We start from the raw sequence: 112,059 nt of genomic DNA on the forward strand, positions 1-112,059 counted from the left end.
TTCCGCGACGGCCGCACTGATGAACATGCCGCCGCCAGCCACCTTGCGTATGGCCTGGACGAGGTCGGCGGAGGCGCTGTCCTTGCACAGGTATCCCGCTGCGCCGGCCTTCAGCGAGCGCACTGCATACTGGTCTTCCTTCTGCATGCTGAGGATCAGCACCGGCAGTTTCGGCTTTTCGCTCTTGATCTGCTTGAGCAGGTCGATGCCGCTCTTACCCGGCATCGCCATGTCCAGCACCATCACGTCCCAGTCCTGTTCGCGCACTTTCGCTAGCGCGTCAAAGCCGTTGTCGGCTTCGCCGGCGACCGTCATGTCCGGGCATTCCGACAGAATCTGCTTCAGTCCGTCGCGCAGGATGGTGTGGTCGTCCGCGATCAATATCCTGATCATGCCTGTTTCTCCAGCGAGTTGACGGGAAGGCTGGCCTCGATGCGCGTGCCCTTGCCCGGCTCGCTCGATATGTCGAGCGAGCCGCCGAGCAGCTTGACGCGCTCGTGCATGCCGAGCAGCCCATAGGTTTTCTTTCCACGCTCCGCAGGTGGCGGCAGGCCACGGCCGTCGTCCTTGACGATCAGCAGCATCTCATTCGGCAGGTCCTGCAGCTGCACGGTCACCTTGCTTGCCTGCGCATGGCGCGCGACGTTGGTCAGCGATTCTTGCAGCACGCGAAACAGCGTGGTGGCGGTGCGGTCGTCGAGTTCATAATGATCCCGGCTCATTGCAAGCGCGCAAGCGATGCCGGTCTGGTCGGCGAATTTCGCCACGTGATGCTCGATGGCCGCAGCCAGGCCGAGGTCGTCGAGCATGCCGGGGCGCAGGTCTTCCGAAATGCGGCGGATCGAATCGACCGTCTTTTCGACCAGCGACAGCATCGCCGCCAGCTTGTCGCCGACTTGCTGCTCGCGTTGCGGCAGCCTGCGGTCGAGCCAGATCAGGTCGATGCGCAGCGCCGTCAGCGCCTGCCCGAGCTCGTCGTGCAGCTCGCGCGCGATGCGGGTGCGTTCGTCTTCGCGCACCTGCTGCAGGAATGCCGACAGTTCCTGCAGCTGGCGGCGCGATTCCTGCAGTTCGCACTCGGCCCGCTTGCGTTCGGTGATGTCCCGGAAGGCCGTGACCGTGCCGACCACCCTGCCATCCTCGACAATCGGCGAGGCGACATAGGTGACCGGGAAGACGGTGCCGTCCTTGCGCACCAGCACGTCGTCCTCCACATGGCAGCCTTCTCCGTTGCAGGCCGCACGAAACAGCGAGCATTGCGACCGGGGCAGGGGCGAGCCGTCTGGACGCTGATGGTGGACGGTGTCGTGCACTGAACGCTGCGCCAGTTCCGCCTGCGTCCAGCCGAGCAGGCGCTCCGCTTCGGCATTCATCAGCAGCAGCCGACTGTCGGTGTCGAGCACCAGCAGGCCTTCGCCCAGCGACTGCGTGATGTTTTCCAGCAGCCTGCGGTTTGCGGCCAGCGCCCGGTCCGCCTCGCGCCGCTGGGCGCGCTGCGCCGCTTCCTTGATTTCGCGCTCGATGGCCGGGCCGAGGCGCGCGAGATTGCCCTTCATGACGTAATCGTTGGCGCCGGCCTTCATCAGCGCGACCGCATCCATTTCGCCGATGAAGCCGGACACGACGATGAGCGGAATGTCCTGGCCACTTTCGCGCAGCAGTCGCAGCGCATCGTAGGCATTGAAAGCGGGCAGGTTGAAGTCGGACAGCACCACATCCCATCGCTCATCGGCCAGCGCAGACCGCATCTCGGCTGCGGTATCCACGCGCCGGTAATGCAGGCCGTAGCCGGCCGCTTCCAGTTCGAGGCACAACAGGTCGGCGTCGTCGGCCGAGTCCTCGACATGCAGGATGCGCAGTGCGGGTAGCATCAGTTGCTGCTCCATGCGGGCGGTGGTTCGTTGAGCATCAGCCAGTACATGCCGAGCTGGCGCACCGCGTCGATGAAGTCGGTAAACACCACCGGCTTGCGGATGTAGCTGTTGCAGCCGAGGTTGTAGCTGTTGATCATGTCGCTTTCTTCCTTGGACGTGGTGAGCACCACCACCGGCAGCAGGCGCGTACGCTGCTCCTCGCGCAAGCGCTTCAACACTTCCAGGCCGTCCACCTTGGGCAGCTTCAGGTCGAGCAGGATCAGATTCGGCAGTGCATGGCCTTTGCCTTGCGGGTCGAGCAGATAGTCGAGCGCTTCGGCGCCGTCCCTGGCCACCACCACTTCATTGAGCAGCTTGCTTTCCTGGAAGGCGATTCGCGTCAGCTCCTCGTCGTCCGGATTATCCTCGACCAGCAGGATGATCATCTTATTCAGCATGTATGGATTCCGTTTTTTCGTCTTCGTGCCCGCCGCACGAGAAATAAAAGGTGGCGCCTTCGCCTTCCTTGCCTTGCGCCCAGGCGCGCCCGCCGTGCTTGCGCACGATGCGCTGCACGGTCGCCAGGCCGATGCCGGAGCCGTCGAATTCACTGGCCGCATGCAGGCGCTGGAAGGCGTTGAACAGCTTGTGTGCGTATTCCATGCTGAAGCCGGCGCCGTTGTCGCGCACGAAAATGACCGCTGCGCCTTCGTCGGAGGTGATACCGACTTCGATGCGGGCCGCAGGCCGCTTGCCGGTGAACTTCCAGGCGTTGCCCATCAGGTTTTCCAGCACGATGCGCATCAGCTTGGGATCGGCGTCGACGACCATGCCCGGCGCGATCACGAATTCGACCTGGCGCTGACCATCGGCCTGCTGCAGATCCTTCGCGATGTTGTGCGCAAGCTGCGTGATATCCACCCTGCTGCGCGCCGTTTCCTGGCGGCTGACCCGCGACAGGTGCAGGATATCGTCGATCAATTCGCCCATGCGCCGGCTCGCGCGCTGCACGCGTTCCAGGTAATCCTTGCCCTTGGCGTCGAGCAGCGCATCGTAGTTCTTGCTCAGGATCTGGGAAAAGCCGTCGATCGCCCGCAGCGGCGCGCGCAGATCGTGCGACACCGAATAGCTGAAGGATTCGAGCTCCTTGTTTGCCTGCTCCAGCTGGCGGGTGCGCAGCGCCACGCGCTGTTCCAACGACAGGTTCAGGTGCCGCAGCGCTTCCTCCGCACGCCTGCGCTCGCCGATTTCGACGCGCAGCCGCTGGAACGGCTCGCGCACGCTGGAGACAAACCCGGCGCGATACAGGAACAGGTAGAAGACGATCTTGAGCAGGTGGCCAAGCAGGTTGAAGATGTCGGTCACGCTGACGTACGCGGTGAAGCACAGCTCGCTCAGTACGCCGATCACCGCGATTCCAAAAAAGCTCGCCGCGTCATAGGTTCTGTCGCGCCGTGCCCGCCGGTACAGCAGCACCGCCGCCGCCGCCATGATGGAGATAATGGCCCATTCGGCGACGATCTTGAAGCCGGTCAGGCCGGCGCCGTCGATGAAGGTGTCCGGCCACCAGTGCTGCCGGAACAAACCCAGCCAGTACACCACGGCCGTGAGCGTCAGGCCGGCACCCAGCGCGATGTATCGGCTGCGGCTGTCGGCAAACGGGGCGGGCTGGCGGATCGCGACGGTCAGCATCGAGAGGGCGGCGATCAGCCGTGCCGCCAGCCAGAAGTTGATGGCCTTGGCCGGGCCAGACGGCGTGACGAAATCGGGCATGCCCCTGTAGGACAGCATGTGGGCAATGTCGATCAGGCCGACCGCAAGCGCTGCGCAGCCGAGGATCACGATATTGCCCGAACGCTCCTTGCTGTACGCGTTCCACACCACCCCGAACAGCAGCAGCGCCACCGTGACGGAAAACAGCTCCACCAAGGTGTGCAGCCACAGCGGCATCAGGGACACGCCATGCAGCATGCGCAGCGACGGCAAAAGCCACACTGCGGCGCAGGCGAGGGCGAGGACAACCAGCATCAGCTCCATTCTGCGCAATGGCGGAATGGCGTCGATTGTCTTGCTTGACAAGGAAGGGGTCATGCCGGGGCAGGAGCAGGTTGATTAATGTTGCTTTTTAGTAATTTTATTATAAAGCCCCTACTTTAAGTAGGAATTTAAGGAGGGCGCATGCCGGGCCGCAGGCCGGGTAGGAGTTCTCCTACCCGCGCTCTCATGTCTTCCCACGCCAAGATAAGCATTCGCTGATTCTGCATTTTGTTTCTACAAGGCATCATTCGGGCCATTCATCCACATCGGACCCGACAGGACACCACCATGCATGCAACGGAAGCACTTGCCCGGTCAGCCGGCGCCGCCGCACCGGAATTTCTCGCCTTTACGCTGGGCTCGGAAGAGTACGGCGTCGCTATCCAGCAGGTGCAGGAATTGCGCGGGTATGACTCCGTGACCCGAATCGCGCAGGCGCCCGACTTCATCAAGGGGGTGATCAATCTGCGCGGCAGCATCGTGCCAATCGTCGACCTGCGCATCAAGTTCGGCGTCGGCACGCCGGCTTACGACCAGTTCACGGTGGTCGTCATCCTCAATATCGGCGGTCGTGTGGTCGGTGCGGTGGTCGACAGCGTGTCGGATGTGGTCACGCTGCCGGCGGAGCAGGTCAAGGCTGCGCCACGGATGGGCGCGGCGATGGATACCGAATACGTCACCGGCGTCGGTACGCTGGACGGCCGCATGCTGATCCTGCTGGACATGAAGCGGCTGATGGGCGACGACATGCAGATCATCGAACGCGCCGCGGCATAGAAATCACTACCTCACACATCGGGAGAACACGCACATGTCTTTTGCAAACTTAAAAGTCGGCACCCGGCTCGCCGTCGGATTCGGCCTGGTGGTTTTCATGCTGATCGGCACGGCGCTGCTCGGCATCGTGCGCATGAGCGCCATTGACCGCGCCACCAACCTGGCCGTCAACGACAGCTATCCGAAGGTCGCGCGGGCCAACCAGGTCCTGGAAGGCATCAGCGAAACGGCGATCCGGATGCGCAACCTGCTGTTCATGAGCGACCCGGCGCAAATCAAAGGCGAACTCGATGAAATCGGCAGGGCGCGCAAGGAAGTCAGCGAGCATCTCGCCGAGATTGGCAAGCGGCTGTACACGCCGAAAGGCCGGGAGATTTTCGCGGGAATCGAGGACGCGCGCGCCAAGTACCGCGTGCAGCAGGCGCAATTCCTGAAGCTGGTCGAGGAAGGCAAAAAGGACGAGGCGGCAGCGCAGCTGCTCGAGAAGGTCATTCCAGAGCAGCAGGTGTACTTCGGCAAGGTGAAAGGCTTGATCGAGCTGGGCGGCAAGATGATGGAGCAAAGCGGCGCCGAAGCGAGCGCGCAATACCGCAGCGGCACCATGATCCTGCTTGCGCTGGCAGCACTCGCCGTAGTGGTTGCCATCGCCTTTGCCTGGTGGGTCACGCGCAGCATCACCCGCCCGCTGGACCAGGCGGTGCAGGTCGCGCGCACGGTGGCAGCCGGCGACCTCAGCAGTCGCATCGAGGTCCTGTCGAAGGACGAAACCGGTCAGCTGATGCAGTCGCTCAAGGACATGAACGACAGCCTCGCAAAAATCGTCGCCCAGGTCCGCGGCGGCACCGGTTCCATCAAGACTGCGGCCGGCGAAATTGCCGCCGGCAATCAGGATCTGTCCTCACGCACCGAGCAGCAGGCCAGTTCGCTGGAGGAAACCGCTTCCTCGATGGAGGAGTTGACCTCGACGGTCAAGCAGAACGCCGACAACGCGCTGCAGGCCAACCAGCTGGCGCAGTCGGCATCGGAAGTCGCGGTCAGGGGCGGCGCGGTGGTGGCGCAGGTGGTCGACACGATGGGTGCGATCAACGAGTCGTCGAAGAAGATCGTCGACATCATCGGCGTCATCGACGGCATCGCGTTCCAGACCAACATCCTCGCGCTCAATGCCGCGGTGGAAGCCGCGCGCGCCGGCGAACAGGGGCGCGGCTTCGCGGTGGTCGCTTCCGAGGTGCGCAACCTGGCGCAGCGCTCGGCCGCTGCGGCGCGCGAAGTCAAGGCGCTGATCGGCGACTCGGTCGACAAGGTCGAAAGCGGCACCCGGCTGGTTGACGAGGCAGGCGGCACCATGCAGGAAATCGTCAGCAGTATCCGGCGCGTCACCGACATCATGGGAGAGATCACCGCCGCCAGCCGCGAACAGACTTCCGGCATCGAGCAGATCAACGAAGCGATCGCACAGATGGACCAGGTCACGCAGCAGAATGCGGCGCTGGTGGAAGAGGCGGCGGCGGCCGCCGAATCGCTGAACGACCAGGCGACGAGCCTGGCCGAGGTGGTGACGCTGTTCAAGCTCGACGGCGCTGCCGCTGCGCCGGCCGCAGTTGCCCGCCCGGCTAGGGCGGCAGCACCGGTCAAGCCTGCGGCACGCCTGCATCGGACCGGCGGTTCATCCGCACCCATCGAGAGGCTCTCGCTTGCCCGCCGCGACGACGCTAACGAATGGGAGCAGTTCTGAGCGAGTGCGGCCAGGACGAGACATGCCATGAGAACCAATCTGCCGGTCACTAGTGTTGAATATCTGCTGCGGGACGGTGAATCCATCGTTTCGAGAACGGATTTGCGCGGAAAGATCACTTACGTCAATCCGTACTTCGTCGAGGTCAGCGGATTCTCGGAGCAGGAATTGCTGGGAGCGCCGCAAAACATCGTGCGCCATCCCGATATGCCGCCCGAAGCGTTTGCCGACATGTGGCGTACGCTGCATGCCGGCATGCAGTGGACCGGCGTGGTGAAGAACCGGCGCAAGAACGGCGATTTCTACTGGGTGCTCGCCAATGTCACGCCGGTCAAGGAAAATGGCCGTGTGGCGGGCTACATGTCGGTCAGGTCCAAGCCCGGCCGCGAGCAGGTACAGGCGGCAGAGGCGCTCTACCGCCGCATCCGGGAAGGGCAGGCCGCGGGCATCGAGCTACGGCATGGCAAAGCCGTGCGCACCGGCTTGGCGAACAGGTTGCGCGCCTTGCGCAATATGCCGCTTGCCGTGCGCTTGGGCATTCATCTCGGGGGGGGGGCGCTGCTGCTGCTGGCGCTTGGTGCGGCGGTTCTGCCGTCGTCGGCCTGGGCTGCCGCCGCTGCGCTCGCCGGCGCCGCGCTGGTGCTGCAGTTTTGGTATTCGCTGCATCGCACCGTGGTCGTGCCGCTCAAGGAGGCGACGGCGGTGGCGCGCGCCATTGCCAGCGGCGACCTGTCCAGCGGCTTTGCGGCAACGCGCCATGACGAGGCGGGCCGCCTGCTGCGCGCACTGCAGCAGATGAACATCAACCTGGTGGCGACCATCGGAGACGTGCGCCGCAACGTCGATTCGATCCTGGTCAGCGTACAGGGAATCGCCAGGGGCAACATGGATCTGGCCGGGCGTACCGAGACGCAGGCGGCCAGCCTCGAAGCGAGTGCTTCCAGCGTCGAGCAGTTCGCGTCGGCGGTGCAGCAGAACGCCGACAGTGCCGAGCACGCCGACCGCTGCGCCGCATCGGCCAGCTCGGTGGCGGCCAAGGGCGGCGCGGTCGTGGCCAAGGTAGGCGCCACCATGAACGACATCAGCGAATCGGCCAGGCGGATCGAAGACATTATCGGCTTAATCGACGGCATTGCCTTCCAGACCAATATCCTCGCGTTGAATGCCGCAGTCGAGGCCGCTCGCGCCGGCGAGCAGGGCCGGGGATTTGCCGTGGTGGCGGCCGAGGTGCGTCAGCTGGCGCAGCGCTCCGCCGGTGCGGCCACCGACATCAAGCGCCTGATTACCGGATCGGTCTCGAAGGTCGAGTCAGGAAGCTCCCTGGTCGCCGAAGCGGTCGCGACGATGGACGACATCGTCGGCTCGGTGCGGCAGGTCACAGCGCTCATGGGGGAAATCAGGCTGGCCAGCGGCGAGCAAAGCGCCGGGGTCAGCCAGATCAGCGACGCCATCTCGCGGATGGACAAGATCACGCAACAGAATGCCGCGCTCGTCAAAGAGGCGGCCGGCGCCGCGGCTGGACTGGAAGAGCAGGCGGTGCGGCTGTCCCAAGCCGTGTCGCTGTTCGGGCTTCCCGCTGCCGATGCACGCAGATGATGCGAGCGTTGCATTGTTCACGGCATCGCCAGCAGGGATGCTTGCTATTTCATTAGGCCTGCTGGAGGGATGTTATTCCCTCGCATCAGTTCATCAACCCTTCTCGCCGTTTACTCCACTGTCACGGATTTTGCCAGGTTGCGCGGCTTGTCCACGTCCGTGCCGCGTGCCAGCGCCGTGTGATAGGCCAGCAGCTGCAGCGGCACCACGTGCAGGATCGGCGACAGGTGGCCGTAGTGTTCCGGCAGCCGGATCACGTGCACGCCTTCGCTTGGCGCGATGTGCGAGTCGGCATCGGCGAACACGTACAGCTGGCCGCCGCGCGCGCGCACTTCCTGTATGTTCGATTTCAGCTTTTCGATCAGCGCGTCGTTCGGCGCCACGGTCACCACCGGCATCTCTTGCGTCACCAGCGCCAGCGGTCCGTGCTTCAGTTCGCCGGCGGGATAGGCTTCCGCATGGATGTACGAGATTTCCTTCAGTTTCAACGCGCCTTCCAATGCGATCGGATAATGCAGTCCCCGGCCGAGGAACAGCGCGTTTTCCTTGCGCGCGAATTCTTCCGCCCACGCGATGATCTGCGGCTCCAGCGCCAGCACGGCGCCGACGGCGGCCGGCAGGTGGCGCATCGCTTTCAGGTGATCCGCTTCCTGTTCGTCGGTGAGCCGGCCGCGTACCTGCGCCAGGCAAAGGGTCAGCAGGAACAGCGCGGTCAGTTGGGTGGTGAATGCCTTGGTCGACGCCACGCCGACTTCGACGCCGGCGCGGGTAATGTAGGACAGCTTGCATTCGCGCACCATCGCGCTGGTGGAGACGTTGCAGATGGTGAGCGTGTTGACCATGTCCTGGCTGCGCGCATGCTTTAACGCGGCCAGCGTGTCGGCCGTTTCGCCGCTTTGCGAAATCGTCACGACCAGCGCGTTCGGGTTCGGCACGCTGTCGCGGTAGCGGTATTCGCTGGCGATTTCGATATTGACCGGCAGGCCGGCGATCGATTCGATCCAGTATTTCGCAGTCAGGCCCGCGTAATAGCTGGTGCCGCAGGCGAGGATCAGCACCGAGTCGATCTTGTTGAAAATGCGGTAAGCGTCATCGCCGAACAGCTCCGGACTGATGCCGGTGACGCCTTCGAGCGTGTCGCCAATGGCGCGCGGCTGCTCGAAGATTTCCTTCTGCATGTAATGGCGGTACGGGCCGAGCTCGGCGGCGCCGGTGTGGGCGTGCACGGTACGCACTTCGCGCTGCGCCGGCTTGCCCTCGCCGTCGACAATCCAGTAGCGCTGCAATTGCAGGTCGACCACGTCGCCTTCTTCTAAGTAGATGATCTGGTCGGTGGTGCCTGCCAGCGCCATGGCGTCGGACGCGAGGAAGTTCTCGCCATTGCCCACGCCCACGATCAGGGGCGAACCCTGCCGCGCGCCGACCACGCGGTGCGGTTCGTCGCGGCAGAACACGGCGATCGCGTAGGCGCCATGCAGGCGCTTGACCGCCTGCTGCACCGTCTCGAACAGGTCGCCGGTATACATATGGTCGACCAGGTGCGCGATCACCTCGGTATCGGTCTGGCTTTCGAAGACGTAACCGGCCGCGCGCAGCTCCTCGCGCAGCTCGTCGTGGTTTTCGATGATGCCGTTGTGGACCAGTGCGATGCGCTCGCGCGAGAAGTGCGGGTGCGCGTTATGCGAGGCCGGCGCGCCATGCGTGGCCCAGCGCGTATGCGCAATCCCCGTGAATCCCGCCAGCCCGGCCTTCTCGACCTGGGCCTGCAGCTCGGCCACGCGCGCAGTGCTGCGCGAGCGCTGCAGCGCGCCGTCGACATGCAGCGCCACGCCGCACGAGTCGTAGCCGCGGTATTCGAGGCGCTTCAAGCCTTCCAGCAGGATCGGGGTGATGTTGCGCTGCGCGACCGCGCCGACGATGCCACACATAACGTGCTCCTTCTTGAATTTGGTTAACAGCCGCTATCGTAGAAGAGAGTGTTTGAAATAAGTTTGCGAAATTGCAGAGAAATTGAACTATTATTTCTCTTGTGGAGAGCGGTGAAATATTATTTCAATAAAATTGAATAGGTTTAATTGGAATTCATGACTGAAGATGGTTTCATGCTCGACGATCTCGATCGCCGGATCCTGAATGCATTGCAGATAGATGCTTCGCAAACCAACAATGAGTTGGCCGCCAGCGTGCATGCATCGCCGCCGACCTGTCTGCGCCGCGTCAAGCGGATGGTCGATGCTGGCGTTATCCAGCGGCAAGTGGCGATTGTCGCGCCGGAAAAGGTGGGGGCGGGGCTGACGGCGCTCGTCGAGATCACGCTCGATCATCAGGCCGCGGAACGCATGGTGGAATTCGAGGCGCTGGTAGCCGGCGAGCCGGCCGTGCTGCAGTGCTACCGGGTGTCGCCCGGGCCGGATTTCGTGCTGGTGGTGCAGGTGGCCGACATGCCGGCCTACCACGCGCTGGCGCATCGCCTGTTTGCGTCCCATGCGAATGTGCGCAATGTGCGCAGCTTCTTTTCCATTCACCGCAGCAAGTTCGAGACGCGCATAGCGCTCTGAGACGGCGCCTGGCCTAACGCGAAGACGAGGCTTGCCCTCCGCACGAAGAGGCAAGCCGACCGTCGCATCACTTCTTTACTTTGACCGGCCGCTTCCAGCTGTCGATGGTCATCTGCTTGGCGCGCGAAAGCGTCAGCTTGCCTTCCGGCGCATCCTTGGTCAGCGTGGTGCCGGCGCCCAGATTGGCGCCTTTGCCCACGCGTACCGGCGCCACCAGTTGCGTGTCGCTGCCGATGAACACGTCGTCCTCGATGATGGTGCGGTGCTTGTTGGCGCCGTCGTAATTGCAAGTGATGGTGCCGGCGCCGATGTTGACGCGCGAGCCTACGGTGGCGTCGCCCACGTAGGCCAGGTGATTGGCCTTGCTGTGCGCGGCGATCTGGCTGTTCTTGACTTCGACGAAATTGCCGATATGGACATCTTGCGCCAGCTCGGTGCCGGGGCGCAGGCGCGCGTACGGGCCGATCTGCGATTCGGAGCCCACCGAGGCGTCCTCGATATGGCAGAACGGCTTGATGTTGGCGCCGCGGGCAATGCGCGCATCCTTGATCACGCAATGCGCGCCGATGGTCACGCCGTCTTCCAGTTCGACCTTGCCCTCGAAAACGCAGCTGACGTCAATGGTCACATCGCGCCCGCACGTCAGGGTGCCGCGCACATCGATGCGTGCCGGATCGGCCAGCGTCACGCCCTGTTCCAGCAAGACATTGGCGATATTGCGCTGGTGGATGCGCTCGAGCTCGGCCAGTTGCACCTTGCTGTTGACACCTAGCGTTTCCCATACTGCCGACGGCTGCGCCGACACGACGGCGACGCCATCGGCGACCGCGCGCGCGACGATGTCGGTCAAATAATATTCGCGCTGCGCATTATCGTTCGATAGCGTCGTCAGCCATTTCTTGAGCTGGGCGGTGGGCGCGACCATGATGCCGGTGTTGACCTCGCGGATCGCGCGCTCGGCCTCGGAGGCATCCTTCTGTTCGACGATGCCGACGATCTTGCCATCCTTGCGCACGATGCGGCCGTAACCGGTCGGATCGTCCAGCTCCACGGTCAGCACCGCCAACTTATCCGCGCCGGCGTTGTCCAACAGGCGTTGCAGCGATTGTCCGGTCGTCAGCGGCACGTCGCCGTACAGGATCAGGGTCGGCACATCGTCGCGCAGATGCGGCACCGCCTGCATCACTGCGTGTCCGGTGCCGAGCTGCGGCTCCTGTTTGGCAAAACTGATATCGGGAGCGCCGACCGCTTGCGGAACCGCGTCGCCGCCATGGCCGTAAATGACGCACAAGGCGCTCGGCGACAGGGCTTTGGCGGTATCGATCACATGCGACAGCAGCGGTTTTCCGGCCAATGGGTGGAGGACTTTCGGCAGTGCCGATTGCATGCGTTTGCCCATGCCGGCAGCGAGAATGACGACGTTCATAGAAGTAGAGGTGATGTGATACAAAATTTTATCATGCGATCCTGGCGCGACTTCTTTGCGAAGGTGAGTGTTTTTGCCCTGGCCTGCCTGCTAGCCGGATGCAGCGCGCTGCGCCTCGGTTATGCCAACGGCGAGAGCGTCGTCTACTGGTGGCTGGACAGCTATGTCGACTTTACAAGCGAGCAAAAGCCGTGGGTCAAGAACCAGCTCAGGCAGCTTTTCGCATGGCATCGCACGACCCAGCTGGCCGACTATGCGCGCTTGCTCGCGCAAGCGCAGCAAACCCTGCAGCGTCCGGTGACGCCGGCCGACGCGCTGGAAGAATACGCCGCCTTGAAAAAGCGCGCGATGCTGGGGACCGACAAGGCGCTGCCCGCGCTGGCCGACCTCGCCTTGTCGCTGCAGCCGGCGCAGATCGACCACTTGGCGAAAAAATTCGCGTCGAATAACGAAAAGTATCGTAAGGACACCCTGCAAGGCGACGTTGAGGACCGTCAACGCTTTCGTTTTAAGAAATTCATGAAACAGGCCGAGTACTGGTTCGGCGACTTCAGCGCGCAACAGGAGGCGCAACTGCGCGCCGCGTCCAATGCGCGCCCGCTCAATAACGAGCTGTGGATGGCGGATCGCCTGCAACGGCAGCAGGAGCTGATCCGGCTGCTGCGGAAAATTCAGGCGGAAAGGCCGGGCCGCGAAGTGGTGATGGCGATGCTGCGTTCGTATATCGCCTCGGTGTTCAATATTTTCACTTACGACGAACACAAGGCGTTTTTCGATGCCTCGCAGGACGCCCACGCGCGCCTGATCGCGTTGATGGTGAATGCCGCCACGCCGCAGCAGAAGGCACACGCGGCAAAGCGCCTGCAGAGCCTGATCGACGATTGCAGGACGCTGGCGGCGCACTAGGAAGCCGCCCGGGCTCGCCGGGTTGTCCGAAAAATGAAACCCGGCGCCGTAATGTAAGGTTACCGGTCAGTCCGCCAGATCGCCGAAGCGCATGATAGTGGCCGAAGGTGGGGCGCACGGTTCCTCGTCGAACGCGATATCGCCGTCGACCATGATCTCGCCGGTCAGCTTCAGGTCGGCAAAGCCGAACAGCTTGCGGTCCATCAGGTGCGACGGCACCACCGTCGACAGTGCCGAGAAAATATTCTCGACGCGGCCGGGGAATTTCTTTTCCCATTCGCGCAGCATCGCCTTGATCTGCTTGCGCTGCAGGTTTTCCTGGCTGCCGCACAAATCGCACGGGATGATCGGGAACTGCTTGACTTCGGCATAGCGTTCCATATCCGCTTCCTTCACGTACGCCAGCGGCCGGATCACCATGTGCTTGCCGTCGTCGGACTGCAGCTTCGGCGGCATGCCCTTGACCTTCGCGCCGAAGAACATGTTCAGGAAAAAAGTCTCCAGGATGTCGTCGCGGTGATGGCCTAGCGCGATCTTGGTTGCGCCCAGTTCGTCGGCCACGCGGTATAGGATGCCGCGGCGCAGGCGCGAGCATAGCGAGCAGGTTGTCTTCCCCTCCGGGATCACGCGCTTGACGATGCTGTACGTGTCCTGGTTCTCGATATGGAAGGGCACGCCGATCCTGGCCAGGTACTCCGGCAGCACATGCTCCGGGAAGTTCGGCTGCTTCTGGTCGAGATTGACGGCGACGATATCGAAATGGATCGGCGCGCGCTCGCGCAGCGTGAGCAGGATGTCCAACAGGCCGTAGCTGTCCTTGCCGCCCGACAGGCAGACCATCACCTTGTCGCCATCCTCGATCATGTTGAAGTCGCCGATGGCCTGGCCGACCAGTCGGCACAGCCGCTTGTGCAGCTTGTTGTTTTCGTAGGCGATCTTTTCCGCCTTCTTCGCGCTGATCGCCTCGCCAGCCGCGCCACTGTTGATTACCGATTCCATCTTTATTCCTTGATATGAATGACTTCCACGCCCACGCTCTCGCAGTCCGGATACACGTCCGGCTTCTCGGTCGACACCCGTACCGCGCGTACCTTCGGATGCGTCAGCATCTCGCGCGCGACGTCGTCGCACAGCGTCTCCTGCAGGTGGATATGGCCGCGCGCCATGCGCCGAGCAATGGTGTCGCGCATGAAATCGTAGTCGACGACTTCAACCAGGTGATCTTCCTTCGGCGTCGATTCCGCCAGCGGAATGAACAGATCGACATTGATTAGCACGCGCTGCTCGCCTTTCTTTTCGAAATCGTGAACGCCGATATTGATCATCACCTCGTAGTTGCGCAAGAAGAGGCGCCGGCAATCGGCAAGGCGGGGGTGCGAGAGAGAAGAGAGCATAGTTCAAACAGTTATTTGGCGATGAACATCACATCGCGTTGCAAGGGAATCAGGTGCTGGCCGCCGTCGACCAGCAGGGTGGTGCCGGTGATGGCCGGATTGGCGGCGACAAAACAGACGGCCGAAGCCACGTCGTCGGGTGTGCTGGAGCGGCCCAGCGGCGTCTTGGTATGGGCCTTGGCGAAGCCTTCCTCGGTCTGGTCGCCGGAAACCAGCGTAATGCCGGGAGCCACGCCGGCCACGCGAATCTTCGGCGCCAGCGCCTGCGCCAGCATGGTGGTCGCGGCCTGCAGCGCGGCCTTCGACAAGGTATAGGACAGGAAATCCGGGTTCAGGTTGAACAGCTTCTGGTCGAGCAGGTTGATCACGACGCCTTGCCCGCCGGCCGGCGTTGCCTCGTACAAGGCCTGTGCCAGCAAAACCGGCGCGGCCAGGTTGGCGTGCATGTGCGCATCGAGCCGCGCGAGCGAGAAATCGGCGGCGCTGTCGTGCTCGAACAGCGATGCATTATTGACCACGCAGCAAACCGGCGCGCCGATGGCTTGCCTTGCCTGCGGCAGCAGCGCCTTGACCGCTTCCGTGTCGCCCAGTTCGCACTGCAGCGCCACGGCGCGCCGCCCCAGTGCTTCGATGGCGCCCACGGTCGCCGCCGCGTCGTCTGCGGAACGGTGGTAATGGACCACGACATCCCAGCCGTGCTGAGCCAATGCGAGCGCGATCGTGCGGCCGATGCGCTTGGCCGCGCCGGTCACGAGTGCAACTTTTCTGGCGTCTGTAGTCATATGCGTGTGGTGTTTTGCGCCGGGGTTGCCATTCCATTCACAATCCGGCGCCGGCGCGCCGATTTATTACAAGCGGTGCGCCGATTTCAATACAATACCGGCTATGCAACTGCAATTGCCCGAACCCTCATTCGATGCGCTAGCCGCATCGCGCGCGCTACAAGACCGGATTGCCAACGATATTCGACGCAATTCCGGCTGGATTTCGTTTGCACAGTACATGGAGCTGGCGCTCTACGCGCCCGGCCTGGGCTACTACAGCGGCGGCGCGGCAAAACTCGGTAAAGACGGAGATTTTACAACCGCCCCCGAAATCACGCCGCTTTTTGGCGCTACCTTGGCGCAGGTCGTCGCCGACCTGATGGCGCAGACCAGTCCGCAAATCCTCGAATTCGGCGCCGGCACCGGTAAGCTGGCGCGCGATATCCTGACCGAGTTGGATGCGATGGGCTTCGCGGTTCACCGTTATTGCATCGTCGAAGTCTCCGGCGAACTGCGCGCAAGGCAGGAAGAAACGCTAAGAGGGTTTCCGCAGGTAATCTGGCTCGACCGCTTTCCCACCGCGTTTTCCGGCGTCGTGCTCGGCAACGAAGTGCTGGATGCGATGCCGGTCAACCTGGTGGTCAAGGCTGAGGCCGGCTGGCAGGAGCGCGGCGTGGCATTGTCGCCAAACGGTTTCGCCTTCCAGGACCAGCTGTGCGATGCCGCACTGGCTGCCGCGGTGGCAGCACAGATTCCGCACGCCGAAGAACTGCCGCCTGGCTACGTCACCGAAGTGCATCCGATTGCCGCCGGCTTCATGCATTCGCTGGCCGCAATGCTCGAAGCCGGATATGACGAGTCCGGCCATGGCGGCGCGGCGCTCCTGATCGATTACGGCTTTCCCGTGCACGAGTATTACCTCGATCAGCGCGCGCAGGGCACCTTGATGTGCCATTACCGCCACCATGCGCATCCCGATCCGTTCTATCTGCCCGGATTGCAGGACATCACCGCGCATGTCGACTTTACGTCGATGGCGCGCGCCGCCATCGACGGCGGCCTAGACTTGCTCGGCTATACCAGCCAGGCCGCATTCCTGCTCGATGCCGGCATCGGCGATCTGCTGCTGCGCACGTCCCCGGACGACTTGTTGCGCTACCTGCCGCAGGCGAACGCGGTGCAAAAACTGATTTCGCCGGCCGAGATGGGCGAATTGTTCAAGGTGCTGGTGCTGGGCAAGCACGCGCAGCTGCCGCACAAGTTCGCCCGCAACGACCGCAGCCACCGTTTATGAGCATCGCTTTCACTCTCTTTTCCCAGAGCCTCATATGATCCGTTGGGTTCTCGCCATTTTCATTGCTCTGGTCATCTTCTCGTCGCTGCTGCCCTGGCTCGAAAAGCTCGGCATCGGCCGCCTGCCAGGCGACCTGCGCTTCACCGTGTTCGGCAAAAAGTTTTTTCTGCCGTTCGCTTCCACCATCTTGTTGTCGCTGGCGGTCGTGCTGCTCGGGCGCCTGCTGAAATGAGTACGATCGGCGCGTCCATATGACACAAGGGATGCAATGATCCGCTGGGTCGCCGCGATATTCCTCGGCTTATCCGTGTTCTATCCGCTGTTGCCGGGATTGGAAAAGCTCGGCGTCGGGCGTGTACCGGGCGATGTTCGCTTTCGCCTGCGCACGATCGTCTTTTGCCTGCCATTCGGCTCGACCGTGCTGTGGTCGGCGCTGGCGTTTCTGATCGCGCAGTTATTGAAGTGACTTTTTTGCGGCATCAACGCACTCGGCCGCAAACCAATATACTGTTGAGCCTTATCTCCGGCGCGGCATTTCATAACAAGATGCAACCCACTCTGGAACAATTGCGCGAACGCTACGGTGCGCGCTACAAGTGGCTGGTCCTGTTGACCGTCATGATCGGCACCATGGCGTCGATCATGTCGTCGACCATCGTCAACGTCGCTGTACCCGACTTGAGTCATCACTTCGCGCTCGGCCAGGAACGTGCCCAATGGGTGTCGGCCGGCTTCATGCAGGCGATGACGCTCTCGATGCTGACGACGCCCTGGCTCCTGCTGCGCTTCGGCCTGCGCCGCACTTATACAGGCGCCATTCTGCTGCTGCTGGCCGGCGGCGTCATCGGTGGCTTCAGCGTGAACTATCCGATGCTCTTGTCGATGCGCGTGGCCGAAGGCCTGGCCGCCGGCATCCTGCAGCCGATTCCCTCCATCGTGGTGTTTCGCGCGTTCGACAACAAGCAGCGCGGCACGGCGATGGGCATCTTCGGCTTCGGTGTGGTGCTGGCGCCGGCCATCGGCCCCAGTCTGGGCGGTTTTCTAGTCGAGCATTTCGGCTGGCGGTCGATTTTCTTTGTCGTGGTGCCGTTCTGCCTGGTCGTGCTGCTGATGGTGCGTCGCCTGCTGGCCGTTAACTCACCGTTCATGGGAGAAGCCAAATCGCTCGACTGGAAAGGGCTGGCGCTGGCCACGGTGTGCATTACCAGCTTGCTGAACGGGCTGGTGCAACTGCATCACGACCTGGCGCGGGCGGCTGGCTTGCTGGCGCTTGGCGCGGCTACCCTGGCGGGCTTTGTCGCCTACCAGCGCCGCGCCGAGCATGGCTTGCTGAATATGAGCTTGTTTCGCTATCGTCAATTTGCGATGGGCGCACTGGTCGCCTTCATCTACGGCGCAGGCCTCTTCGGCTCAACCTACCTGCTGCCGGTCTATATGCAGATGGCCTTGAACTACGCGCCGTCGCAGGCGGGATTGGTGTTGCTGCCGGCAGGGATTGTCTTGGCCGTGACGATCATCTTTGCCGGCAAGCTGTCGGACTGGGTTGCGCCGAATCTGCTGGTGTCGTTCGGCCTCATTTTGCTGGCGCTGTCGTTAGGGTTGATGGCGCTCGGAAAAATCGCAACCGGCTATTTCACCTTGATCGCGCTGGCTATTCTCGGACGCATCGGGCTGGGGTTCGTGCTGCCTTCTCTAAGCCTGGGATCGATGCGTGGTGTCGACGTCAGCCTGATCGCCCAGGGCGCCAGTGCCATCAACTTCCTGCGCCAGCTCGGCGGCGCCATCGGCGTTAGCCTGGTAGGTATCGTGCTGGAGTGGCGGCTGTCGCTGTACCCGACCGTCGCGCCGGAAGTGAGCCTGCGCGCATTTAACGAAACCTTCCTGCTGGTGGCGCTGATCTGCGCCAGCGCCGTTCTGGCCGCCTGGCGCATGATGCCGGTGCACCGGCCTGCCGAGTGAGGTGCGCCGCGCGATCGATCAAGGCACTTGCAGGAACGCGGTTAACAGTTCCGGCGGACGGGCAATCACCGCGCGACCGCGGAATTCGACGATGGGGCGTTGCAGTAGCCTGGGATGCGCCGCGATGGCGCGCAGTAGCGATTCGTCGTCGGCTTGCGCGAGATGGAGCGCACCGTATTCTTCCTCATTGGTACGAGCCATGTCGCGCGCGCTGCCGCCCAGGCGCTGATGCAGGGATTGAAGCTGGGCCAGATCGGGCGGCGTTTTCAGGTATTCCACCACGTTGAGCGGCAGGCGATTCTTGCTGGTGAACTGTTCGACCAGTTCCAAGGCTTCGCGCGATTTTGAGCAGCGCGGATTGTGATAAATGGTGATCATGTTGGCGTCTTGAGTAGATCCTTGTGCATATCGGCCGCAATCTTATTACAAGCGTCATCGATGCGCTGACTGCAAATTGAACCTGCCGGGCAATAAATTGGTCAGAGTCAATACTTCCAGCGCCAATACACCGCTACGCGCTGCCCTATACTGATTGTATTATTTGCCACGATTGCCCGGAATGGACCGGCCAGCGTACGTGGCGCTGACCCGACCTTATGCCCCAAGAGAAGAACGATCCATCTGCTGATTTTGCTAATTCATCTGCGGCCGGAGCCGCTCGCCCAAGCGCGCATGCGCGACGCCATGATTCGCCATGGGCGTTGACGCAGCGCGTCATTTCGGCGCGGTTCCAGGCCTTGTCCGACAAGGTGCTGCGCCGCCTGACTCAGCGCACCCTGAAAATCGGGGTATCGGCCCGAATTTTTCATCCCGAAATGGGTGCCAAGGGCTTGCGCAGCAAGACGCTGCAGTACCTGGAAGAGTCGATCGCCCAGTGGGTGATGTCGCGCGACGTCATGGTGTTCATGATCCCGACCGTGAACAACAATAGCCTGCTTCACCCCAGCAATATTCGCTTGCGCGACTATGCCAAGCACCTCGACGGTCTGGTCTTGCAGGGCGGTGCCGATGTCTCGCCGCAAACCTATTCGGAAGCCGCGACCCGCCCCGAATGGAGTGGCGACCGGGCGCGCGACATGTACGAGCTGGAGCTGCTGCATGAATTCGTCGAAGCAGGCAAGCCGGTGCTCGGCATCTGCCGCGGCTGCCAACTGATCAATGTCGCCTTCGGAGGCACGCTCTACCAGGACATTGCCTCGGATGTGCCGGCGGCCATCGAGCATGTCAATGACTTGTACGACAGTCATTACCATCCTATTCATTTTCGCCAAGGGTCGTCGCTCGCCTCGATGTTTCCGGCCAAGCCAGATGCGCTGGTCAACTCGATTCATCACCAAGCGGTCAAGGATCTGGGGCGCGACCTCGTCGTGGAGGCGGTGTCCGGACCCGACAGCATTGTCGAGGCCATTCGTTATCAAAAGGCGCGCTTTGTGATGGGACTGCAGTGGCACCCGGAATTCCATCGCGGGCGCAGCGCCGAATTGTTGGACTGCACGCCGATTCTGGACGATTTCCTGAGGGCGGCACGCGACACGCGGTTCTGACGAAGGTGTTCGTGTCCAGATCCTTGTTGGCCCATTTTATTGCGAATATTTCAATAAAAATATGGGGGCATGCTGCCTTTTTGAAAAATTGCCGTCCAAACTCTCATTTCAGTTGACAAGTGAAAGGGTCTCTACTATAGTTTGGGGTTCCCTGCGGAGGGGTGGCCGAGTGGTTAATGGCAGCAGACTGTAAATCTGCCCTCTTACGAGTACGCTGGTTCGAATCCAGCCCCCTCCACCAGCAGTAACGCAGGAAAATTGTGCGGCTGAAGAGGTTCCCTGCGGGTGTAGCTCAATGGTAGAGCAGAAGCCTTCCAAGCTTATGACGAGGGTTCGATTCCCTTCACCCGCTCCAGTTTTTGGTTGAACGTAGCAACGATACGGACAGCAAAAATGCCCTTGTAGCTCAGTGGTAGAGCACTCCCTTGGTAAGGGAGAGGCCACGTGTTCAATCCACGTCAAGGGCACCAGTTTTCTTAGGTGTATCCATACAGCAAGACAGTCGGGCACGTGCCTAGACATTCTCATCAAATCGTTAGGAGTCGAAAATGGCAAAAGGCAAGTTTGAGCGGACAAAACCGCACGTGAATGTGGGCACGATTGGTCACGTTGACCATGGCAAGACCACGCTGACTGCAGCAATTGCAACCGTGTTGTCGTCGAAGTTCGGCGGCGAAGCGAAGAAATACGACGAAATCGATGCGGCGCCGGAAGAAAAGGCACGCGGCATTACGATTAACACCGCGCACATCGAATACGAAACAGCGAACCGCCACTACGCCCACGTGGACTGCCCTGGCCACGCCGACTATGTGAAGAACATGATCACCGGCGCCGCGCAGATGGACGGCGCAATCCTGGTGTGCTCCGCCGCCGACGGCCCGATGCCGCAAACCCGCGAGCACATCCTGCTGGCCCGTCAGGTTGGTGTGCCGTACATCATCGTGTTCCTGAACAAGTGCGACATGGTCGACGACGCCGAGCTGCTCGAGCTGGTCGAAATGGAAGTGCGTGAGCTCCTTTCCAAGTACGAATTCCCGGGCGACGATCTGCCGATCATCCGCGGTTCGGCTAAGCTGGCGCTCGAAGGCGACAAGGGCGAGCTGGGCGAGCAGGCAATCATGAAGCTGGCCGATGCGCTGGATTCCTACATCCCGACTCCGGAGCGTGCCGTGGACGGTACCTTCCTGATGCCGGTGGAAGACGTGTTCTCGATCTCTGGCCGTGGTACCGTGGTGACCGGCCGCGTTGAGCGCGGCATCATCAAGGTCGGCGAAGAAATCGAAATCGTTGGTATCCGCGATACCGTCAAGACCACCTGCACCGGCGTGGAAATGTTCCGCAAGCTGCTCGATCAAGGTCAGGCAGGCGACAACGTCGGCGTGCTGTTGCGCGGCACCAAGCGTGAAGAAGTCGAGCGTGGTCAAGTGCTGGCCAAGCCGGGTTCGATCAAGCCGCACAGCCACTTCACCGGCGAGATCTATGTGCTCTCCAAGGATGAAGGTGGTCGCCACACCCCGTTCTTCAACAACTACCGTCCGCAGTTCTACTTCCGTACCACGGACGTGACTGGCGCGATCGAGCTGCCGAAGGACAAGGAAATGGTGATGCCGGGTGATAACGTCTCGATCACGGTGAAACTGATTTCCCCGATCGCGATGGAAGAAGGTCTGCGCTTCGCAATCCGCGAAGGCGGCCGTACCGTCGGCGCCGGCGTCGTTGCCAAAATCATCGAGTAATACCTGACTGTGCGCTGCGATGGTGGGAGTTAATCCGATCTCGCAGCGATGTCAATCAAGCAAAGTTTTACGCGTAGGGGTATAGCTCAACTGGCAGAGCGTCGGTCTCCAAAACCGAAGGTTGGGGGTTCGATTCCCTCTGCCCCTGCCACCGATAAGGCCGCAGGGCACGAAAGCAAAGCGTATGTCTAACCACCCCGTCGAAACTGTCAGCACATCGAGCGACAAGCTCAAAGTTGTTCTGGCAATCTGTGCCGTGATTGTGGGTGTCGTCGGCTTTTATTTTCTGTCCGATAAGCCTACTCTGGTGCGCGCCGGCGCATTGGTCGCCGGCCTCATAGTCGCAATTGCAATCGCTTGGACGTCCGATCCGGGTCGAAATTTCCTTGGTTTTGCCAAGGAGTCCGTGCGCGAGACCAAAAAAGTCGTTTGGCCAACACGTAAAGAAGCCATGCAGATTACCGGCGTCGTATTCGGTTTCGTTTTGCTGATGGCAATTTTCCTGTGGGGCACCGATAAAATTCTTGAATTTGTCTTGTACGACCTGATCTTGGGCTGGAAGAAATAATGAGCGAAAACATGCAAGATACAGCGCCCCGCTCTGGCGGCAGCAAGCGCTGGTACGTCGTGCACGCTTACTCCGGCATGGAGAAAAGCGTGCAACGTGCTTTGATGGAGCGCATTGAGCGCGCCGGTATGCAAGATAAGTTTGGCCAGATCTTGGTTCCGACGGAAGAAGTCATCGAAGTCAAGAACGGCCAAAAATCGGTTACTGAACGTCGTTTCTTTCCAGGCTATGTTCTGGTTGAAATGGAAATGACAGATGAAACTTGGCACCTCGTAAAGAACACGAGTAAAGTCACTGGTTTCATTGGTGGAAAGTCCAACAAGCCAACGCCGATTCCGCCGCATGAAGTCGACAAGATTCTGCATCAAATGCAGGAAGGCGTTGAAAAGCCGCGCCCGAAAGTGTTGTATGAAGTGGGTGAGTTGGTACGTATTAAGGATGGTCCTTTCACTGATTTCAACGGCAACGTTGAAGAAGTCAACTACGAGAAGTCGCGCGTGCGCGTCTCGGTCACCATCTTCGGTCGCGCCACTCCGGTCGAACTAGAATTCGGGCAGGTCGAAAAGGTTTAATCTGCCACGGTTCAATTATTTGCAGTATGCGCCCTTAGAGCGTCGCACGCTTTGTCGCCTGTGGAATCTAAATAGCAGTAAACCGAGGAGCCCCAATAGCCAGTCGAGCGACGAGCAAACAGGCGCTAACACTCAATCAACGTAGGAGCCATCATGGCAAAGAAAATCATCGGTTTTATCAAGCTGCAAGTGCCGGCTGGTAAAGCCAACCCGTCCCCCCCGATCGGTCCGGCGCTGGGTCAGCGCGGTCTGAACATCATGGAATTCTGCAAGGCGTTCAACGCCCAAACCCAAGGTGTCGAGCCGGGTCTGCCGATTCCTGTCGTGATTACCGCTTTTGCCGACAAGTCCTTCACCTTTGTGATGAAGACCCCGCCGGCAACGATCCTGATCAAGAAGGCTGCTGGCATTCAAAAGGGTTCGGCCAAGCCGCATACTGACAAGGTCGGCAAGATCACCCGCAAGCAAGCGGAAGAAATCGCAACAACCAAGATGCCGGATCTCACGGCAGCTGACATGGACGCTGCCGTGCGCACGATCGCCGGCTCCGCTCGCTCCATGGGCATCACGGTGGAGGGTCTGTAATGGCTAAGTTGTCCAAGCGCGCAAAAGCAATCAAGGCAAAAGTTGACCGCACTAAGCTGTATGCATATGACAACGCAATTGCGCTGATCAAGGAATGCGCGACTGCCAAGTTCGACGAGTCGATCGACGTCGCAGTGCAGCTCGGCGTTGACGCCAAGAAGTCGGACCAAGTGGTTCGCGGTTCCGTGGTTCTGCCGGCTGGCACCGGTAAGACTGTTCGCGTTGCGGTGTTTGCTTCCGGCGACAAGGCTGAAGCAGCAAAAGCAGCAGGTGCAGACATCGTCGGCATGGAAGACCTGGCCGACCGCATCAAGGCTGGTGACATGCCTTTCGATATCGTGATCGCTTCGCCTGACACCATGCGTATCGTCGGTACGCTCGGCCAGATCCTCGGCCCGCGCGGCATGATGCCGAACCCGAAGGTCGGGACCGTGACTCCGGATGTGGCAACTGCTGTGAAGAATGCGAAGGCTGGTCAGGTGCAGTACCGTACCGACAAGGCAGGCATTATCCATGCGACGATCGGCCGTAAGTCGTTCGCCGACGCCGATCTCAAGAGCAACCTGTTGGCTCTGATCGATGCGCTGAACAAGGCCAAGCCGGCAACCAGCAAAGGTGTTTACCTGCGTCGCGTTGCAATTTCGTCGACGATGGGCGCGGGTGTTCGCGTCGATCAGGCGAGCCTGGCTGCCTAAGTAGTGAATTAAGACCTCATGCCCAAAGCGGCATGAGGCGAATCTTTGGGCTGGACCTGCTTCGGCAAGATGGAAGTAGGGCCAGATTATCAAAGACCGTTGGGCGGCGTGCATGTGGTTGGTGCGCAAAGTTAAACACCGGCAGAGCAAATCTCCGGCACCCAACGCAGATGGTGTACCCGAACAAGTTTTGTAGTCTCAACGCTGGTTTGCCAGTACTGAACTCCTAAACTTCGGACGCCGTGTTCGAACCGATGTGAGGTGTTTTACCAAACATCATTTTTGGAGGTTGATCTTGAGTCTCAATCTGAATGACAAGAAGGCCGTCGTCGCCGAAGTCTCCGCAAAGGTAGCAACTGCGCAGACCATCGTCGTGGCCGAATACCGTGGCATCCAGGTTGGTCACTTGACGCAACTGCGCGCCAAAGCGCGTGCCCAAGGTGTGTACATGCGCGTGTTGAAAAACACGCTTGCACGTCGCGCCGTCGAGGGTACGCCGTTTGCTGGCCTCGCCTCCGAAATGACCGGCCCGTTGATCTATTCGATCTCCGAGGACGCCGTTGCAGCTGCCAAAGTCGTTCACGACTTTGCCAAGGGCAACGACAAGCTGGTTGTTAAGGCAGGCAACTACGCAGGCAAGTCGCTCGACAAAGCGGGCGTTGCTGCGTTGGCTAGCATTCCGAGCCGTGAAGTCCTCATCTCCCAGTTGCTGGGTGTTATGCAGGCTCCGGTTTCCGGCTTTGCCCGCGCCTTGGCTGCCCTCGCAGCGAAGAAGGAAACCGAAGGCGCGTAAGCCTTTTGTTCCTTTTGCGTCAGTACCGATTAGATGTAATTACCGAATCAAATTTAGGAGTTTCAAATGGCAATTAGCAAAGACGATATCCTTGAAGCAGTAGGCCAGATGTCCGTGATGGATCTGAATGATCTGGTCAAGGCATTCGAAGAAAAATTTGGCGTGTCCGCAGCTGCTATGGCAGTTGCCGGTCCGGCAGCTGGCGCTGGCGCTGGTGCTGCTGCTGCTGAAGAGCAGACCGAGTTCACCGTTGTTCTGTCCGAAGTGGGCGCGAACAAGGTCGGCGTGATTAAGGCAGTTCGCGAAATCACCGGCCTGGGCCTGAAAGAAGCCAAGGATCTGGTTGACGGTGCACCGAAGCCGGTCAAGGAAGGTGTTGCCAAGGCCGATGCAGAAGCCGCTAAGAAGAAGCTGGAAGAAGCTGGCGCGAAAGCTGAACTCAAGTAATTTCGGCTTGCCAAGGCGAGTCAACATCGCCGGAGTCAAAGTTCAGAACTCTCTCGAAAGAGGGGGTTCGGCTTTGGCTCCTTTGTCGTTTTCGAGTTTTGTCGTTACTTTGCCTGTATCAACGTTCGGTTTTAGGCAAAGTTGAGGCAGTAGGTAGTCTAGTTAACGCCGAAGGGCAGAGACTTGAGGTTTCGCAGATGGCAGCGGGTGAAGCACAAAGCCTGCAGCGAGTCCTGAATTCTCCATCCTTCCTGTCACTCACGGAGTGTCCATGCACTACTCATTCACTGAGAAGAAGCGCATTCGCAAGTCGTTCGCGAAGCGCGCTAACGTTCACAACGTTCCGTTCCTGCTGGCGACCCAGCTCGAGTCGTATACGAGCTTCCTGCAGGCCGATAAAGCTCCATCGCACCGCAAGAATGAAGGTCTACAATCCGCCTTCACCTCGATTTTCCCAATCGTATCGCACAATGGATTTGCGCGGCTAGAGTTTCTGTCTTATGTGTTGGGTGATCCGCCGTTTGATGTGAAGGAGTGCCAACAGCGCGGCTTGACATTTGCGTCGCCGCTGCGTGCGAAGGTGCGCCTGGTCATTCTGGACAAGGAATCGCCGACCAAGCCGGTCGTGAAAGAAATGAAAGAGCAGGAAGTCTACATGGGCGAACTGCCACTCATGACGACCAACGGTTCGTTCGTGATCAATGGTACCGAGCGCGTGATCGTGTCGCAGTTGCATCGTTCCCCGGGTGTGTTCTTTGAACACGACCGCGGCAAGACGCATTCATCCGGCAAGCTGCTGTTCTCTGCTCGCATCATCCCGTATCGCGGCTCCTGGCTCGACTTCGAATTCGATCCGAAAGACATCCTGTTCTTCCGCGTCGACCGTCGCCGCAAGATGCCGGTGACGATTCTGCTCAAAGCAATCGGCATGACGCCGGAGCAGATCCTGGCGAACTTCTTCGTGTTCGACAACTTCACAGTACGCGCAGACGGTGGCGAAATGGAATTCGTCGCCGAGCGCCTGCGCGGTGAAGTGGCGCGTTTCGATATTACCGACAAGTCGGGCAAGGTCATCGTCGCGAAAGACAAGCGCATCAATGCCAAGCATGTGCGGGAAATTGATGCCGCAGGCATCAAGCACATCTCCGTGCCGGAAGACTATCTGGTTGGCCGCGTGCTGGCCAAGAACGTCGTCGATGCGGAAACCGGCGAAGTGATCGCCAACGCGAACGATGAACTGACCGAAGAGTTGCTGGGCCGCCTGCGCGAAGCCGGCGTGTCCGACATTCAGACGCTGTACACCAACGATCTGGATCAGGGCGCGTACATTTCGCAAACGCTGCGCATGGACGACACGGCCGACCAGATGGCTGCACGTGTGGCGATCTACCGCATGATGCGCCCTGGCGAGCCGCCGACCGAGGAGTCGGTCGAGGCCCTGTTCAACGGCTTGTTCTACAGCGAAGATCGCTATGACTTGTCCGCTGTCGGCCGCATGAAGTTCAATCGCCGCATCGGCCGCGATGAACTGACCGGCGCGATGACGCTGTCGAACGAAGACATCCTCGCAGTGATCAAGATCCTGGTCGAGTTGCGCAACGGCCGTGGCGAAGTGGACGATATCGACCACCTCGGTAACCGCCGCGTGCGCTGTGTCGGCGAACTGGCAGAAAACCAGTTCCGTGCCGGCCTGGTACGCGTCGAGCGCGCTGTGAAGGAACGTCTGGGTCAGGCTGAAACCGAGAACCTGATGCCGCACGACCTGATCAACTCCAAGCCGATCTCGGCTGCAATTCGCGAGTTCTTCGGTTCGTCGCAGCTGTCGCAGTTCATGGACCAGACCAACCCGCTGTCGGAAATCACCCACAAGCGCCGTGTATCGGCGCTCGGCCCGGGCGGTCTGACCCGCGAGCGCGCAGGCTTCGAAGTGCGCGACGTGCATCCGACCCACTACGGTCGCGTATGCCCGATCGAAACACCGGAAGGCCCGAACATCGGCCTGATCAACTCGCTGGCGCTGTATGCACGCCTGAACGAATACGGCTTCCTCGAGACGCCGTATCGCAAGGTCGATGGCAGCAAGGTGACCAACCAGATCGACTACCTGTCCGCAATCGAAGAAGGTCGTTACGTTATTGCTCAGGCAAACGCGACCATTGACAACGAAGGCAAGCTGTCCGACGAACTGGTGTCCGCGCGTGAAGCCGGTGAAACAATTCTGGTGTCGCCGGAGCGTGTGCAGTACATGGACGTGGCGCCGGGCCAGGTCGTATCGGTGGCAGCATCGCTGATTCCGTTCCTCGAGCACGACGACGCGAACCGGGCGCTGATGGGCGCGAACATGCAGCGTCAGGCTGTTCCCTGCTTGCGTCCGGAAAAGGCATTCGTCGGCACCGGCATCGAACGTACCGTGGCGGTTGACTCCGGCACGACCGTGCAAGCCCTGCGCGGCGGCGTGGTCGATTACGTTGACGCGGGCCGTATCGTGATTCGCGTGAACGACGATGAAGCGGCGGCTGGCGAAGTCGGCGTGGACATCTACAACCTGATCAAGTACACCCGTTCCAACCAGAACACCAACATCAACCAGCGTCCGATCGTGAAGGTCGGCGACCGCGTGGCCAGGAATGATGTGATCGCCGACGGCGCATCCACCGATCTCGGCGAACTCGCGCTCGGCCAGAACATGCTGGTGGCGTTTATGCCATGGAACGGCTACAACTTCGAAGACTCGATCCTGATCTCGGAGCGCGTGGTGGCGGACGACCGCTACACCTCGATCCATATTGAAGAGCTGTCGGTTGTTGCTCGTGACACGAAGCTCGGCGCGGAAGAAATTACCCGCGACATTTCGAACCTAGCTGAAAACCAGCTCGCGCGCCTGGACGAATCCGGCATCGTGTACATCGGTGCGGAAGTCGAAGCCGGCGACGTGTTGGTCGGTAAGGTGACCCCGAAGGGCGAAACCCAGCTAACGCCGGAAGAGAAGCTGCTGCGCGCAATTTTTGGTGAGAAAGCCTCCGATGTGAAAGATACGTCGCTGCGCGTACCGTCCGGCATGGTCGGTACAGTGATCGACGTGCAAGTGTTCACCCGCGAAGGCATTGCGCGTGACAAGCGTGCGCAACAGATCATCGACGATGAACTGAAGCGTTATCGTCTCGACCTGAACGACCAGCTGCGTATCGTGGAAGGTGATGCGTTCCAGCGTCTGGAAAAGATGTTGATTGGCAAAGTCGTCAACGGCGGTCCGAAGAAGCTGGCCAAGGGCGCGAAGATCACCAAGGAGTACCTGGACGATCTGGACAAGTACCACTGGTTCGACATCCGTCCGGCAGAGGACGACGTGGCAGCAGCTCTCGAAGCGATCAAGGAATCGATCGCTGAAAAGCGCCACCAGTTCGATCTCGCGTTCGAAGAGAAGCGCAAGAAGCTGACCCAAGGCGACGAACTGCCGCCGGGCGTACAAAAGATGGTCAAGGTCTACCTCGCCGTGAAGCGTCGCCTGCAGCCTGGCGACAAGATGGCGGGTCGCCACGGTAACAAGGGTGTGGTTTCGCGCATCGTGCCGGTGGAAGACATGCCGTACATGGCGGACGGTACGCCGGCCGACATCGTGCTGAACCCGCTGGGCGTGCCGTCGCGTATGAACGTCGGTCAGGTGCTGGAAGTGCACTTGGGCTGGGCGTCAAAGGGCCTGGGCTTGCGTATCGGTGAAATGCTGCAGGTGCAAGCCAAGGCAGCCGAACTGCGTCAGTTCCTGAAGACCATTTACAACGAGTCCGGCAAGCAGGAAGACCTCGACAACTTCAGCGATGAAGAAATCCTGGCGCTGGCGAACAATCTGAAGTATGGCGTGCCGTTTGCGACGCCGGTGTTCGACGGTGCGCATGAGGAGGAAATCCGCCGCATGCTCGACCTCGCTTATCCGGACGACATCGCCAAGAAGCTCGGTATGACGCCGTCGAAGAACCAGGTCACGATGTATGACGGCCGTACCGGTGAAGCGTTCGAACGCACCGTCACGGTTGGCTACATGCACGTGCTGAAGCTGCACCATCTGGTCGACGACAAGATGCACGCACGCTCTACCGGACCGTACTCGCTGGTGACCCAGCAGCCGCTGGGCGGCAAGGCGCAATTCGGCGGCCAGCGTTTCGGCGAGATGGAAGTCTGGGCACTGGAAGCCTATGGCGCGTCCTACGTGCTGCAGGAAATGCTCACGGTGAAGTCGGACGACGTGACCGGCCGTACCAAGGTGTACGAGAACCTGGTCAAGGGCGATCACGTGATTGACGCCGGCATGCCGGAATCCTTCAACGTGCTGGTGAAGGAAATCCGCTCGCTCGGTATCGATATCGATCTCGAGAGAGATTAAGGAAGGAATGCCCGCCGGCCATAAGTCGGCGGGTAAAACAGATTTCGGCAACGTGGGGATGCGGTAACCGCTCCCGGTATCGTCGGAACTCTCGCTACGGCATGGCGAAGGGCTCTCCCGGCGATGCGAACAGGGTAATGGCGATTCACCAAGTTCACACCGCGCTGCCAAGCGTCATTCACGCCACACTGGAGTGAGAGAAATGAAAGCACTGCTCGATCTATTCAAGCAAGTACAGCAAAGCGAACAATTCGATGCGATCAAGATTGGCCTCGCATCGCCTGAAAAAATTCGTTCCTGGTCCTACGGTGAAGTCAAGAAGCCGGAGACCATCAACTACCGTACCTTCAAGCCGGAACGTGACGGCCTGTTCTGCGCCAAGATCTTTGGCCCGATCAAGGATTATGAGTGCCTGTGCGGCAAGTACAAGCGCCTGAAGCACCGCGGCGTGATCTGCGAAAAGTGCGGCGTAGAAGTAACGCTGGCAAAAGTGCGCCGCGAGCGCATGGGCCACATCGAATTGGCCTCTCCGGTTGCCCACATCTGGTTCCTGAAGTCGCTGCCGTCGCGTCTGGGCATGGTGCTCGACATGACGCTGCGCGATATCGAACGCGTGCTGTACTTCGAAGCCTACGTCGTGACCGACCCCGGCATGACTCCGCTGAAGAAGTGCCAGATCATGTCGGAAGACGATTACGCCGCCAAGTACGAAGAGTACGGTGATGACTTCATCGCGCACATGGGCGCCGAAGGTATCCGCGAACTGCTGCGTTCGATCGACATCGACCGTGACGTCGAGACCCTGCGTCAGGAGCTGAAGGATTCCAAGTCCGAAGCCAAGATCAAGAAGTACGCGAAGCGTCTGAAAGTGCTCGAGGCATTCCAGCGGTCCGGCATCAAGCCGGATTGGATGATCATGGAAGTGCTGCCGGTGCTGCCGCCGGAACTGCGACCGCTGGTGCCGCTGGACGGCGGCCGCTTTGCGACCTCCGACCTGAACGACCTGTATCGCCGCGTCATCAACCGTAACAACCGTCTGAAGCGCCTGATGGAATTGCGCGCTCCGGAAATCATTACGCGCAACGAAAAGCGCATGCTGCAGGAAGCTGTCGACTCGCTGCTGGACAACGGTCGTCGTGGCAAGGCGATGACCGGCGCCAACAAGCGTCCGCTGAAGTCGCTGGCTGAAATGATTAAGGGTAAGGGCGGCCGCTTCCGTCAGAACCTGCTCGGTAAGCGCGTCGACTACTCCGGCCGTTCCGTGATCGTGGTCGGTCCGCAATTGAAGCTGCACCAGTGCGGTCTGCCGAAACTGATGGCGCTCGAACTGTTCAAGCCGTTCATCTTCAACAAGCTCGAACTGATGGGCCTGGCAACCACCATCAAGGCAGCGAAGAAGCTGGTCGAGATCCAAGAACCGGTGGTGTGGGACATTCTGGAAGAAGTGATCCGCGAACATCCGGTGATGTTGAACCGCGCGCCGACGCTGCACCGTCTCGGTATCCAGGCATTCGAGCCGGTACTGATCGAGGGTAAGGCGATCCAGCTGCACCCGCTCGTTTGCGCAGCATTCAACGCTGACTTCGACGGCGACCAGATGGCTGTCCACGTACCACTGTCCATCGAAGCGCAGATGGAAGCCCGCACGCTGATGCTGGCCTCCAACAACGTGCTGTTCCCGTCCAACGGTGAACCGTCGATCGTGCCGTCGCAGGATATCGTGCTGGGTCTGTATTACGCGACCCGTGAGAAGATCAACGGCAAGAACGAAGGCATGATGTTCCCGGACGTGTCGGAAGTGATCCGCGCATACGACAACAAGGAAGTCGAGCTGACGACCCGTATCACGGTTCGTATCACCGAATACCCGAAGGACCCGGAGACCGGCGAATTCGTGAAGACGATCAAGCGCTACGAGACCACGATCGGCCGCGCCATCCTGTCGGAGATCCTGCCGAAGGGCTTGCCGTTTACCGTGCTCAACCGCGCGCTGAAGAAAAAGGAAATCTCGAAGCTGATCAACACCTCGTTCCGCAAGTGCGGTCTGCGAGCGACCGTCGTGTTCGCCGACCAGTTGATGCAGTCGGGCTTCCGCCTCGCGACCCGCGCCGGTATTTCGATCTGCGTGGATGACATGCTGGTGCCGCCGCAGAAGCACACCATCATTGCCCAGGCTGAGCATGAAGTGAAGCAGATCGAGCAGCAGTACGCATCCGGTCTGGTGACTGCAGGCGAGCGCTACAACAAGGTGGTGGACATCTGGGGCAAGGCCGGCGATGAAGTCGGCAAGGCGATGATGGACCAGTTGAAGGTGGAAGACGTCGTCAAGCGTGACGGTAGCAAGGGCACGCAGGAATCGTTCAACGCGATTTACATGATGGCCGACTCCGGCGCCCGCGGTTCCGCAGCACAGATCCGCCAGCTGGCCGGTATGCGCGGCCTGATGGCGAAACCTGATGGCTCCATTATTGAGACGCCGATTACCGCGAACTTCCGCGAAGGCCTGAACGTTCTGCAGTACTTCATCTCGACGCACGGTGCTCGTAAGGGTCTGGCCGATACCGCGTTGAAGACGGCAAACTCCGGTTACCTGACCCGTCGTCTCGTCGACGTGACCCAGGATCTGGTGGTGATCGAAGACGATTGCGGTACGTCCAACGGTGCATCGATGAAGGCGCTGGTTGAAGGTGGTGAAGTGATCGAAGCGCTGCGCGACCGTATTCTCGGCCGCGTTGCTGCAACGGATATCGTCAATCCGGAAGATCAGTCGACCCTGTTCGAAGCCGGCACGCTGCTGGATGAAGATGCGGTCGAAGAAATCGAACGCCTCGGCATCGATGAAGTAAAGGTCCGCACACCGCTGACTTGCGATACTCGCTATGGTCTGTGCGCCAAGTGCTACGGCCGAGACCTCGGCCGCGGCATGCTAGTCAACGCCGGCGAAGCAGTCGGTGTGGTTGCGGCGCAGTCGATCGGCGAACCTGGCACCCAGCTTACGATGCGTACCTTCCACATCGGTGGTGCGGCTTCGCGTGCGGCGGTGGCATCTTCCGTGGAAGCCAAGTCGAACGGTACGGTACGTTTTACCGCGACCATGCGCTACGTTACCAACGGCAAGGGCGAACAGATCGTCATTTCCCGTTCTGGCGAAGTGCTGATCACTGACGACCACGGCCGTGAGCGCGAGCGTCATAAGGTGCCGTACGGCGCGACCCTGCTGGTCAAGGATGGTTTGGCCATCAAGGCCGGCACTGCACTGGCGACCTGGGATCCGCTGACCCGTCCGATCATTACCGAATACGGCGGCACGGTGAAGTTCGAGAACGTCGAAGAGGGTGTGACCGTTGCGAAGCAGATCGACGAAGTGACCGGTCTGGCAACGCTGGTGGTCATTGATGCGAAGCGCCGCGGACCGTCCACCAAGGTGGTGCGTCCGCAGGTGAAGCTGCTGAACGAAAAGGGCGAGGAAGTGAAGATCGCCGGCACCGAACATGCAGTGACGATCGGCTTCCAGGTCGGCGCGCTGATTACGGTGAAAGACGGTCAGCAAGTATCGGTGGGTGAAGTGCTGGCACGTATCCCGACCGAGTCGCAGAAGACCCGTGACATTACTGGTGGTCTGCCGCGTGTGGCCGAGCTGTTCGAAGCACGTTCGCCGAAGGATGCCGGCATGCTGGCGGAAGTCACTGGTACGGTTGCGTTTGGTAAGGAAACCAAGGGCAAGCAGCGCCTGGAAATCACGGATATGGAAGGCAACAAGCACGAGTTCCTGATTACCAAGGACAAGCAAGTGCTGGTGCACGACGGTCAGGTAGTGAACAAGGGCGAGATGATCGTGGACGGCCCGGCCGATCCGCAAGACATCCTGCGCCTGCTCGGTATCGAAGCGCTGGCCCGCTACATCGTCGACGAAGTGCAGGACGTGTACCGTCTGCAGGGCGTGAAGATCAACGACAAGCACATTGAAGTGATCGTGCGCCAGATGCTGCGTCGCGTGCAGGTGGTTGATGCCGGCGATACGTCCTACATCCCGGGCGAGCAAGTGGAGCGCTCCGAGTTGTTGGACGAAAACGATCGCGTCATCGCCGAAGGCAAGCGTCCGGCAACGTACGAAAATGTCTTGCTCGGTATTACCAAGGCATCGCTGTCGACCGATTCGTTCATTTCCGCAGCGTCGTTCCAGGAAACCACCCGCGTGCTTACCGAAGCCGCGATCATGGGCAAACAGGACGGCCTGCGCGGTCTGAAGGAAAACGTCATCGTCGGCCGCCTGATCCCGGCAGGTACTGGCTTGGCTTACCATCGTGCCCGCAAGGAAAAGGAAACGTGGGAAGCCGAGGAGCGCAGCGCGCTGTTGCAAGCCGAGGAAGCGGCACGTGCTGCCGAATCCGAAGCGGCTGCCACGACGGAAGTCAACGACGAACAGGGCGGCGGCGAAGCCTGACTGCTGTCATCCTGATGAAAAACGGCACCGAGTTTTCGGTGCCGTTTTTTTTTACATTCCAGTCTCGCGCTGCGCACCTACTTCAGTTGCACCAGCGGCGTGCCCTTGTCGATCACTTCCCGGCAATCGCCCTTGAAGGTGGCATTGTCGTAATCGCTCCAGCCGTAGCTGTCGACATAGCGCTTGTGCGTCTTGAACTTCTTGTTGAAAAAGCTCCATTCCAGCTGTTCCGAGCCATAGCGGATATCCGCCATATCGAGCAGCGAATGAAAGATATTTTCTGTAGCCAGTTTGGCGCGCTTGTTTTTCTGCAGCTGAGTGACTTTTACTGGATGGGTCAGACGATAAAGGTCTGAATACCACACCAGCGCCGGGACATGAAATTCGAATTGCGTGTTGTGCCCGTGAAAGGCTAGCTTGCAGGTGCCGTCGTACAGCGTTTGGCCGTGATCTGCCACGTACATCATGGTTGCCATGCGCTTGGAGGATTTCAGTGCGTCGATTACCTGCGACAGAAACCAGTCGGTGTACAGGATGGAATTATCGTAGCTGTTGTTCAGCTGCGCCTTTATCGCCAGATCCGTATAGGCAGGATTTTCGACGCCGAACAAGGAAGGCTGCCATTTGTCGTACTCTTTCGGATAACGATGGCTATAGTTCCAGTGGCTGCCGAGCGTGTGCAGCACGATCAGCTTCTTGCTTGCCGCATCATCGATTGCGCTTCGGAGCGAAGCCAGCAGGATTTCATCGTAGCTAGAGTTGTTGGTGAAGCCGCCGATATTCAGAAACTGCGTCACATCGGCTTCTTTCGCAAATACCGAGATGGGAGTGTCGAACTGCCCGAACGACATCTGGTTCGACAGCCAGTAGGTCTTGAACCCCGCTTCCTTGAATGCAGTCAAAAACGACTTCTCGGAAAAGCCAGCCTGCAGACTTTGCATTGCCGGCTTGCGCGAAACGAGGACCGGCACCGACAGGCGTGTCGCCGACACGGCCGTAATGACATTCGACAGGCTTACGAGGTTTGACTCTTTCTTTAGTCGCGGATTCGTGTCGCGTGCGTAGCCGTTCAGGCTCCACCGGTCGTAGCGAGACGATTCACCAATGACCATCACCACCACTTGCGGCACGTCGAGTACGCCGGGCTGCTGCGCGCCGAACTTGAACAGCATGCTCTTGTGCGCCAGCTCGGCGAGATACTGGCGCTCCTTCCAAAAGTCGTTACCGAGTACAGCCAAGCCGAAGGGGCGAGTTTGCCCAAATTCCTTGGCCGAAAACGGGATTTGCGCCCACATCGGCAGCTTCGGTGGCTGCCATGACGCGTTGTCAGCACTTGCGCCCGTCGAAGTGATGGATTCTGGTGGCAATTCATCCTCATCGTCGTCATCTTCGTCTTGCGCCGCGCTGTCGCTGGCCGCCGAGACGGTAGCCTGTTTAACGCCGTACTCCTGCTGGTAGAGCCAGACACCGGTCATGGACGCCAGCAAGCAAATCGCAACCCAGCGCGACGGCCCGCGCCAGTCGAGATCATGCGTGCGCCTTGCAGCTGTCCAGCTCGCGATCCACCAGCCGCTTACGCCCACGAAGATCATGCCCAAAAGCCACACTTTATTGCCGATAAATTCGGCTGCTTCCTTGGGGCTGGTTTCTGCGATGATGCCAAGATGGTGCGTCGAGATGCCCTGGTTGTAGTACATGTTCAGGTATAGCTCGAGCGGCAAAACAAAAAAGGCGGGAAGTAATAGCCAGTGAAACCACGCTGGCCGCCCGACTATCGACCAGATCGCAATCCAGGCGACCAGCTCCATTCCCCATATATGAGATGAGTTCGCTACGGTCCGGCCGAACAATAGGGGCAGAAACGGCGTAGATGACAAAATCAAATAGGTTACGACGATAAACAGATTTGCTGGCCAAAGCAGCAGTGGCATTGCAGGCAGTCGAAGCGGGAAACGCATTATTTGGGCGAACTTTTCTTTCTTGAGAATGCATAACTTTACGCTTGGAAAGAGTTAATCGCTACGTTTCGGTGGAATGTGGCTTTTCAGTTGAAGAACTCGGTAAGTGGGCGCCTACTTACACCACTGCATGTTACATGCGGGACCGACAGGGTTGCATTTTTGAACCGTATCGCCTACGCTGGTTGACGAGGACTGTTAACAACGCTATACTCGCGAGTTCTCGATTTTAGGCTCTTCAGGGCTTAAGCGTTCTTTGGTCAGATTTCCCCGCCTTTCGCAACGCTTTCCCCCTTTGGTATTGAATCGAACGCGCAGCTCGCGCGAAGGTTTTTCCTCTCGGTTCCAAGTAAATGTTTTTGGAGCTGTATTTTTATTAACGTAGTTTTTGTTGGATTTAGACCGATGCCAACCATTAATCAACTGATTCGCAAGCCTCGGGTTTCCGAAGCTGTGAAGAGCAAATCGCCGGCGCTGGAAAACAGCCCGCAGAAGCGCGGCGTCTGCACCCGCGTATACACCACGACTCCGAAGAAGCCGAACTCGGCTCTGCGTAAGGTCGCCAAGGTTCGTCTGACCAACGGTTTCGAAGTCATTTCGTATATCGGTGGTGAAGGTCACAACCTGCAGGAACACAGCGTCGTGCTGATTCGCGGCGGCCGTGTGAAGGACTTGCCGGGTGTGCGTTACCACATGGTGCGCGGTGCGCTGGATACCCAGGGCGTCAAGGATCGTAAGCAGGCACGTTCGAAGTACGGTGCCAAGCGCGCGAAAGCTGGCGCAGCCAAGAAGTAATCAAGTTTTCCGCAGGGTGCTTCACTGTGCGGAGTAGGAGTCGGCCCCGAACGGGTCGAGTAAGTGGATGCTCGATAGGGGTATCCGCGAGCGGGCAGCAAAACACTCAGTGCTGCAGCTCAACTGAAGAGTGAAAGGAATCGAAATGCCACGTCGTCGTGAAGTCCCCAAGCGGGAAATCCTGCCGGATCCGAAATTCGGCAATGTTGAAGTAGCCAAGTTCGTCAACGTCCTGATGCTGTCCGGTAAAAAATCGGTCGCCGAGAACATCATTTATGGCGCGTTTGACCATATCAAGGCTAAGTCCGGCAAGGATCCGCTCGAAGTGTTCACCGCTGCAATAAACAACTGCAAGCCGATGGTGGAAGTGAAGTCCCGTCGCGTCGGTGGCGCTAACTACCAAGTGCCGGTGGAAGTACGCCCGGTGCGCCGCATGGCGCTGTCCATGCGCTGGTTGCGCGAAGCTGCTAACAAGCGCAGCGAAAAATCTATGCCGCAGCGTCTGGGCGGTGAGTTGATGGAAGCGGCCGAAGGCCGTGGCGGTGCGATGAAGAAGCGTGATGAAGTGCACCGTATGGCAGAAGCCAACAAGGCGTTCTCCCACTTCCGTTTCTAATAGTAGTTTGAATCGTGGCCTTCGCATCGTTGAAGGCTCAGCAATGTAAATCGGTTAAAACCGGGCGCATCTCTTGAAAAAGCGGCGCTCGGTTTTCGACCATTAAAGACTTAGGATTGAATATGGCTCGCAAGACCCCCATCGAGCGCTACCGTAACATCGGTATCTCCGCTCATATCGATGCCGGTAAGACCACTACTACCGAACGTATCCTGTACTACACCGGTGTTAATCACAAGATCGGCGAAGTGCATGATGGCGCGGCGACCATGGACTGGATGGAGCAAGAGCAAGAGCGCGGCATTACCATTACTTCCGCTGCGACGACCTGCTTCTGGAAGGGCATGGCCAACAACTTCCCCGAGCACCGCATCAACATCATCGACACCCCTGGTCACGTGGACTTCACTATCGAAGTGGAGCGTTCCATGCGCGTGCTGGATGGTGCCTGCATGGTGTACTGCGCAGTGGGTGGCGTGCAGCCGCAATCCGAAACCGTTTGGCGTCAAGCCAACAAGTACGGCGTCCCGCGTCTGGCATTCGTCAACAAGATGGACCGTACCGGCGCGAATTTCTTCAAGGTCTACGAGCAGATGCGCGCTCGCCTGAAGGCGAACCCGATTCCGGTTCAAGTGCCGATCGGCGCCGAGGAAAACTTCGAAGGCGTGGTCGACCTCGTTAAGATGAAGGCCATCTACTGGGACGACGCTTCCCAGGGGATGAAGTTCGACTATCGCGACATTCCGGCTGAATTGCAGGCGACCTGCGACGAATGGCGCGAGAAGTTAGTCGAAGCTGCCGCCGAGTCCAGCGAAGAGTTGATGAACAAATACTTGGAAGAAGGCGATCTGACCGAAGCCGAGATCAAGAAGGCGATCCGCCAGCGCACTATTGGCGGCGAGATCGTTCCGATGATGTGCGGTACCGCATTCAAGAACAAGGGCGTGCAGGCCATGCTTGACGCCGTGATCGAGTACCTGCCAGCACCGACCGACATTCCGCCGGTTAAGGGTCTTGACCAAAACGAGCAGCCGGCAGAGCGCAAGGCTGACGATAACGAGAAGTTCTCCGCTCTCGCGTTCAAGATCATGACCGACCCATTTGTCGGTCAGCTGATCTTCTTCCGCGTCTATTCCGGTGTGGTGAATTCGGGCGATACCGTGTTCAATCCGGTAAAGGGCAAGAAGGAGCGTATCGGTCGTCTGCTGCAGATGCATGCGAACCAGCGCGAAGAAATCAAGGAAGTCCGCGCAGGCGACATCGCCGCTGCCGTTGGTCTGAAGGAGGCGACTACTGGCGAAACGCTGTGCGATCCGGAATCCGTCATTACTCTCGAGCGCATGGTGTTCCCGGAGCCGGTGATTTCGCAGGCTGTCGAGCCGAAGACCAAGGCTGATCAGGAAAAGATGGGCTTGGCGCTGAATCGTCTGTCGCAGGAAGATCCGTCGTTCCGCGTGAAGACCGATGAAGAATCCGGCCAGACCATTATTTCCGGCATGGGCGAGCTGCACCTGGAAATTATCGTCGACCGCATGAAGCGTGAATTCGGCGTGGAAGCGACCGTCGGCAAGCCGCAGGTCGCATATCGCGAAACGATCCGCAGGACGTGCGAGGAAGCCGAAGGCAAGTTCGTCAAGCAGTCCGGTGGTCGTGGTCAGTACGGTCACGTCGTCCTGAAGATCGAGCCGCAGGAGCCGGGCAAAGGCTTTGAATTCGTCGATGCGATCAAGGGCGGTGTGGTTCCGCGTGAATACATTCCCGCAGTCGAAAAGGGTGTTATTGAAACGCTGCCAACCGGTGTGATGGCCGGTTATCCGGTGGTGGACGTAAAGGTCACGCTGTTCTTCGGTTCGTACCACGACGTTGACTCGAACGAAAACGCGTTCCGCATGGCCGCGTCGATGGCGTTCAAGGAAGGCTGCCGCAAGGCCAGCCCGGTTCTGCTTGAGCCGATGATGGCGGTGGAAGTCGAGACGCCGGAAGAGAAGATGGGTGACGTGATGGGTGACTTGTCCTCCCGTCGCGGCATGATTCAGGGCATGGACGACATTCCGGGTGGCGGCAAGATTGTGCGCGCCGAAGTCCCGCTGTCGGAAATGTTCGGTTATTCCACCACGCTGCGTTCGCTGACCCAAGGTCGCGCAACGTACACGATGGAATTCAAGCACTATGCTGAAGCACCGAAAAACGTTGCTGACGCAGTCATTACCGCCAAGGGCAAGTAACACGACTGCCGGCCGCGATCAAATCGATCGCGGCCGGCTTTCGCGATTCGCGACAATTTAAACAAATCGTTCTTTTTGAAGGAAATTTAAAATGGCAAAAGGCAAGTTTGAGCGGACAAAACCGCACGTGAATGTGGGCACGATTGGTCACGTTGACCATGGCAAGACCACGCTGACTGCAGCAATTGCAACCGTGTTGTCGTCGAAGTTCGGCGGCGAAGCGAAGAAATACGACGAAATCGATGCGGCGCCGGAAGAAAAGGCACGCGGCATTACGATTAACACCGCGCACATCGAATACGAAACAGCGAACCGCCACTACGCCCACGTGGACTGCCCTGGCCACGCCGACTATGTGAAGAACATGATCACCGGCGCCGCGCAGATGGACGGCGCAATCCTGGTGTGCTCCGCCGCCGACGGCCCGATGCCGCAAACCCGCGAGCACATCCTGCTGGCCCGTCAGGTTGGTGTGCCGTACATCATCGTGTTCCTGAACAAGTGCGACATGGTCGACGACGCCGAGCTGCTCGAGCTGGTCGAAATGGAAGTGCGTGAGCTCCTTTCCAAGTACGAATTCCCGGGCGACGATCTGCCGATCATCCGCGGTTCGGCTAAGCTGGCGCTCGAAGGCGACAAGGGCGAGCTGGGCGAGCAGGCAATCATGAAGCTGGCCGATGCGCTGGATTCCTACATCCCGACTCCGGAGCGTGCCGTGGACGGTACCTTCCTGATGCCGGTGGAAGACGTGTTCTCGATCTCTGGCCGTGGTACCGTGGTGACCGGCCGCGTTGAGCGCGGCATCATCAAGGTCGGCGAAGAAATCGAAATCGTTGGTATCCGCGATACCGTCAAGACCACCTGCACCGGCGTGGAAATGTTCCGCAAGCTGCTCGATCAAGGTCAGGCAGGCGACAACGTCGGCGTGCTGTTGCGCGGCACCAAGCGTGAAGAAGTCGAGCGTGGTCAAGTGCTGGCCAAGCCGGGTTCGATCAAGCCGCACAGCCACTTCACCGGCGAGATCTATGTGCTCTCCAAGGATGAAGGTGGTCGCCACACCCCGTTCTTCAACAACTACCGTCCGCAGTTCTACTTCCGTACCACGGACGTGACTGGCGCGATCGAGCTGCCGAAGGACAAGGAAATGGTGATGCCGGGTGATAACGTCTCGATCACGGTGAAACTGATTTCCCCGATCGCGATGGAAGAAGGTCTGCGCTTCGCAATCCGCGAAGGCGGCCGTACCGTCGGCGCCGGCGTCGTTGCCAAAATCATCGAGTAACTCGGCTGCTAGATTTATCTTCGCTCTTTGATTAAACATTGCCGCGAGCGATCACTTGCTCGCGGCTCGCTCTTTTAAGGAAAAGTCATGCAAAACCAGAAAATCCGCATCCGCTTGAAAGCTTTCGACTATCGTCTGATCGACCAGTCCGCGCTGGAAATCGTCGACACCGCAAAGCGTACTGGCGCTGTTGTTAAGGGCCCGGTTCCGCTGCCGACTCGCATTCAGCGTTTCGATATCTTGCGTTCGCCGCACGTAAACAAGACATCGCGCGATCAGTTCGAAATTCGCACCCATCAGCGCCTGATGGATATCGTCGATCCGACCGACAAGACGGTTGACGCGCTGATGAAGCTCGATCTGCCCGCTGGCGTTGATGTCGAAATCAAGCTGCAGTAATCGTTGAATAAGGCGGTGTAACCCGACATACCACAATTTCGCAATTGGATGGTTGTGTGATGCAAAATTTCGGGATATACTGCTCGGCTTCGGTATTGGCACGACACCTCGTGCCAATGCGTTTTAGTAGTACAAACATCAGCCCCGCCCAATCGTAGGCGGGAATGGAGAAAACAATGAGCCTAGGCCTTGTTGGTCGCAAGGTTGGTATGATGCGCATCTTTACGGATGACGGGGATACGATTCCTGTTACCGTGCTGGACGTGTCGAACAACCGTGTGACGCAAATCAAAACCGACGAAACAGACGGGTACTCCGCTGTTCAAGTCGCCTTCGGTCAGCGCCGCGCTTCCCGCGTTAACAAAGCGGCAGCCGGTCACCTTGCAAAAGCAGGTGTTGAAGCTGGTACCGTCCTGAAAGAGTTCCGTATCGATGCAGCAAAGGCTGCCGAACTGAAGGCTGGCGACACCATCGCCGTCAGCATGTTCGAAGCTGGTCAGAAGGTGGACGTGCAAGGCGTGTCCATCGGTAAGGGCTACGCTGGTACGATCAAGCGCTACAACTTCGGTTCCGGTCGTGCAACCCACGGTAACTCCCGTTCGCATAACGTGCCGGGTTCTATCGGTATGGCGCAGGATCCGGGTCGTGTGTTCCCGGGTAAGCGCATGACCGGTCACATGGGTGACGTCACTACCACCGTGCAAAATCTTGAAATTGCTCGCGTCGACGCCGAGCGCCAGCTCCTGCTGGTCAAGGGGGCGGTGCCGGGTGCGAAGAACGGCGAAGTAATCGTTCTTCCCGCTGTTAAAGTCAAAGCAAAGAAGGGAGCCTAATCGATGGAACTGAAGCTCCTGAATGACCAAGGTCAAGCTGCATCCAACATCGCCGCGCCGGATACCATTTTCGGTCGTGACTATAACGAAGCGCTGATTCACCAAGTCGTGGTTGCCTATCAGGCGAACGCCCGTAGCGGTAACCGCAAGCAGAAAGACCGTGAGGAAGTTAGCCACACGACCAAGAAGCCGTGGCGTCAAAAAGGTACGGGTCGCGCTCGTGCCGGTATGTCGTCCTCTCCGCTGTGGCGTGGTGGCGGTCGTATTTTCCCGAACTCCCCGGACGAGAACTTCTCGCACAAGGTCAACAAGAAAATGTATCGCGCAGGTGTCTGCTCGATTCTTTCCCAGTTGGCGCGCGAAGGTCGTCTGTCGGTTGTCGAGAACCTCTCGGTCGACGCCCCGAAGACCAAGCTCTTGGCGCAAAAGCTCAAAGGCATGGGTCTGGATTCTGTGCTGGTAATTACTGACAATCTCGACGAAAACCTGTTGCTCGCTTCGCGCAATCTGCCGAACGTGCTGGTAGTCGAGCCGCGTCATGCCGATCCTGTTTCGCTGGTGTTCTACAAAAAGGTTTTGATCACCAAGCCGGCATTGGCAAAGATTGAGGAGATGCTGGCATGAACGCGAATGTGAAGCATAGCGAAGAGCGCCTGATGAAAGTGCTGCTGGCTCCGGTGATTTCGGAAAAGGCAACCTTCGTCGCAGAGAAGAACGAACAAGTTGTTTTCCGTGTCACACCGGACGCAACCAAGCCGGAAATCAAGGCGGCTGTCGAGTTGCTGTTCAAGGTGCAAGTGGAATCGGTGCAGGTCGTAAACCGTCAAGGCAAGCAAAAGCGCGCCGGACGTTTTATCGGTCGTCGTAACCACACTCGCCAGGCATATGTCTGCCTGAAGCCGGGGCAGGAAATCAACTTCACCGAGGAGGCTAAATAATGGCACTCGTGAAAATGAAACCGACGTCGGCCGGTCGCCGCGGCATGGTCAAGGTCGTTAATCCCGACCTGTACAAGGGCCGTCCGTTTGCTGGCCTCGTCGAAAAGAAATCGAAGACTGCAGGTCGCAATAATAATGGCCATATCACCACTCGCCACATTGGCGGCGGTCATAAGCACCATTATCGCGTTGTCGATTTCCGTCGCAATAAGGACGGTATCCCGGCGAAGGTTGAGCGTCTCGAATACGACCCGAACCGCAGCGCGCATATCGCATTGCTGTGCTACGCCGATGGCGAGCGCAAGTACATCATCGCTCCGAAGGGTGTCGCGGTTGGCGATCAGTTGATGAACGGCGCTGAAGCGCCGATCAAGGCCGGTAACTGCCTCCCGATCCGTAATATCCCTGTCGGTACCACGATGCACTGCGTCGAGATGCTGCCGGGTAAAGGTGCTCAAATGGCGCGTACGGCCGGTGCAGGCGTTGTGTTGATGGCACGCGAAGGTATGTACGCTCAGGTGCGTTTGCGCTCCGGTGAAGTGCGTCGCGTGCACATCGAGTGCCGCGCAACCGTTGGTGAAGTCGGCAACGGCGAGCACAACCTGCGCAAGATCGGTAAGGCTGGTGCGACGCGTTGGCGTGGCGTTCGCCCGACCGTGCGTGGTGTGGTAATGAACCCGATCGACCACCCGCACGGTGGTGGTGAAGGTCGTACTTCCGCAGGCCGTCATCCGGTATCGCCATGGGGCCAGCAGACCAAGGGTAAGAAGACGCGCAGCAACAAGCGCACGACTTCGATGATCGTCTCGCGCCGCGGCAAGAAATAAGGGGTAACACATGACACGTTCATTGAAAAAAGGGCCGTTCTGTGACGCCCACCTGATCAAGAAGGTCGAGGCAGCGCAAGCGACGAAGGACAAGAAGCCGATCAAGACCTGGTCGCGTCGTTCGACGATCATGCCGGATTTCATTGGCTTGACAATCGCGGTACATAACGGCAAGCAGCACGTGCCGGTGTATGTATCCGAGAATATGGTCGGTCACAAGCTCGGTGAATTCGCGTTGACCCGTACGTTTAAGGGGCACGCCGCTGACAAGAAGGCTAAGAAATAAGGTCCGATATGGAAACTAAAGCTACTCTCCGTGGCGCGCGCCTGTCGGCCCAAAAAGGCCGCCTGGTCGCCGATCTGATCCGCGGCAAAAATGTTGATCAAGCGTTGAATATCCTGGCCTTCAGCCCGAAAAAGGGTGCGGTCATCATCAAGCAAGTTCTCGAGTCCGCAATAGCGAACGCAGAGCACAATGACGGCGCGGATATCGACGAATTGAAGGTCAAGACGATCTACGTCGAAAAAGGTGCGGTCCTCAAGCGCTTCATCGCGCGTGCAAAAGGCCGTGGTGATCGCTTTTCGAAGCAAACCTGTCACATCTACGTGACTGTCGGTAACTAAGGAGTCACGATGGGACAGAAAATTCATCCGACCGGTTTCCGTCTTGCGGTAACGCGTAACTGGGGTTCGCGTTGGTATGCAGGCAATAGCAACTTTGCCAGCATGCTCAACGAAGATCTGGAAGTTCGCACTTACCTCAAGAAGAAACTGAAGAACGCCTCCGTTGGTCGCATCCTGATCGAGCGCCCGGCGAAGAATGCCCGCATCACGATTTTCAGCTCCCGTCCGGGCGTTGTAATTGGCAAAAAAGGCGAGGACATCGAAGTTCTGAAGTCCGACCTGACCAAGATGATGGGTGTGCCGGTGCACGTCAATATCGAAGAGATCCGCAAGCCGGAGGTCGATGCGCAACTGATCGCTGACTCGATTGCTCAGCAGTTGGAAAAGCGTATTATGTTCCGCCGCGCGATGAAGCGCGCCATGCAAAATGCGATGCGCTTGGGTGCTCAGGGTATCAAGATCATGTCGTCCGGTCGTCTGAACGGCATCGAAATTGCGCGTCAGGAATGGTACCGCGAAGGTCGCGTGCCTTTGCATACCTTGCGCGCTGACATCGATTATGGCTTCGGCGAAGCTGAAACGACCTACGGCATTATCGGCATCAAGGTCTGGGTCTACAAGGGTGATCGACTGGCTAGCGGCGAAGCGCCGACCATCGAAGCACCGGCCGAAGAAGACAAGAAGCGTCGCGGCCCACGTCGTGACGACGGAAAACCGGGCGGACGTCCGCGCGCTAGGAAGGAAGGCGAATCTGGTGCGGCTACCCCCGCAGCCAAACGCGTTCGTGCTCCGAAGAAGGCCGAAGGCGCGGCGCCGGTTGAGAAAGCAGGAGAATAATCATGCTGCAACCAGCACGCAGAAAATATCGCAAAGAGCAAAAAGGTCGCAACAAGGGCATTTCGCACGAGCGCGGCACCGCAGTGTCGTTCGGCGAATTTGGTCTGAAGGCAGTCGGTCGCGGTCGTATCACTGCACGCCAGATCGAAGCAGCTCGTCGTGCCATGACGCGTCACATCAAGCGTGGCGGCCGTATCTGGATCCGTATTTTCCCGGACAAGCCGATTTCCCAAAAGCCTGCAGAGGTCCGTATGGGTAACGGTAAGGGCAACCCGGAGTACTACGTGGCAGAAATCCAACCGGGCAAAGTGCTGTACGAGATGGATGGTGTCGACGAAGCATTGGCGCGCGAGGCGTTCCGCCTGGCCGCTGCCAAGCTGCCGCTGGCGACGACTTTCGTTCTTCGTCAAGTCGGCCAATAACAGGAGTGAAACATGAAAGCATCTGAACTCCGCGGCAAAGATCAGGCAGCTCTGCAAAAAGAGCTTAACGAGTTGCTGAGGGCGCAATTCGGTCTGCGTATGCAAATCGCGACGCAGCAACTGAACAATACCGCACAACTCAAGAAGGTGCGCCGCGACATCGCGCGCGTGAAAACGGTCATGAATCGGAAGGACGCCAAGTAATGAACGATCAAGTGAAACAGGCGCTCAAGCGCACGCTGATTGGCAAAGTGGTGTCCGACAAGATGGACAAGACCGTCACCGTTCTGGTCGAGCGTCGCGTCAAGCATCCTTTGTATGGGAAGATTGTTGTGCGTTCGAACAAGTATCACGCGCACGACGAGGCAAACCAGGCCAAGGAAGGCGATACCGTCGAAATCCAGGAAGGTCGCCCGATCTCCAAAACGAAAGCCTGGTCTGTGACCCGCGTGGTCCAGGTTGCGCAAATCGTTTAAATAGTTGTTGCGAGCCCGGCATTTTGATGCCATAATGCTGGGCTCGACTTTCGTAAGTTGTTTTGCGAAAGAGTCGTGGCAGTGCCCTGCAGTTCGAAAAAATCGCGGCTGTTATAGGCTGCGTAGTTTTTGTAACCGTCCACCTAATCGGCGCGGCTTAGTAAAGTCGGCTGACGGGACCAAGACTGACCGCTCGCCCATGTTGGGTGGTTTTGCGGATTAAGTTGGGAAAGAAAATACTATGATTCAAACTGAAAGCCGGCTCGAAGTAGCCGACAACACGGGTGCGCGTGAAGTCATGTGCATTAAGGTGCTTGGTGGTTCAAAGCGCCGCTATGCCAGCATTGGTGATGTTATTAAGGTCACTGTTAAGGTCGCTGCGCCGCGTGGTCGTGTGAAAAAGGGCGAGATTTACAATGCCGTGGTCGTCCGTACTGCTAAAGGCGTTCGTCGCCAGGACGGTTCGCTGGTTAAGTTCGATGGCAATGCCGCCGTATTGCTGAACAACAAGCTTGAGCCGATCGGAACCCGCATCTTCGGACCAGTGACGCGCGAGCTGCGTACCGAGCGCTTCATGAAGATCGTGTCGCTCGCGCCTGAAGTTCTGTAAGGAGTCGTCATGGATAAGATTCGGAAAAACGACGAAGTCGTCGTCCTGACCGGTAAGGATAAGGGCAAGCGCGGTGTGGTTAAGCAGCGCGTTGGTGTCGACTACGTCGTGGTCGAGGGTGTCAACGTTGCCAAGAAGGCGCTGCGGCCGAACCCGATGACCGGTACTACTGGCGGCATCGTCGATAAGCTGATGCCAATTCACGTGTCCAACGTTGCATTGTTCAATGCGGCGACTGGCAAGGCAGATCGCGTGGGCTTCAAGGAAGTGGATGGCAAGAAGGTCCGCGTCTTCAAGTCCAATGGCGAAGTCGTTAAGGTGTAAGACATCATGGCCCGTCTCCAACAGTTTTATAAAGAAAAAGTCGTTGCTGACTTGACCGGCAAGTTTGGTTACAAGTCGGTGATGGAAGTTCCGCGTCTGACAAAAATCACCCTGAACATGGGTTTGTCGGAAGCCGTTGCGGACAAGAAAATCATCGAGCATGCCGTCGGCGACATGACGAAGATCGCCGGTCAGAAGCCGGTTGTTACCAAGGCGCGCAAGGCGATCGCAGGTTTCAAGATTCGCGAAGGCTATCCGATTGGCTGCATGGTGACCTTGCGTGGCGCACGTATGTATGAATTTCTGGATCGCTTGATCACCGTCGCGCTGCCGCGCGTGCGTGACTTCCGTGGCGTTTCCGGTCGCTCGTTCGACGGTCGCGGTAACTACAATATCGGTGTGAAAGAGCAAATTATTTTCCCCGAGATCGAGTACGACAAGATCGACGCGCTGCGTGGCATGAATATCAGCATCACCACGACTGCGAAGACCGACGACGAAGCGAAAGCGCTCCTCGCCGCATTTAAATTCCCGTTCAGAAACTGAGGCTGCCATGGCAAAACTGGCACTGATTAACCGTGAACAAAAGCGCGCCGACCTGGTGAAGAAGTATGCAGGTAAGCGTGCCGAGTTGAAGGCAATCATCGACGATCAATCGAAATCGGAAGAAGAGCGTTACGAAGCGCGCCTGAAGTTGCAGGCCCTGCCGCGTAACGCAAATCCGACCCGTCAGCGTAATCGTTGCACTCTGACTGGCCGCCCGCGCGGAACCTTCCGCAAGTTCGGTTTGGCCCGTAATAAGATCCGTGAAATCGCCATGCGCGGCGAGATTCCGGGTATGACTAAAGCTAGCTGGTAATAGGAGAACAAGCAATGAGTATGAGCGATCCTATCGCCGATATGCTGACCCGCATTCGCAATGCCCAAGGCGTCCAAAAGACCACGGTTGCTATGCCGTCGTCCAAAGTCAAGGTGGCGATTGCTAACGTCCTGAAGGACGAAGGTTATATCGAAGATTTTGCGGTATCCGAAGCAGAAGGTAAGGCGGAGTTGAAGATCGGTCTGAAGTATTATGCCGGCCGTCCCGTTATTGAACGCCTTGAGCGTGTATCGCGTCCTGGCCTGCGTATTTACAAAGGCAAGGATGATATTCCGCAAGTAATGAATGGCCTTGGTGTGGCGATTGTCTCCACGCCGAAGGGTGTGATGACAGACCGCAAAGCACGCGCAACCGGCGTCGGTGGCGAAGTCATTTGCTACGTGGCCTAAGGAGTGCAAGATGTCTCGTGTAGGTAAAATGCCGATTGCACTGCCGACGGGCGCTGAAGCGACCATCTCGGCAGAGAATATTACGGTAAAAGGTCCACTGGGTGCACTGACCCAGTCCCTGAATGGTCTGGTGAAGATCGAAAACAACAACGGCACGCTGATGTTTTCGCCGGCTAACGACAGCCGCGAAGCAAATGCAATGTCCGGTACGGTGCGCGCGTTGGTCAATAACATGGTCAACGGCGTAACCAAGGGCTTCGAGAAAAAGCTGTCGCTGGTTGGCGTGGGTTATCGTGCCCAAGCTCAAGGTGACAAGCTGAATCTCTCGCTCGGTTTCTCGCACCCGGTCGTTCATCAAATGCCGGCTGGCGTCAAATGCGAAACCCCGTCTCAGACGGAGATCGTGGTCAAGGGCGTCGACAAGCAGAAGGTGGGGCAGACTGCCGCCGAAATTCGTGCTTACCGCAGCCCCGAACCCTATAAGGGCAAGGGCGTCCGCTATGTGGACGAAGTGGTAACGCTCAAAGAAACCAAGAAGAAGTAATAGGGGTTGACGATGGACAAGAAACAATCGCGTCTGCGTCGCGCACGCCAAACCCGCGCGAAGATTGCAGAGCTGAAGGTGAATCGCCTGGCAGTGCATCGCACCAATCTGCACATCTACGCAAACATCATTGGCCCCGATGCCAAGGTGCTGGCCTCCGCCTCTACGCTGGAAGTGGAAGTGCGTCAAGAGCTGGCTGGCAAATCGGGCAAGGGCGGCAACGCAGCCGCCGCGGCCTTGGTCGGCAAGCGCGTGGCAGAGAAGGCATTGAAAGCCGGTATTTCGGAAGTCGCGTTCGACCGTTCTGGTTTCCGCTATCACGGTCGCGTGAAAGCGGTTGCTGATGCAGCACGCGAAGCCGGTCTGAAGTTCTAAGGAAGAATCGTCATGGCAAAAATGCAAGCAAAGACGCAGCAAGGCGAAGAGCGCGACGACGGCCTGCGCGAGAAGATGATTGCGGTCAACCGCGTGACCAAAGTGGTCAAGGGTGGTCGTATCATGGGTTTCGCAGCACTGACCGTGGTTGGCGATGGCGATGGCCGCATCGGCATGGGTAAGGGTAAGTCGAAGGAAGTGCCCGTCGCTGTGCAGAAAGCAATGGAAGAAGCGCGTCGCAAGATGATCAAAGTGACGCTCAAGAACGGCACTCTGCAGCATACCGTCACTGGGAAGCATGGCGCCTCCACCGTGATGATTTCGCCGGCAAAAGATGGTACCGGCGTTATCGCGGGTGGCCCGATGCGCGCTATTTTCGAAGTGATGGGCGTAACTAATGTTGTGGCAAAGTCGTATGGCTCGACTAATCCGTACAACATGGTTCGTGCAACGCTGAATGGTTTGGCCAATATGAGCACTCCTTCGGAAATTGCAGCCAAGCGCGGCAAGTCTGTCGAAGAAATTTTTGGTTAAGGTGGTCCAGATGGCAAACACAATCAAAGTGAAACTGGTCAAAGGTTTGATCGGGACACGTCAGGACCATCGTGCCACTGTTCGCGGTCTCGGTCTGCGTCGTGTCAACTCGGTTTCCGAGCTGCAGGATACGCCGGCGGTTCGTGGCATGATCAACAAGGTTTCGTATCTCGTGAAAGTGGTGTCGTAAGCGTTACGCTTGCGAACGGAGCAAATCATGGAATTGAATAACATCCTACCGGCAGACGGTGCAAAGCACGCTAAGCGTCGCGTCGGGCGCGGTATTGGCTCAGGTTTGGGTAAAACCGCTGGCCGCGGCCATAAAGGCCAGAAATCGCGTTCCGGCGGTTTCCACAAAGTTGGCTTCGAAGGCGGTCAGATGCCGCTGCAACGTCGCTTGCCTAAACGTGGTTTCAAATCGCTGGCAACGCCATTCAAAGCGGAAGTCCGCTTGGGCGATTTGGAAACGTTGCCGGTCGCAGAGATCGACATGCTGGCGCTGAAGCAGGCTGGACTGGTTCCCGAGCTGGCACGCGTTGTTCGCGTCATCAAGGCTGGCGAGCTGACCAAGAAAGTGACAGTGAAGGGCCTGATCGCCACCAAGGGTGCAAAGGCTGCCATTGAAGCTGCTGGCGGTTCGGTTGCTTAAGTACGTAAATCAGTACGCAGTTTGTTCGGAGCAATAATTGGCGACGAAACCCCAACTGGCGAAGAGTGCGGCAAGCGGTTTTCCATGGGGCCGTTTGTGGTTCCTGCTTGCTGCGTTAGTCGTGTACCGTATCGGTGCGCACATTCCGGTTCCTGGCATTGACCCGAACCAGTTGTCGCAGTTGTTCAAGCAAAACCAGGGTGGCATCCTTGGCATGTTTAACATGTTCTCGGGTGGTGCACTGTCGCGATTCACGATTTTTGCGCTTGGTATCATGCCGTATATTTCGGCGTCGATCATCATGCAGCTGATGTCGATTGTTGCGCCACAACTGGAAGCGCTAAAGAAGGAAGGCGAAGCTGGTCGCCGCAAGATCACGCAATATACGCGGTACGGCACATTAGTGTTGGCCACGTTCCAGGCGCTTGGTATTGCGGTGGCATTGGAATCGCAGCCTGGTTTGGTACTGGATCCGGGTCTTGCGTTTCGCTTTACGACCGTTGTGACGCTGGTCACTGGAACCATGTTCTTGATGTGGTTGGGTGAGCAGATTACCGAGCGTGGTCTGGGTAACGGCATCTCAATTATCATTTTTGCGGGTATTGCTGCAGGGCTGCCGAACGCGATCGGCGGTTTATTCGAGCTGGTTCGTACTGGATCGATGAACGCGCTATCAGCAATCCTGATTTGCATCATCGTTGCGGCAGTTACGTACCTCGTCGTGTTCATTGAACGCGGCCAACGCAAGATTCTGGTGAATTACGCAAAGCGCCAGGTGGGTAACAAGATTTACGGTGGCCAGAGCAGCCATCTGCCATTGAAGTTGAATATGGCGGGCGTGATCCCACCGATTTTTGCATCATCGATCATCCTGTTTCCGGCGACGATCACCAGCTGGTTTACTTCCGGCGATACGAGCAACGCATTTGTTCGTTTCCTGAAAGACTTGGCTGCATCGCTCGCTCCGGGTGAACCGATTCATGCATTGTTGTATGCAATTGCGATCGTCTTCTTCTGCTTTTTTTATACCGCACTGGTATTCAATAGCAAAGAAACCGCAGACAACTTGAAGAAGAGTGGTGCATTTGTGCCAGGCATTCGCCCTGGCGACCAGACGGCTCGCTACATCGACAAGATTTTGATGCGCTTGACGCTCGCTGGCGCTGTGTACATCACGCTGGTGTGTTTGCTGCCGGAGTTTTTGATCGCCCGCTGGAAGGTTCCGTTTTACTTCGGTGGTACGTCGCTGCTGATTATCGTTGTGGTGACGATGGACTTCATGGCGCAAGTGCAGAACTATGTTATGTCGCAGCAGTATGACTCGCTGTTGCGTAAAGCGAATTTCAAGGGCGGAATGCCAACGCGATAAACTCGTATCGCGAACTCCACCCAAGGGAACGAAGAGACGGCATGGCAAAAGACGACGTTATCCAGATGCAGGGCGAGATTCTCGAGAATCTTCCGAATGCAACGTTTAGAGTGAAGTTGGAAAACGGGCATGTGGTACTCGGGCATATTTCCGGCAAGATGCGTATGAACTATATCCGCATTTTGCCTGGTGATAAGGTGACGGTGGAATTAACACCCTACGATTTGAGCCGGGCACGAATTGTGTTCCGTACAAAGTGATAAGTAACCAAAGCTGAAAGAAAGAGGGCAAAAATGAAGGTGCTCGCGTCAGTCAAGCGGATTTGCCGCAACTGCAAAATCATCAAGCGCAAAGGCGTTGTTCGTGTCATTTGCACCGAACCGCGTCACAAGCAGCGCCAGGGTTAATTAACGTTATTGATCGAGGAATAACGAATGGCACGTATTGCAGGGGTGAATATCCCCAATCACCAACACACCGTTATCGGCCTGACCGCCATTTTCGGTATTGGCCGTCCGCGCGCGCAGGAAATCTGCGAGCAGACCGGTGTTTTGACCACGAAAAAGGTCAAGGATCTGGACGATAACGAGCTGGAAAAACTGCGCGACGCAATTGGCAAGTTCGTCGTCGAAGGTGACCTGCGTCGTGAAGTCTCGATGAACATCAAGCGTTTGATGGATCTGGGCTGCTACCGTGGCCTGCGTCATCGCAAGGGTCTGCCGTGCCGTGGTCAGCGTACACGCACCAATGCGCGTACTCGCAAGGGCCCGCGTAAGGCAGCTCAGTCGCTGAAGAAATAATCCAGCACAGTTTGACTCGTAGTCGGATTCAAGGAAATTAACATGGCAAAAGCCCCTAACGCAGCCGCAGCAGCGCGCGTGCGCAAGAAAGTTAAGAAGAATGTTGCAGAAGGCGTGGCACATATTCACGCGTCCTTCAACAACACCATCATTACCATTACCGACCGTCAAGGTAACGCGCTTTCTTGGGCGACTTCCGGCGGTGCAGGCTTCAAGGGTTCGCGCAAATCGACTCCGTTCGCAGCGCAGGTCGCCGCTGAAGCCGCTGGTCGGGTGGCAATCGAGTGTGGCGTAAAGAACCTCGAAGTTCGCATCAAGGGGCCAGGCCCCGGCCGCGAATCCGCTGTTCGTGCACTCAATGGTCTCGGCATCAAGATTACGCAGATTCAAGACGTGACCCCTGTGCCGCATAACGGCTGCCGTCCGCCGAAGCGCCGTCGCATCTAACTCGCGCAGTTGAGGAAGTTGCAGTAAAATGCCCGCCAACGAAACTTGGCGGGTTTTGTTCTTAAGACCACTGTCTGGTTGCAGCAGGATCAGACTAGCGCCTGACAAATCAGCTCGATTTGGTCGGGGCGTCATTCAATAAAAGGAAATTAACGTGGCACGTTATATTGGACCGAAAGCTAAACTCTCCCGCCGTGAAGGCACCGACCTGTTCCTGAAGAGCACGCGTCGCTCGCTGGATTCCAAGTGCAAACTGGATTCCAAGCCTGGCCAGCATGGCCGTACTTCTGGCGCTCGTACCTCCGATTACGGCAACCAGTTGCGTGAAAAGCAGAAGGTCAAGCGCATGTACGGTATTCTCGAGCGCCAGTTCCGCCGCTATTTTGCGGAAGCTGATCGTCGTAAGGGCAATACCGGCGAAAACCTGCTCAAGCTGCTGGAATCGCGTTTGGATAACGTCGCTTACCGTATGGGCTTTGGCTCGACTCGCGCAGAAGCGCGTCAGCTGGTTAGCCACAAAGCGCTGACGGTGAACGGCGAAGTCGTGAACATCGCGTCGTATCTGGTGAAGACCGGTGACGTGGTTGCCGTGCGTGAAAAGGCCAAGAAGCAGGCACGCATCATCGAAGCACTGTCACTGGCCGAGCAGAGCGGTATGCCATCCTGGGTGTCGGTTGACGCCAAGAAGATGGAAGGTACCTTCAAGTCGCTGCCGGATCGCAGCGAAATTGCAAACGACGTCAATGAATCTCTGATCGTCGAATTGTATTCCCGCTAATTCCGCAATTCTTGCCCACCTCGCCGAGGTGGGTTTTTTAGGTAATGCCATCAGCCTTATCGGTGTAACGAGCCGAGGGTATTGAAGAGGACATTTCATGCAAAACAGTCTGTTGAAGCCCCGTATTATCGAAGTCGAGGCACTTGGTGCCGGTCACGCCAAAGTCGTGATGGAGCCGTTTGAACGTGGCTATGGCCACACCCTTGGCAACGCGCTGCGCCGTGTGCTGTTGTCGTCGATGGTGGGCTACGCGCCGACCGAAGTGACGATCGCCGGCGTCGTGCACGAGTACTCCTCGTTAGACGGCGTGCAGGAAGACGTTGTCGATATGTTGCTGAACCTCAAGGGCGTCGTGTTCAAGCTGCACAACCGAGATGAAGTCACGCTAACCCTGAAGAAGGAAGGCGAAGGTGCGGTGCTGGCTTCGGACATCGATCTGCCGCACGACGTCGAGCTCATCAATCCGGATCACGTGATCGCTCACCTGACTGCCGGCGGCAAGCTGGACATGCAGATCAAGGTCGAGAAGGGCCGCGGCTATGTGCCGGGGAACGTGCGCCGTCTGTCGGAAGATGCGAACAAGACTATCGGGCGTATTATTCTTGATGCGTCGTTCTCGCCGGTGCGCCGCGTGTCCTACGCAGTCGAATCCGCCCGTGTGGAACAGCGTACCGACCTCGACAAGCTGGTGATGAACATCGAAACTAACGGCGTGATCTCGCCGGAAGAAGCGATTCGTCAATCGGCACGCGTGCTGGTCGATCAGCTGAACGTTTTTGCTGCTCTGGAAGGCACCGAGGCAGCGGCCGAGGCGCCATCGCGTGCACCGGCAGTCGATCCAATCCTGCTGCGTCCGGTCGACGATCTGGAGCTGACCGTCCGTTCGGCAAACTGCCTGAAGGCCGAGAACATTTACTACATCGGCGACCTGATTCAGCGCAGCGAAAACGAACTGCTCAAGACCCCGAATCTGGGTCGCAAGTCCCTTAACGAAATCAAGGAAGTGCTGGCGTCGCGCGGCCTGACCTTGGGTATGAAACTCGAAAACTGGCCGCCGGCCGGCTTGGAGAAGTAATCGAATGGGAGCATATCGCTCCCATTCACTCTGTAGTAGTAACCGTAAGATACCGGCCCGCGTTCGGCGAATGCTGATCGATAGAAGAGCTGGACCTAAAACTCAAAACTGAAAGGAAATAACATGCGTCATCGTCACGGCCTCCGTAAGCTGAATCGCACTTCGTCGCACCGCCTCGCCATGCTGCGTAACATGACCGTTTCACTGCTGCGTCACGAAGCGATCAAGACCACGCTGCCGAAGGCAAAAGAACTGCGCCGCGTTGTCGAACCGATTCTTACCCTCGGCAAGACCGACAATCTGTCGAACAAGCGTCTGGCATTCAACCGCCTGCGCGATCGCGAAATCGTCACCAAGCTGTTCTCTGAGCTCGGCCCGCGTTACGCTGGTCGTAATGGTGGTTACCTGCGCATCCTGAAGATGGGTTTCCGTCAGGGCGACAATGCACCGATGGCATTCGTCGAACTGGTCGATCGTCCGGAAGTCAGCGACGCTGCAGAAGTTCCGACTGCGGAATAAGCACCTGACGCTCATTGAGCGAAGCAGATCGAAAAAGCCAGGCGACGCCTGGCTTTTTGCTTTTTTACTGATGTCAGCAGGTTAGGAATTGCGGCCTCGTCCAAGCTTTGTGCTCTATGCCAGCATCGTGTTTATGGCAAGATGTTTCTTTTTGATTGAAGTACTGGTGCAGTATGACTGAAGCCGGCATTCTGTCCGTCGTAAATTTGCGTAAATCGTATGGAAATGGCGCGTCGCGGCACACGGTGGTGGACGGTCTTTCGTTCGAGTTGCGGCGCGGTGAGTGTTACGGATTGCTGGGGCCGAACGGCGCAGGAAAAACAACGACCTTGCGTCTGTGCCTCGGACTGACTGCACCTGACGGCGGGGAGATCAGCCTGGTCGGACAACGTGTTCCGGACCAAGCGCGCTCGGCGCGGTTGCGTGTCGGCGTGGTGCCGCAGGCTGACAATCTCGATCCGGATTTCACGGTCGCGGAAAACCTCCTGGTGTTCGGCAGGTATTTCGGAGCGCGCGATGATGAGATCTGCGCGCGCATCCCGAAGCTGCTCGAGTTCGCCAACCTCACGGCCAAGAAGGATGCGCAGATCAGCGAGCTGTCGGGTGGGATGAAGCGCCGCCTGACGCTGGCGCGCGCGCTGATTAACGACCCCGATCTGATCTTCATGGACGAGCCGACCACCGGTCTTGACCCGCAGGCGCGGCACATGATCTGGGACCGCCTGAAGACCTTGCTCGGCGAAGGCAAGACGATTGTGTTAACTACCCACTTCATGGATGAAGCAGAGCGCCTGTGCAATCGGCTGGCGGTGATCGATCACGGTCAGATGATCGCAGAAGGGTCGCCGCGCGATCTTATTGCGCAACATATTGAAGCCGAGGTGGTCGAAGTGTACGGTGACAATGCGCGCGCGTGGGGCAGCGATGAAGGCCGATCCAAGTCGGCGCGAATCGAAATCAGTGGCGAAACGATATTTTGCTATACCAATGACGCGCAACCCTTGCTGCAAAGCTTGCACGAGATGCAAGGTGTGCGGTATTTGCACCGTCCAGCCAATCTGGAGGATTTGTTTTTGAAGCTTACCGGCCGCGAAATGAGGGATTGAGATGGCGGCATCGACTTTTGCATTTCCCGATTTTTCACTGCGGTTTTTCCCGATTTGGCGGCGCAATTTCCTGGTCTGGAAGAAGCTGGCGTTTGCTAGCATCATTGGCAATATCGCTGAACCGTTGATTACGCTGGTGGCATTTGGGTACGGCTTGGGCAGTCTGCTGCAGTCGGTGAATGGCATTCCCTATATCCAGTTCCTGGCATCAGGTTCAATCTGCATGTCGATCATGATGGCGGCCTCGTTCGAGTCTTTGTATTCGGCGTTTTCGCGCATGCACGTACAGAAGACTTGGGATGCACTATTGAATGCGCCGCTGGCGCTGGACGACGTAGTGCTGGCTGAAATGCTGTGGGCAGCCAGCAAGTCGCTTTTTTCTGGCATCGCGATCCTGCTGGTGATTTTCATGCTCGGCATCGGACTGCATCCGCACACGCTGGTAGTGCTGCCGTTGATGTTTTTGATCGGCATGACTTTTGCCTCGATCGGCTTGATCATGAATGCCGTCGCCCGCGGGTACGATTTCTTTACCTACTATTTCACGCTGGTGTTGACGCCGATGATTTTTTTATCGGGCGTTTATTATCCGACGACGCAATTACCGCCGTGGCTGCAGCTCATTTCAAAGCTGTTACCGCTGGGCGCAGCGGTGAACCTGGTGCGGCCGCTGATTCTTGGCGAATGGCCTCCCACGCCACTGGCCGATGTCGCGGTACTGGTTGTCTACTGCGTTGTCGGTTTTTATATAGCGACGATTTTTACGCGACGTCGCCTGCTGAAATAACGGTCAGTTTTGAGCGCAAGAGCCGACTATGCAACAAGCACTCCTGGTATGGACAAACCTCCCCGACGACGAATCTGCGCAAGCGATGGCGCGAGGATTGGTGGAGCAGCGCCTGGCGGCCTGCGTGAACGTGGTGCCGGGCGTGCGTTCAGTCTATCGCTGGCAGGGAGTTGTGGAGCAGGCGAGCGAGGTCACCTTGATGATCAAGACGACGCCGGCGCGCTACGCCGCGTTGGAAAGCGCGATCAAGTCCGCGCATCCCTACGAGGTGCCGGAAATTATCGCAACGCCGGTGGTGGCCGGCTTGCCAGTCTATCTTGACTGGGTGGCACGAGAAACACAAAAGGAAATCGATGTATAACCTATCCATAAGACGCATACTTGCTCACGTGCCGTACACGAGCCTGCGCACCATCCCCATATATGTGTCAATGGTCTTTGTCGTTCTCTGGACGCTATCGATGGCACCACTTGCCCGTGCCGCGGATGATTTTCTCGACCCGGAGAAGGCTTTCCAGTTTTCCGCAAAAATGGTCGACGCCAGGACAGCCGAGGTGACATACAAAATTGCGGATGGCTACTACATGTATCGCGAGCGCTTCGCCTTCAAGGCAGACGGCGGCACGCTCGGCGAACCGGTAGTCCCGCCGGGGAAGGTGAAGTTCGACGAGACGTTTCAGAAAAATGTCGAAACCTATCATCAGGGCGTGACGATCAGGGTGCCGGTTGAAGCGGATGGGGCTTTTACCCTGAAGGTGACCGGCCAGGGCTGCGCCGACAAGGGATTGTGCTATCCACCGATGGAATCGCAGGCGACGTTATCGCCGAACGGCGTCATGCCGCTTGCAGCGACGGGCGGGACGAGTAAGGCGATCTCCGGCGAGGCGCAGGATTCCGAGATGGGCCGAATCGAGGCCGCGCTTAAGAGTGGCCGCCTGATCGCCATCCTGCCGCTCTTCCTGCTGCTGGGCATCGGCTTGTCGTTCACGCCATGCGTCTTGCCTATGGTGCCGATTCTGTCGTCGATCATCGTCGGCGAAGGAGCACGGGTGAGCCGTGGGCGCGGCTTTGCGCTGTCGACGGCGTATTCGCTTGGCATGGCGCTGATCTACACCGCGCTTGGCATTGCAGCCGGCCTGGTCGGCGAAGGGCTGGCCGCGACGCTGCAGAATCCATGGGTGCTGGGGGCATTTGCGATGTTGATGGCAGTCCTGTCGCTGTCGATGTTCGGCGTCTACCACTTGCAGGTGCCGGCCGTGATTCAGCACAAGCTGATGAAAGTATCCGACCGCCAGGCCTCGGGCAAGATGATTGGCGTGTTTGCGATGGGCGCTATTTCTGCACTCATCGTCGGCCCCTGCGTGGCGGCACCGTTGGCCGGAGCGCTGCTTTACATCAGCCAGACGCGCGATGTGGTGATCGGCGGCAGTGCGCTATTTGCGATGGCCATCGGCATGAGCGTGCCCTTGCTGTTGATCGGCGTGTCCGCCGGCGCCTTGCTGCCGCGTGCAGGGGCATGGATGGAGTCGGTGAAGTTCTTCTTTGGCGTACTGATGCTTGGGCTGGCGCTGTGGATCGTGTCGCCGGTGCTTCCCGGCTGGTTGCCGATGCTCGGCTGGGCAGTGCTGGGCATCGGCTATGGGGCCTACCTCGTTTGGCTCAAGCAGTGGGGCTGGGTGTCCAAGGTGGTCGGCGTATCGTTTGCGGTTTTGGGCCTGGTGCAACTGGTAGGCGCGGCCACCGGCGGACGCGACGCGCTCGCACCGCTGGCCCATCTGTTAAGCCCGGCGAAGAAGGCTGAATTTGCCCGGGTGAAGTCGGTGCAGGAACTCGATGCCGCAATCGCGCGTGCCAACGGCAAGACGGTCATGCTCGATTTTTATGCCGACTGGTGTGTCTCGTGCAAAGAAATGGAAAAGCTGACATTCAGCGACCCACGGGTTCAGGGGCAATTCGCCGATATGGTGCTGGTCCAGGCGGACGTGACGGCCAATAACGAGGATGACAAAGCGCTGCTCAAGCGTTTCAAGCTGTTCGGCCCGCCCGGCATCATTTTCTTCGACAAGCAAGGGCGCGAGATTCGGGACGCTCGGGTGATCGGCTACCAGGATGCGGACAAGTTCCTGGGCTCGCTGCATCATGCGAAAAATCGTTGAACGCTTATCTTTCGCGGAAAGATAGGGCAAGCGCTCCGTGAGGAGCGCTTTTTTATTGGTCGCCGTTCAGGCCGCCGTCGTCGAGATAACGTTTTCGCCGGAAGACGAACAACAGCACCACGACGATTGCGGCCATCAACGCCATCGCAATCCAGAACCCATCCCGGCCTTTTATCAGCGGCATGTCGACGAAATTCATGCCGAAGATGCCGGTAATGAGCGTCAGCGGCATGAACAGTGCAGTAATCACCGTCAGTGTTCTCATGATTTCGCTGGTGCGGTGAGCCATCGCGGAAAAATGGATCTGTACGGCAGACTCGATCGTCGACTCCAGCCGGCGCGCATGATTGAGTACGCGCGCGATATGCTCCATGACGTCATGGGCGCGCACCAGCAATATGTCCTTGGCGCGGCCATCGCCGCTGTGGTTGTCGATCAGGTAGTCGCGCAGCTCCTGCACCGCATCGTGCTGGCCTTCAGACAACTGGTCGAGCTTGCGCAATTCGATGCGGGCGTCGAGCAGCGCCGTCCAGTCGTTGAACAGGCTGCGGGGATTGAGCAAGGCGCGCTGCCAGCGGTCGATCTGGGCGGTCAGCGGCTGGCGCAGGTCGAGGTATTGGTCAACCATCGCATTGAGCAGGCGCAGCATCAATTCTTCCGCCGTCGCGGGCGGACGGTTCGCGTATGTCGCACCTTCACGCTTGTTCCTGACTTCCAGCAGGCGGCTGCGCATTGCGTCGATCGTGCGGCTTTGCGCTGCGTGGACGGTCACCAGCGCATTGTCCATTAACAGGAAAGTGACCGGCTTGGTGTCAAGCTTGCTCAGCGCAGGCGGAATCCTGCGCTTTGCCTGTTCCGCGTCGGACTTGTCGCCATCCAGCGCAAGCTTGCGAAAGACCATCAGCGCGTAGTCCTGGGTCGCATCGAAGTAGGAGGGATGCGCGAGGTTGACGGCGTCGCTCAGGTGGAGATCGTAAATATGCACGCCCGTGGCGCGTTCGACCGTATCGCGCCAGACGGCCACGTCGGCGGCTACTTCGTCATGCGTGGCGTCCAGCCAGAGAAAACCGGGGGGCAGGGGGGCCAGAACGTCCTGCAGTTGGACGGCCTGAGTGCTGGTAATGTGAAAGATGTGCATGAATGGCGGCTGGGCGGATTGCTGCGTGCCAGCTCATTGTAGCAGCCGAGCCCGCGGCGTCGGCCGCCGCGGCTCAGCCGCCATCACGACGCCTGCAAGCGGATCAGCCCGCCTTCAGGCAGCGTGCCACGTCGCGCGCGAAATAGGTCAGTACGCCGTCGGCACCGGCGCGCTTGAAGGCGAGCATGGCTTCCATCATGGTCTTGTCATGGTCGAGCCAGCCATTTTGCGCCGCTGCCTTGATCATCGCGTATTCGCCGCTGACCTGGTAGGCGAAGGTCGGCACCTTGAACTCGTCCTTCACGCGCCGCACGATGTCGAGGTAGGGCATGCCGGGCTTGACCATCACCATGTCCGCACCTTCCGCCAGGTCGAGCGCCACTTCGCGCAAGGCCTCGTTGCTGTTGGCCGGGTCCATCTGGTACGTCGCCTTGTTGCTTTTGCCCAGATTGGCTGCGGAACCGACCGCGTCGCGGAACGGGCCGTAGAACGCCGACGCGTACTTGGCCGAGTACGCCATGATGCGGGTGTAGATATGGCCTTGCGATTCCAGCGCCGCGCGGATTGCGCCGATGCGGCCATCCATCATGTCCGACGGCGCGACGATATCCACGCCGGCCTGCGCATGCGTCAATGCCTGTCTGGTCAGGATCGCCTTGGTCTCATCATTGAGCACGTAGCCGTCGTCATTGATCACGCCGTCCTGGCCGTGACTGGTGTACGGGTCGAGCGCGACGTCGGTCAGAATGCCAAGTTCCGGGAAGCGCTGCTTCAGTTCGCGCACCGCGCGCGGCACCAGTCCCTCCGGATTAGTCGCTTCGAGGCCATCCGGCGTCTTCAGCGACGCATCAATGACAGGAAACAGTGCCATGACCGGGATGCCCAGTGCAACGCAGTCTTCGGCGACGGCCAGCAGAAGATCCACCGACAGGCGCTCCACGCCAGGCATCGATGCGACCTGCTCGCGCTGATTTTTTCCATCCAGGATGAACACCGGATAGATCAAGTCGGCGGCGGTAAGCACATGCTCGCGCATCATTGCGCGGGAAAAGGCATCCTTGCGCATGCGGCGCATGCGGATGGCGGGAAACTGTTGAGCTGACAGGGAGTGGGTCATAGCGTCTTTCGGATAATTAAAACGAGTAGCTAAACTTTTTAGAAATGTCTGAAACTTTTTTGTTCGACGTTCATCTCATGCATAGGTGATCACTCACCTCCCGCTTCTCCTCCCTGAGCGGGGCCTATCGTGGCATTAGCGATAAGGCGTTACTGCCCTGGAGATCTTCCCCTTTCTCCAGGGTTTTTTTTGTCTTCAGCAAGGGCCGCTTAATGAGCGGGATCATGCTGCATTCCCGTACTTTCCTCGTTTAACCCAAGCAATTCGACGATACGGTCGTTCGCTTCGTCAATGCCGATGCGTTTCAATGCGGAGAAAAGCTGCACGGAAAAGGGAAGTGGTTGTCCCTGCGCGTCAACATAGCTGCTCAACACGGTGCGCGCAAGCCGCAGTGCATTGGTTGAATCATTGCGATTGAGTTTGTCCGACTTGGTTAGCAGGCAATGGACCGGCTTGCCGCTTGGCGCAAACCATTCCAGCATTTGCACATCCAGGTCCGTGAAAGGCCGGCGCGCGTCCATGATCAGCACCAGTCCGGCCAATTGCGGACGGGACTGGATGTAAGTGCCAAGCAGTTGATTCCAGTGCAATTTCGCATCGCCGGGCACCTCGGCGTAACCATAGCCCGGCAAGTCGACCAGCATGCCGCGGATTTCCTCGACGATGGTCGGATCTTTCCGGTGTTGCGCGACGTGGGCGCCACCAATCGAAAAGTAGTTGATATGCTGGGTCCGTCCGGGGGTCTTGGATGCGAATGCCAGGCGCTTTTGATTGCACAGGATATTAATTGCGGTTGATTTGCCGGCATTCGAGCGGCCGGCAAAGGCGATTTCGGGAACTTGCGTTTTTGGCAAATCTCGGAGGTGGTTCACGGTCGTGAAGAAACGGGCTTGCCAAAGTAGGGACATAGATAGGTCAGAAATTGCAGCGAGAGGGGAGAAAATGCTTCAAAGCTATTGTACAATAAGGGGTTATTGCTTTGTTGCGCCGCAAAAGGCCAGTGGTGCAATAGTCAGACCGCTGTACGGGCCAGAATTTTAATATCAAGTCTCAGGGTGTTTGAATGAACCGTGCGTTTTTACCGAGTGTGAAGTCGTTGTTCGTGGCGATGTTGGCTGTTTCTTCCATCGCATACGCAGCAGAAGAAAACAAGGCGCCAAAGGCTGATGCGGCCAAGGGTGAGGCGTTGTACAGCACTGGCGACAATGCCCGGAACATTCCGGCATGCGTAGCTTGCCATGGCGCTGCAGGCAATTCGACCATTGCGCAGAATCCGAAGCTGGCAGCCCAGCATGATACCTATATTGTTAAGCAACTGGCCGATTTCAAGACGCCGCAGCGTAACAATCCGGTGATGAGCTCGATTGCGAACGGCTTGACCGAGGCGGATATGAAGAATGTGGCCGCTTACCTCGACAAGCAAGCTGCCCAGCCGGGGTCTGCCAAGAGCAAGGAAACGGTTGAATTCGGCAAGAAGATCTACCGTGGCGGTATCGCCGAAAAGAACGTTCCTGCCTGCGCAGGTTGCCATGGCGCCAGCGGTGACGGTATCCCGGCGCAATTCCCGCGCCTGGCCGGCCAGCATCAGGAATACACGGCTGCGCAGCTGACGGCATTCCGCGCCGGCACGCGCAAGAACAGCCCGCAAATGACAACTATCGCCAAGCGAATGTCCGACGAGGAAATCCAAGCTGTGGCAGACTATGTCGCTGGCTTGAAGTAATCCAATAATAGCGGGAAAAAAATGATGGAGGGGGTGGCTAAAGCCGCCCCCTTTTTTCTTTTGGAAGTAGAAATTCATGAGTGTAAGTACCTCCGGGTTGCAACTGAAGACTGAGCGCCGCTGGCTGGCGGACACGGTCGAACTGATTTCGTCGATGCGCTTTGCCATCAGCTTGCTGACTCTGATTGCGGTCGCATCGGTGATCGGCACCGTGCTCAAGCAGAACGAGCCGATGCCGAACTATGTCAACCAGTTCGGGCCGTTCTGGTTCGAGGTATTCGGCAAGCTCGGGTTGTATGCCGTCTATTCGGCTTGGTGGTTCCTGCTGATCATGGCATTCCTGGTGGTATCGACGTCGCTGTGCATTGCTCGCAATACGCCGAAGATGCTCAAGGACATGCGCAGCTGGCGCGAAAACGTGCGCGAGCATTCGCTGCGCAACTTCCATCACAAGCTGGAGTGGACCTCGTCGGCGCCGCTTGCCACGCTGACCAAGCAATTGGCCGAACGCGTTGCGGGCGATGGCTACCAAGTGAAGGTAGTCGACAAGAAGGAGGCGGTGCTGATCGCCGCCAAGCGTGGCGCCGCCAACAAGTGGGGCTACATTTTTGCGCATAGCGCGATCGTCATCATTTGTATCGGCGGCTTGCTCGATTCCGATCTGCCGATCCGCTTTCAGGAGTGGTTCGGCAATAAGACGCCGTTTGCCGGCGGCGGCATCATTTCCGACATTCCGCAGCAGCATCGTCTGAGTCCGAACAATCCGACTTTCCGAGGCAATACCTTCATTCCGGAGGGCGCCACCAGCAGCACCGCCATCATTGCCCGGCAAAACGGCGCGCTGGTACAGGACTTGCCGTTCTCGATCGAGCTGAAGAAATTCATCATCGAGCATTACTCGACCGGCATGCCCAAGCTGTTCGCCAGCGAGGTCGTGGTGCACGACCGTGAAACCGGCAAGTCTTTCCCGGCAACGATCAAGGTCAATGAACCCCTGATCTACAAGGGCGTTGCAGTCTATCAGTCGAGCTTTGACGATGGCGGCAGCAAGCTCAAACTGCTTGGCTATCCGATGTCCGGAGCGCAGCGCGAAACCATTTCCCTGGCAGGCGAAGTCGGCGGCACCACATCGCTCGGCAATCGGACCGGGGAAGACTATACGATTGAATGGTCGGGCTTCCGCCCGTTTAACGTCGAGAACATGGCGCAGAGCGGCCAGGATGTGCGTGCGGTCGATGCCAACAAGAGCTTCAATGAAAAATTCGCCGCCGGCCTGGACAAGCAGCTCGGCTCCGGGGCGAAGAATGCAAGCAGCAAGGACTTGAAAAACGTCGGCCCCAGCGTGCAGTACAAGCTGCGCGACAAGACCGGACAGGCACGCGAGTATCACAACTACATGCAGCCTATGCTGCTCGACGGCGCCTATGTTTTCCTGACCGGCATGCGCGATTCGCCCAACGAACCGTTCCGCTATCTGCGCATTCCGGCTGACGACAATGACAGCGTCGACGAATGGATGCGCCTGCGCGCCGCGTTGTTCAATCCGCAATTGCGCGAGCAGGCGGCGGCGCGTTATGCGCTGCATGCCTTGCCCGATTCCAAGGGCGATACGGAAAGGCTGCGCACCCAGTTGCAGAAGTCTTCTGTGCGCGGGTTGGAAATCTTTGCCGGCGAGGGAAAAGAAGGCGGCTATATCGCCGTGTCGAGATTCCTGGAAAAGCTGCCTGCGGCCGAGCAGGAAAAGGCGGCCGAGGTATTCATGCGCATCCTCAACGGCAGCATGTGGGAGTTGTGGCAAGTGGCACGCGAGAAGGACGGCTTGCAGCCAAACGCCGCCGACGACAAGCACGGGCGCTTCCTGCAACTGGCAACGAATGCGATCTCGGATGCATTTTTCTATGGGGCACCGGTCTATCTGCAACTCAAGGAGTTCCAGGAAGTCAAAGCGTCCGTGTTGCAAGTGACGCGCTCGCCTGGCAAGAAAGTCGTGTATCTCGGCTGCCTGTTGCTGACGCTTGGCGTGTTTGCCATGTTCTATATTCGCGAGCGGCGCCTGTGGATCTGGCTGAAATCGGATACGGATGGCAAATCGCATGCGCTGATGGCCATGAGCACGCAGCGCAAGACACTCGACTTCGAGAAGGAATTCGAGGTGCTGAAAGCGCGGCTGGCGCAATCGGGGTAAGCTGTCGGCCAAGGCATCTCGCTGTAGCAATATCGTCGTAGCACAATGTCACTCCGGCCGGTTGCCGGACGTGGCGTGGAGAAAAGTAATGGAATTGACACAATCGCAAATCTATTCCCCGCCGCCGGGCTTTTTCAGGCGCCTGTCGGTCTTGGACTGGGTGTATGGTGCGGCACTGGCAGCCGGCGCGCTGTTTGCGCTGAGCCGTTTCGGCGCGTACATGGATTACTACGAAAAGGCGATCCTGGTGCTGTCCGCGCCGACCTTTGCCTGGCTCGGATGGCACTGGAAGCCGGTGCGCTGGCTGATCGCGCTGCTGGCGATATTGGCGTTGTCGTCGATCTCGCTGTATGGCGGCGTGCTGGATGCGGCCAACCAGAAGTTCCTGCTCAAATATGGATTGTCCAGCCAGTCCGCCGTGCTGTGGATGAGCACGCTGTTTTTCCTGTCGACGCTGTTCTACTGGGGCGGCCTGCTGACCCGATCCGGCTTCGGCGGCGCCGTCGGCAGCAAGTTGTGCTGGGCAGCGGTGGTGATGGGTTTCACCGGCATGCTGGCGCGCTGGTACGAGTCCTATCTGATCGGTACTGACGTTGGCCATATTCCGATTTCGAACCTGTATGAAGTGTTCGTCCTGTTTTCGCTGATCACCGCGCTGTTCTACCTGTATTACGAGCAGCATTATGCGACGCGCCAGCTGGGGCCGTTCGTGCTGCTGGTGATTTCGGCGGCGGTCGGCTTCCTGCTGTGGTACACAGTCAACCGCGAAGCATCGCAGATTCAGCCGCTGGTGCCGGCGCTGCAGAGCTGGTGGATGAAGATCCACGTGCCGGCCAACTTCATCGGCTACGGCACGTTCTCGCTGGCGGCGATGGTGTCGGCGGCCTATCTGCTGAAATCGAAAGGGGTGTTTGCCGATCGTCTGCCGACGCTCGAAGTCCTCGACGACGTGATGTACAAGGCGATTGCCGTCGGTTTCGCCTTCTTCACGATTGCCACCATTCTCGGCGCGCTGTGGGCGGCCGAAGCATGGGGCGGCTACTGGTCGTGGGACCCGAAGGAAACCTGGGCGCTGATCGTCTGGCTCAACTATGCGGCGTGGCTGCACATGCGCCTGATGAAAGGCTTGCGCGGGCAAGTGGCCGCTTGGTGGGCCTTGATCGGCTTGCTGGTCACTACGTTCGCTTTCCTTGGCGTGAACATGTTTTTGTCCGGCTTGCATTCCTACGGGCAGCTTTAACAAAATTTTCATGGGGATGGAATAAATCCTCGCGCCCGATTGTTTACCAATTGTGCAAGTTGCATCCGCACGCGTGATCAACCAGTCAAGCGAGGATCCCATGAAAACTGTTTCCGCATTTATCGCAACTGCTGCGCTGGCCGCCCTGGCTGGCTATTCGAATATCGCAGCGGCCGCGACTCCGGCCAAGGTGTCGGATGGCGTACTGACGACGCCAGCCGGCATGACCCTGTACACCTTCGACAATGATGCGGCAGGCAGCGGCAAGAGCGCCTGCAACGGCCCCTGCGCCACCAACTGGCCGCCCTTGCAGGCCGAGGAGGGGGACCAGCCCAGCGGCGACTACAGCATCGTCAAGCGCGACGACGGCAAGAAACAGTGGGCGTACAAGGGCAAGCCGCTGTACCAGTGGGCCAACGACAAGAAGCCGGGCGACAAGACGGGTGACGGCGTCAAGAACGTCTGGCACGCCGCCAAGCCGTAACGCCCGTCAAGTCCATTCCGCCGCCCGATGTCCGACTTCGCCGATGCGCTGGCGCTGCAGATTCCGCGGCTGCGGCGCTATGCGCGCGCATTGACGCACGATGTAGCCTGGGCCGACGATCTGGTGCAGGACACACTGGAGCGCGCGCTGCAGCGGCGCTGGCTGTTCCGGATCAACAGCAACCTCACCGCATGGCTGTTAACGATGCTGTACCGCCTGTATCTCAATGAGGCGAAGCGGCGCACCAGGGTGGCGACAGCGGACGACGACGCGGCAGAACCGGCAGCGCAGGACGATCCCGCGCTGCAACTCGACATGCGGCGCGCACTCGACAGCCTGAGCCCCGAGCAGCGCGCGGTGATTCTCCTGATCGGGCTGGAACAAATGAGTTACCAGGAAGCGGCCGAAGTGCTCGACATCCCGCTCGGCACGGTCATGTCGCGCCTGACCCGCGCCCGCACCGTGCTGCGCAAGCTGCTGTCCGATCAGCCCTTGTCGGCGCCCGACAGTACTCCCCACCTTACCCGGATCAAGTAAACATGAGTTCTCCCATCGGCGAAATCGATCTGCATGCCTATGTCGATGGGCAGCTGGACCCGGTGCGGCGCGCCGAAGTGGAAGCCTACGTGGCCGCCCACGCCGAAGCCGCAACGACCATCCAGGCATTGCGCCTGCAGAATCTGGCGCTGCACAGGCACTACGATGGCGTGCTGAATGAACCAGTACCGTTGCGCCTGACGCATGCGCTGCGGCCGTGGCATCGCCCGCGCGCCGTCGCGGCGGGCTTGGCCTGGCTGGCATGTGGTCTGGCGGCTGGCTGGTTCGCACGCGCCTGGAGCCCCGCGCCCGCAGGGCCGGCCGTCTTCGCGCAAAAGGCTTTGGCCGCGCATGTCCTGTACGTGGTTGAAAAGCGGCATCCGGTCGAGGTGCCGGCAGAACAGGAAGCGCATCTGGTGGCATGGCTGTCCAAGCGATTGGACGCGCCGATCCGCGCGCCCGACCTGCAGCAGCAAGGTTTTTCGCTGCTTGGCGGACGGCTGCTGCCGGGCGAGGAGAATGCGCCGCTGGCCCAACTGATGTACGAGACGGCGAATGGCGAGCGCCTGACGCTGACCGTCAAGCATGCGGCGCGGTCGCAGCCGGAAACCGGCTTCAGGCTGATGGAACGCGACGGCAACAGCGTGTTCTACTGGGTGGACCGCGATTATGGCTATGCATTGTCAGGAAATATCGGCAAGCAACGCATGTTGACGGTGGCGCACACCATCGATGCGCAGCTTCGCCGTTGAGCAAATCGGTGTAAGGTTATTCCGTCTTGCCTAGACCAAGGCCTACCGCACCGCCACTTCGGGACTTGCCATGTTAATCAAACGTAATCCGAACGGAATCGACCTTCCCTTTGCCTCCGAAATCACGCCGCGCGCCGTGTTCGAGTCGCGCCGCAGTTTCATCAAGCAGCTGAGCGTGGGCGCGCTCGCCGGCGGCGCCATTGCCGACATGCTTGTGCGCGAGGCCTTTGCACAGCCTTCCGATGCCAGAAAACTCGTGGCCGCGCCCAATTCGTCCTACCGCGTGATGGACAAGCCGACCGCATACAAGGACGCGACCACCTATAACAATTTCTACGAATTCGGCACCGACAAATCCGATCCGGCCCAGTATGCGGGCGCGATGAAGACCAGCCCGTGGACTGTCGCCGTTGAAGGCGAGATCAAAAAGCCGCTCACACTCGACCTCGATGCGCTGCGGAAGCTCGCACCGCTGGAAGAGCGCATCTACCGCCTGCGCTGCGTCGAGGGCTGGTCGATGGTGATCCCGTGGATCGGCTATTCGCTGTCCAACCTGATCCGCAAGGTCGAGCCGACGGGCAATGCGAAATACATCGAGTTCACGACGCTGGCCGACAGAAAGCAGATGCCGGGCGTCGGCAGTCCGGTGCTGGAGTGGCCGTATGTGGAAGGGCTGCGGCTCGATGAAGCGAACCATCCGCTCGCGCTGCTCACGCTGGGTATGTACGGCGAGGTGCTGCCGAACCAGAACGGCGCGCCAGTGCGTGTGGTGGTGCCGTGGAAGTACGGCTTCAAGTCGGCCAAGTCGATCGTCCGCATCCGCTTCACGAAAGACCAGCCGCGCACGGCCTGGAACATTTCTGCGCCGCGCGAATACGGGTTTTATGCCAACGTCAATCCGGAAGTCGACCATCCGCGCTGGTCGCAGGCAAGCGAGCGGCGCATCGGCGAAGACGGGTTCTTCACGAGGAAGCGTAAGACGCTGATGTTCAATGGCTACAGCGATGTGGCGTCGCTCTACACCGGCATGGATTTGAAGAAATTCTTTTAAATGCCGGGGATGACATTCATGGTTAATCCGACGTCGAAGCACATTGCCGCGATCAAGGCAGCTCTGTTTTTGGCCGCCTTATTGCCGGCGGTGCGGCTGTTCCTGTTTGCGCTCACCGACCGGCTGGGCGCCAATCCGATCGAGTTCATTACCCGCAGCTCCGGCGACTGGACGCTGTATTTCCTGATCTTCACCCTGCTGGTGACGCCGCTGCGGCGTCTGTCGAAATGGAACTGGCTGATCAAGTTGCGCCGCATGCTGGGGCTGTTCGCCTTCTTCTATGCCAGCCTGCATTTCACGACCTTCCTGTGGTTCGATCATTTCTTCGATATCGATGAAATGATCAGGGACGTGGTCAAGCGTCCGTTCATTACCGTGGGGTTTTCCGCCTTCCTGCTGCTCATCCCGCTGGCGATCACCAGTACCAACGGCATGGTGCGGCGGCTGGGCGGCCGGCGCTGGCAATGGCTGCACCGCGCGATCTACGTGATCGCGCCGCTCGGCATCCTGCACTTCTGGTGGATGAAAGCGGGCAAGCATGACTTCGCGCAGCCGATCCTGTTCGGGACCATCGTCGCGCTTCTTCTGCTGTCACGGGTGTATTGGAATCTGGCCCAGGCGCGCGTTCAAAAACGTGCCGCGAGCCCGACGCCGACTTGACGATCGGATAGCGCCGAGCACGAGCGGCAACGCAGCCCGAGGCGTATGCCGGCGTCGAAATCCAGGTTTGGCGTGGGCGAATACATCAGACCGGCAAGAACAAATCCTGGATACGCCTGGCTGGCTTTGTCGAGCGCGCGCCCGACGCCGATGTCGCTCAGCAGCTTCCACTGCTCGTTCAATGCATACCACGCCGAGGCCGACGCCTGCCAGACAATGCTGCGGTTCAGGTCGCGATCCGCTTGCCGCTTGTAGCGATTGACGGAGACGCCGACATTGCCGAGCAGTCGCCATGGCTGTGCATCGTAGGCAACGATCGCGGTCAGCCTGGCGCTTGCACGGCCAGAGCCGAGCCCGCGGGTTTCATCGCCGCTCGGCAGGAGCAATTCCGGCTTGAGTGCGCTACTGAGCGTATCGTTTTCCTGGAATCGCCATTTCGCGCCGAGCGACACGTCGTTGATGCCTGATGGTGGGGTGAAGGTCAGCGGGATGTTCACGTACACATCCAGGTTATCCAACGCGCCATAGGAGTAGGTAAAGGTGCCGACCCGCGTACGGGTCTCATCCTGCCTGGTCCAGTCGGTGTTGGCTTCGATTTGATGATGGGCGCTGCCCTGCGTGTTCGGGTCGTCCGAGACCAGCGGATGGGTCGCGTAGGCAATAGGCGCGAGACCGCACAGCAGCGTAGCAAGCAAGCGGCCTCGCATGGGGGACGGACGTGGCTACGGCAGCAGCGACTCGAGCCGGAACAGCTCGCTCGGCATTTCCCGCTGGCGGATCAGGTGCGCCCGGTCGCCGTCGACCATCACCTCGGCGGCACGCCCGCGCGAATTGTAGTTGGACGACATCGTCATGCCATAGGCGCCGGCCGACATGATGGCCAAGAGGTCGCCTTGTTCGATGGCCAGCGCACGTTCGCGCGCCAGCCAGTCGCCGGATTCGCATACCGGGCCGACGACATCATAGGTTTTGGCCGGCTGGGCGCGCTGCACCACCGCCTGCACGCCGTGCCATGCTTCATACATTGCCGGACGCATCAGGTCGTTCATGGCGGCATTGACGATGGCGAAATTCTTCGTCGCGCCGTGCTTGAGATATTCGACTTCGGCCAGCAGCACGCCGGCATTGCCGACGATCGAGCGGCCCGGTTCGAACATCACCTGGATCGGCGCGCCCTTGTGGTTGAGCAGGCGCCATTTGTCGACCTTCGCAAACAGGCGGCTAAGGTAGTCGCCGATAGCGACCGGTTTTTCATCGTCGTAGGAAATGCCGATCCCGCCGCCGATGTCAAGGTGGTGGATGACGATGCCTTCGGCCGCGAGCCGGTCGACCAGTTCGATCACGCGCTCCAGCGCTTCCAAGAGCGGCGCATCATCCAGCAGTTGCGAACCGATATGGCAATCGATGCCAACCACGCGGATATGCGGCAGCGCCGCCGCGGTGCGGTAGGCCGCCAGCGCTTCGTCGTATGCGATGCCGAACTTGTTTTCTTTCAAGCCGGTGGAAATGTACGGATGCGTCTTGGCGTCGACGTTCGGATTGACGCGCAACGAGACGGGCGCCTGCTTGCCCATCTCGCCGGCGACCTCGTTCAGCCGCAGCAGTTCGGCGGTCGACTCGACGTTGAAGCACAGGATGCCGTGCGACAGCGCCAGACGCATTTCGTCGTGCGTCTTGCCCACGCCTGAAAAAATCACCTTGCGCGGATCGCCGCCGGCGGCAATCACGCGCAGCAATTCGCCGCCCGACACGATGTCGAAGCCGGAGCCCAGCCGGCCCAGCAGGTTCAGCACTGCCAGGTTGGAATTCGACTTGACCGAATAGCACACCAGCGCCGTGCTGTCGTCGCGCCGGTTTTCCTTGCACGCATTCGCATAGGCCGAGAAATTCTCGGCTAGCGCTGCCTTGGAATACACATAGGTCGGGCTGCCGAATTGCTTGGCGATCTGGGTCAGCGGCGTGTTTTCGGCGTACAGCTCGCCATTGCGGTAAGAAAAATGCGACATGGGTGAGGACAGATTATTTGGATTCGGACGTACGGCCAACCGGCGCCGGCGCAGGTTGCGCGGCGGGAGCGGATGCAACGGGCTGCGGCTTTGCCGGCAGATATAGCGGTCCTTTTTGGCCGCATCCGGCCGCTGCGAAGAGCAGGGCAGCCGCAGCGCCAAGGCGGATCAGGTGAAAGAAAGACTTCACGATTAGAATCACGGTTTAAGGACAAAACGCATTGGAGTGTAGCATGACTGAATCGGAATTCCTGGCATTGGCGGAACAGACGCTGAGCACAATCGAAACCGCCCTGGAGCGCGCGTCGGAAGACAGCGACCTCGATGTGGAATGCAGCCGCAGCGGCAACGTGCTGGAAATCGAATTTGTCGATAACGGCTCGAAGATCATCGTCAACAGCCAGGCGCCGATGCAGGAAATGTGGGTCGCGGCGAAATCGGGCGGCTTCCACTACCGGCGCGAAGCGGATCGCTGGATTAACACGCGCGACGGGTCGGAACTGTATGCGGCGCTATCGACGATGGCGAGCGAACAGGGCGGCATGCCTGTCGTCCTAGCCCCCAAATAAGACAGCCGAAGCGCATTGCTGCCGCTTCGGCTGTCTTGGCGTAAGGCGGCCTCAGAACAACTCGTTCTTCACTTCATCCTTGGCTTTTTCTTCCTCCGTCGGCGCGTGCTCGCCGAGCGAGCGCACGCCGGTGCCCGGCGGATTTTCGGCGTAGTAGTAATCTCCGTTGATTTGCACCACGCCTTCCGGCACCGTACGTTCTTCCACCGGTATTTCCTTCAGCGCCTTTTGCATGTAGCCGATCCAGATCGGCAGCGCCAGACCACCGCCGGTTTCGCGGTTGCCGAGGTTCTTCGGCTGGTCGAAGCCGATCCATGCCACGCCGACAATCTTCGGCGTGTAGCCGCAGAACCAGGCATCGAACGAATCATTGGTGGTGCCGGTCTTGCCGGCAATATCTGGTCGGTTCAGCACGAGTGCGCGCGTGGCGGTACCGAACTTGACGACGTCCTTGAGCATGCTGTCCATCAGGAAGGCATTGCGCTCGTCGATCACGCGGTTGGCGTCGACACCAGCCTTGTCCGGTTCGACCTGCGACAGTACCTTGCCGCTGGCATCGGTGACTTTGGAAATAATATAGGGGCTCACCTTGTAGCCGCCGTTGGCGAACACCGCATAGGCGCCGGCCATCTGCAACGGCGTCACGGCGCCCGCGCCAAGTGCCAGCGTCAGGTAGGGCGGATTCTTGTCCGCGTCGAAGCCGAAGCGGGTGGTGTATTCCTGTCCGTACTTGGCGCCGATCTTGTGCAGGATGCGGATCGAAATCATGTTTTTCGATTTGGTCAGGCCCTTGCGCATCGTCATCGGACCTTCGTACTTGCCGTCGTAGTTCTTCGGCTCCCATGCCTGCCCGCCGGTCTGCCCGGCATCGAAGCTGATCGGTGAATCGGCGATGATGGTTGCCGGTGAGAGGCCTTTTTCCAGTGACGCCGAATAGATGAATGGCTTGAACGACGAGCCCGGCTGGCGCCATGCCTGCGTCACGTGGTTGAACTTGTTGCGGTTGAAGTCGAAGCCGCCCACCAGCGCGCGGATCGCGCCGTCCTCGGTGTTGGCGGACACAAAAGCCGATGCCACTTCCGGCATCTGGGTGATCGACCATGCGTTGTTGTCGTGGGTTACGCGGATGATCGCGCCGCGCTTGACCTTCTTGTTCGGCGGTGCCTTGTCGGAGAGCAGGTGCGCGGCAAAGGTCAGGCCGGGGCCGGTGATGGTGATTTCTTCACCGGATGACAGTACGGCCTTGACGCTCTTGGGGGAAGCGTCCAGCACCACGGCCGCAACAATGTCATCGCTGTCCGGGTGCTCGGCCAGTTCGACTTCGATGGCGTCGTCCGCTTCGTCCTTCGCTTCCGGAATCTCCATGTAGCTTTCCGGGCCGCGATAGCCGTGCCGCTTTTCGTAATCCATCACGCCGCGACGCAACGCCTGGTAGGCCGCTTCCTGGTCTTCCTTGAGGATCGTGGTATAGACGTTCAGACCGCGCGTATAGGTGTCTTCCTTGAACTGGTCGTATACCAGCTGGCGCGTCATTTCCGAAATGTACTCGGCATGTACGCCGAATTCATTGGTGTTGGTCTTGACCTTCAGGGCCTGGCTTTTGGCCTGTTCGTATTCCGCCGGCGTGATATAGCCGAGCTGGGCCATGCGCTGCAGGATGTATTGCTGCCGGGCGCGCGCGCGCTTGGGATTGGCCACCGGATTGTAGGCCGATGGCGCTTTCGGCAGGCCAGCCAGCATGGCCGCTTCGGCAGCGGTGATGTCGTGCAGGTTTTTGCCGAAATAAATCTGCGCAGCCGATGCAAAGCCGTAGGCGCGCTGTCCCAGATAAATCTGGTTCATATAGATTTCTAAAATCTGGTCTTTCGACAGGCTCTGTTCGATTTTCCAGGCAAGCAGCGCTTCATACAGCTTGCGTTTCAGGGTTTGTTCGCTCGACAGGAAGAAGTTGCGGGCAACCTGCTGCGTAATCGTCGATGCGCCCTGTTTGGCGCCGCCGGTCAGGTTGTGGAATGCCGCACGCGCGATGCCGATATAGTCCACCCCGCCATGTTCATAAAAGCGGTCATCCTCGATCGCCAGCACCGCCTTCTTCATCACGTCCGGCACATCCTTGATGCGCACCAGGTTGCGGCGCTCCTCGCCGAATTCGCCAATCAGCACGTTATCGGCCGAATAAATCCGCAGCGGGATCTTGGGCCGGTAGTCGGTCAGCGCATCCAGCGGCGGAAGATTCGGGTAAGCCATCGCCAGCATGAAGGCAATAATCAATGCGCCGGCGATAGCCAATCCGGCCACCCCTGCGATGATGCCGAGTGCGATGCGGGCCGGCAGCGGGAGGGAGCGCTTAGGCGCTTCCTTGGGAGTGTCGCCTGCGGAGTGTTGAGAGGTCATGCGGAAAACGTGAGTGGAGAGAAGTGGAGCAGGGGATTATAACGTTCAGCAACACAAGGTTGATATTGATCAAATGGCAATTGTTATTCGTGTGCCGCGTGGATTTTTGGCAACGAAGTTACAAATTACTGAATGGAAATTACTTTACACTCTTCAAGCCTTATTGCTAGGATTTAATGTAACGTTGGATATATGTGACCTAAATATTGGTTTTTAAACGGAATTTTTGCGGTGCAACTATTTTGTTCATAGCTTCGACATTCAAATAAGTGGTGCGTTCACGCAATAAACCACATTTTCGGGGAGCAACCCTTGGCCATAGATATCGGACTGTTACTCGGCAAGAAGAATCCACCACTGATTGGTCTGGATATCAGCACCTCGGGTGTGAAGCTTGTTGAGTTATCGGAGGTGGGGAAACACGAGTACCGCCTCGAGCGCTTTGCAAGCGAACCCTTGCCGCGCGGGGCCGTCGTGGACGGCAATATCGAGAATATCGAGCAGGTGTCGGATGCCGTGCGGCGCGTGTGGAAAAAGAGCGGTACGCGCGCCAAGCATGTCTCTTTGGGCATGCCTCCGGCCTCGGTGATCACCAAAAAGATCGTGTTGCCTGGTGGAATGACCGAAGACCAGCTGGAGGTGCAGGTTGAAAGCGAAGCCAGCCAATATATTCCGTTCGCGCTCGATGAAGTCAGCCTCGACTTCGATGTCATCGGCCCGGCGCAGAATGCGCCGGATGATATCGACGTCCTGATTGCTGCCACGCGCAAGGAAAAGGTCGAGGATCGTGTTGCCGTGGCTGAAGGTGCGGGAATCAAGCCGCTGGTCATGGATATCGAATCCTTTGCCGCGCGCGCGGCACTCGACCGCATTATCGCGCAGCAGCCCAACGGCGGCCAGGGGCAAATCATGGCCCTGTTCCAGATCGGTGCGCAGATGACGCATGTCTCCATGCTTCAGGATGGACAGACGTTGTATGAGCGCGAACAGCCTTTTGGCGGCAACCAGCTGACCCAGGATATCGTGCGCTCGTATGGCATGGCCTATGAAGAGGCCGAGACAAAGAAGAAGGCGGGCGAACTGCCGGAAGGCTACGAACGTGAGCTGCTGGATCCCTTCCTGGAAAATGCGGCACTCGAAGTCACGCGCGCCATCCAGTTCTTCTTCACCTCGACGCCCTATACGCGGATCGATCACCTTTTCCTGGCCGGCGGCTGCGCAGTGATCCCCGGCCTGGTTGAGATGGTGGCCGAGCGTACGAAGATTTCAGCCTCGGTCGTAAGCCCGTTCAAGGGAATGCAGCTGGCATCCGGCGTGCGTGAAAAACAGTTGCGTGCGGAAGCGCCGGCCTATCTTGTCGCATGCGGTCTGGCTATGCGGAGGTTTGACTGATGATCAGAATTAACCTCCTTCCTCACCGCGAGGAAAAACGCAAGCAGCGCAAGGCAGCGTTCATTCGCATGCTTGTCATCTCTGCCTTCGCCGGATTTGCCGTCGTGATTGCCGTGGGCGGCATCATCGCTGCAAAGATTGCCGGCCAAAACGAGCGCAATGCCTTCATCAAGGCCGAGAATGCGAAACTGGATGCGCAGATCCAGGAAATCCGCACGCTCAAGCAGGAAATCGACTCGCTCAAGGCCCGCCAGCAAGCGGTGGAAGACCTGCAGAGCGATCGCAACCAGCCGGTCTACCTGATGGATGAACTGGTCAAGCAGGTCCCGGAAGGAATCTACCTGCGCTCGCTGAAGCAAGACAATCAGCGCATCGTCGTTAGCGGCTACGCGCAGTCCAACGAGCGCGTGTCTGAACTGTTGCGCAATATGAGCAACAACTCGCCGTGGCTGGAGCGGCCAGACCTGATCGAAATTCGGTCGGCGCTGCTTGGGCAAGGCAAGGATGCAAAGAAGATCTTTGACTTCACTGTCAATGTCGGCATCAAGCGCCCGCGCGACAAGGATCAGGCGGCTTCGCCCGGGACTGGCGGCGCACCGGCAGCCGGCGCAGTAAAACGGTCCTGACAGGAAAGACACACTATGGCAGATCTGAAAAAAATCGGAGACTCAATCGCGGCGCAATTCCGTGGCCTGGATGGACGGCATCCCGGCCAATGGCCGCTGATTCCGCGACTGGCGTGCGGCCTTGCGACCCTGGTCGTGGTTGTTATCCTCGGCTGGTTCGCCTATCTGGACGGGCAGCAGCAAGAATTGAACAACGGCGAGCAGGAAGAAATCACGTTACGGGACGCCTACAAGCAGAAGATCATGCAGGCGATCAATTTGAATGCGCTGCGCAAGCAAAAAGAGCAGGTGAGCGAATACGTGTCGACCCTGGAAAAGCAGCTGCCCAGCAAGGCGGAAATGGATGCGCTGCTCTCCGATATTAACCAGGCCGGTCTCGGACGCGGACTGCAATTCGAATTGTTCAAGCCGGGCCAGGTCGTGGTGAAGGATTATTATGCCGAACTTCCGATCGATATCAAGATCAGCGGCGGCTATCACGACATTGGCGCCTTCACCAGCGATATCGCCAACTTGCCGCGTATCGTCACGCTCAACAAGATGAACCTGATCGCAAACAAGGATGGTTCGCTGACGCTGGATGCGGTTGTCAAGACTTTCCGCTACCTCGATATGGAAGAGGTGGCAGCGCAACGCAAAGCCGCTGAAAAGGATAAGGCGAAGGGGGCGAAAAAATGATGAATACGCGCGCCCTCGGCAAGGTGCTGGCCGTCGCTTCAGCGTTCTCGGCGCTGTCCGGTTGCGGCGACAGCGGTGTGCAGGAATTGCGGCAGTGGATGGACGAGGTTCGCCGGCAAACGCCTGTCACCATACATAAAATTCCGGAGCCGAAGAAGTTCACTCCGTTCGTCTATGGCGGCAAGGACCAGCCGGACCCCTACAGTCCTGCCAAGCTATCGGTGGCGCTTGCGAAGCTGCAGTCCGGCTCCAATGGTGGATTGAAACCTGATCTTGAACGCCGCAAGGAACCGCTGGAAAGCTATCCCCTTGACAGCATCAAGATGGTAGGCACCTTGCAAAAGCCGGGGATGAACTACGCCTTGCTGCAAATCGACAAAGCGGTATTTCAGGCCAAGGTCGGCAATTACGTTGGCGAGAACTTTGGGATGATCACCCGGATTACGGAAACCGAAGTCGAATTGAAGGAAATCGTGCGCGATGCATCCGGCGAATGGGTCGAGCGTCAAGCGAAGTTAGAGCTGCAGGAGAATAAAAAATGATGGCGACGACAACACACCATGACCACCTGGCTGCAACGGCACGCAAATTCGTGCGGCAATTCGTCTTCGCGGCCACTGCCGCGCTGTGCGGCTTAGCGCATGCGCAGGAAAATGCGATCGAATCCATCTCTGCGAATCAGCAGGGGGCGAATGTCATCGTCAAGGTGGCGCTGAAAAACCCTGTGACGAAGCCGCCGATCGGATTCTCCATCACCAGTCCAGCGCGCATTGCGCTCGACTTCGCCGATACGGCAAATGCAACCGGAAAAGCAGTGCAGGAAATCGGCCTGGGCGATGTGCGCAACGTGAACGTGGTGCAGGCCGGCGAGCGCTCGCGTCTCGTGTTCAATCTGCTGCGTCCGCTGAATTATGCCACCGCCGTTGACGGCAATATGGTTGTGGTGACGATCGACGGATCAGGTGGTGCTGCCACGCCGGTCAACGCTGCCGGCTTGCCAGCTGCCGGCGCTCCCGCACCGGCGGGCAAGCAGGTGCTTCGCGATATCGATTTCCGCCGCGGCGCCAATGGAGAAGGTCGTATCGTGGTGGACCTGCCGAACAATCAAGTCGCCGTGGACGTTCGCCAGCAAGGACAAACGATTGTTGCCGATTTCCAGAAAACCCGTTTGCCTGAAGTGCTGCGCCGTCGGCTCGACGTGCGGGATTTCGGCACGCCGGTGCAGACGATCACCACCACGCCGCAAGGGGAGAACGTGCACATGGTGATCGAGCCCAAGGGCTTGTGGGAGCACAGCGCTTATCAAAGCGAATCGCAGCTGATCATCGACATCCGGCCGATCAAGGAAGATCCGAACAAGCTCACGCAAGGCACGCAGGGCTACCGGGGCGAACGTTTGTCGCTCAACTTCCAGAATGTCGAAGTGCGCGCTGTCTTGCAAGTCATCGCTGACTTTACCGGTCTGAACATCATCACCAGCGATTCCGTCAGCGGCAATCTGACGTTGCGTCTGAAGGATGTTCCCTGGGATCAGGCGCTCGATATTGTGATGCAGGCTAAGGGCCTCGACATGCGCAAGAATGGCTCGGTGTTATGGATTGCACCCAAGGATGAACTGCTGACAAAAGAAAAGCTGGAGCTGGAGCAGAAAGCGCAGATTGCGGAGTTGGAACCGTTGAAAACGGAGATTTTCCAGCTGAACTATCAAAAGGCGGAATCGTTCAAGCAAGTCTTTGGCCTGGATACCGGTGCTGACGCGAAGAAAAGTATCCTGTCGAAGCGCGGCAGCGCTGTCATCGATCCGCGCACGAATCAGCTATTCGTAACGGATATTTCTTCTAAATTGGAAGAGATACGCAAGTTGGTGCAGAAAACCGATATCGCATCGAAGCAAGTTCTGATTGAGGCCCGTATTGTCGAGGCGGACGATAAGTTCAGCAGAAATCTTGGTGCAAAACTCGGCTTCTCCGATTTGCGTGGAATTCGTGGTGGCGACACAGGGTATCAGCTTGCTGGAAATACCCGTGTGTCATTGACGGGAAATTATCTTGGTGTTGGCGAACAGACTGGGCAGGCCAAGATCACGGACGGAAGTTATGTTCCCAATACTCAGTTCGTCAACTTGCCTGCAAATAGCATCAATGGCGCCAATCCAGGCAGCCTAGCAATCAGTTTGTTCTCGGCGGCTGCCAATCGATTTCTGAATCTTGAACTTTCGGCATTGGAAGCGGATGGTAAGGGGAAAATTATTTCTAGCCCGCGCGTCGTGACGGCGGATCAATTGAAGGCGTTAATTGAACAGGGTACTGAGCTACCCTATCAAACCGCCACGTCGAGTGGCGCAACATCCATTGCATTCCGTAAAGCGAATCTGAAGCTTGAGGTCACCCCCCAGATTACGCCAGACGGCAATATCATTCTTGATGTAGATGTCAACAAGGACAGCGTTGGTGTGGAAACGCGCGCCGGTTTTGCAATTGATACGAAGCATGTCAAAACACAAGTGCTAGTCGAGAATGGCGGTACGGTTGTTCTTGGGGGCATATTCCAGCAGGTGGAGCGAAATACTGACACCAAGGTGCCGGTATTCGGTGACATTCCAGTGCTTGGGTATCTTTTTAAGAGCACGGCGCGCACTAACGACAAGACGGAACTATTAGTTTTCATTACTCCGAAGATCGTGGCCGAACGAATTTCAGGAAATTAACAAGAAAAGACCAGGGAAAAAAATGGGACCCATATTTAAGAATAAGAATTTGTCTTTTGCTAAGATTTTTTATTTTGGCATGTATTTGCTGTCTGTAATGTTAATTACGGCATGTGGCGGCGGCGGCGGGTCCCCTGGCACAACGGGTGCTGGCAGTACTGCTGGCGGAAGCGGATCAAGCGGTAGTTCGGGAAGCGCGTCCGCCAATGGATCAATCCAAATAGTGTTAATGGACGCATCGGGCTCCGCAAGCAATTCCGTAACTGGCTCAAGTTCATTGGTGGCCAAGGCAACGGTTACTACGAGTACCGGCGCCCCGGCAAAAAATGTGGTGGTTACCTTTGAACTGAGCAATGCGATTGCCGTAATATCGCCTGCGTCCGGTACAGCGCTAACCGATGCAAACGGTATCGCTCAAGTCAGTGTCAAGTCGGCGGGTGCAGGCAGCGGCGCAACCGAGATAACTGCCAAGGCAACAGTTGTTGGAACAACAGAAATCAGTGCCAAGACAGCTTTCTCTGTAGGCGCGGCTGCGGCAGCAACGCCGACTGCGATAAATTTTGTGACGGCTGTGCCAAGTGATAAGTCGATTGTTATTAAGGGCGCAGGCGGGAACGGGCGTACTGAGGTTGCGCTGCTTACATTTAGTGTTGTTGACAATACCAATAGCGGTGTTCCCAATGTGCCCGTGACGTTTACTACACAAAGCACCAATCCAGTTACGCTGGTATCGTCAGTTGGGACAACGGACATAAATGGTAACGTGAGCGTTGCCCTGAATTCCGGCACTATGCCCACTACTGTCCGTGTGGTTGCAACTGTACAAGGGACATCGATCAGCGCCATTTCTGACACGGTAACTGTTACTACCGGACAGCCGGTGCAGACTGCTTTCTCGATGGCTTTGGAAAAATACTTTGTCGAGGGCTTAAATTACGATAACACCCAAAATAAAGTAACTGTATTGTTGGCTGATTCTAACGGGGCGGCAGTTGCCGATGGCACTCCAGTGGTCTTTACAACTACTACAGGTGCTATCGTTGGAGACGGTGGTGCAAAATGTCTAACAGTAAACGGAGAGTGCACTGTCAATTGGCGTAGCCAAGATCCCCGTAATGCCAATGGTGTGGGAACAATTGTCGCGACTTCTACGAATGGCAGTGAAAATTTGTCGGTAAGTCGAAATTTCTATATCAGCGGCTCCTATGCAACTGTATACCAAGTTACAGGACTTGCTGGTGCAACGGTTCGGCTTACTAGCGGCGGACCACTCTTGCTAGATTTCTCAACATCATGCGATCCTCAAACGTTTGAAATTGAAGTTGTTGATGCAAATGATAATCCGATGCCAGATGGCACGGTTATCAGCGGCGCCAATGCATCGAACGCGAGCCTTTCGGTTGTACCTTCAACAATCGCATATACCGGCAATTTGTACTTGAATGCACTTCACCGAGGTACCGTGCATAACGTAACGGTTACTCCCGCTGGATGTAAATTGGGAGGCACGAGCTCGAAGAGCGGAGAAATTTATATCAGCGTGAAGACGCCATTGGGGGGCGAGACCTTTACCCGTATCAGTCTTGGCACATTCCCGGCAAACTAATGCTTTTGCCGCAAAGGCTTCTACCTTGTGTCGAGGCCTTCATTCGTTTTGTCATGATTGAAATGTGCGGAAATATCTTTCTAGTTGGACTTATGGGCGCCGGCAAGACCACCGTCGGCCGCGCCCTGGCCAAAAAACTCAACAAGCGGTTCATCGATTCCGATCATGAGATAGAGGCGCGCACCGGCGCCTCTATTCCATTGATTTTTGAAATCGAGGGCGAGACCAGCTTTCGTCAGCGCGAATCGGATGTGATTCGCGACTTGACTGCGCAAAGCGATATCGTGCTGGCGACGGGCGGAGGCGCCATCCTCAAGCCGGAAAACCGGGCGTACCTGAAAACACGGGGTACGGTGATTTACCTGCGTGCCAGCGTCAACAGCATCCTGCAGCGCACCAGTCACGACAAGAACCGGCCCCTGTTGCAAACTGCCGACCCGCGCGCGCGCCTCGAGCAATTGTCACGCGAGCGCGAGCCCTACTACCTGGAAGTGGCGGACTTCATCGTCGATACCGGCCGTCCTAACGTACAATCACTGGTACAGACAATCGTTGCCCAACTCGAAGCAGCCTGCCCGAAGGCGCCAGCCGGCAACGACGAGCCGAAACCAACTTCCTGACATTTTCATGATGACGCAGCAAATTTCCCCGATCACCTTGCAAGTTGAATTGGGCGAGCGCAGTTACCCGATCGTGATCGGGCAGACGCTTCTATCAGACGCCGACCTTGTCGGCCGCCATGTCGTCGGCAAGCGCGTCGCTGTCGTGACAAATACCACGGTCGGCCCGCTTTATCTGGATCGGCTGTCGCAGGCGCTGGCCAAGGCGGGCAAGCAGGTGACTTCGATTGTCCTGCCCGACGGCGAAGAAGAGAAAAACTGGGCAAGCCTGATGCGGGTGTTCGATGCGCTGCTCGAACAGAAATGCGACCGCAAGACCACGCTCGTTGCCTTGGGCGGCGGCGTGATCGGCGACTTGACCGGCTTTGCCGCAGCGACCTACATGCGTGGCGTGCCGTTCATTCAGGTGCCGACGACCTTGCTGGCGCAGGTTGACTCATCGGTTGGCGGCAAGACCGGCATTAACCATCCGCTGGGCAAGAACATGATCGGCGCGTTCTACCAGCCGCAGGCGGTGATCGCCGACACCACCACGCTCGACACCTTGCCGGCACGGGAATTATCGGCAGGACTGGCGGAAGTGATCAAGCATGGTGCGATCATCGATGCCCCATTCTTCGACTGGATCGAGGCCAATATCGCCAAGCTGATGGCAAGGGATGCGCAGACGCTGGCCTATGCGATCCAACGCTCGTGCGAAATCAAGGCTGACGTGGTGCGGCAGGATGAACGCGAAGGCGGGCTGCGCGCGATCCTCAACTTCGGCCACACCTTCGGCCATGCCATTGAGGCCGGCCTTGGCTACGGCCAGTGGCTGCACGGCGAGGCGGTCGGGTGCGGCATGGTCATGGCGGCCGACCTGTCGCGGCGACTTGGCTTCATCGATGCGGCGGCCAGTGAGCGGGTGAGGGCGCTGGTGAAGGCCGCCGGCCTGCCTGTGGTGGCGCCGGATATTGGCGCCGAGCGCTGGCTGGAGCTGATGCAGGTCGATAAGAAGAACGAAGGCGGCCAGATCAAGTTCATCCTGATTAAGCCGCTGGGAACACCGGTGATCATGCCGGTGCCGCAGGAAGCCCTGCTGGCCACCCTGAAGGCGTGCGTGCAGCAATGAATTTCGACGCCCGCCTCGCATCCTACGCAGCGCATTCCGCAGCGTCGCGAGGCCGGCGTTTCTCCGAGCCGCCGCCCGCGTCGCGCAGCGAATTCCAGCGCGACCGTGACCGCATCATCCATTCCACCGCGTTTCGCCGGCTTGAATACAAGACCCAAGTCTTCGTCAACCACGAGGGCGACCTGTTCCGCACGCGGCTTACGCACAGCATCGAAGTCGCGCAAATCGCGCGTTCCATCGCACGCAACCTGCGCCTGAACGAAGACCTGGTGGAAGCTATCTCGCTGGCGCACGATCTTGGTCACACGCCGTTCGGTCATGCTGGCCAGGATGCGCTAAACGACTGCATGAAAGGTTACGGCGGGTTCGAACATAACCTGCAAAGCCTGCGTGTCGTGGACGAGCTGGAAGAGCACTATGGCGCGTTCAACGGGTTGAACCTGATGTACGAGACGCGCGAGGGCATTCTCAAGCACTGCTCGCCGTCCAACGCAGCCAAGCTCGGCGAAATCGGCCAGCGCTTCCTCGACAAGAAACAGCCGACGCTGGAGGCGCAGCTGGCGAACCTCGCCGACGAAATCGCCTACAACAACCACGACATCGACGACGGATTGCGCTCCGGCCTGCTTACGACCGCGCAGCTGGACCAGGTCGATTTCTATGCACGCCACCGTGGCGAGGTCGAAGCGATGTATCCGGGAATAAGCGGGCGCCGCGCAATTCACGAAACGATCCGCCGCATGATCAATGCGCTGATTGTCGACCTGATCCAGGCGTCGCAGTCACGCATCCAGGATGCGCAGGTGATGACGCTGGAGGACGTGCGCCGCGCGCCTGCGCTGATCACTTTTTCCGACGAGATGACGAGGGAAGCGGCCTTCCTCAAGCGCTTCCTGCGGGAGAACCTGTATCGCCATTACCAGGTCAACCGGATGACCAGCAAGGCGCGCCGCATCATCAAGGAATTGTTCGACGCCTTCATGCAGGAGCCTGGCTTGCTGCCGCCGGATTATCAGGTGACGGCTGGCGCTTCGGTGCAGGCGCGCAAGGTGGCCGACTATATTGCAGGCATGACGGACCGCTACGCGATGCGCGAGCATCGGCGCCTGTTCCAGGTCGACGAACTATGACGTCGCATTAGCCGAGGTTACGCAACGGGTGTGCATGCTGCGGCCATGCCGCATCGAAGAAGCGGTCGACCATGTCCTGCGACACCTCGTCCAGTCTGGCCGGATTCCAGCGCGGCGCATTGTCCTTGTCGATTACCACCGCGCGCACGCCTTCCAGCACTTCGCCATGCTCGAAGCAGCGGCGCACCATCGTGCGTTCCATGCGAAGGCAATCCGCGATGCTCATGGCAGCGCCGCGCCGCAACTGCGCAAGCGTTACGCACATCATCAGGGGCGAGCGCTTGTGCATTAGCGCCAGCGTGTTTTGCGCGAACGCATCGGCGTCGCTTCTAAGCGAAGCGGCAATCGACGCGACGTCATCGTATGCAAAATGGCGGTCGATCAGCGAGCGTTGCGTTGCCAGCATGCTGGTTGCCGGATCGATGATTTCAAACTGCCTGGCGAACGCGCGAGTCGTGGCACGGATGTCTGCGCCGCGGTCGGACATCAGCGCTTCCAGCAGGGCGGGAAGGTGGGCGGCAGGCACATACACATCGGCCAAGCCGGCGTACAGCGCATCGGCGGCGCCAATGATTTCCCCGGTAACGCCGAGATAGGCGCCGATCTGCCCGGGCACGCGCGACAGGAAGAAACTGCCGCCCACATCGGGGAACAGGCCGATATTCACTTCCGGCATCGCCATCTTGGTACGCTCGGTCACCAGGCGCATGCGGTTGTCCGGACCCGCCTGCGCGATTCCCATGCCGCCGCCCATCACGATGCCATCCATGAGGGCGACATACGGTTTCGGATAGTGATGGATCAGGTGGTTGAGCGCATATTCTTCCGTAAAAAAATCTTCCAGCAGCGCGCTGCCGCCCTGCGGTGTTTTGATGCCGACGTCATGAAAGAAGCGGATATCTCCGCCCGCGCAAAATGCGCGCTCGCTGCTGCTACGAATGACGACGGCGTGCACTTCGGGATTGCTGCGCCATGCCAGCAGCGTTGCGGTCAGTGCACGCACCATCTGCAGAGACAATGAATTGAGCGCCTTGGGACGGTCGAGCGTCAGAAAGCCGATGCGATTCTTGATGCTGGTCTGGATATGTTCGGACATGGAAGTGACGTGATGCCAACGGGAAACTGGTATTTTATCGGGATTGACGAGGGCGGGACTGTCGTCGGACGGACAGTAGCTGCAATAAAAAAGGACGCATCGCTGCGCCCTTTCTGTTGCCGGTCTGGCCGGCATTTACGCCGCATTAAGCGGCACTTTGGGTTTCCGGAATGCGCTTGATCCCTTCATGCTGGTGATCCTGGATCTTGTCCTTATGCTTCAAGACCTGCCGATCCAGCTTGTCGATCATCAGGTCGATGGCAGCGTACAGATCTTCGTGGATGCTCTCCACATGGATGACGTTTCCTCTCATGTGCAGGTTGATTTCAGCCTTTTGGCGGCGTTCTTTTTCCGAGAGCTTTTGGACTGACAGGATGACCGTGACATCAATGACATTATCGAAATGACGTCTGATGCGTTCCAGTTTTGTTTGTACGTAGTCGCGGATGGGTTGTGTCAATTCGAGATGATGCCCACTGATTTTCAGATTCATACAGCGCTCCTATTGATGGTGTCGCCGGAGGTTCGCAACGTGCCCCATCCGATCTTTGCGTAGACGCGCGGGCTACGCAGGAACACGGCAACAGAAACAACACTACACGATGACTACAAGGATTTGCGCAGATTGACTGGAGGGATTTTCAGAGCTTCGCGGTACTTCGCGACTGTGCGACGCGCAACGACCATGCCCTGTTCACCCAACATATCCGCTATTTTGCTATCAGAGAATGGGTTCTTGGGGTCTTCTGCTCCTATCAATTGTTTGATCAGTGCCCGTATCGCGGTCGACGAAGCTTCGCCCCCGGCTTCGGTCGCGACATGGCTACCGAAGAAGTACTTCAACTCAAACATGCCATGCGGGGTCAGCATATATTTTTGAGTTGTTACACGTGAAATAGTACTTTCGTGTAAACCCAGTGTATCAGCTATTTCACGCAAGACAAGGGGGCGCATCGCGACCGCGCCATGCGAGAAGAAATTTCTTTGCCGGTCAACAATCGCTTGTGCAACGCGCAAGATCGTATCGAAGCGCTGGCGCATATTCTTGATCAGCCACTTGGCTTCCTGCAGCTGTGCGGTCAGTGAGCCCTCACCCTTGCTCTGCTTGAGGATATTCGCGTACAACGCGTTGACCCGCAGACGCGGCATGACGTCGTGGTTGAGCATCACTTGCCAGCCGTTTTTTGCTTTTTTTACAATCACGTCCGGCACGACATAATCCGATGCGTCGGACGCGAACATGGCGCCGGGATGCGGATTGCAGCGCCGGATCACCGCCTGCGCTTCACGCAAATCTTCGTCGTCGCAATCCAGCGCCTTCTTGAGCTTGTTGAAGTCGCGTTGCGCAAATAGCGCGAGATGGTTTTCGACAATCGCCAGCGCTCTTCTGCGCGTCACCAGCGGCACTTTCGGGAAGCGGGCGATCTGGAGCGCCAGGCACTCGGAAGCATTGCGTGCGCCCACGCCGGCAGGGTCGAAGCTTTGCACCAGTTTCAATGCGACGACCAGTTCCTCCAGGTCGATTTCCAGTTCGGCCGGCAGGCGCGCATGAATTTCCTCCAGCGGCTCTTCCAGATAGCCATTGTCGTCCAGCGCATCGATAATCAGTTCGATCAGCGCGCGGTCGCGCAGGCTGTGCACAGTCACGCGCATCTGTTCCAGCAGATGCTCGCGCAGGGTAGTTTCGTGCGCCTCCAGCTGAGGGCGCGCGTCGTCATCCTCCGGTGCCTTGGAAGTGCGCGCCACATCGTCGAAGCTCCATTCACCTTCGCTTGCCGATGCTGCCTCGCCGCCTTCGGCCGAGCCTTCAAAGCCGCCTTCGCCTTCTTCCGACGCCGCCGGCGCGCTCGTTTCGGAGGTGGCCGTGGCGGTGCTGCCGTTCGTAGGCGTGATGGCGCCGTCGGCCAGCAGACGCACCGAATGATCGAGCGGATCATCCACCCGCTCCAGCATCGGATTGTCCGACAGGATCTGTTCCAGCTCCTGATGCAACTCGAGCGTGGATAACTGCAGCAACCGGATCGATTGCTGCAGCTGCGGCGTGAGCGCCAGATGTTGCGATACGCGAAGTTGGAGAGTCTGTTTCATACCTGTCTGGTTGCTTCCTTACATCCGGAAGTGTTCGCCCAAATACACGCGGCGCACCGACTCGTTGGCAATGATATCGTCGGGGCGGCCGCTGGCTAAAACCGAGCCTTGGTTAATGATGTATGCCCTGTCGCAGATGCCAAGCGTTTCGCGCACGTTGTGGTCGGTGATCAGTACGCCGATGCCGCGCTCCTTCAGGAAGCGCACGATACGCTGGATTTCGATCACCGCGATCGGGTCGACGCCGGCGAACGGCTCGTCCAGCAGCACGAAGCGCGGGCTGGTGGCCAGCGCGCGCGCGATTTCCACCCGCCGGCGTTCGCCGCCGGACAAGGACAATGCCTGGTTGTCGCGCAGCTTCTCGATCTGCAGTTCGGCCAAGAGGGTATCCAGGCGCTTTTCGATGGTCGCGTGCGGCAAGGGCTTGTCGTCTTCGCGCTGCAATTCGAGGACCGCGCGGATATTGTCCGCAACCGTCAGCTTGCGAAACACCGATGCTTCCTGCGGCAGGTACGACAAGCCAAGCATGGCGCGGCGATGAATCGGCAGGCGCGAAATCGCCGAACCATTCAGATCGATTTCGCCGGCGTCCGACGGCACGAGGCCGACGATCATGTAAAACGACGTGGTCTTGCCGGCGCCGTTGGGGCCGAGCAGGCCGACGACTTCGCCGCTGGCGACGTCGAGCGAGACGTCATGCACGACCTGGCGCGTGCCGTAGCTCTTTTGCAAACCGCGAACAACCAAGGTGCTTGTCATGTCATTTGCCCTGCGATTCTGTGCGCGGCTGGATGACAGCCTTGATGCGTCCGCCGCCCGGCTTGCTCTCTCCCGTCGGCGTATTGTTCACCGTGTAAAACTCGGCGCGGCTATCATACGAGATGAATTCGCCTTCGACTTCATCGGTCGGCTTGGTTCCGTCCAGTCGCCGCAGCTTCGCTTTCGAAAAAAGTTTGACCACTTCGGACTTGCCGTCGTACTCGATGCGCTCGGCTTGTCCTTCCACCCACTGGTTGTCGTTGCCGTCGCGCTTCTGCCGGAAGGTGGCGAGTCCGCCGGACGGCGCCAGCAGGGTTGCATGCTGATAGCCGGCCGGGTCTTGCGTGACGATCAGCTTGTGCGCCTTCATGATCAGGGTGCCGCGGGTCAGGACGACGTTGCCGGTAAACGTATTGACCTGTTTTACATCGTCATACAACATCTGGTCCGCTTCGACATTGGTCGGCTTGTCGGAGTCGGCCTTCTCGGCGTGCGCGCTGTATGCAATGGCAGTACTGAGCATGAATAGCAGCAAGAAGAAACGTGTCATGAAAACTCTCAAGTGAATCAAGTTATACCTGAATTAGCGCGCCGGGGCTTGATACGTCCCATGTACATTGCTCGCCAGTTTGAACTCGCGCGTGGCGTTGTTCACAAACATGCCGGTGCCGTTCAGTACTGATTTGTCGTAATTGATCTGGACCGGCTTGTCGGTCCGCATCACATCATCGTCCGGCAAGACCAGCAGATATTCCGACGTCATGCGCATATGCACGCTGTCCTGCGATGCCGGCCGGTCCATGTGGACGTTATCGTGCAAATGGACCTGGCTGCTGTCGCTGTTGACGTGGGCGCGCTCCGAGCGCATCGTCATCGGCGCCGGGCCGTTGCCCACGCTGACTACCACGGGGTGCCGGATATCGTAGGAATCGTCTTGCGGATTGTGCGTCAGGCGTTCGCCCGAGAAGTGGTACTCGACCTTGCCGTTGCGTGCGAGTTTGACGTAATTGAAATTTTCAACGTAGAAATCCGGCTCGGTCCTGGCCGCGCCGGGCCCGGCATCGGCGCTATCGCGCCGCATGACTTCCAGCAGCCAAAAGCTGCCGAGTGCCAGCGCAATCATCGGCAGAAGCAGGGCTGCGATCCTAAAACGTCCTGCCGCGCCGTTCATCGCAAGTACGGCGCCAGTGCCGTCTCGTAGTTGCCTTGGGCGCGTAGGATAAAGTCGCACAATTCGCGCGCGGCGCCGCGCCCGCCAGCGGCAAGAGTGACGTGATGAACGCGCGAGCGCACTTCCGGATGGGCGTTCGGCACGCTGGCGGCAAAGCCGACCCGCGTCAGAACCGGCAAATCGATCACGTCGTCGCCGATGAAGCCGCAATGTTCCGCGGCAAGAGTGGTGTGCTCCAGTAACTGTTGGAATGCGGTGAGCTTGTCGTGCACGCCTTGGTACAAGTGCCGAATGCCCAGGTCACTTGCACGTCGGGCAACGATCTCGGATTTTCTGGCGCTGATGATGGCGGCGGCCACGCCGGACTGTTGCAGCAGCTTGATGCCGTGGCCATCGAGCACGTTGAATGTCTTGTGCACTTCGCCGTCCGGGCCGTAGTGCAGGCTGCCGTCGGTCAGAACGCCATCGACATCGAAAATCATCAGGCGTACTTGCGCGGCTTTGGCGGTGGCGTCTTGCATCAAATTACCTTGGCGCGGGTGAGATCATGGATATGCAGTGCGCCGACCAGCTTGCCGTCGGCGTCGGTGACCAGCATCTGGTTGATGCGGAACTGCTCCATCACATCCACCGCTTCTACCGCGAGTTGATCGGGGCCAACCGTGCGCGGATTGGCATGCATCACGTCGGCCACCTTCAGCTTGCTGAAATCTTGCCCTGATTCGATCAGGCGGCGCAAGTCGCCGTCGGTGAAAATGCCGATGGCACGGAACGCGTCATCCACGACGGCAGTCATTGCCATGCCTTTTCTGGTTACCTCGAGCAAGGTCGCGGGCAAGGGCGTATCCCTGCTTACCGCCGGAATCGCGTCGCCCCGTCGCATGACATCGCGCACATGGGTCAGCAGGCGGCGACCGAGGGCACCTCCCGGATGGGAAAGCGCAAAGTCTTCCTCGCGAAAGCCGCGCGCATCAAGCAGCGCCACGGCCAGCGCATCGCCCAGCGCCAGGGCGGCAGTGGTGCTGGCGGTCGGTGCCAGATTGAGCGGGCACGCCTCCTTGTCCACGCGCGCGTCCAGGTGAATATCGGCAAGCTTGGCCAGGCTCGATGCTTCGTTGCCGGTGATGGCGATCAGCTTGGCGCCCATGCGCCGGATGATCGGAATCATTGCCAGGAATTCGGCGGCTTCGCCGGAATTGGAAATGGCAATCAAGGCATCGTTCTCGGTGATCATGCCGAGGTCGCCGTGCAAGGCTTCGGCGGCGTGCACGAACAGCGCCGGCGTGCCGGTCGACGCCAGCGTTGCCGCGATCTTGCGGGCGATATGGCCGGACTTGCCGATGCCCGACACGACCACGCGGCCGCTACACTGAAGCAGCAACGCAACCGCTTGCACGAAACTGCCGTCGGCGCTGTCTGATAACCGGTCCTTCAGCGCGAGCAGGGCGTCGGCTTCGATCTGCAAGGTCTCGCGCGCCAGGTCCAGCGCGCGTTGTGCGCTTTTTATATCAAAAGCTTTCGGCGGGTTTTTTTCATGGGGTACACTCATGCCCGAAAGTATAAACGAATTAGGAAAGCAAAAAACCTGCCAATCACAACAAAAATGCCCGTTTGACGGGCCTCAATGTGATTGCAGATCGCATATCAAATTTGTCGTGCGCATTTAATAACCGATGTTTTCAGCCCTCGAACTGACATTGCTTTTGCTCGGCGCCGCAGTGCTCGGCGTGGTCGCATTTCGCATGCTGCATTTGCCGCCGATGCTGGGCTATTTGCTTGTTGGCATTGTCGTCGGGCCGTACGGACTCGGGGTGGTCGAGGAAAACGAAACCACCCATACGCTGGCTGAATTCGGCGTCGTGTTTTTGATGTTCTCGATTGGGCTGGAGTTCTCGCTGCCGAAGCTGTCGTCGATGCGGCGCACGGTGTTCGGATTGGGCATGGCGCAGGTGCTGTGCACGATCGGCGCGGCCATGCTGTTCGGCTGGCTGGTCGCGTATCTGTTGCCGCAAGTGGCCGACATTAGCTGGCGTGCCGCCTTTGCACTGGGTGGCGCGCTGTCCATGTCGTCTACCGCGATCGTATCGAAGCTGCTGACCGAACGGCTGGAACTGGATAGTCCACATGGCCAGCAAATCATCGGCATCCTGCTGTTCCAGGACTTGGCGGTGGTACCCCTGCTGATCCTGGTGCCGGCGCTGGCCATGAAATCCGGCGACCTCCTGGTGACGCTGGCGCTGGCCGGCATGAAAGCGATGATCGTGCTGGTGCTGCTGCTGGTGATCGGGCAGCGCCTGATGCGCGGCTGGTTCCACATCGTGGTCAAGCGCCGCTCGCAGGAACTGTTCATGCTGAATCTGCTGCTGATTACGCTCGGCGCCGCCTGGATCACCGAGCGCGCCGGCCTGTCGCTGGCGCTCGGCGCCTTCGTGGCCGGCATGCTGATTTCGGAAACGGAATACAAGCACCAGGTGGAAGAGGACATCAAGCCGTTCCGCGACGTGCTGCTTGGGCTGTTTTTCATCACCATCGGCATGCTGCTCAACGTGCGGCTGGTGGTGGCCAACTGGTGGCTGGTGCTGCTGCTGTTGACCGGGCCGGTGCTGCTTAAGTTCGGCCTGATCGCGGGGCTTGCCAAGCTGTTCGGCACCTCGACCGGCGTGGCCTTGCGCACCGGCCTGGCGCTGGCGCAGGCTGGCGAATTCGGCTTCGTGCTGCTGAACCAGGCGGGCGGCTTGCACCTGATGGACCCGCTTGTCATCCAGCTGGTTCTGGCCTCGATGGTGCTGTCGATGCTGGCCGCACCGTTCATCATCGCCAACGCCGACGCCATTGTGCTCAAGCTGTCGGCCAATGAATGGATGATGCAGTCGCTGGCCCTAACACAAATCGCCACCCGCACCATGTCCACCCAAAGGCACGTACTGGTCGCCGGTTTTGGCCGCAGCGGGCAAAGCCTGGCCAAGCTGCTGGAAGAGGAGGGCATCGCCTACCACGCGCTCGACCTTGATCCGGACCGGGTGCGCGAGGCGCAGGCCGCCGGCGCCAGCGTATCGTTCGGCGACGCCGCCCGGCGCGAAAGCCTGGTCGCCGCAGGCATTCACCGCGCAGCCGCGCTGGTGGTCACTTATGCCAACACGCCCTCCGCGCTGAAGGTGCTGCACCACGCGCATGAGCTGGCGCCGGCGCTGCCGGTCATCGTGCGCAGCCATGACGACACCGACCTCGACAAGCTGCGCGGCGCAGGTGCGGCTGAGGTCGTGCCGGAGGCCATCGAGGGTAGCCTGATGCTGGCTTCGCATGCGCTGGTGATGCTGGGCGTGCCGCTGCGGCGCGTGGTGCATCGCGTGCAGGCTGCGCGCGACGAGCGCTATGCTTCGCTGCGCGGCTATTTCCATGGCGCCAGCGATGCGCCGGAAGATGCCGAGCATCTGCATGTGCGCCTGCATTCGGTTACCTTGAGCGAAGGCGCCAAGGCGGTCGGCAAGCCGTTGGCTGCGCTCAAGCTGCCCGAAATCGGCGCCGAAGTGACGATCCTGCGACGCGGCAAGAGCCGTATCGAAGTCACCCCGGAGGCTGTGTTGCAAGCAGGCGACATCGTGGTGTTGCGCGGCGCTTCCGATGCTGTGGCGCGCGCGGAACAGCGGTTGCTCAAGTAGCGGCTAAAAGTTTCCACAAGAAAACACGTTTCAACAGTTCTCGCTACAATGCCAGGGCGGCATCCCCGTCCCTGAAAGAGATTCAATGCAAGTCTTCGAGCGTATCCTCGGCATCATCCTGCCGGTCTTCCTCATCATCGCCATCGGTTACGGCTACGCGCGCTTGCGGGGTGCCGACGTCAAGGACGACATGATTGCTGTGAACCGCGTCAGCATGGGCGTGCTGTGCCCGCTGCTGGTGTTTACCGCGCTGGCGGCGAAGGATTTCGATCTCGCGCACAACGGCACGTTGATTTTGGCCGGCATCCTGATCGCGCTCGGCTCCGGCGTGATTGCGTGGCCGGTGGCCAAAATGTTCGGTTACGACCCCCGCAGTTTCGTGCCGCCGATGATGTACAACAATTGCGGCAACATGGGCTTGCCGCTAGCGGCGCTGGCCTTCGGCACAGCGGGGCTGTCCGCCGCCGTGGCCTTGTTCATGGCATGCAACCTGATCTATTTTTCGGTCGGCATCAAGATCATCGAAAGCGGGCGCAAGCAGCACACGCCATTCTGGAAATTCCTCGTCAGTCCGATGATGCTCTCGATGATGCTCGGCATGCTGTTTGCGATCTTTCATGTCACGCTGCCGACGCCGCTGATGCAGGCGATGAAGATGCTGGGAGACTCCTGCATCCCGATCATGCTGTTCGCGCTCGGCGTGCGCATGCTCGACGTGAATTTCAAGAGCTGGCATATCGGCGTCGTTGGCGCCATCGTCTGCCCGGTCGGCGGCCTGATTGTCGCCTGGCTGCTCGATGGCGTGCTGAGCCTGACGCCCGACCAGCGCGGGCAGATGTACTTGTTTGCCTCGCTGCCGCCGGCCGTGTTCTGCTTCATGGTCGCCGAGCAGTACAAGCAGGAGCCGGACAAGGTGGCGTCGATTGTCTTGCTCGGCAATCTCGCGGCGCTGGCGTTTGTGCCGGCGGGATTGTGGCTGGGGCTGCGGGCGTGATTCCCGCACGCCTTACGCGGTTGGACGCACGTCGAACCGGTTTTCGGGCACCGATGCGTCGTCCGCCTCGGTCACTGTCACCTCGCTGACCACGGCAGCGGCGGGGCCGCGCCGCGACCAGGCGACGATTTTCTCCAGCGCGTCGGGTTCGCCGCGGACCAGCGCCTGCACCGATCCGTCGCGGCGGTTGCGCACCCAGCCGGACAGCCGCAGCGCGCGCGCCTGCGCCTCGAAGGAGGCGCGGTAGCCGACGCCTTGCACCAGGCCGGTGATGACGAGAAGTTTTGCCAATCGCGCCTCCCGAACGTTACTTCTTCTTCAGCAGCGGTGCCAGATACCTGCCGGTGAAGCTCACCGTGCTCTTGGCGACATCTTCCGGCGTGCCGGCGGCGATGATCTGCCCGCCGCCCGCACCACCTTCCGGGCCGAGATCGATGATCCAGTCGGCGGTCTTGATGACGTCCAGGTTGTGCTCGATGATGACGACCGTGTTGCCTTGGTCGCGCAGGCGGTGAATCACCTTCAGCAGCAGGTCGATGTCATGGAAATGCAGGCCGGTGGTCGGCTCGTCGAGGATGTACAGCGTGCGGCCGGTGTCGCGCTTGGACAGTTCCAGCGACAGTTTCACGCGCTGTGCCTCGCCGCCCGACAGGGTGGTGGCGCTCTGTCCCAGGCGGATGTAGCCCAGGCCCACGTCGAGCAGGGTCTGGAGTTTGCGCGCCACCACTGGCACCGGCTTGAAGAATTCAAACGATTCCTCGACCGTCATCTCCAGCACTTCATGGATGTTTTTGCCCTTGTACTGCACTTCCAGCGTCTCGCGGTTGTAGCGCTTGCCGTGGCAGACGTCGCATGGCACATATACGTCCGGCAGGAAGTGCATCTCGACCTTGATCACGCCGTCGCCCTGGCAGGCTTCGCAGCGACCGCCCTTGACGTTGAACGAGAAGCGCCCGGCGCTGTAGCCGCGTTCCTTGGCGGTCGGCACGGTGGCGAACAGGTCGCGGATCGGTGTGAACACGCCGGTATAAGTCGCCGGATTGGAGCGCGGCGTGCGGCCGATCGGCGCCTGGTCGACCGCGATCACCTTGTCGAAATGCTCCATGCCGTGGATCGATTCGTAGGGCGCCGGTTCCGTCTGCGAGCCGTACAGGTGGCGCGCGGCGGCGTGGTACAGCGTGTCGTTGACCAGTGTCGACTTGCCCGAGCCGGATACGCCGGTCACGCAGGTCAAAAGGCCAACCGGCAGGTCGAGCGTGACATTCTTGAGGTTGTTGCCCGAGGCACCGGAAATCACCAGCTGCCGCTCCGGGTCCACCGGCGTGCGCTTCTTCGGCACATGGATCGCAAGCGTGCCGTTCAGGTATTTCGCGGTCAGCGATTTCTTGTTTTTTAGGATGGCGTTGAGCGGGCCTTGTGCGATCACCTCGCCGCCGTGCACGCCGGCGCCGATACCCATGTCGACGATATAGTCGGCGCAGCGGATGGCGTCCTCGTCATGCTCGACCACCAGGACGCTGTTGCCGATGTCGCGCAGATGCTTCAGGGTGGCGATGAGGCGGTCGTTGTCGCGCTGGTGCAGGCCGATGGACGGCTCGTCGAGCACGTACATCACGCCGGTCAGCCCCGACCCGATCTGCGACGCTAGGCGGATGCGTTGCGCCTCGCCGCCGGACAAGGTGTCTGCGCTGCGCTCGAGCGACAGGTAATCGAGACCGACGTTGTTGAGGAACTTCAGGCGCGCCACGATTTCCTTGATGATGCGGTCCGCGATTTCCTTTTTCGCACCGGAGAGCTTGAGCTTGTCGAAGAATTCGAGCGTATCGCGCAGCGGCGTGCGCGATACCTCGTAAATCGTGCGCTCCTGCTTGCCGGCGCCGACCTTCACATAGCGCGCTTCGATGCGCAGCCTCGCGCCGTGGCATGACGGGCATTCCTTCTGGTTGATGAATTTCGCCAGTTCTTCCTTCACCGCCATCGAATCGGTTTCCCGGTAGCGCCGCTGCAGGTTGTTTACCACGCCTTCGAAGGTATGCTCGCGCACCACGGCGCGGCCGCGCTCGTTAATGTAGGTAAACGGAATGGTCTGGCGGCCGGAGCCGTGCAGCACGACTTGCTGCACCTGGTCCGGCAGTCTTTCGAAAGGTATGTCGAGGTCGAAACCGTAATGCTCGGCCAGGCTGCTCAGCATCTGGTAGTAGAACTGATTGCGCCGGTCCCAGCCCTTGATCGCGCCGGAAGCGAGCGACAGATTGGGGAAGGCAACGATGCGCTTCGGATCGAAGAACTCGATGTGACCGAGGCCATCGCATTCCGGACAGGCACCCATCGGATTGTTGAACGAGAACAGGCGCGGCTCCAGTTCCTGCAGCGAATAGCCGCAGGTGGGGCAGGCGAACTTGTTCGAGAACAGGTGCTCCTTGGCGCTGTCCATTTCGAGTGCGATCGCGCGGCCTTCCGCCAGGCGCAGCGCGGTTTCGAAGCTTTCGGCCAGCCGTTGCTTGACGTCGGCCTTGACCTTCAGGCGGTCGATCACGACGTCGATGGTGTGCTTTTCGGTCTTCTTCAGCTTCGGCAGGTCGTCGATTTCATAGATTTTCGCCGCATGCGTGCCACTCTGGATGCGGAAGCGGATGAAGCCCTGCGCCTGCATCTGTTCGAACAGATCGACGTGTTCGCCCTTGCGGTTGGCCACCACGGGCGCCAGGATCATCAGCTTGGTATCTTCCGGCATGGCGAGCACGGCATCGACCATTTGCGACACCGACTGCGCGGCCAGCGGATTTTCCGGGTGGTCGGGGCAGTAGGGCGTGCCCACGCGCGCATACAAGAGGCGCAGGTAGTCATGGATTTCGGTCACGGTGCCGACGGTTGAGCGCGGATTGTGCGACGTCGCCTTCTGCTCGATCGAGATTGCCGGCGACAAGCCTTCGATCAGGTCGACGTCCGGCTTTTCCATCAGTTGCAGGAACTGCCGCGCATAGGCCGACAGCGATTCCACGTAGCGCCGCTGGCCTTCCGCATAGAGCGTGTCGAAGGCCAGCGACGACTTGCCGGAACCGGACAGACCGGTAATGACAATCAGCTGGTTACGCGGCAATTCCAGATTGATATTCTTGAGGTTGTGCGTGCGCGCGCCGCGAATTCGGATTTCTTCCATGAACTGCCTTTAACTGATATGCAACGCCGACTTAATGTCGGTCAACCTGATACTATAACGGGTTTTGAAACGCGCCGTATCCAGCCTCTTACTTCCGCTCCTCCATGTCTTCGACTGCTTCCAATGAAATAACCCCCCGCATGAGTCGCGCGGAAATTCGTGCCAGCGGCTTGCTGGCATCGATTCTGGCGATGCGCATGCTCGGCTGGTTCCTGATCCTCCCGGTGTTTTCGGTCGCTGCAAAAACACTGACCGGCGGCGATAGCGTGACCCTGGTCGGCTGGGCCATGGGAATCTACGGGCTGGCGCAGGCATTCGGCCAGCTCCCTTACGGCTTGGCATCCGACCGGTACGGCCGCAAGCCGGTCATCGTCATCGGACTCGTGCTGTTCGCCGTGGGCTCGTTCATTGCCGCCGCTGCCACCGACATCCACTGGGTCATCGCCGGCCGCGCGATTCAGGGCGCCGGCGCGATTTCAGCCGCCGTGACAGCCTTCATCGCCGACTCCACGCGCGAGGAACACCGTACCAAGGCCATGGCGATGGTAGGCGGCTCGATCGGCATTACCTTTGCCATATCGATGGTGCTGTCGCCGATCCTGTATCAGTGGATGGGCATGGGCGGGGTCTTCGGCCTGACCGGCGTGCTGGCGATTATTGCGATCCCCGTCGTGCTGTTCATGGTGCCGACCATGCCGCGCGTGCCATCGGGCCGCGCCGATTTTGGCGAAGTGCTGAAAAGCGCCGAGCTGATGCGCCTAAATTTCGGCGTGTTCGTCTTGCATCTGACGCAGGTCGCCATGTTTGTCGTCGTGCCGCCGGCCCTGGTCCAGTATGCCGATCTGCCGATTGCCTCGCATTGGAAAGTGTACCTGCCGGTGATGATCGCCTCGTTCGTGCTGATGCTGCCGCCGATCTTCGTGGGCGAGCGGCAGGGCAAGATGAAGCAGGTGTTTGTGGCGGCAATTGCGCTGATGCTGGCTGTCCAGGCGGGATTGTGGCTGTTCCTGCAGGCGCCGATGCATTGGTCGGTCCTTGTCATCCTGCTGTTGGCCTTTTTCATTTCGTTCAATGTTCTCGAGGCAAGCCAGCCGTCGCTGGTGTCGCGCATTGCGCCGCCATCGGCCAAGGGGGCCGCGCTCGGCGTGTATAACACGCTGCAGGCGCTGGGGCTGGCCTGCGGCGGTGTAGTCGGTGGGTGGCTGCGCCAGCATGTGAGCGCGTCTTCCGTGTTCGCCCTGGGCGCGGGTCTGACGATCGTCTGGCTTATAATTGCCGCAAACATGAGGAACCTGCCGCGGCGCGGGGCAGCGGCAAAGACTGCCTGAACGCCGGCGCACTGCGGGTGCACCTCGAATTCACATTAAGTCCAAGTATTAGGAGAAAGTTATGGCCTCGGTCAATAAAGTCATTATCGTCGGCAATCTGGGGCGCGATCCGGAAACGCGCTACATGCCGAACGGCGATGCGGTCACCAATATCGCGGTTGCGACCACTGAAAGCTGGAAAGACAAGAATAGTGGCGAGAAAAAAGAGTTGACCGAATGGCACCGCATCACCTTCTACCGCAAGTTGGCTGAAATCGCTGGCCAATACCTGAAGAAGGGTTCGCAAATTTATGTCGAGGGCCGCCTGCAGACGCGCAAGTGGACCGACAAGGAAGGTGTCGAGCGGTATACCACCGAGATCATCGCCGATACCATGCAGATGCTGGGTAGCCGCCAAGGCATGGGCGGTGGCGCGCCGGCGCCGATGGATGACGACTACGGTAGCGCGCCGGCGCCGCGTCAAAGCACCGGTGGTGGCAGTGGTGGCGGCGGCGGTGCAGCACGGGGTTCGTCCCGTCCGGCGCCGAACTTCAGCGACATGGATGACGATATTCCGTTCTGAAGCACATCTTTATGATGAAAAAGGGCTGGAAGTGCAAAGACTTCCAGCCCTTTTTGTTTGATTGTCGTCCCGGATTGGGCGCGTGAGCCGCGATCGGCGTATCCCATATCGATGGGATGTCTGCTAGTGATCGCCCAGCAGCCATTCGAGATCGATGCGGGCCCTCATAGGGCATTGCGCTAAGAGAGTGCACATACCGCGCTCCAAGCTTTTTTCTTGAAATGGCATTTTCATCCATTTTTTTGTGGATTTTCTGCAATAAGATGTTGCCGTACTTTAATTTTCCCATCGCATTTTGTTAAGATCGTGGGAGCAGCTCAACTTTGCTTCGGCATTGTTTGATCGTGCACCGCCATTCAAGACAACTCGATAATGTTTCCCAGACCTCGCCTGCGGCTCGATATTCCTGTCAATTTGCAATTGGAAAGCCTGATGGAGGCCGCGGGCGACGCCGTATTTCGGATGGCGGACTACGGGCGCATTCTGTTTGCCAGTACGCGTGCCATCGAACTGGTCAGCCCCGGTACCAGCCTGAACGGCCTGCATCTGGGCGAGATCGTCGACGAGCAAGACCACGCGGCGCTCGATGCCGCCCTTGCGCACACGGTCAGTTCTGGGAAGCCGAGCCGGGCCAACATGCGGTTGAAGACGCCGCATGGCGCGCTCTGGATGGAATTGCAGATTGCCGCCTATTTCAATGCCGACGGCCAGACCGAATTGCTTGCGGTGGGTAGGGATATCTCGGGCCAGCAGGAAACCGAGGAGCGTCTGCGGCATATGGCGACGCACGACGTGCTCACCGGCTTGCCAAACCGTTCTCTGCTGTCCGACCGCATTCATATGGCCATTGCGCAGTCGCGCCGCACCGGCACTGGCTTCGCGTTACTGGCGCTCGATCTGGACGGTTTCAAGAAGGTCAATGATGCGCTTGGTCATCCGCTGGGCGATGCCTTGCTGAGCGTGGCGGCGGCTCGCCTGAGTGAAACTTTGCGCGACGTGGACACATTGGCGCGCGTGGGCGGCGATGAGTTCGTCGCGGTGCTGCCGGAAGCGGTGTCCGATGCCGAGATCCAGACCATTGCGCGGCGCATGATCTCGGTGATGCAAATGCCGTTCGAAATCCAGGGACATACGCTGTACATCGGTACGTCCATCGGAGCGGCCGTGTTTCCCCAGCACGGCGACGGCGAGGTCAAGCTGCTCGCGCATGCCGACACGGCGATGTACCGTGCAAAGGAAATCGGCAAGGGACGCTGCGTGATTTACGATCAGCAGAAATTCACCCAGCCGGAACATGACGTGTCGCTGGAAGCCGCAATGTTCCAGGCGGTGCGCAACGGCGAGTTCCTGTTGAATTACCAGCCGATCGTCGATGCCGGCAGCCGGCAGATCATGGGCTTCGAGGCGCTCATGCGTTGGCACCGGCCGGGCGAAGGCTTGGTGCCGCCTTCGCAATTCATTCCGATGGCCGAAAGCAACGGCCTGATCAACCTGCTCGGTGCCTGGGCGCTCAAAGCCGCCTGCGTGCAGCTCAAGCGCTTCGAGGAGGCCGCCAACCGGCCGCTCTACATCTCGGTCAACGTCAGTCCGCGCCAGTTCCGCAATGACCAGTTCCTCGACGTGATCGATGAAGCGCTGCGGTTGTCGGGCCTGCACGGCGAGCAGTTGTTGCTGGAAATTACCGAGGGCATTCTGATGTCGGACCCGGAACATGCCGAGGCCTTTCTCAAGGAGATGGTGGCGCGCAACGTGCGCATCGCCATCGATGACTTCGGCACCGGATACTCCTCGCTGGCCTACTTGAAGCGCTTCCCGATCGCCACCTTGAAGATCGACCGCGCATTCATCAAGGACTTGCCGGGCTCGATCAAGGATGTGGCGATCTGCAATGTGGTGTTAAGCCTCGCAAAGCACCTGAACTTGAACACAGTGGCCGAGGGCGTGGAGAACGAGGCACAACTGCAGTTTTTGGCAAGGCAAGGCTGCGGCCTGATCCAAGGCTATCTCACCGGCAGTCCGCTGCTCCCGGAGCAGGCGCTGGCAATGTTGGTCGCATCCTAATCGATGCCGTGAAAGCGTCTGCTGCCATAAGAACAATATATTCATGAATACCTCTATCGAATCCGCCTCCCTGTCACGCGAAAACGCAGAAGAAACCATGGAACTGCTCTGGTCGCGGGTGCGCCAGCGCGGCGACTTGCCCGGTTTTTCCAAGGTGGTGGGCGCGATCATCGGCGCCATGCATGACGATGACGATCGCGAATTCAACATGACGAAGACGGTCCTGCAGGACCCGGCGCTGACGCAGAAAGTCCTGCGCCTTGCCAACAGCGCGATGTATTCCGTGTTCGGCCAGGGCATCAATACCGTCTCCAAGGCGGTGATTGTGCTTGGCACCGAAGCCATCGGGCACCTGGCGATCGGCTTGAAACTGATCGAAGACCTGGCCGCCGCATCGACCGATTCGGCCGTGGCGCGCATGGAAATGGAAAAGGCAGTGCTGGCCGGGCACCTCGCGCGCCATCTGGCATCTTCGGCTGGCACACGCGATGCCGAGGAGGCGGTAGTGTGCGCGATGCTGCATTCGCTTGGCCGCATGATGACAACGTTTTACCTGTACGACCGCTGGCAGCGCATGCAGGAATGCCGCATCGAGTCCGGCTTGAGCGAAGAGCAGGCTGCGCTGTACATCCTCGGGCTCAGCCTCGATGAAATCGGGCGCCAAGTCGCGCAGCAATGGGGGTTGCCGGCCACCCTCGTGCATACGATGCGCGAAGTGACGCCGGAGCCGGTGAGCGAACCGCTTGGGCATGCCGATTGGTTGGCGGCGCTGTCGACACTGTCGTCGCAATGCGCCAGCGTGCTGTGCGCCAACGATGATACGTCGGACAAAACGCTTGCAACGCTTGCCCACAATTATGCGGAAATGCTCGGCCTTGAAAGCGCGGCGGTATTGACTGCCGTGAATTCCGCGCAGCAAACGGTCGCCGAGGAAGAACCGGTCGTCGTGCGGCCGCTCAAGCGGGTGGAATTCGACAAGTCGCTGCTGGTGCATCGCCATGCAGGCAAGCCGGCGGATGCCACGCTGATCCTGACGCGCGGCATAGCCGACATCCGCGGCGCCTTGCATGCAGCAAGCATCAGCCAACTGATGACGATGGCACTCGAAACGGTCTATCAGGGGCTGGGGTTCGGCCGCTCAATCACGTTCTTGCGCGATATCGAGCAAGCGCAATATGCGGCACGCATGTACTTTGGCGATGTAATGCAGGAGATGTTGCCGCGCTTGGTTTTCGGGGATGCTTACCAGCCCGACGTATTCCACGCCGCACTGGCCAACGACAAGATGATTTTTATTGAAAATGCGCAGGATCCGGCATTCGCCAGCAAGGTGCCGCGCTGGTGGCGTCAGGCATTTCCAACCGTGCGCAGTTTCATGGTGCTGCCCCTGACCGTGAATCGGCAGCCGATCGGATTCCTGTATGGCGACTGGAACGGCTCGCGGCCGAGCGCCAAAATCACGCAATCCGAAGCCGCCTTGCTCGATGAGTTGCGCATGCTCATCGTGCGGGCTGTCGAACAGCGGCGCCAGATGGAGGCATCCTGGACCAGGAAGATGCTTTAGCACGGCGGTGTTGCCTGGATAGTTCGCTGCGTAGCCGATATATCTGGAATTGCCAATAAAACAACATAGTGCTATTGTCTCGCGCATTATTGATTTGATAACGCGTGCGACATGAAAGATGCAATCGTGATGGTGGCCATCGTGCTGGGTGGCCTGTTTCTGTGGTTATTCCTGCATCGGGAAAAGCCGATGCGATTCCGTCAACGGGCCGTGCTGACAGGCTGCGACCTTGAATTCTTTTTCCGCCTGAGCGATGCCCTGCCGGAGTGTATTGTTTGTCCGCAGGTAGCGATGTCGGCACTGCTCGAACCTGCCGGCACGGGTGTGCCGCGTCAGCAGGCGATGGCGCAGATAGCCGGCGGGCGCGTAGGCTACGCCGTTTTTGACCGGGAAATGCGATTGCTGGCGGTCGTCGAACTGAATCATCGCTCCCGCGCCACGCGGCGCGAGACTGCCAGGGATGCGTGTTTATCCAGTGCCGGCATCAAGATCGTTCGATTTCACGCCAAACACTTGCCATCTCCCAAGCAGATTGCGACCGCTGTCCTGACGCCACCCCAAGCATGTTATCGGCCACGTGCCAGCCAGCGCAGCGAGGCTGCCCGGAACAAGCGTGCTGATATTCCATGGCGCAATACCACGAAGATCCGGATTTGAGCCGGAGGACGGGAGGCACTCGCGCATGGCCGCCGCTTGCCTGCACGGCCAATTGCTCCATAAAATGGATTGCAAGATCGCGCAAGTTTGCAGCGATTTAATGATTAAATTGCGTATGGCCCGCCTTCCACGACTTGTCGTTCCTCATCAACCGCATCACATCATCCAACGCGGTGTCGACCGCCAGGCGGTATTTCGTGACGCCGAGGACTTTGGTAATTTCTTGCGCTGGCTGCGTGAGGCGGCCAAGCAATTCAAGGTCGCGATCCACGCCTATGTGCTGATGCCAAACCATCTGCACTTGCTGGCCACGCCAAGCGATGACACTGGGTTGGCGCGCATGATGCAATGGATAGGGCGGCATTACGTGCCGTATTTCAATGCCAAATACCAGCGCGCCGGTACCTTATGGCAGGGGCGGTACCGGGCAACGGTCATTGACTCTGAACAGTATTTTCTCGTTTGCAGCAAATACATCGAGCTCAATCCGTTGCGCGCCGGCCTCGTCGCGAATGCTGGCGATTATCCCTGGTCCAGTTTTTCCCATCACATCGGTGCCAAGCCCGACCCGCTGATTACGGATCATGCGCTGTACTGGGCGCTGGGAAACACGCCCTTCGACCGGGAAGCGGCTTACCGCGAGTTGCTGGAATCCGCCCTCGCAGCCGAAGAAGTGGCAGCACTGAGCGAGGCGACCTTGAAGGGCTGGCCGCTTGGATCCGACAAATTCAAGAACGCGCTGGCCAAGCAGGTACAGCGCCGCGTCGCGCCGGCCAAGCGCGGGCGTCCTGCCAAGGCGGCTTCCTCAGGCACTGACGTTCCCCGATTTCGCAACAACTGAAGTCTTTTTGTTGGAGTCATGTTGGCTTGAGTCGGCTTTTTAACTTCAAATTACTCTGTCCCTAATTAATTCATCAGTTTATTGCCGTTAATGTTAATTTTGCTCTGACCCTATTTGTTTAGATTGAACTATCTACCGCACTGCACTATCCTTCAAGCTCGATACAACAAACGTAGCGGAGTACGCTTATGCACGCGCAAGGTTTATACGACCCCTCCAACGAACATGACGCCTGTGGCGTCGGTTTTGTCGCCCATATCAAAGGCAAGAAAAGCCACTCGATCGTCGAGCAAGGTTTGCTGATCCTGAAGAATCTCGACCATCGGGGTGCCGTCGGTGCCGACAAGCTGATGGGCGATGGCGCGGGCATTTTGATCCAGATTCCAGATCAGTACTTCCGCGAAGAAATGGCCAAGCAAGGCATTACGCTGCCGCCGCCGGGCGAGTATGGTGTCGGCATGGTGTTCCTGCCGAAGGAAAACGCATCGCGCCTGGCATGCGAACAGGAAATCGAACGCGCCGTACTGGCCGAAGGCCAGGTCGTGCTCGGCTGGCGTGATGTGCCAGTCGACTTCGATATGCCGATGTCGCCCACCGTGCGCACCAAGGAGCCGGTGATCCGCCAAATCTTCATCGGCCGCGGCCCGGACATCATGGTGACCGACGCGCTCGAGCGTAAACTCTACGTGATCCGCAAATCCTCCGGCCATGCGATCCAGGCGCTGAACCTGTTGCATGGCAAGGAATTCTTCGTGCCGTCGATGTCGGCGCGCACCATCGTCTATAAAGGCCTGCTGCTGGCCGACCAGGTCGGCGTGTATTACAAGGACTTGCAGGATCCGCGCTGCATTTCCGCGCTGGCCCTCGTGCACCAGCGCTTCTCCACCAATACGTTCCCGGAATGGCCGCTGGCGCACCCGTACCGCCTGATCGCGCACAACGGCGAGATCAACACCGTCAAGGGTAACTTCAACTGGATGCGCGCGCGCGAAGGCGTGATGAAGTCTGCCGTGCTCGGCGACGACCTGCAAAAGCTGTTCCCGCTGATTTATGAAGGCCAGTCCGATACCGCCTGCTTCGACAACGCGCTCGAACTCTTGGTGATGGCCGGCTATCCGATCGCCCAGGCGATGATGATGATGATTCCCGAAGCGTGGGAAAACCACACGCTGATGGATGACAACCGCCGCGCCTTCTACGAATACCATGCCGCGATGATGGAGCCGTGGGACGGCCCCGCGGCCATGGCATTTACCGACGGCCGTCACATCGGCGGTACGCTCGACCGCAACGGCCTGCGTCCGGCGCGTTACATCCAAACCGACGACGACCTGGTGGTGATGGCGTCCGAATCCGGCGTGCTGCCGATTCCGGAATCGAAGATCATCAAGAAATGGCGTCTGCAGCCGGGCAAGATGTTCCTGATCGACCTCGACGCCGGCCGCATCATCGACGACAAGGAACTCAAGGACACCTACGCCAACGCCAAGCCGTACAAGCAGTGGATCGAATCGGTGCGCATCAAGATCGACGAACTCGAGTCCGAGCCGGAAGAGGCGAAGTCGGTCGTGCCGCTGCTGGACCGTCAGCAGGTGTTCGGTTACACCCAGGAGGACATCAAGTTCCTGCTCGCGCCGATGGCCAGTTCCGGTGAAGAGGCGATTGGCTCGATGGGCAATGACTCGCCGCTGGCCGTCATGTCCAGCAAGAACAAGCCGCTCTATAACTACTTCAAGCAGCTGTTCGCCCAGGTGACCAACCCGCCGATCGACCCGATCCGCGAAGCGATGGTGATGTCGCTGGTGTCCTTCGTCGGCCCCAAGCCGAATCTGCTCGACACCAACAACATCAACCCGCCGATGCGCCTGGAAGTGTCGCAGCCTGTGCTCGACTACGCGGATATCGCAAAGCTGCGCAACATCGGCAAGCACACCGGAGGCAAGTTCAAGTCGTATGAACTGAACATCTGCTATCCGGTCGGCTGGGGCAAGGAAGGCATCGAAGCGCGCCTGGCATCGCTGTGCGCCAAGGCGGTCGACGCGGTCAAGTCCGGCCACAACATCCTGATCATCTCCGACCGCAAGGTCGACGCGGATCAGGTTGCAATTCCCGCGCTGCTGGCGACTTCCGCCATCCACCTGCACCTGGTGAGCAAGGGCTTGCGTACTTCCACCGGCCTGGTGGTCGAGACCGGCTCCGCGCGCGAGACGCATCACTTCGCGCTGCTCGCCGGCTACGGCGCGGAAGCGATCCATCCGTACCTCGCGATGGATACGCTGGCCGACATGGCGAAGAACATCCCGAATCTGACGCCGGAAAAAGCGATCTACAATTTCCAGAAGGCGGTCGGCAAGGGCCTGATGAAGGTCATGTCCAAGATGGGCATCTCGACCTACATGTCCTACTGCGGCGCACAGATTTTCGAAGCGATCGGCTTGAACCGCGCGCTGGTCGACAAGTACTTCAAGGGTACGGCGTCCAACGTCGAAGGTATCGGCGTGTTCGAAGTGGCCGAAGAAGCACTGCGCCTGCACAAGCTCGCATTCAGCACCGATCCGGTGTTGGCCAACGCACTCGACGCCGGCGGCGAATACGCATTCCGCGTGCGCGGCGAAGAGCACATGTGGACGCCCGACGCGATCGCGAAGCTGCAGCATTCGACCCGCTCGAACAACTTCAACACGTACAAGGAATACGCACAGATCATCAACGATCAGTCCAAGCGCCACATGACGCTGCGCGGCTTGTTCGAATTCAAGATCGATCCATCCAAGGCAATCCCGATCGATGAAGTCGAGCCGGCCAAGGAAATCGTCAAGCGTTTCGCCACCGGCGCCATGTCGCTCGGCTCGATCTCGACCGAGGCGCACGCCACGCTGGCCATCGCCATGAACCGCATCGGCGGCAAGTCCAATACCGGCGAAGGCGGCGAAGACGAGCATCGTTATCGCCAGGAACTGAAAGGCATCCCGATTAAGAAGGGCGAAACGCTGGCTTCGGTGATCGGCGAGGAACGCGTCGAAGTCGACCTGCCGCTGTTGGCCGGCGATTCGCTGCGCTCCAAGATCAAGCAGGTGGCGTCGGGCCGTTTCGGCGTGACCACCGAGTACCTGACTTCCGCCGATCAAATCCAGATCAAGATGGCGCAGGGCGCCAAGCCGGGTGAAGGCGGCCAGCTGCCGGGTCACAAGGTGTCCGAGTACATTGCGAAACTGCGCTTCTCGGTGCCGGGTGTCGGCCTGATCTCGCCACCGCCGCACCATGATATTTATTCGATCGAAGATCTGGCGCAGCTGATCCACGACCTGAAGAACGCCAATCCGAAGGCCGATATCTCGGTCAAGCTGGTGTCCGAAGTTGGCGTTGGCACGATCGCTGCGGGTGTGGCCAAGGCCAAGGCCGATCACGTCGTGATCGCCGGTCATGACGGCGGCACCGGCGCTTCGCCGCTGTCGTCCATCAAGCACGCCGGCTCGCCGTGGGAGCTGGGCCTGGCAGAAACCCAGCAGACGCTGGTGCTGAACCGCCTGCGCAGCCGTATTCGCGTGCAGACCGACGGCCAGATCAAGACCGGCCGGGACGTCGTGATCGGCGCCATGCTCGGCGCTGACGAATTCGGTTTTGCCACCGCGCCGCTGGTCGTCGAAGGCTGCATCATGATGCGCAAGTGCCATCTGAACACTTGCCCGGTCGGCGTTGCGACCCAGGATCCTGTGCTGCGTGCAAAGTTCTCCGGCAAGCCGGAATACGTGGTGAACTACTTCTTCTTTGTGGCCGAAGAAGTGCGCCAGATCATGGCGCAGCTGGGCATTCGCACCTTCAACGAACTGGTCGGCCGCGCCGATCTGCTCGACAAGTCGAAGGCGATCTCGCACTGGAAGGCCAAGGGGCTCGATTTCAGCAAGATCTTCCATCAGCCGGAAGTGCCGGCTTCGGAGCCGCGCTTCCAGGTTGAAGTGCAAGATCACGGGCTGGACAAGGCGCTCGACCATAAGCTGATCGCGCAGGCGAAGGCGGCGCTCGACAAAGGCGAGAAGGTATCGTTCATCTCGCCGGTGAAGAACGTCAACCGCACCGTCGGCACCATGCTGTCAGGCGAAGTGGCGAAGAAATACGGCCATGAAGGCCTGCCGGACGACACGATTCACATCCAGCTGCAAGGCACCGCAGGCCAGTCGGCCGCGGCGTTCCTCGCGCACGGCATCACGCTGGATCTGGTTGGTGAAGGCAACGACTATGTCGGTAAGGGCTTGTCGGGCGGTCGCATCATCGTGCGTCCGAACACCGAGTTCCGCGGCTGGGCGGTTGACAATATTATCGTCGGCAATACCGTGCTGTACGGCGCGATTTCCGGTGAAGCATTCTTCAACGGTGTCGCCGGCGAGCGTTTCGCGGTGCGTAACTCGGGTGCGGTAACGGTCGTGGAAGGTACTGGCGACCACGGCTGCGAATACATGACCGGCGGTACCGTCGTCGTGTTGGGTGCAACCGGCCGCAACTTCGCGGCAGGCATGTCGGGTGGCGTTGCCTACGTGTACGATCCGGACGGCGACTTTGCCAAGAAGTGCAACATGGCCATGGTGTCGCTGGAGCCGGTGCTGGCAAGTGCCGATCAAGAGTCGAAGCTTGAGCGTGCGTTGTGGCACAGCACCGCGCGCGGCGGCGAGGGGCAGACCGACGAAGCGATCCTGAAGAGCTTGATCGAACGCCACTTCAAGTACACCGGCAGCACGCGCGCGCGCAACCTGCTGGATGACTGGAACAATGCACGCAGCAAGTTCGTCAAGGTATTCCCGAATGAATACAAGCGGGCGCTGGGCGAGTTGAACGCGGCGAAACAGGCCAAGGAAAAGATCGCGGCTTAAATTAGCTCAATGCTGTTATCCCTCCTCTGGAAAGGGGAGGGAGACGTGAAAGAATATTGAAGGAACATCATGGGAAAAGTAACCGGCTTTTTGGAATACCAACGCCTGCAAGAAGCGAGCGAAGCGCCACAATCGCGCAAGAAGCATTACAAGGAATTCGTGCTGCACCTGTCGGATGCCGACGCCCAGATCCAGGGTGCGCGCTGCATGGATTGCGGCATCCCGTTCTGCAATAACGGCTGCCCGGTCAACAACATCATCCCCGACTGGAACGATCTGGTTTATCACGGCAATTACCAGGAAGCGCTGGAAGTCCTGCATTCCACCAACAACTTCCCGGAATTCACCGGACGCATCTGCCCGGCGCCATGCGAAGCCGCTTGTACGCTCGGGATTAACAATGATCCGGTTGGTATCAAGTCGATCGAGCACTTCATCATCGACAAGGGCTGGGAAAACGGCTGGGTCGTGCCGCAAGCGCCTGCCGTCAAAACCGGCAAGAAGGTTGCCGTGGTCGGCGCCGGCCCTGCCGGCATGGCAGCGGCGCAGCAACTGGCGCGCGCCGGTCACGACGTGACCGTGTTCGAAAAGAACGACCGTGTCGGTGGCCTGCTGCGCTATGGCATTCCCGACTTCAAGCTGGAAAAGTCGCACATCGACCGTCGTGTCGAGCAGATGAAGGCCGAAGGCGTGACCTTCCGTACCGGCGTATTCGTCGGCAAGGATTTCACGCCGAACGTCTACAACTGGGCGAAAGAGACAATTTCTCCCGACCAGCTGAAGAAAGACTTTGACGCGATCGTCATTTCCGGCGGCGCCGAGCAGCCGCGCGACTTGCCCGTGCCGGGCCGCGAACTGAAGGGCGTGCACTTTGCGATGGAATTCCTGCCGCTGCAAAACAAGGTCAATGCCGGCGATAAGGTGAAAGATCAGATCATGGCAACCGGCAAGCATGTCGTCGTGATCGGCGGCGGCGATACCGGTTCCGACTGTGTTGGTACCTCCAACCGTCATGGCGCCGCTGCGGTGACCCAGTTCGAACTGCTGCCGCAGCCGCCCGAGCAGGAAAACAAGCCGCTGGTGTGGCCGTACTGGCCGACCAAACTGCGCACTTCTTCGTCGCACGAGGAAGGCTGCGAGCGCGACTGGGCCGTGGCGACCAAGCGCCTCGAAGGCAAGAACGGCAAGGTCGAGAAGCTCATTGCAGTGCGCGTTGAATGGAAAGACGGCAAGATGGTCGAAGTGCCGAATTCCGAATTCGAAATCAAGGCCGATCTCGTGCTGCTGGCCATGGGCTTCGTGTCGCCGGTGCAGCAGGTGCTCGACGCTTTCGGCATCGACAAGGATGCGCGCGGCAACGCGAAAGCGACGACCGACGGCGACGGCTGCTATCAGACGTCCGTGGACAAGGTGTTTGCCGCAGGCGACATGCGCCGTGGCCAGTCGCTGGTGGTCTGGGCAATTCGCGAAGGGCGCCAGTGCGCGCGTGCTGTGGATGAATTCCTGATGGGATCGTCCGTACTGCCGCGGTAATCGAGGTTAATCCCTTTAACCCGCCTGAGCGCAAGGTCAGGCGGGTTTTTTTATTCTCTGCTCAAAAGAATTCGACGGCATTTTGGCTTCTGCCAAAAGTGCGTTTGCCATTTCTGCACTACAATCTCACTTTTGCCCAAAAATATTTGTTGTGCCAAACCTCGTTGAAATTCGCGATCTGCACTTTGCTTATGGAGCGCGGCCAATTCTGTCGGGACTCCGTATGGATTTCCCGAGCGGGAAGGTGGTCGCCGTCATGGGCGGATCGGGATCGGGCAAGACGACGATCCTGCGCCTGATCGGCGGGCAGCTGCAGGCACAAAAGGGCACAATCCATGTAGATGGCAAGGCCGTCGA

Annotated in this window: 112 protein-coding genes, 4 tRNA genes and 1 pseudogene (2 of these 117 cut by a window edge); 89 read left to right on the forward strand and 28 right to left on the reverse strand. The window is 59.0% G+C overall.

The window, feature by feature from the left end:
• The 4 genes in view from TSA66_RS04505 to TSA66_RS25375 are tightly spaced (each overlapping or abutting the next) and all read right to left on the reverse strand, a layout consistent with a single transcriptional unit that may run on beyond the window.
• Window positions 1–393, reverse strand: the 5' portion of a protein-coding gene (locus tag TSA66_RS04505; RefSeq protein WP_040039153.1) for a response regulator. It extends 261 nt beyond the left edge of the window; the window shows 393 of its 654 coding nt (coding positions 1–393); it begins with the start codon at window positions 391–393; the stop codon falls past the left edge of the window.
• Window positions 390–1,886, reverse strand: coding sequence for a hybrid sensor histidine kinase/response regulator (locus TSA66_RS04510; protein WP_084199286.1), 1,497 nt, complete (start codon window positions 1,884–1,886; stop codon window positions 390–392). The genes TSA66_RS04505 and TSA66_RS04510 overlap by 4 nt, the downstream gene beginning before the upstream one ends.
• A complete protein-coding gene (locus tag TSA66_RS04515; RefSeq protein WP_040039154.1) occupies window positions 1,871–2,311 on the reverse strand; it encodes a response regulator in 441 nt (146 codons plus the stop codon). The genes TSA66_RS04510 and TSA66_RS04515 overlap by 16 nt, the downstream gene beginning before the upstream one ends.
• Window positions 2,301–3,932: a sensor histidine kinase gene (locus TSA66_RS25375; RefSeq protein WP_198358712.1), complete on the reverse strand. Its 1,632-nt coding sequence runs from the start codon at window positions 3,930–3,932 to the stop codon at window positions 2,301–2,303. Before TSA66_RS25375 ends, TSA66_RS04515 begins: the two co-directional genes overlap by 11 nt.
• A gap of 246 nt (window positions 3,933–4,178) precedes the next feature.
• Here TSA66_RS25375 and TSA66_RS04525 point away from each other — a divergent pair, with 246 nt between their 5' ends.
• The 3 genes from TSA66_RS04525 to TSA66_RS04535 are packed head-to-tail and all read left to right on the forward strand — an operon-like array spanning window position 4,179 to window position 7,998.
• Complete coding sequence (locus tag TSA66_RS04525; RefSeq protein WP_040039155.1) at window positions 4,179–4,667, forward strand: chemotaxis protein CheW; 489 nt, start codon at window positions 4,179–4,181, stop codon at window positions 4,665–4,667.
• A 34-nt stretch (window positions 4,668–4,701) separates the two neighbouring features.
• Window positions 4,702–6,402: a methyl-accepting chemotaxis protein gene (locus tag TSA66_RS04530; RefSeq protein ID WP_040039156.1), complete on the forward strand. Its 1,701-nt coding sequence runs from the start codon at window positions 4,702–4,704 to the stop codon at window positions 6,400–6,402.
• 27 nt (window positions 6,403–6,429) lie between these two features.
• Window positions 6,430–7,998, forward strand: coding sequence for a methyl-accepting chemotaxis protein (locus TSA66_RS04535; RefSeq protein WP_040039157.1), 1,569 nt, complete (start codon window positions 6,430–6,432; stop codon window positions 7,996–7,998).
• A 110-nt stretch (window positions 7,999–8,108) separates the two neighbouring features.
• On the opposite strand, the gene glmS is transcribed toward TSA66_RS04535, so the two are convergent.
• The gene (gene glmS, locus TSA66_RS04540) at window positions 8,109–9,926 is read right to left on the reverse strand and encodes a glutamine--fructose-6-phosphate transaminase (isomerizing) (RefSeq protein WP_040039158.1); all 1,818 of its coding nucleotides are present in this window, start codon (window positions 9,924–9,926) and stop codon (window positions 8,109–8,111) included.
• A 156-nt stretch (window positions 9,927–10,082) separates the two neighbouring features.
• On the opposite strand from glmS, the gene TSA66_RS04545 reads away from it, so the two are divergent.
• Complete coding sequence (locus TSA66_RS04545; protein ID WP_040042203.1) at window positions 10,083–10,556, forward strand: Lrp/AsnC family transcriptional regulator; 474 nt, start codon at window positions 10,083–10,085, stop codon at window positions 10,554–10,556.
• A 67-nt stretch (window positions 10,557–10,623) separates the two neighbouring features.
• On the opposite strand, the gene glmU is transcribed toward TSA66_RS04545, so the two are convergent.
• Window positions 10,624–11,982: a bifunctional UDP-N-acetylglucosamine diphosphorylase/glucosamine-1-phosphate N-acetyltransferase GlmU gene (gene glmU / locus TSA66_RS04550; protein ID WP_040039159.1), complete on the reverse strand. Its 1,359-nt coding sequence runs from the start codon at window positions 11,980–11,982 to the stop codon at window positions 10,624–10,626.
• 33 nt (window positions 11,983–12,015) lie between these two features.
• Between glmU and TSA66_RS04555 the strand changes: the two genes are divergently transcribed.
• Window positions 12,016–12,888 (forward strand): DUF6279 family lipoprotein, encoded by an 873-nt coding sequence (locus TSA66_RS04555; protein WP_084199931.1) that lies wholly within the window; start codon window positions 12,016–12,018, stop codon window positions 12,886–12,888.
• 66 nt (window positions 12,889–12,954) lie between these two features.
• On the opposite strand, the gene ttcA is transcribed toward TSA66_RS04555, so the two are convergent.
• From ttcA to TSA66_RS04570, 3 genes are read right to left on the reverse strand one after another with little or no spacing between them, the layout of a single operon-like run.
• Window positions 12,955–13,887 carry a tRNA 2-thiocytidine(32) synthetase TtcA gene (gene ttcA / locus TSA66_RS04560; RefSeq protein WP_040039160.1) on the reverse strand — a complete coding sequence of 311 codons (933 nt, stop codon included), beginning with the start codon at window positions 13,885–13,887 and terminating at the stop codon, window positions 12,955–12,957.
• A 2-nt stretch (window positions 13,888–13,889) separates the two neighbouring features.
• The gene (locus TSA66_RS04565; protein ID WP_040039161.1) at window positions 13,890–14,282 is read right to left on the reverse strand and encodes a dihydroneopterin aldolase; all 393 of its coding nucleotides are present in this window, start codon (window positions 14,280–14,282) and stop codon (window positions 13,890–13,892) included.
• A gap of 11 nt (window positions 14,283–14,293) precedes the next feature.
• Window positions 14,294–15,064: an SDR family oxidoreductase gene (locus TSA66_RS04570; RefSeq protein WP_040039162.1), complete on the reverse strand. Its 771-nt coding sequence runs from the start codon at window positions 15,062–15,064 to the stop codon at window positions 14,294–14,296.
• Window positions 15,065–15,167: 103 nt separating this feature from the next.
• Here TSA66_RS04570 and TSA66_RS04575 point away from each other — a divergent pair, with 103 nt between their 5' ends.
• The 4 genes from TSA66_RS04575 to TSA66_RS04590 all read left to right on the forward strand — a co-directional run bounded on the left by TSA66_RS04575 (window position 15,168) and on the right by TSA66_RS04590 (window position 18,299).
• Entirely contained in the window at window positions 15,168–16,340 is a 1,173-nt protein-coding gene (locus tag TSA66_RS04575; RefSeq protein WP_094299035.1) for a class I SAM-dependent methyltransferase, read from the forward strand.
• A gap of 34 nt (window positions 16,341–16,374) precedes the next feature.
• Complete coding sequence (locus TSA66_RS04580) at window positions 16,375–16,572, forward strand: DUF2905 domain-containing protein (RefSeq protein WP_040039163.1); 198 nt, start codon at window positions 16,375–16,377, stop codon at window positions 16,570–16,572.
• A gap of 36 nt (window positions 16,573–16,608) precedes the next feature.
• The gene (locus TSA66_RS04585; protein WP_040039164.1) at window positions 16,609–16,806 is read left to right on the forward strand and encodes a DUF2905 family protein; all 198 of its coding nucleotides are present in this window, start codon (window positions 16,609–16,611) and stop codon (window positions 16,804–16,806) included.
• Between the two features lie 80 nt (window positions 16,807–16,886).
• Window positions 16,887–18,299, forward strand: a complete 1,413-nt coding sequence (locus TSA66_RS04590) for a DHA2 family efflux MFS transporter permease subunit (RefSeq protein WP_040042206.1) — start codon at window positions 16,887–16,889, stop codon at window positions 18,297–18,299.
• 18 nt (window positions 18,300–18,317) lie between these two features.
• Here TSA66_RS04590 and arsC read toward each other — a convergent pair whose 3' ends face one another.
• Window positions 18,318–18,677: an arsenate reductase (glutaredoxin) gene (gene arsC, locus TSA66_RS04595; protein WP_040039165.1), complete on the reverse strand. Its 360-nt coding sequence runs from the start codon at window positions 18,675–18,677 to the stop codon at window positions 18,318–18,320.
• A 218-nt stretch (window positions 18,678–18,895) separates the two neighbouring features.
• Between arsC and TSA66_RS04600 the strand changes: the two genes are divergently transcribed.
• From TSA66_RS04600 to rpoC, 14 genes are all read left to right on the forward strand, one after another.
• Window positions 18,896–19,843, forward strand: coding sequence for a gamma-glutamyl-gamma-aminobutyrate hydrolase family protein (locus TSA66_RS04600; RefSeq protein WP_084199290.1), 948 nt, complete (start codon window positions 18,896–18,898; stop codon window positions 19,841–19,843).
• Window positions 19,844–19,998: 155 nt separating this feature from the next.
• Window positions 19,999–20,084 (forward strand) — tRNA-Tyr (locus TSA66_RS04605).
• Between the two features lie 40 nt (window positions 20,085–20,124).
• Window positions 20,125–20,198 (forward strand) — tRNA-Gly (locus TSA66_RS04610).
• Window positions 20,199–20,238: 40 nt separating this feature from the next.
• Window positions 20,239–20,313 (forward strand) — tRNA-Thr (locus TSA66_RS04615).
• 78 nt (window positions 20,314–20,391) lie between these two features.
• Complete coding sequence (tuf, locus tag TSA66_RS04620) at window positions 20,392–21,582, forward strand: elongation factor Tu (RefSeq protein WP_040038612.1); 1,191 nt, start codon at window positions 20,392–20,394, stop codon at window positions 21,580–21,582.
• Window positions 21,583–21,657: 75 nt separating this feature from the next.
• Window positions 21,658–21,733: transfer RNA gene (locus TSA66_RS04625), tRNA-Trp, on the forward strand.
• Window positions 21,734–21,766: 33 nt separating this feature from the next.
• Window positions 21,767–22,150: a preprotein translocase subunit SecE gene (gene secE / locus TSA66_RS04630; protein WP_040039166.1), complete on the forward strand. Its 384-nt coding sequence runs from the start codon at window positions 21,767–21,769 to the stop codon at window positions 22,148–22,150.
• 11 nt (window positions 22,151–22,161) lie between these two features.
• The gene (gene nusG / locus TSA66_RS04635; protein ID WP_094299036.1) at window positions 22,162–22,722 is read left to right on the forward strand and encodes a transcription termination/antitermination protein NusG; all 561 of its coding nucleotides are present in this window, start codon (window positions 22,162–22,164) and stop codon (window positions 22,720–22,722) included.
• A 153-nt stretch (window positions 22,723–22,875) separates the two neighbouring features.
• On the forward strand, window positions 22,876–23,307 hold the full coding sequence (rplK, locus tag TSA66_RS04640; RefSeq protein WP_040039168.1) for a 50S ribosomal protein L11: 432 nt from the start codon (window positions 22,876–22,878) through the stop codon (window positions 23,305–23,307).
• The gene (gene rplA / locus TSA66_RS04645; protein WP_040039169.1) at window positions 23,307–24,002 is read left to right on the forward strand and encodes a 50S ribosomal protein L1; all 696 of its coding nucleotides are present in this window, start codon (window positions 23,307–23,309) and stop codon (window positions 24,000–24,002) included. Before rplK ends, rplA begins: the two co-directional genes overlap by 1 nt.
• A gap of 295 nt (window positions 24,003–24,297) precedes the next feature.
• On the forward strand, window positions 24,298–24,795 hold the full coding sequence (rplJ, locus tag TSA66_RS04650; RefSeq protein ID WP_040039170.1) for a 50S ribosomal protein L10: 498 nt from the start codon (window positions 24,298–24,300) through the stop codon (window positions 24,793–24,795).
• 66 nt (window positions 24,796–24,861) lie between these two features.
• Window positions 24,862–25,242 carry a 50S ribosomal protein L7/L12 gene (rplL, locus tag TSA66_RS04655; RefSeq protein WP_040039171.1) on the forward strand — a complete coding sequence of 127 codons (381 nt, stop codon included), beginning with the start codon at window positions 24,862–24,864 and terminating at the stop codon, window positions 25,240–25,242.
• A gap of 271 nt (window positions 25,243–25,513) precedes the next feature.
• Window positions 25,514–29,620, forward strand: coding sequence for a DNA-directed RNA polymerase subunit beta (rpoB, locus tag TSA66_RS04660; RefSeq protein ID WP_040039172.1), 4,107 nt, complete (start codon window positions 25,514–25,516; stop codon window positions 29,618–29,620).
• A gap of 202 nt (window positions 29,621–29,822) precedes the next feature.
• The gene (rpoC, locus tag TSA66_RS04665; RefSeq protein WP_040039173.1) at window positions 29,823–34,064 is read left to right on the forward strand and encodes a DNA-directed RNA polymerase subunit beta'; all 4,242 of its coding nucleotides are present in this window, start codon (window positions 29,823–29,825) and stop codon (window positions 34,062–34,064) included.
• 77 nt (window positions 34,065–34,141) lie between these two features.
• On the opposite strand, the gene TSA66_RS04670 is transcribed toward rpoC, so the two are convergent.
• Window positions 34,142–35,761, reverse strand: coding sequence for a phosphoethanolamine transferase (locus TSA66_RS04670; RefSeq protein WP_332309930.1), 1,620 nt, complete (start codon window positions 35,759–35,761; stop codon window positions 34,142–34,144).
• A gap of 666 nt (window positions 35,762–36,427) precedes the next feature.
• Here TSA66_RS04670 and rpsL point away from each other — a divergent pair.
• From rpsL to dsbD, 37 genes are all read left to right on the forward strand, one after another.
• Entirely contained in the window at window positions 36,428–36,817 is a 390-nt protein-coding gene (rpsL, locus tag TSA66_RS04675; protein WP_040039175.1) for a 30S ribosomal protein S12, read from the forward strand.
• A gap of 145 nt (window positions 36,818–36,962) precedes the next feature.
• On the forward strand, window positions 36,963–37,433 hold the full coding sequence (gene rpsG / locus TSA66_RS04680; RefSeq protein WP_040039176.1) for a 30S ribosomal protein S7: 471 nt from the start codon (window positions 36,963–36,965) through the stop codon (window positions 37,431–37,433).
• Window positions 37,434–37,555: 122 nt separating this feature from the next.
• Window positions 37,556–39,658, forward strand: coding sequence for an elongation factor G (fusA, locus tag TSA66_RS04685; RefSeq protein WP_040039177.1), 2,103 nt, complete (start codon window positions 37,556–37,558; stop codon window positions 39,656–39,658).
• A gap of 91 nt (window positions 39,659–39,749) precedes the next feature.
• A complete protein-coding gene (gene tuf, locus TSA66_RS04690) occupies window positions 39,750–40,940 on the forward strand; it encodes an elongation factor Tu (RefSeq protein ID WP_040038612.1) in 1,191 nt (396 codons plus the stop codon).
• 87 nt (window positions 40,941–41,027) lie between these two features.
• Complete coding sequence (gene rpsJ, locus TSA66_RS04695; protein ID WP_019139724.1) at window positions 41,028–41,339, forward strand: 30S ribosomal protein S10; 312 nt, start codon at window positions 41,028–41,030, stop codon at window positions 41,337–41,339.
• A 176-nt stretch (window positions 41,340–41,515) separates the two neighbouring features.
• On the forward strand, window positions 41,516–42,172 hold the full coding sequence (gene rplC / locus TSA66_RS04700; RefSeq protein WP_052452111.1) for a 50S ribosomal protein L3: 657 nt from the start codon (window positions 41,516–41,518) through the stop codon (window positions 42,170–42,172).
• A 3-nt stretch (window positions 42,173–42,175) separates the two neighbouring features.
• Window positions 42,176–42,796: a 50S ribosomal protein L4 gene (gene rplD, locus TSA66_RS04705; RefSeq protein WP_040039179.1), complete on the forward strand. Its 621-nt coding sequence runs from the start codon at window positions 42,176–42,178 to the stop codon at window positions 42,794–42,796.
• Window positions 42,793–43,110, forward strand: a complete 318-nt coding sequence (gene rplW / locus TSA66_RS04710) for a 50S ribosomal protein L23 (RefSeq protein ID WP_040039180.1) — start codon at window positions 42,793–42,795, stop codon at window positions 43,108–43,110. Before rplD ends, rplW begins: the two co-directional genes overlap by 4 nt.
• On the forward strand, window positions 43,110–43,937 hold the full coding sequence (gene rplB, locus TSA66_RS04715; protein WP_040039181.1) for a 50S ribosomal protein L2: 828 nt from the start codon (window positions 43,110–43,112) through the stop codon (window positions 43,935–43,937). Before rplW ends, rplB begins: the two co-directional genes overlap by 1 nt.
• 10 nt (window positions 43,938–43,947) lie before the next feature.
• On the forward strand, window positions 43,948–44,223 hold the full coding sequence (gene rpsS / locus TSA66_RS04720; RefSeq protein WP_040039182.1) for a 30S ribosomal protein S19: 276 nt from the start codon (window positions 43,948–43,950) through the stop codon (window positions 44,221–44,223).
• 8 nt (window positions 44,224–44,231) lie between these two features.
• Window positions 44,232–44,561, forward strand: a complete 330-nt coding sequence (rplV, locus tag TSA66_RS04725; RefSeq protein ID WP_040039183.1) for a 50S ribosomal protein L22 — start codon at window positions 44,232–44,234, stop codon at window positions 44,559–44,561.
• A 9-nt stretch (window positions 44,562–44,570) separates the two neighbouring features.
• Window positions 44,571–45,398, forward strand: a complete 828-nt coding sequence (gene rpsC / locus TSA66_RS04730) for a 30S ribosomal protein S3 (protein WP_040039184.1) — start codon at window positions 44,571–44,573, stop codon at window positions 45,396–45,398.
• 2 nt (window positions 45,399–45,400) lie between these two features.
• The gene (rplP, locus tag TSA66_RS04735; protein ID WP_040039185.1) at window positions 45,401–45,820 is read left to right on the forward strand and encodes a 50S ribosomal protein L16; all 420 of its coding nucleotides are present in this window, start codon (window positions 45,401–45,403) and stop codon (window positions 45,818–45,820) included.
• 12 nt (window positions 45,821–45,832) lie between these two features.
• The gene (rpmC, locus tag TSA66_RS04740; protein ID WP_040039186.1) at window positions 45,833–46,024 is read left to right on the forward strand and encodes a 50S ribosomal protein L29; all 192 of its coding nucleotides are present in this window, start codon (window positions 45,833–45,835) and stop codon (window positions 46,022–46,024) included.
• The gene (rpsQ, locus tag TSA66_RS04745; protein ID WP_040039187.1) at window positions 46,024–46,296 is read left to right on the forward strand and encodes a 30S ribosomal protein S17; all 273 of its coding nucleotides are present in this window, start codon (window positions 46,024–46,026) and stop codon (window positions 46,294–46,296) included. The genes rpmC and rpsQ overlap by 1 nt, the downstream gene beginning before the upstream one ends.
• A gap of 241 nt (window positions 46,297–46,537) precedes the next feature.
• A complete protein-coding gene (gene rplN, locus TSA66_RS04750; RefSeq protein ID WP_040039188.1) occupies window positions 46,538–46,906 on the forward strand; it encodes a 50S ribosomal protein L14 in 369 nt (122 codons plus the stop codon).
• A 9-nt stretch (window positions 46,907–46,915) separates the two neighbouring features.
• A complete protein-coding gene (rplX, locus tag TSA66_RS04755) occupies window positions 46,916–47,230 on the forward strand; it encodes a 50S ribosomal protein L24 (RefSeq protein WP_040039189.1) in 315 nt (104 codons plus the stop codon).
• 6 nt (window positions 47,231–47,236) lie between these two features.
• A complete protein-coding gene (rplE, locus tag TSA66_RS04760; RefSeq protein WP_040039190.1) occupies window positions 47,237–47,776 on the forward strand; it encodes a 50S ribosomal protein L5 in 540 nt (179 codons plus the stop codon).
• 7 nt (window positions 47,777–47,783) lie between these two features.
• The gene (gene rpsN / locus TSA66_RS04765; RefSeq protein WP_040039191.1) at window positions 47,784–48,089 is read left to right on the forward strand and encodes a 30S ribosomal protein S14; all 306 of its coding nucleotides are present in this window, start codon (window positions 47,784–47,786) and stop codon (window positions 48,087–48,089) included.
• Window positions 48,090–48,103: 14 nt separating this feature from the next.
• Window positions 48,104–48,499, forward strand: coding sequence for a 30S ribosomal protein S8 (rpsH, locus tag TSA66_RS04770; protein WP_040039192.1), 396 nt, complete (start codon window positions 48,104–48,106; stop codon window positions 48,497–48,499).
• 10 nt (window positions 48,500–48,509) lie between these two features.
• Window positions 48,510–49,043 (forward strand): 50S ribosomal protein L6, encoded by a 534-nt coding sequence (gene rplF / locus TSA66_RS04775; protein ID WP_040039193.1) that lies wholly within the window; start codon window positions 48,510–48,512, stop codon window positions 49,041–49,043.
• Window positions 49,044–49,055: 12 nt separating this feature from the next.
• Window positions 49,056–49,418: a 50S ribosomal protein L18 gene (rplR, locus tag TSA66_RS04780; protein WP_040039194.1), complete on the forward strand. Its 363-nt coding sequence runs from the start codon at window positions 49,056–49,058 to the stop codon at window positions 49,416–49,418.
• Window positions 49,419–49,430: 12 nt separating this feature from the next.
• The gene (gene rpsE / locus TSA66_RS04785; RefSeq protein ID WP_040039195.1) at window positions 49,431–49,952 is read left to right on the forward strand and encodes a 30S ribosomal protein S5; all 522 of its coding nucleotides are present in this window, start codon (window positions 49,431–49,433) and stop codon (window positions 49,950–49,952) included.
• A 10-nt stretch (window positions 49,953–49,962) separates the two neighbouring features.
• Complete coding sequence (rpmD, locus tag TSA66_RS04790; RefSeq protein ID WP_040039196.1) at window positions 49,963–50,142, forward strand: 50S ribosomal protein L30; 180 nt, start codon at window positions 49,963–49,965, stop codon at window positions 50,140–50,142.
• Window positions 50,143–50,169: 27 nt separating this feature from the next.
• Window positions 50,170–50,601: a 50S ribosomal protein L15 gene (gene rplO / locus TSA66_RS04795; RefSeq protein WP_040039197.1), complete on the forward strand. Its 432-nt coding sequence runs from the start codon at window positions 50,170–50,172 to the stop codon at window positions 50,599–50,601.
• A gap of 37 nt (window positions 50,602–50,638) precedes the next feature.
• On the forward strand, window positions 50,639–51,970 hold the full coding sequence (secY, locus tag TSA66_RS04800; RefSeq protein WP_040039198.1) for a preprotein translocase subunit SecY: 1,332 nt from the start codon (window positions 50,639–50,641) through the stop codon (window positions 51,968–51,970).
• 41 nt (window positions 51,971–52,011) lie between these two features.
• The gene (gene infA, locus TSA66_RS04805; RefSeq protein ID WP_005663428.1) at window positions 52,012–52,230 is read left to right on the forward strand and encodes a translation initiation factor IF-1; all 219 of its coding nucleotides are present in this window, start codon (window positions 52,012–52,014) and stop codon (window positions 52,228–52,230) included.
• 33 nt (window positions 52,231–52,263) lie between these two features.
• Window positions 52,264–52,377, forward strand: a complete 114-nt coding sequence (gene rpmJ, locus TSA66_RS04810; RefSeq protein ID WP_014004415.1) for a 50S ribosomal protein L36 — start codon at window positions 52,264–52,266, stop codon at window positions 52,375–52,377.
• 27 nt (window positions 52,378–52,404) lie between these two features.
• Window positions 52,405–52,770 carry a 30S ribosomal protein S13 gene (gene rpsM / locus TSA66_RS04815; protein WP_040039199.1) on the forward strand — a complete coding sequence of 122 codons (366 nt, stop codon included), beginning with the start codon at window positions 52,405–52,407 and terminating at the stop codon, window positions 52,768–52,770.
• Between the two features lie 42 nt (window positions 52,771–52,812).
• Window positions 52,813–53,217 (forward strand): 30S ribosomal protein S11, encoded by a 405-nt coding sequence (gene rpsK, locus TSA66_RS04820; RefSeq protein ID WP_040039200.1) that lies wholly within the window; start codon window positions 52,813–52,815, stop codon window positions 53,215–53,217.
• Window positions 53,218–53,371: 154 nt separating this feature from the next.
• Window positions 53,372–53,995, forward strand: coding sequence for a 30S ribosomal protein S4 (rpsD, locus tag TSA66_RS04825; RefSeq protein WP_040039201.1), 624 nt, complete (start codon window positions 53,372–53,374; stop codon window positions 53,993–53,995).
• A gap of 97 nt (window positions 53,996–54,092) precedes the next feature.
• The gene (locus TSA66_RS04830; RefSeq protein WP_040039202.1) at window positions 54,093–55,070 is read left to right on the forward strand and encodes a DNA-directed RNA polymerase subunit alpha; all 978 of its coding nucleotides are present in this window, start codon (window positions 54,093–54,095) and stop codon (window positions 55,068–55,070) included.
• Window positions 55,071–55,193: 123 nt separating this feature from the next.
• The gene (rplQ, locus tag TSA66_RS04835) at window positions 55,194–55,589 is read left to right on the forward strand and encodes a 50S ribosomal protein L17 (RefSeq protein WP_040039203.1); all 396 of its coding nucleotides are present in this window, start codon (window positions 55,194–55,196) and stop codon (window positions 55,587–55,589) included.
• 173 nt (window positions 55,590–55,762) lie between these two features.
• Window positions 55,763–56,695, forward strand: coding sequence for an ATP-binding cassette domain-containing protein (locus TSA66_RS04840; protein ID WP_040039204.1), 933 nt, complete (start codon window positions 55,763–55,765; stop codon window positions 56,693–56,695).
• Window position 56,696: 1 nt separating this feature from the next.
• A complete protein-coding gene (locus TSA66_RS04845) occupies window positions 56,697–57,482 on the forward strand; it encodes an ABC transporter permease (protein ID WP_052452112.1) in 786 nt (261 codons plus the stop codon).
• A 28-nt stretch (window positions 57,483–57,510) separates the two neighbouring features.
• The gene (gene cutA, locus TSA66_RS04850) at window positions 57,511–57,843 is read left to right on the forward strand and encodes a divalent-cation tolerance protein CutA (protein ID WP_040039205.1); all 333 of its coding nucleotides are present in this window, start codon (window positions 57,511–57,513) and stop codon (window positions 57,841–57,843) included.
• Window positions 57,844–57,913: 70 nt separating this feature from the next.
• Entirely contained in the window at window positions 57,914–59,638 is a 1,725-nt protein-coding gene (dsbD, locus tag TSA66_RS04855; protein ID WP_232429550.1) for a protein-disulfide reductase DsbD, read from the forward strand.
• A 52-nt stretch (window positions 59,639–59,690) separates the two neighbouring features.
• Here dsbD and TSA66_RS04860 read toward each other — a convergent pair whose 3' ends face one another.
• From TSA66_RS04860 to yihA, 3 genes are all read right to left on the reverse strand, one after another.
• Complete coding sequence (locus TSA66_RS04860) at window positions 59,691–60,776, reverse strand: magnesium transporter CorA family protein (RefSeq protein ID WP_040039207.1); 1,086 nt, start codon at window positions 60,774–60,776, stop codon at window positions 59,691–59,693.
• 103 nt (window positions 60,777–60,879) lie between these two features.
• Window positions 60,880–61,893 carry a porphobilinogen synthase gene (gene hemB / locus TSA66_RS04865; protein ID WP_040039208.1) on the reverse strand — a complete coding sequence of 338 codons (1,014 nt, stop codon included), beginning with the start codon at window positions 61,891–61,893 and terminating at the stop codon, window positions 60,880–60,882.
• 209 nt (window positions 61,894–62,102) lie between these two features.
• On the reverse strand, window positions 62,103–62,801 hold the full coding sequence (gene yihA, locus TSA66_RS04870; RefSeq protein WP_040039209.1) for a ribosome biogenesis GTP-binding protein YihA/YsxC: 699 nt from the start codon (window positions 62,799–62,801) through the stop codon (window positions 62,103–62,105).
• 155 nt (window positions 62,802–62,956) lie between these two features.
• Here yihA and TSA66_RS04875 point away from each other — a divergent pair, with 155 nt between their 5' ends.
• From TSA66_RS04875 to TSA66_RS04910, 8 genes are all read left to right on the forward strand, one after another.
• Window positions 62,957–63,616 (forward strand): c-type cytochrome, encoded by a 660-nt coding sequence (locus TSA66_RS04875; protein WP_040039210.1) that lies wholly within the window; start codon window positions 62,957–62,959, stop codon window positions 63,614–63,616.
• A gap of 76 nt (window positions 63,617–63,692) precedes the next feature.
• Entirely contained in the window at window positions 63,693–65,801 is a 2,109-nt protein-coding gene (locus tag TSA66_RS04880; protein WP_040039211.1) for a cytochrome c biogenesis protein ResB, read from the forward strand.
• Window positions 65,802–65,889: 88 nt separating this feature from the next.
• On the forward strand, window positions 65,890–67,041 hold the full coding sequence (gene ccsB, locus TSA66_RS04885) for a c-type cytochrome biogenesis protein CcsB (protein ID WP_040039212.1): 1,152 nt from the start codon (window positions 65,890–65,892) through the stop codon (window positions 67,039–67,041).
• 100 nt (window positions 67,042–67,141) lie between these two features.
• A complete protein-coding gene (locus tag TSA66_RS04890) occupies window positions 67,142–67,525 on the forward strand; it encodes a COG4315 family predicted lipoprotein (RefSeq protein WP_040042209.1) in 384 nt (127 codons plus the stop codon).
• A gap of 27 nt (window positions 67,526–67,552) precedes the next feature.
• The gene (locus TSA66_RS04895) at window positions 67,553–68,062 is read left to right on the forward strand and encodes a sigma-70 family RNA polymerase sigma factor (protein ID WP_040039213.1); all 510 of its coding nucleotides are present in this window, start codon (window positions 67,553–67,555) and stop codon (window positions 68,060–68,062) included.
• A 2-nt stretch (window positions 68,063–68,064) separates the two neighbouring features.
• Window positions 68,065–68,814, forward strand: a complete 750-nt coding sequence (locus TSA66_RS04900; protein WP_040039214.1) for an anti-sigma factor family protein — start codon at window positions 68,065–68,067, stop codon at window positions 68,812–68,814.
• 70 nt (window positions 68,815–68,884) lie between these two features.
• On the forward strand, window positions 68,885–69,865 hold the full coding sequence (gene msrP / locus TSA66_RS04905; RefSeq protein WP_040039215.1) for a protein-methionine-sulfoxide reductase catalytic subunit MsrP: 981 nt from the start codon (window positions 68,885–68,887) through the stop codon (window positions 69,863–69,865).
• Window positions 69,866–69,883: 18 nt separating this feature from the next.
• Window positions 69,884–70,525: a protein-methionine-sulfoxide reductase heme-binding subunit MsrQ gene (locus TSA66_RS04910; protein ID WP_408639469.1), complete on the forward strand. Its 642-nt coding sequence runs from the start codon at window positions 69,884–69,886 to the stop codon at window positions 70,523–70,525.
• Here TSA66_RS04910 and TSA66_RS04915 read toward each other — a convergent pair.
• The 3 genes from TSA66_RS04915 to lptM are packed head-to-tail and all read right to left on the reverse strand — an operon-like array spanning window position 70,492 to window position 72,733.
• Window positions 70,492–71,232 carry a transporter gene (locus TSA66_RS04915; RefSeq protein WP_040039216.1) on the reverse strand — a complete coding sequence of 247 codons (741 nt, stop codon included), beginning with the start codon at window positions 71,230–71,232 and terminating at the stop codon, window positions 70,492–70,494. The two genes, TSA66_RS04910 and TSA66_RS04915, sit on opposite strands and share 34 nt — an antisense overlap.
• Window positions 71,233–71,247: 15 nt before the next feature.
• Window positions 71,248–72,531, reverse strand: coding sequence for a diaminopimelate decarboxylase (gene lysA, locus TSA66_RS04920; protein ID WP_040042211.1), 1,284 nt, complete (start codon window positions 72,529–72,531; stop codon window positions 71,248–71,250).
• A 13-nt stretch (window positions 72,532–72,544) separates the two neighbouring features.
• Window positions 72,545–72,733 (reverse strand): LPS translocon maturation chaperone LptM, encoded by a 189-nt coding sequence (gene lptM / locus TSA66_RS28180; protein ID WP_408639470.1) that lies wholly within the window; start codon window positions 72,731–72,733, stop codon window positions 72,545–72,547.
• 31 nt (window positions 72,734–72,764) lie between these two features.
• On the opposite strand from lptM, the gene cyaY reads away from it, so the two are divergent.
• Window positions 72,765–73,100 carry an iron donor protein CyaY gene (gene cyaY / locus TSA66_RS04925; RefSeq protein ID WP_040039217.1) on the forward strand — a complete coding sequence of 112 codons (336 nt, stop codon included), beginning with the start codon at window positions 72,765–72,767 and terminating at the stop codon, window positions 73,098–73,100.
• Window positions 73,101–73,151: 51 nt separating this feature from the next.
• On the opposite strand, the gene TSA66_RS04930 is transcribed toward cyaY, so the two are convergent.
• The gene (locus TSA66_RS04930; RefSeq protein WP_040039218.1) at window positions 73,152–75,494 is read right to left on the reverse strand and encodes a penicillin-binding protein 1A; all 2,343 of its coding nucleotides are present in this window, start codon (window positions 75,492–75,494) and stop codon (window positions 73,152–73,154) included.
• 13 nt (window positions 75,495–75,507) lie between these two features.
• Between TSA66_RS04930 and TSA66_RS26755 the strand changes: the two genes are divergently transcribed.
• The 9 genes and pseudogenes from TSA66_RS26755 (at window position 75,508) to TSA66_RS04965 (ending at window position 85,364) form a co-directional block, all read left to right on the forward strand.
• On the forward strand, window positions 75,508–75,711 hold the full coding sequence (locus tag TSA66_RS26755; RefSeq protein ID WP_157691605.1) for a hypothetical protein: 204 nt from the start codon (window positions 75,508–75,510) through the stop codon (window positions 75,709–75,711).
• A gap of 95 nt (window positions 75,712–75,806) precedes the next feature.
• Window positions 75,807–76,886, forward strand: coding sequence for a pilus assembly protein PilM (locus TSA66_RS04935; RefSeq protein ID WP_040039219.1), 1,080 nt, complete (start codon window positions 75,807–75,809; stop codon window positions 76,884–76,886).
• The gene (locus TSA66_RS04940) at window positions 76,886–77,512 is read left to right on the forward strand and encodes a PilN domain-containing protein (protein WP_040039220.1); all 627 of its coding nucleotides are present in this window, start codon (window positions 76,886–76,888) and stop codon (window positions 77,510–77,512) included. The genes TSA66_RS04935 and TSA66_RS04940 overlap by 1 nt, the downstream gene beginning before the upstream one ends.
• 15 nt (window positions 77,513–77,527) lie before the next feature.
• A complete protein-coding gene (locus TSA66_RS04945; protein ID WP_040039221.1) occupies window positions 77,528–78,190 on the forward strand; it encodes a type IV pilus inner membrane component PilO in 663 nt (220 codons plus the stop codon).
• On the forward strand, window positions 78,187–78,732 hold the full coding sequence (locus tag TSA66_RS04950; protein ID WP_040039222.1) for a pilus assembly protein PilP: 546 nt from the start codon (window positions 78,187–78,189) through the stop codon (window positions 78,730–78,732). The genes TSA66_RS04945 and TSA66_RS04950 overlap by 4 nt, the downstream gene beginning before the upstream one ends.
• Window positions 78,732–80,897, forward strand: coding sequence for a type IV pilus secretin PilQ family protein (gene pilQ / locus TSA66_RS04955; RefSeq protein WP_040042212.1), 2,166 nt, complete (start codon window positions 78,732–78,734; stop codon window positions 80,895–80,897). The genes TSA66_RS04950 and pilQ overlap by 1 nt, the downstream gene beginning before the upstream one ends.
• A 22-nt stretch (window positions 80,898–80,919) precedes the next feature.
• Window positions 80,920–82,503, forward strand: coding sequence for a hypothetical protein (locus TSA66_RS26760; RefSeq protein ID WP_157691606.1), 1,584 nt, complete (start codon window positions 80,920–80,922; stop codon window positions 82,501–82,503).
• 62 nt (window positions 82,504–82,565) lie between these two features.
• Window positions 82,566–84,234 (forward strand): annotated as a pseudogene (gene aroKB, locus TSA66_RS04960) (bifunctional shikimate kinase/3-dehydroquinate synthase AroKB).
• Window positions 84,231–85,364 carry a deoxyguanosinetriphosphate triphosphohydrolase gene (locus tag TSA66_RS04965; protein ID WP_040039223.1) on the forward strand — a complete coding sequence of 378 codons (1,134 nt, stop codon included), beginning with the start codon at window positions 84,231–84,233 and terminating at the stop codon, window positions 85,362–85,364. Before aroKB ends, TSA66_RS04965 begins: the two are co-directional and overlap by 4 nt.
• 7 nt (window positions 85,365–85,371) lie before the next feature.
• On the opposite strand, the gene TSA66_RS04970 is transcribed toward TSA66_RS04965, so the two are convergent.
• The 8 genes from TSA66_RS04970 to TSA66_RS05005 all read right to left on the reverse strand — a co-directional run bounded on the left by TSA66_RS04970 (window position 85,372) and on the right by TSA66_RS05005 (window position 92,027).
• The gene (locus tag TSA66_RS04970) at window positions 85,372–86,460 is read right to left on the reverse strand and encodes an enoyl-CoA hydratase/isomerase family protein (RefSeq protein WP_040039224.1); all 1,089 of its coding nucleotides are present in this window, start codon (window positions 86,458–86,460) and stop codon (window positions 85,372–85,374) included.
• 145 nt (window positions 86,461–86,605) lie between these two features.
• On the reverse strand, window positions 86,606–86,953 hold the full coding sequence (gene hpf / locus TSA66_RS04975; RefSeq protein WP_040039225.1) for a ribosome hibernation-promoting factor, HPF/YfiA family: 348 nt from the start codon (window positions 86,951–86,953) through the stop codon (window positions 86,606–86,608).
• A gap of 113 nt (window positions 86,954–87,066) precedes the next feature.
• On the reverse strand, window positions 87,067–88,548 hold the full coding sequence (locus tag TSA66_RS04980; protein WP_040039226.1) for an RNA polymerase factor sigma-54: 1,482 nt from the start codon (window positions 88,546–88,548) through the stop codon (window positions 87,067–87,069).
• An 18-nt stretch (window positions 88,549–88,566) separates the two neighbouring features.
• Entirely contained in the window at window positions 88,567–89,307 is a 741-nt protein-coding gene (lptB, locus tag TSA66_RS04985; protein ID WP_040039227.1) for an LPS export ABC transporter ATP-binding protein, read from the reverse strand.
• Window position 89,308: 1 nt separating this feature from the next.
• Window positions 89,309–89,857 carry a lipopolysaccharide transport periplasmic protein LptA gene (lptA, locus tag TSA66_RS04990; protein WP_040039228.1) on the reverse strand — a complete coding sequence of 183 codons (549 nt, stop codon included), beginning with the start codon at window positions 89,855–89,857 and terminating at the stop codon, window positions 89,309–89,311.
• A 33-nt stretch (window positions 89,858–89,890) separates the two neighbouring features.
• Window positions 89,891–90,478 carry an LPS export ABC transporter periplasmic protein LptC gene (lptC, locus tag TSA66_RS04995; RefSeq protein ID WP_040039229.1) on the reverse strand — a complete coding sequence of 196 codons (588 nt, stop codon included), beginning with the start codon at window positions 90,476–90,478 and terminating at the stop codon, window positions 89,891–89,893.
• The gene (locus tag TSA66_RS05000; protein WP_040039230.1) at window positions 90,475–90,999 is read right to left on the reverse strand and encodes a KdsC family phosphatase; all 525 of its coding nucleotides are present in this window, start codon (window positions 90,997–90,999) and stop codon (window positions 90,475–90,477) included. Before TSA66_RS05000 ends, lptC begins: the two co-directional genes overlap by 4 nt.
• Window positions 90,999–92,027 carry a KpsF/GutQ family sugar-phosphate isomerase gene (locus TSA66_RS05005; protein WP_040039231.1) on the reverse strand — a complete coding sequence of 343 codons (1,029 nt, stop codon included), beginning with the start codon at window positions 92,025–92,027 and terminating at the stop codon, window positions 90,999–91,001. The genes TSA66_RS05000 and TSA66_RS05005 overlap by 1 nt, the downstream gene beginning before the upstream one ends.
• A 124-nt stretch (window positions 92,028–92,151) precedes the next feature.
• On the opposite strand from TSA66_RS05005, the gene TSA66_RS05010 reads away from it, so the two are divergent.
• Window positions 92,152–94,137, forward strand: coding sequence for a monovalent cation:proton antiporter family protein (locus TSA66_RS05010; protein WP_040039232.1), 1,986 nt, complete (start codon window positions 92,152–92,154; stop codon window positions 94,135–94,137).
• Window positions 94,138–94,222: 85 nt separating this feature from the next.
• Complete coding sequence (locus TSA66_RS05015) at window positions 94,223–95,131, forward strand: AEC family transporter (RefSeq protein ID WP_040039233.1); 909 nt, start codon at window positions 94,223–94,225, stop codon at window positions 95,129–95,131.
• A 12-nt stretch (window positions 95,132–95,143) separates the two neighbouring features.
• Here the strand turns inward: TSA66_RS05015 and TSA66_RS05020 are convergent, their stop codons facing one another.
• A complete protein-coding gene (locus TSA66_RS05020; RefSeq protein ID WP_040039234.1) occupies window positions 95,144–95,422 on the reverse strand; it encodes an acylphosphatase in 279 nt (92 codons plus the stop codon).
• Window positions 95,423–95,438: 16 nt separating this feature from the next.
• Window positions 95,439–98,291 (reverse strand): excinuclease ABC subunit UvrA, encoded by a 2,853-nt coding sequence (gene uvrA / locus TSA66_RS05025; protein ID WP_040039235.1) that lies wholly within the window; start codon window positions 98,289–98,291, stop codon window positions 95,439–95,441.
• Window positions 98,292–98,431: 140 nt separating this feature from the next.
• On the opposite strand from uvrA, the gene TSA66_RS05030 reads away from it, so the two are divergent.
• The 9 genes from TSA66_RS05030 to TSA66_RS05070 all read left to right on the forward strand — a co-directional run.
• Window positions 98,432–99,619 carry an MFS transporter gene (locus TSA66_RS05030; protein WP_094298987.1) on the forward strand — a complete coding sequence of 396 codons (1,188 nt, stop codon included), beginning with the start codon at window positions 98,432–98,434 and terminating at the stop codon, window positions 99,617–99,619.
• Window positions 99,620–99,680: 61 nt separating this feature from the next.
• Complete coding sequence (gene ssb, locus TSA66_RS05035) at window positions 99,681–100,181, forward strand: single-stranded DNA-binding protein (RefSeq protein ID WP_040039237.1); 501 nt, start codon at window positions 99,681–99,683, stop codon at window positions 100,179–100,181.
• Window positions 100,182–100,553: 372 nt separating this feature from the next.
• On the forward strand, window positions 100,554–102,242 hold the full coding sequence (locus TSA66_RS05040; protein WP_084199292.1) for a putative bifunctional diguanylate cyclase/phosphodiesterase: 1,689 nt from the start codon (window positions 100,554–100,556) through the stop codon (window positions 102,240–102,242).
• Window positions 102,243–102,285: 43 nt separating this feature from the next.
• Window positions 102,286–103,806: an HDOD domain-containing protein gene (locus TSA66_RS05045; RefSeq protein WP_040039239.1), complete on the forward strand. Its 1,521-nt coding sequence runs from the start codon at window positions 102,286–102,288 to the stop codon at window positions 103,804–103,806.
• Window positions 103,807–103,935: 129 nt separating this feature from the next.
• Window positions 103,936–104,463, forward strand: coding sequence for a DUF2726 domain-containing protein (locus tag TSA66_RS05050; protein ID WP_232429551.1), 528 nt, complete (start codon window positions 103,936–103,938; stop codon window positions 104,461–104,463).
• Window positions 104,464–104,578: 115 nt separating this feature from the next.
• Window positions 104,579–105,304: an REP-associated tyrosine transposase gene (locus tag TSA66_RS05055; protein WP_040042213.1), complete on the forward strand. Its 726-nt coding sequence runs from the start codon at window positions 104,579–104,581 to the stop codon at window positions 105,302–105,304.
• 188 nt (window positions 105,305–105,492) lie between these two features.
• Window positions 105,493–110,169, forward strand: a complete 4,677-nt coding sequence (locus TSA66_RS05060; protein WP_040039241.1) for a glutamate synthase-related protein — start codon at window positions 105,493–105,495, stop codon at window positions 110,167–110,169.
• A gap of 69 nt (window positions 110,170–110,238) precedes the next feature.
• Entirely contained in the window at window positions 110,239–111,702 is a 1,464-nt protein-coding gene (locus tag TSA66_RS05065) for a glutamate synthase subunit beta (RefSeq protein WP_040039242.1), read from the forward strand.
• Between the two features lie 151 nt (window positions 111,703–111,853).
• Window positions 111,854–112,059 carry the 5' end (the start) of an ABC transporter ATP-binding protein gene (locus tag TSA66_RS05070; protein ID WP_084199294.1) on the forward strand. The gene runs 598 nt beyond the window's last position, so the window shows 206 of its 804 coding nt (coding positions 1–206); its start codon is at window positions 111,854–111,856; its stop codon lies beyond the right edge, outside the window.

The sequence above is a fragment of the Noviherbaspirillum autotrophicum genome (assembly GCF_000818395.1).
Classification (GTDB): Bacteria; Pseudomonadota; Gammaproteobacteria; order Burkholderiales; family Burkholderiaceae_D; genus Noviherbaspirillum; species Noviherbaspirillum autotrophicum.

Excerpts from the sequence above, each read along its gene's own strand:
- TSA66_RS04510 (WP_084199286.1), bottom strand. The coding sequence starts at position 1,886 with ATGGAGCAGCAACTGATGCTACCCGCACTGCGCATCCTGCATGTCGAG.
- TSA66_RS04515 (WP_040039154.1), bottom strand. The coding sequence starts at position 2,311 with ATGCTGAATAAGATGATCATCCTGCTGGTCGAGGATAATCCGGACGAC.
- TSA66_RS04525 (WP_040039155.1), top strand. The coding sequence starts at position 4,179 with ATGCATGCAACGGAAGCACTTGCCCGGTCAGCCGGCGCCGCCGCACCG.
- TSA66_RS04530 (WP_040039156.1), top strand. The coding sequence starts at position 4,702 with ATGTCTTTTGCAAACTTAAAAGTCGGCACCCGGCTCGCCGTCGGATTC.
- TSA66_RS04535 (WP_040039157.1), top strand. The coding sequence starts at position 6,430 with ATGAGAACCAATCTGCCGGTCACTAGTGTTGAATATCTGCTGCGGGAC.
- glmS (WP_040039158.1), bottom strand. The coding sequence starts at position 9,926 with ATGTGTGGCATCGTCGGCGCGGTCGCGCAGCGCAACATCACCCCGATC.
- TSA66_RS04545 (WP_040042203.1), top strand. The coding sequence starts at position 10,083 with ATGACTGAAGATGGTTTCATGCTCGACGATCTCGATCGCCGGATCCTG.
- glmU (WP_040039159.1), bottom strand. The coding sequence starts at position 11,982 with ATGAACGTCGTCATTCTCGCTGCCGGCATGGGCAAACGCATGCAATCG.
- TSA66_RS04555 (WP_084199931.1), top strand. The coding sequence starts at position 12,016 with ATGCGATCCTGGCGCGACTTCTTTGCGAAGGTGAGTGTTTTTGCCCTG.
- ttcA (WP_040039160.1), bottom strand. The coding sequence starts at position 13,887 with ATGGAATCGGTAATCAACAGTGGCGCGGCTGGCGAGGCGATCAGCGCG.
- TSA66_RS04565 (WP_040039161.1), bottom strand. The coding sequence starts at position 14,282 with ATGCTCTCTTCTCTCTCGCACCCCCGCCTTGCCGATTGCCGGCGCCTC.
- TSA66_RS04570 (WP_040039162.1), bottom strand. The coding sequence starts at position 15,064 with ATGACTACAGACGCCAGAAAAGTTGCACTCGTGACCGGCGCGGCCAAG.
- TSA66_RS04575 (WP_094299035.1), top strand. The coding sequence starts at position 15,168 with ATGCAACTGCAATTGCCCGAACCCTCATTCGATGCGCTAGCCGCATCG.
- TSA66_RS04580 (WP_040039163.1), top strand. The coding sequence starts at position 16,375 with ATGATCCGTTGGGTTCTCGCCATTTTCATTGCTCTGGTCATCTTCTCG.
- TSA66_RS04585 (WP_040039164.1), top strand. The coding sequence starts at position 16,609 with ATGATCCGCTGGGTCGCCGCGATATTCCTCGGCTTATCCGTGTTCTAT.
- TSA66_RS04590 (WP_040042206.1), top strand. The coding sequence starts at position 16,887 with ATGCAACCCACTCTGGAACAATTGCGCGAACGCTACGGTGCGCGCTAC.
- arsC (WP_040039165.1), bottom strand. The coding sequence starts at position 18,677 with ATGATCACCATTTATCACAATCCGCGCTGCTCAAAATCGCGCGAAGCC.
- TSA66_RS04600 (WP_084199290.1), top strand. The coding sequence starts at position 18,896 with ATGCCCCAAGAGAAGAACGATCCATCTGCTGATTTTGCTAATTCATCT.
- tuf (WP_040038612.1), top strand. The coding sequence starts at position 20,392 with ATGGCAAAAGGCAAGTTTGAGCGGACAAAACCGCACGTGAATGTGGGC.
- secE (WP_040039166.1), top strand. The coding sequence starts at position 21,767 with ATGTCTAACCACCCCGTCGAAACTGTCAGCACATCGAGCGACAAGCTC.
- nusG (WP_094299036.1), top strand. The coding sequence starts at position 22,162 with ATGCAAGATACAGCGCCCCGCTCTGGCGGCAGCAAGCGCTGGTACGTC.
- rplK (WP_040039168.1), top strand. The coding sequence starts at position 22,876 with ATGGCAAAGAAAATCATCGGTTTTATCAAGCTGCAAGTGCCGGCTGGT.
- rplA (WP_040039169.1), top strand. The coding sequence starts at position 23,307 with ATGGCTAAGTTGTCCAAGCGCGCAAAAGCAATCAAGGCAAAAGTTGAC.
- rplL (WP_040039171.1), top strand. The coding sequence starts at position 24,862 with ATGGCAATTAGCAAAGACGATATCCTTGAAGCAGTAGGCCAGATGTCC.
- rpoB (WP_040039172.1), top strand. The coding sequence starts at position 25,514 with ATGCACTACTCATTCACTGAGAAGAAGCGCATTCGCAAGTCGTTCGCG.
- rpoC (WP_040039173.1), top strand. The coding sequence starts at position 29,823 with ATGAAAGCACTGCTCGATCTATTCAAGCAAGTACAGCAAAGCGAACAA.
- TSA66_RS04670 (WP_332309930.1), bottom strand. The coding sequence starts at position 35,761 with ATGTACTACAACCAGGGCATCTCGACGCACCATCTTGGCATCATCGCA.
- rpsL (WP_040039175.1), top strand. The coding sequence starts at position 36,428 with ATGCCAACCATTAATCAACTGATTCGCAAGCCTCGGGTTTCCGAAGCT.
- rpsG (WP_040039176.1), top strand. The coding sequence starts at position 36,963 with ATGCCACGTCGTCGTGAAGTCCCCAAGCGGGAAATCCTGCCGGATCCG.
- fusA (WP_040039177.1), top strand. The coding sequence starts at position 37,556 with ATGGCTCGCAAGACCCCCATCGAGCGCTACCGTAACATCGGTATCTCC.
- tuf (WP_040038612.1), top strand. The coding sequence starts at position 39,750 with ATGGCAAAAGGCAAGTTTGAGCGGACAAAACCGCACGTGAATGTGGGC.
- rpsJ (WP_019139724.1), top strand. The coding sequence starts at position 41,028 with ATGCAAAACCAGAAAATCCGCATCCGCTTGAAAGCTTTCGACTATCGT.
- rplC (WP_052452111.1), top strand. The coding sequence starts at position 41,516 with ATGAGCCTAGGCCTTGTTGGTCGCAAGGTTGGTATGATGCGCATCTTT.
- rplD (WP_040039179.1), top strand. The coding sequence starts at position 42,176 with ATGGAACTGAAGCTCCTGAATGACCAAGGTCAAGCTGCATCCAACATC.
- rplW (WP_040039180.1), top strand. The coding sequence starts at position 42,793 with ATGAACGCGAATGTGAAGCATAGCGAAGAGCGCCTGATGAAAGTGCTG.
- rplB (WP_040039181.1), top strand. The coding sequence starts at position 43,110 with ATGGCACTCGTGAAAATGAAACCGACGTCGGCCGGTCGCCGCGGCATG.
- rpsS (WP_040039182.1), top strand. The coding sequence starts at position 43,948 with ATGACACGTTCATTGAAAAAAGGGCCGTTCTGTGACGCCCACCTGATC.
- rplV (WP_040039183.1), top strand. The coding sequence starts at position 44,232 with ATGGAAACTAAAGCTACTCTCCGTGGCGCGCGCCTGTCGGCCCAAAAA.
- rpsC (WP_040039184.1), top strand. The coding sequence starts at position 44,571 with ATGGGACAGAAAATTCATCCGACCGGTTTCCGTCTTGCGGTAACGCGT.
- rplP (WP_040039185.1), top strand. The coding sequence starts at position 45,401 with ATGCTGCAACCAGCACGCAGAAAATATCGCAAAGAGCAAAAAGGTCGC.
- rpmC (WP_040039186.1), top strand. The coding sequence starts at position 45,833 with ATGAAAGCATCTGAACTCCGCGGCAAAGATCAGGCAGCTCTGCAAAAA.
- rpsQ (WP_040039187.1), top strand. The coding sequence starts at position 46,024 with ATGAACGATCAAGTGAAACAGGCGCTCAAGCGCACGCTGATTGGCAAA.
- rplN (WP_040039188.1), top strand. The coding sequence starts at position 46,538 with ATGATTCAAACTGAAAGCCGGCTCGAAGTAGCCGACAACACGGGTGCG.
- rplX (WP_040039189.1), top strand. The coding sequence starts at position 46,916 with ATGGATAAGATTCGGAAAAACGACGAAGTCGTCGTCCTGACCGGTAAG.
- rplE (WP_040039190.1), top strand. The coding sequence starts at position 47,237 with ATGGCCCGTCTCCAACAGTTTTATAAAGAAAAAGTCGTTGCTGACTTG.
- rpsN (WP_040039191.1), top strand. The coding sequence starts at position 47,784 with ATGGCAAAACTGGCACTGATTAACCGTGAACAAAAGCGCGCCGACCTG.
- rpsH (WP_040039192.1), top strand. The coding sequence starts at position 48,104 with ATGAGTATGAGCGATCCTATCGCCGATATGCTGACCCGCATTCGCAAT.
- rplF (WP_040039193.1), top strand. The coding sequence starts at position 48,510 with ATGTCTCGTGTAGGTAAAATGCCGATTGCACTGCCGACGGGCGCTGAA.
- rplR (WP_040039194.1), top strand. The coding sequence starts at position 49,056 with ATGGACAAGAAACAATCGCGTCTGCGTCGCGCACGCCAAACCCGCGCG.
- rpsE (WP_040039195.1), top strand. The coding sequence starts at position 49,431 with ATGGCAAAAATGCAAGCAAAGACGCAGCAAGGCGAAGAGCGCGACGAC.
- rpmD (WP_040039196.1), top strand. The coding sequence starts at position 49,963 with ATGGCAAACACAATCAAAGTGAAACTGGTCAAAGGTTTGATCGGGACA.
- rplO (WP_040039197.1), top strand. The coding sequence starts at position 50,170 with ATGGAATTGAATAACATCCTACCGGCAGACGGTGCAAAGCACGCTAAG.
- infA (WP_005663428.1), top strand. The coding sequence starts at position 52,012 with ATGGCAAAAGACGACGTTATCCAGATGCAGGGCGAGATTCTCGAGAAT.
- rpmJ (WP_014004415.1), top strand. The coding sequence starts at position 52,264 with ATGAAGGTGCTCGCGTCAGTCAAGCGGATTTGCCGCAACTGCAAAATC.
- rpsM (WP_040039199.1), top strand. The coding sequence starts at position 52,405 with ATGGCACGTATTGCAGGGGTGAATATCCCCAATCACCAACACACCGTT.
- rpsK (WP_040039200.1), top strand. The coding sequence starts at position 52,813 with ATGGCAAAAGCCCCTAACGCAGCCGCAGCAGCGCGCGTGCGCAAGAAA.
- TSA66_RS04830 (WP_040039202.1), top strand. The coding sequence starts at position 54,093 with ATGCAAAACAGTCTGTTGAAGCCCCGTATTATCGAAGTCGAGGCACTT.
- rplQ (WP_040039203.1), top strand. The coding sequence starts at position 55,194 with ATGCGTCATCGTCACGGCCTCCGTAAGCTGAATCGCACTTCGTCGCAC.
- TSA66_RS04840 (WP_040039204.1), top strand. The coding sequence starts at position 55,763 with ATGACTGAAGCCGGCATTCTGTCCGTCGTAAATTTGCGTAAATCGTAT.
- TSA66_RS04845 (WP_052452112.1), top strand. The coding sequence starts at position 56,697 with ATGGCGGCATCGACTTTTGCATTTCCCGATTTTTCACTGCGGTTTTTC.
- cutA (WP_040039205.1), top strand. The coding sequence starts at position 57,511 with ATGCAACAAGCACTCCTGGTATGGACAAACCTCCCCGACGACGAATCT.
- dsbD (WP_232429550.1), top strand. The coding sequence starts at position 57,914 with ATGGTCTTTGTCGTTCTCTGGACGCTATCGATGGCACCACTTGCCCGT.
- TSA66_RS04860 (WP_040039207.1), bottom strand. The coding sequence starts at position 60,776 with ATGCACATCTTTCACATTACCAGCACTCAGGCCGTCCAACTGCAGGAC.
- hemB (WP_040039208.1), bottom strand. The coding sequence starts at position 61,893 with ATGACCCACTCCCTGTCAGCTCAACAGTTTCCCGCCATCCGCATGCGC.
- yihA (WP_040039209.1), bottom strand. The coding sequence starts at position 62,801 with ATGTCCCTACTTTGGCAAGCCCGTTTCTTCACGACCGTGAACCACCTC.
- TSA66_RS04875 (WP_040039210.1), top strand. The coding sequence starts at position 62,957 with ATGAACCGTGCGTTTTTACCGAGTGTGAAGTCGTTGTTCGTGGCGATG.
- TSA66_RS04880 (WP_040039211.1), top strand. The coding sequence starts at position 63,693 with ATGAGTGTAAGTACCTCCGGGTTGCAACTGAAGACTGAGCGCCGCTGG.
- ccsB (WP_040039212.1), top strand. The coding sequence starts at position 65,890 with ATGGAATTGACACAATCGCAAATCTATTCCCCGCCGCCGGGCTTTTTC.
- TSA66_RS04890 (WP_040042209.1), top strand. The coding sequence starts at position 67,142 with ATGAAAACTGTTTCCGCATTTATCGCAACTGCTGCGCTGGCCGCCCTG.
- TSA66_RS04895 (WP_040039213.1), top strand. The coding sequence starts at position 67,553 with ATGTCCGACTTCGCCGATGCGCTGGCGCTGCAGATTCCGCGGCTGCGG.
- TSA66_RS04900 (WP_040039214.1), top strand. The coding sequence starts at position 68,065 with ATGAGTTCTCCCATCGGCGAAATCGATCTGCATGCCTATGTCGATGGG.
- msrP (WP_040039215.1), top strand. The coding sequence starts at position 68,885 with ATGTTAATCAAACGTAATCCGAACGGAATCGACCTTCCCTTTGCCTCC.
- TSA66_RS04910 (WP_408639469.1), top strand. The coding sequence starts at position 69,884 with ATGGTTAATCCGACGTCGAAGCACATTGCCGCGATCAAGGCAGCTCTG.
- TSA66_RS04915 (WP_040039216.1), bottom strand. The coding sequence starts at position 71,232 with ATGCGAGGCCGCTTGCTTGCTACGCTGCTGTGCGGTCTCGCGCCTATT.
- lysA (WP_040042211.1), bottom strand. The coding sequence starts at position 72,531 with ATGTCGCATTTTTCTTACCGCAATGGCGAGCTGTACGCCGAAAACACG.
- cyaY (WP_040039217.1), top strand. The coding sequence starts at position 72,765 with ATGACTGAATCGGAATTCCTGGCATTGGCGGAACAGACGCTGAGCACA.
- TSA66_RS04930 (WP_040039218.1), bottom strand. The coding sequence starts at position 75,494 with ATGACCTCTCAACACTCCGCAGGCGACACTCCCAAGGAAGCGCCTAAG.
- TSA66_RS04940 (WP_040039220.1), top strand. The coding sequence starts at position 76,886 with ATGATCAGAATTAACCTCCTTCCTCACCGCGAGGAAAAACGCAAGCAG.
- TSA66_RS04945 (WP_040039221.1), top strand. The coding sequence starts at position 77,528 with ATGGCAGATCTGAAAAAAATCGGAGACTCAATCGCGGCGCAATTCCGT.
- TSA66_RS04950 (WP_040039222.1), top strand. The coding sequence starts at position 78,187 with ATGATGAATACGCGCGCCCTCGGCAAGGTGCTGGCCGTCGCTTCAGCG.
- pilQ (WP_040042212.1), top strand. The coding sequence starts at position 78,732 with ATGGCGACGACAACACACCATGACCACCTGGCTGCAACGGCACGCAAA.
- TSA66_RS26760 (WP_157691606.1), top strand. The coding sequence starts at position 80,920 with ATGGGACCCATATTTAAGAATAAGAATTTGTCTTTTGCTAAGATTTTT.
- TSA66_RS04965 (WP_040039223.1), top strand. The coding sequence starts at position 84,231 with ATGAATTTCGACGCCCGCCTCGCATCCTACGCAGCGCATTCCGCAGCG.
- TSA66_RS04970 (WP_040039224.1), bottom strand. The coding sequence starts at position 86,460 with ATGTCCGAACATATCCAGACCAGCATCAAGAATCGCATCGGCTTTCTG.
- hpf (WP_040039225.1), bottom strand. The coding sequence starts at position 86,953 with ATGAATCTGAAAATCAGTGGGCATCATCTCGAATTGACACAACCCATC.
- TSA66_RS04980 (WP_040039226.1), bottom strand. The coding sequence starts at position 88,548 with ATGAAACAGACTCTCCAACTTCGCGTATCGCAACATCTGGCGCTCACG.
- lptB (WP_040039227.1), bottom strand. The coding sequence starts at position 89,307 with ATGACAAGCACCTTGGTTGTTCGCGGTTTGCAAAAGAGCTACGGCACG.
- lptA (WP_040039228.1), bottom strand. The coding sequence starts at position 89,857 with ATGACACGTTTCTTCTTGCTGCTATTCATGCTCAGTACTGCCATTGCA.
- lptC (WP_040039229.1), bottom strand. The coding sequence starts at position 90,478 with ATGAACGGCGCGGCAGGACGTTTTAGGATCGCAGCCCTGCTTCTGCCG.
- TSA66_RS05000 (WP_040039230.1), bottom strand. The coding sequence starts at position 90,999 with ATGCAAGACGCCACCGCCAAAGCCGCGCAAGTACGCCTGATGATTTTC.
- TSA66_RS05005 (WP_040039231.1), bottom strand. The coding sequence starts at position 92,027 with ATGAGTGTACCCCATGAAAAAAACCCGCCGAAAGCTTTTGATATAAAA.
- TSA66_RS05010 (WP_040039232.1), top strand. The coding sequence starts at position 92,152 with ATGTTTTCAGCCCTCGAACTGACATTGCTTTTGCTCGGCGCCGCAGTG.
- TSA66_RS05015 (WP_040039233.1), top strand. The coding sequence starts at position 94,223 with ATGCAAGTCTTCGAGCGTATCCTCGGCATCATCCTGCCGGTCTTCCTC.
- uvrA (WP_040039235.1), bottom strand. The coding sequence starts at position 98,291 with ATGGAAGAAATCCGAATTCGCGGCGCGCGCACGCACAACCTCAAGAAT.
- TSA66_RS05030 (WP_094298987.1), top strand. The coding sequence starts at position 98,432 with ATGAGTCGCGCGGAAATTCGTGCCAGCGGCTTGCTGGCATCGATTCTG.
- ssb (WP_040039237.1), top strand. The coding sequence starts at position 99,681 with ATGGCCTCGGTCAATAAAGTCATTATCGTCGGCAATCTGGGGCGCGAT.
- TSA66_RS05040 (WP_084199292.1), top strand. The coding sequence starts at position 100,554 with ATGTTTCCCAGACCTCGCCTGCGGCTCGATATTCCTGTCAATTTGCAA.
- TSA66_RS05045 (WP_040039239.1), top strand. The coding sequence starts at position 102,286 with ATGAATACCTCTATCGAATCCGCCTCCCTGTCACGCGAAAACGCAGAA.
- TSA66_RS05050 (WP_232429551.1), top strand. The coding sequence starts at position 103,936 with ATGGTGGCCATCGTGCTGGGTGGCCTGTTTCTGTGGTTATTCCTGCAT.
- TSA66_RS05055 (WP_040042213.1), top strand. The coding sequence starts at position 104,579 with ATGGCCCGCCTTCCACGACTTGTCGTTCCTCATCAACCGCATCACATC.
- TSA66_RS05060 (WP_040039241.1), top strand. The coding sequence starts at position 105,493 with ATGCACGCGCAAGGTTTATACGACCCCTCCAACGAACATGACGCCTGT.
- TSA66_RS05065 (WP_040039242.1), top strand. The coding sequence starts at position 110,239 with ATGGGAAAAGTAACCGGCTTTTTGGAATACCAACGCCTGCAAGAAGCG.